The sequence below is a fragment of the Christiangramia oceanisediminis genome (genome assembly GCF_022570735.2).
In the GTDB taxonomy this organism is placed as follows: domain Bacteria; phylum Bacteroidota; class Bacteroidia; order Flavobacteriales; family Flavobacteriaceae; genus Christiangramia; species Christiangramia oceanisediminis.
On the sequence record NZ_JANCNS010000001.1, the window covers coordinates 288,358 to 403,700 of the forward strand.

At 42.2% G+C, this 115,343-nt stretch carries 103 protein-coding genes and 2 tRNA genes (2 of these 105 only partly in view); 55 read left to right on the plus strand and 50 right to left on the minus strand.

Annotated features, from left to right (window positions below):
- The 4 genes from MKO06_RS01290 to MKO06_RS01300 form a co-directional block, all read right to left on the minus strand.
- Positions 1–587: the 5' portion of a trans-sulfuration enzyme family protein gene (locus MKO06_RS01290; protein ID WP_241550530.1), read on the minus strand. The gene continues 631 nt to the left of window position 1, outside the view; only the first 587 of its 1,218 coding nucleotides appear in the window; it begins with the start codon at positions 585–587; the stop codon falls past the left edge of the window.
- A 7-nt stretch (positions 588–594) separates the two neighbouring features.
- Positions 595–1,668: a homoserine dehydrogenase family protein gene (locus tag MKO06_RS17115; protein WP_341849939.1), complete on the minus strand. Its 1,074-nt coding sequence runs from the start codon at positions 1,666–1,668 to the stop codon at positions 595–597.
- Positions 1,631–2,644, minus strand: coding sequence for an alpha/beta fold hydrolase (locus tag MKO06_RS17120; protein ID WP_341849940.1), 1,014 nt, complete (start codon positions 2,642–2,644; stop codon positions 1,631–1,633). The genes MKO06_RS17115 and MKO06_RS17120 overlap by 38 nt, the downstream gene beginning before the upstream one ends.
- A gap of 64 nt (positions 2,645–2,708) precedes the next feature.
- On the minus strand, positions 2,709–4,001 hold the full coding sequence (locus tag MKO06_RS01300; RefSeq protein WP_241550531.1) for an O-acetylhomoserine aminocarboxypropyltransferase/cysteine synthase family protein: 1,293 nt from the start codon (positions 3,999–4,001) through the stop codon (positions 2,709–2,711).
- 912 nt (positions 4,002–4,913) lie between these two features.
- On the opposite strand from MKO06_RS01300, the gene metK reads away from it, so the two are divergent.
- The 11 genes from metK (at position 4,914) to MKO06_RS01355 (ending at position 17,005) form a co-directional block, all read left to right on the plus strand.
- Positions 4,914–6,173, plus strand: coding sequence for a methionine adenosyltransferase (gene metK / locus MKO06_RS01305; protein WP_241550532.1), 1,260 nt, complete (start codon positions 4,914–4,916; stop codon positions 6,171–6,173).
- 138 nt (positions 6,174–6,311) lie between these two features.
- The gene (locus tag MKO06_RS01310) at positions 6,312–8,891 is read left to right on the plus strand and encodes a DUF3857 domain-containing protein (protein WP_241550533.1); all 2,580 of its coding nucleotides are present in this window, start codon (positions 6,312–6,314) and stop codon (positions 8,889–8,891) included.
- Between the two features lie 135 nt (positions 8,892–9,026).
- On the plus strand, positions 9,027–10,391 hold the full coding sequence (locus tag MKO06_RS01315; protein WP_241550534.1) for an acyl-CoA dehydrogenase family protein: 1,365 nt from the start codon (positions 9,027–9,029) through the stop codon (positions 10,389–10,391).
- Between the two features lie 20 nt (positions 10,392–10,411).
- Positions 10,412–11,341, plus strand: a complete 930-nt coding sequence (locus MKO06_RS01320) for a 2-hydroxyacid dehydrogenase (protein ID WP_241550535.1) — start codon at positions 10,412–10,414, stop codon at positions 11,339–11,341.
- A gap of 18 nt (positions 11,342–11,359) precedes the next feature.
- Positions 11,360–11,806: a universal stress protein gene (locus MKO06_RS01325; RefSeq protein WP_241550536.1), complete on the plus strand. Its 447-nt coding sequence runs from the start codon at positions 11,360–11,362 to the stop codon at positions 11,804–11,806.
- Positions 11,807–11,868: 62 nt separating this feature from the next.
- A complete protein-coding gene (locus MKO06_RS01330; protein WP_241550537.1) occupies positions 11,869–12,810 on the plus strand; it encodes a pyridoxal-phosphate dependent enzyme in 942 nt (313 codons plus the stop codon).
- Positions 12,811–13,066: 256 nt separating this feature from the next.
- Positions 13,067–14,878, plus strand: a complete 1,812-nt coding sequence (locus tag MKO06_RS01335; RefSeq protein WP_241550538.1) for an SLC13 family permease — start codon at positions 13,067–13,069, stop codon at positions 14,876–14,878.
- Positions 14,875–15,198 carry a DUF202 domain-containing protein gene (locus MKO06_RS01340; RefSeq protein WP_241550539.1) on the plus strand — a complete coding sequence of 108 codons (324 nt, stop codon included), beginning with the start codon at positions 14,875–14,877 and terminating at the stop codon, positions 15,196–15,198. The genes MKO06_RS01335 and MKO06_RS01340 overlap by 4 nt, the downstream gene beginning before the upstream one ends.
- Positions 15,199–15,555, plus strand: coding sequence for a DUF6122 family protein (locus MKO06_RS01345; protein ID WP_241550540.1), 357 nt, complete (start codon positions 15,199–15,201; stop codon positions 15,553–15,555).
- A 154-nt stretch (positions 15,556–15,709) separates the two neighbouring features.
- Positions 15,710–16,324 carry a deoxynucleoside kinase gene (locus MKO06_RS01350; RefSeq protein ID WP_241550541.1) on the plus strand — a complete coding sequence of 205 codons (615 nt, stop codon included), beginning with the start codon at positions 15,710–15,712 and terminating at the stop codon, positions 16,322–16,324.
- A gap of 12 nt (positions 16,325–16,336) precedes the next feature.
- The gene (locus MKO06_RS01355; protein WP_241550542.1) at positions 16,337–17,005 is read left to right on the plus strand and encodes a sterol desaturase family protein; all 669 of its coding nucleotides are present in this window, start codon (positions 16,337–16,339) and stop codon (positions 17,003–17,005) included.
- Positions 17,006–17,050: 45 nt separating this feature from the next.
- Here the strand turns inward: MKO06_RS01355 and MKO06_RS01360 are convergent, their stop codons facing one another.
- From MKO06_RS01360 to MKO06_RS01375, 4 genes are all read right to left on the minus strand, one after another.
- Positions 17,051–18,088, minus strand: coding sequence for an App1 family protein (locus MKO06_RS01360; RefSeq protein ID WP_241550543.1), 1,038 nt, complete (start codon positions 18,086–18,088; stop codon positions 17,051–17,053).
- A gap of 82 nt (positions 18,089–18,170) precedes the next feature.
- Positions 18,171–20,609 carry a DNA ligase D gene (ligD, locus tag MKO06_RS01365; RefSeq protein ID WP_241550544.1) on the minus strand — a complete coding sequence of 813 codons (2,439 nt, stop codon included), beginning with the start codon at positions 20,607–20,609 and terminating at the stop codon, positions 18,171–18,173.
- On the minus strand, positions 20,610–21,383 hold the full coding sequence (gene ku, locus MKO06_RS01370; protein WP_241550545.1) for a non-homologous end joining protein Ku: 774 nt from the start codon (positions 21,381–21,383) through the stop codon (positions 20,610–20,612). It abuts the gene before it with no gap.
- Positions 21,380–21,631 carry a DUF7218 family protein gene (locus tag MKO06_RS01375; protein ID WP_241550546.1) on the minus strand — a complete coding sequence of 84 codons (252 nt, stop codon included), beginning with the start codon at positions 21,629–21,631 and terminating at the stop codon, positions 21,380–21,382. The genes ku and MKO06_RS01375 overlap by 4 nt, the downstream gene beginning before the upstream one ends.
- 308 nt (positions 21,632–21,939) lie before the next feature.
- On the opposite strand from MKO06_RS01375, the gene MKO06_RS01380 reads away from it, so the two are divergent.
- Positions 21,940–22,407 carry a hypothetical protein gene (locus MKO06_RS01380; RefSeq protein ID WP_241550547.1) on the plus strand — a complete coding sequence of 156 codons (468 nt, stop codon included), beginning with the start codon at positions 21,940–21,942 and terminating at the stop codon, positions 22,405–22,407.
- A 53-nt stretch (positions 22,408–22,460) separates the two neighbouring features.
- Here the strand turns inward: MKO06_RS01380 and MKO06_RS01385 are convergent, their stop codons facing one another.
- The 4 genes from MKO06_RS01385 to MKO06_RS01400 all read right to left on the minus strand — a co-directional run bounded on the left by MKO06_RS01385 (position 22,461) and on the right by MKO06_RS01400 (position 29,115).
- A complete protein-coding gene (locus MKO06_RS01385; protein ID WP_241550548.1) occupies positions 22,461–24,860 on the minus strand; it encodes a sodium-translocating pyrophosphatase in 2,400 nt (799 codons plus the stop codon).
- A gap of 126 nt (positions 24,861–24,986) precedes the next feature.
- Positions 24,987–25,511: an inorganic diphosphatase gene (locus MKO06_RS01390; RefSeq protein ID WP_241550549.1), complete on the minus strand. Its 525-nt coding sequence runs from the start codon at positions 25,509–25,511 to the stop codon at positions 24,987–24,989.
- A 67-nt stretch (positions 25,512–25,578) separates the two neighbouring features.
- Entirely contained in the window at positions 25,579–28,074 is a 2,496-nt protein-coding gene (locus MKO06_RS01395) for a DUF5686 and carboxypeptidase-like regulatory domain-containing protein (protein WP_241550550.1), read from the minus strand.
- A 60-nt stretch (positions 28,075–28,134) separates the two neighbouring features.
- The gene (locus MKO06_RS01400) at positions 28,135–29,115 is read right to left on the minus strand and encodes a pyruvate dehydrogenase complex E1 component subunit beta (RefSeq protein WP_241550551.1); all 981 of its coding nucleotides are present in this window, start codon (positions 29,113–29,115) and stop codon (positions 28,135–28,137) included.
- A gap of 308 nt (positions 29,116–29,423) precedes the next feature.
- Between MKO06_RS01400 and MKO06_RS01405 the strand changes: the two genes are divergently transcribed.
- The 11 genes from MKO06_RS01405 to MKO06_RS01455 all read left to right on the plus strand — a co-directional run bounded on the left by MKO06_RS01405 (position 29,424) and on the right by MKO06_RS01455 (position 39,111).
- Positions 29,424–30,170, plus strand: a complete 747-nt coding sequence (locus MKO06_RS01405) for an electron transfer flavoprotein subunit beta/FixA family protein (protein ID WP_241550552.1) — start codon at positions 29,424–29,426, stop codon at positions 30,168–30,170.
- A gap of 44 nt (positions 30,171–30,214) precedes the next feature.
- On the plus strand, positions 30,215–31,183 hold the full coding sequence (locus MKO06_RS01410) for an electron transfer flavoprotein subunit alpha/FixB family protein (RefSeq protein WP_241550553.1): 969 nt from the start codon (positions 30,215–30,217) through the stop codon (positions 31,181–31,183).
- Positions 31,184–31,268: 85 nt separating this feature from the next.
- The gene (locus MKO06_RS01415; protein ID WP_241550554.1) at positions 31,269–31,895 is read left to right on the plus strand and encodes a bifunctional nuclease family protein; all 627 of its coding nucleotides are present in this window, start codon (positions 31,269–31,271) and stop codon (positions 31,893–31,895) included.
- Positions 31,896–31,900: 5 nt separating this feature from the next.
- Entirely contained in the window at positions 31,901–33,601 is a 1,701-nt protein-coding gene (locus MKO06_RS01420; protein WP_241550555.1) for a NupC/NupG family nucleoside CNT transporter, read from the plus strand.
- 128 nt (positions 33,602–33,729) lie between these two features.
- A complete protein-coding gene (locus tag MKO06_RS01425; protein WP_241550556.1) occupies positions 33,730–34,701 on the plus strand; it encodes a YihY/virulence factor BrkB family protein in 972 nt (323 codons plus the stop codon).
- A 136-nt stretch (positions 34,702–34,837) separates the two neighbouring features.
- Positions 34,838–35,662, plus strand: a complete 825-nt coding sequence (locus MKO06_RS01430; protein ID WP_241550557.1) for a thymidylate synthase — start codon at positions 34,838–34,840, stop codon at positions 35,660–35,662.
- Positions 35,663–35,690: 28 nt separating this feature from the next.
- Positions 35,691–36,068, plus strand: a complete 378-nt coding sequence (locus MKO06_RS01435) for an energy transducer TonB (RefSeq protein ID WP_241550558.1) — start codon at positions 35,691–35,693, stop codon at positions 36,066–36,068.
- A 23-nt stretch (positions 36,069–36,091) separates the two neighbouring features.
- Entirely contained in the window at positions 36,092–36,502 is a 411-nt protein-coding gene (locus tag MKO06_RS01440; protein ID WP_241550559.1) for an energy transducer TonB, read from the plus strand.
- 174 nt (positions 36,503–36,676) lie between these two features.
- Positions 36,677–37,840, plus strand: a complete 1,164-nt coding sequence (gene egtB, locus MKO06_RS01445) for an ergothioneine biosynthesis protein EgtB (protein WP_241550560.1) — start codon at positions 36,677–36,679, stop codon at positions 37,838–37,840.
- A gap of 9 nt (positions 37,841–37,849) precedes the next feature.
- Positions 37,850–38,818 carry an L-histidine N(alpha)-methyltransferase gene (locus MKO06_RS01450; protein WP_241550561.1) on the plus strand — a complete coding sequence of 323 codons (969 nt, stop codon included), beginning with the start codon at positions 37,850–37,852 and terminating at the stop codon, positions 38,816–38,818.
- An 11-nt stretch (positions 38,819–38,829) separates the two neighbouring features.
- A complete protein-coding gene (locus MKO06_RS01455) occupies positions 38,830–39,111 on the plus strand; it encodes a DUF427 domain-containing protein (RefSeq protein WP_241550562.1) in 282 nt (93 codons plus the stop codon).
- On the opposite strand, the gene MKO06_RS01460 is transcribed toward MKO06_RS01455, so the two are convergent.
- Together MKO06_RS01460 and MKO06_RS01465 are read right to left on the minus strand one after the other, a co-directional pair.
- Complete coding sequence (locus MKO06_RS01460) at positions 39,112–39,402, minus strand: isoamylase early set domain-containing protein (RefSeq protein WP_241550563.1); 291 nt, start codon at positions 39,400–39,402, stop codon at positions 39,112–39,114.
- A gap of 198 nt (positions 39,403–39,600) precedes the next feature.
- Entirely contained in the window at positions 39,601–40,677 is a 1,077-nt protein-coding gene (locus tag MKO06_RS01465; protein WP_241550564.1) for an aminotransferase class V-fold PLP-dependent enzyme, read from the minus strand.
- A gap of 63 nt (positions 40,678–40,740) precedes the next feature.
- Between MKO06_RS01465 and MKO06_RS01470 the strand changes: the two genes are divergently transcribed.
- The 6 genes from MKO06_RS01470 to MKO06_RS01495 all read left to right on the plus strand — a co-directional run bounded on the left by MKO06_RS01470 (position 40,741) and on the right by MKO06_RS01495 (position 46,684).
- Entirely contained in the window at positions 40,741–41,196 is a 456-nt protein-coding gene (locus MKO06_RS01470; protein WP_241550565.1) for a 2TM domain-containing protein, read from the plus strand.
- 3 nt (positions 41,197–41,199) lie between these two features.
- Positions 41,200–41,682, plus strand: coding sequence for a dihydrofolate reductase (locus MKO06_RS01475; protein ID WP_241550566.1), 483 nt, complete (start codon positions 41,200–41,202; stop codon positions 41,680–41,682).
- Complete coding sequence (locus MKO06_RS01480) at positions 41,669–42,529, plus strand: fructosamine kinase family protein (RefSeq protein ID WP_241550567.1); 861 nt, start codon at positions 41,669–41,671, stop codon at positions 42,527–42,529. The genes MKO06_RS01475 and MKO06_RS01480 overlap by 14 nt, the downstream gene beginning before the upstream one ends.
- 98 nt (positions 42,530–42,627) lie before the next feature.
- Positions 42,628–43,128: a pyridoxamine 5'-phosphate oxidase family protein gene (locus tag MKO06_RS01485; RefSeq protein WP_241550568.1), complete on the plus strand. Its 501-nt coding sequence runs from the start codon at positions 42,628–42,630 to the stop codon at positions 43,126–43,128.
- A 92-nt stretch (positions 43,129–43,220) separates the two neighbouring features.
- On the plus strand, positions 43,221–44,102 hold the full coding sequence (gene fabD, locus MKO06_RS01490) for an ACP S-malonyltransferase (protein WP_241550569.1): 882 nt from the start codon (positions 43,221–43,223) through the stop codon (positions 44,100–44,102).
- 224 nt (positions 44,103–44,326) lie between these two features.
- Complete coding sequence (locus MKO06_RS01495; protein ID WP_241550570.1) at positions 44,327–46,684, plus strand: hypothetical protein; 2,358 nt, start codon at positions 44,327–44,329, stop codon at positions 46,682–46,684.
- Positions 46,685–46,812: 128 nt separating this feature from the next.
- Here MKO06_RS01495 and MKO06_RS01500 read toward each other — a convergent pair whose 3' ends face one another.
- Positions 46,813–48,096, minus strand: coding sequence for a metal-dependent hydrolase family protein (locus MKO06_RS01500; protein ID WP_241550571.1), 1,284 nt, complete (start codon positions 48,094–48,096; stop codon positions 46,813–46,815).
- A gap of 2 nt (positions 48,097–48,098) precedes the next feature.
- The gene (locus MKO06_RS01505) at positions 48,099–49,235 is read right to left on the minus strand and encodes a DegT/DnrJ/EryC1/StrS family aminotransferase (RefSeq protein ID WP_241550572.1); all 1,137 of its coding nucleotides are present in this window, start codon (positions 49,233–49,235) and stop codon (positions 48,099–48,101) included.
- A gap of 95 nt (positions 49,236–49,330) precedes the next feature.
- Here MKO06_RS01505 and MKO06_RS01510 point away from each other — a divergent pair, with 95 nt between their 5' ends.
- The 3 genes from MKO06_RS01510 (at position 49,331) to MKO06_RS01520 (ending at position 51,505) form a co-directional block, all read left to right on the plus strand.
- Positions 49,331–50,566: a 3-deoxy-D-manno-octulosonic acid transferase gene (locus MKO06_RS01510; protein ID WP_241550573.1), complete on the plus strand. Its 1,236-nt coding sequence runs from the start codon at positions 49,331–49,333 to the stop codon at positions 50,564–50,566.
- Between the two features lie 95 nt (positions 50,567–50,661).
- Positions 50,662–50,895 (plus strand): hypothetical protein, encoded by a 234-nt coding sequence (locus tag MKO06_RS01515; protein ID WP_241550574.1) that lies wholly within the window; start codon positions 50,662–50,664, stop codon positions 50,893–50,895.
- Between the two features lie 130 nt (positions 50,896–51,025).
- Positions 51,026–51,505 (plus strand): hypothetical protein, encoded by a 480-nt coding sequence (locus MKO06_RS01520; protein ID WP_241550575.1) that lies wholly within the window; start codon positions 51,026–51,028, stop codon positions 51,503–51,505.
- Positions 51,506–51,556: 51 nt separating this feature from the next.
- On the opposite strand, the gene MKO06_RS01525 is transcribed toward MKO06_RS01520, so the two are convergent.
- From MKO06_RS01525 to MKO06_RS01545, 5 genes are all read right to left on the minus strand, one after another.
- Positions 51,557–52,324, minus strand: a complete 768-nt coding sequence (locus MKO06_RS01525) for an XRE family transcriptional regulator (protein WP_241550576.1) — start codon at positions 52,322–52,324, stop codon at positions 51,557–51,559.
- An 83-nt stretch (positions 52,325–52,407) separates the two neighbouring features.
- On the minus strand, positions 52,408–54,399 hold the full coding sequence (locus tag MKO06_RS01530; RefSeq protein WP_241550577.1) for a heavy metal translocating P-type ATPase: 1,992 nt from the start codon (positions 54,397–54,399) through the stop codon (positions 52,408–52,410).
- Between the two features lie 5 nt (positions 54,400–54,404).
- Positions 54,405–54,770 carry a DUF3703 domain-containing protein gene (locus tag MKO06_RS01535; RefSeq protein ID WP_241550578.1) on the minus strand — a complete coding sequence of 122 codons (366 nt, stop codon included), beginning with the start codon at positions 54,768–54,770 and terminating at the stop codon, positions 54,405–54,407.
- A gap of 56 nt (positions 54,771–54,826) precedes the next feature.
- A complete protein-coding gene (locus MKO06_RS01540) occupies positions 54,827–55,243 on the minus strand; it encodes a Fur family transcriptional regulator (RefSeq protein ID WP_241550579.1) in 417 nt (138 codons plus the stop codon).
- A gap of 603 nt (positions 55,244–55,846) precedes the next feature.
- Positions 55,847–56,179: a hypothetical protein gene (locus MKO06_RS01545; protein ID WP_241550580.1), complete on the minus strand. Its 333-nt coding sequence runs from the start codon at positions 56,177–56,179 to the stop codon at positions 55,847–55,849.
- Positions 56,180–56,425: 246 nt separating this feature from the next.
- Here MKO06_RS01545 and MKO06_RS01550 point away from each other — a divergent pair, with 246 nt between their 5' ends.
- From MKO06_RS01550 to MKO06_RS01570, 5 genes are all read left to right on the plus strand, one after another.
- Complete coding sequence (locus MKO06_RS01550; RefSeq protein WP_241550581.1) at positions 56,426–57,271, plus strand: universal stress protein; 846 nt, start codon at positions 56,426–56,428, stop codon at positions 57,269–57,271.
- Between the two features lie 179 nt (positions 57,272–57,450).
- A complete protein-coding gene (locus tag MKO06_RS01555; RefSeq protein WP_241550582.1) occupies positions 57,451–57,876 on the plus strand; it encodes a DUF2141 domain-containing protein in 426 nt (141 codons plus the stop codon).
- 145 nt (positions 57,877–58,021) lie between these two features.
- Complete coding sequence (gene crtD / locus MKO06_RS01560; RefSeq protein WP_241550583.1) at positions 58,022–59,488, plus strand: 1-hydroxycarotenoid 3,4-desaturase CrtD; 1,467 nt, start codon at positions 58,022–58,024, stop codon at positions 59,486–59,488.
- Entirely contained in the window at positions 59,485–60,147 is a 663-nt protein-coding gene (locus MKO06_RS01565; protein ID WP_241550584.1) for a carotenoid biosynthesis protein, read from the plus strand. The genes crtD and MKO06_RS01565 overlap by 4 nt, the downstream gene beginning before the upstream one ends.
- Positions 60,128–61,285, plus strand: a complete 1,158-nt coding sequence (locus tag MKO06_RS01570; protein ID WP_241550585.1) for a lycopene cyclase family protein — start codon at positions 60,128–60,130, stop codon at positions 61,283–61,285. Before MKO06_RS01565 ends, MKO06_RS01570 begins: the two co-directional genes overlap by 20 nt.
- Here MKO06_RS01570 and MKO06_RS01575 read toward each other — a convergent pair.
- Positions 61,280–61,984, minus strand: a complete 705-nt coding sequence (locus MKO06_RS01575) for a DUF3291 domain-containing protein (protein ID WP_241550586.1) — start codon at positions 61,982–61,984, stop codon at positions 61,280–61,282. The genes MKO06_RS01570 and MKO06_RS01575 overlap by 6 nt on opposite strands.
- Positions 61,985–62,225: 241 nt before the next feature.
- On the minus strand, positions 62,226–64,664 hold the full coding sequence (locus tag MKO06_RS01580) for a zinc-dependent metalloprotease (RefSeq protein WP_241550587.1): 2,439 nt from the start codon (positions 64,662–64,664) through the stop codon (positions 62,226–62,228).
- A 193-nt stretch (positions 64,665–64,857) separates the two neighbouring features.
- On the opposite strand from MKO06_RS01580, the gene MKO06_RS01585 reads away from it, so the two are divergent.
- The 3 genes from MKO06_RS01585 to MKO06_RS01595 all read left to right on the plus strand — a co-directional run bounded on the left by MKO06_RS01585 (position 64,858) and on the right by MKO06_RS01595 (position 69,407).
- Positions 64,858–66,783 carry a S9 family peptidase gene (locus MKO06_RS01585; RefSeq protein WP_241550588.1) on the plus strand — a complete coding sequence of 642 codons (1,926 nt, stop codon included), beginning with the start codon at positions 64,858–64,860 and terminating at the stop codon, positions 66,781–66,783.
- A gap of 103 nt (positions 66,784–66,886) precedes the next feature.
- Positions 66,887–67,837 (plus strand): polysaccharide deacetylase family protein, encoded by a 951-nt coding sequence (locus tag MKO06_RS01590; RefSeq protein WP_241550589.1) that lies wholly within the window; start codon positions 66,887–66,889, stop codon positions 67,835–67,837.
- A 409-nt stretch (positions 67,838–68,246) separates the two neighbouring features.
- A complete protein-coding gene (locus MKO06_RS01595) occupies positions 68,247–69,407 on the plus strand; it encodes a GumC domain-containing protein (protein WP_241550590.1) in 1,161 nt (386 codons plus the stop codon).
- 199 nt (positions 69,408–69,606) lie between these two features.
- On the opposite strand, the gene MKO06_RS01600 is transcribed toward MKO06_RS01595, so the two are convergent.
- The 6 genes from MKO06_RS01600 to MKO06_RS01625 form a co-directional block, all read right to left on the minus strand.
- A tRNA-Leu gene (locus MKO06_RS01600) sits at positions 69,607–69,692 on the minus strand.
- A gap of 326 nt (positions 69,693–70,018) precedes the next feature.
- Positions 70,019–70,091, minus strand: a tRNA-Gly gene (locus MKO06_RS01605).
- A gap of 303 nt (positions 70,092–70,394) precedes the next feature.
- Positions 70,395–72,974 (minus strand): DNA mismatch repair protein MutS, encoded by a 2,580-nt coding sequence (gene mutS, locus MKO06_RS01610; RefSeq protein ID WP_425248408.1) that lies wholly within the window; start codon positions 72,972–72,974, stop codon positions 70,395–70,397.
- A gap of 198 nt (positions 72,975–73,172) precedes the next feature.
- Positions 73,173–76,400, minus strand: coding sequence for a S41 family peptidase (locus MKO06_RS01615; RefSeq protein WP_241550592.1), 3,228 nt, complete (start codon positions 76,398–76,400; stop codon positions 73,173–73,175).
- Positions 76,401–76,529: 129 nt separating this feature from the next.
- Positions 76,530–76,955, minus strand: a complete 426-nt coding sequence (locus MKO06_RS01620) for a hypothetical protein (protein WP_241550593.1) — start codon at positions 76,953–76,955, stop codon at positions 76,530–76,532.
- Positions 76,956–77,006: 51 nt separating this feature from the next.
- Positions 77,007–78,839, minus strand: coding sequence for an ABC transporter ATP-binding protein (locus tag MKO06_RS01625; protein WP_241550594.1), 1,833 nt, complete (start codon positions 78,837–78,839; stop codon positions 77,007–77,009).
- Positions 78,840–79,137: 298 nt separating this feature from the next.
- On the opposite strand from MKO06_RS01625, the gene MKO06_RS01630 reads away from it, so the two are divergent.
- Both MKO06_RS01630 and MKO06_RS01635 read left to right on the plus strand, forming a co-directional pair.
- Positions 79,138–80,484, plus strand: a complete 1,347-nt coding sequence (locus MKO06_RS01630) for a M24 family metallopeptidase (protein WP_241550595.1) — start codon at positions 79,138–79,140, stop codon at positions 80,482–80,484.
- Between the two features lie 240 nt (positions 80,485–80,724).
- Positions 80,725–82,245 (plus strand): tetratricopeptide repeat protein, encoded by a 1,521-nt coding sequence (locus MKO06_RS01635; RefSeq protein ID WP_241550596.1) that lies wholly within the window; start codon positions 80,725–80,727, stop codon positions 82,243–82,245.
- A gap of 107 nt (positions 82,246–82,352) precedes the next feature.
- Here the strand turns inward: MKO06_RS01635 and MKO06_RS01640 are convergent, their stop codons facing one another.
- The 12 genes from MKO06_RS01640 to MKO06_RS01695 all read right to left on the minus strand — a co-directional run bounded on the left by MKO06_RS01640 (position 82,353) and on the right by MKO06_RS01695 (position 92,720).
- On the minus strand, positions 82,353–82,760 hold the full coding sequence (locus tag MKO06_RS01640) for a nuclear transport factor 2 family protein (protein ID WP_241550597.1): 408 nt from the start codon (positions 82,758–82,760) through the stop codon (positions 82,353–82,355).
- 241 nt (positions 82,761–83,001) lie between these two features.
- Complete coding sequence (locus tag MKO06_RS01645) at positions 83,002–83,814, minus strand: DUF6090 family protein (protein ID WP_241550598.1); 813 nt, start codon at positions 83,812–83,814, stop codon at positions 83,002–83,004.
- Positions 83,807–84,523: a DUF6090 family protein gene (locus tag MKO06_RS01650; RefSeq protein WP_241550599.1), complete on the minus strand. Its 717-nt coding sequence runs from the start codon at positions 84,521–84,523 to the stop codon at positions 83,807–83,809. Before MKO06_RS01650 ends, MKO06_RS01645 begins: the two co-directional genes overlap by 8 nt.
- Positions 84,524–84,530: 7 nt before the next feature.
- A complete protein-coding gene (locus tag MKO06_RS01655; RefSeq protein WP_241550600.1) occupies positions 84,531–85,373 on the minus strand; it encodes a DUF6090 family protein in 843 nt (280 codons plus the stop codon).
- Positions 85,366–86,115 (minus strand): DUF6090 family protein, encoded by a 750-nt coding sequence (locus MKO06_RS01660; protein WP_241550601.1) that lies wholly within the window; start codon positions 86,113–86,115, stop codon positions 85,366–85,368. Before MKO06_RS01660 ends, MKO06_RS01655 begins: the two co-directional genes overlap by 8 nt.
- Entirely contained in the window at positions 86,108–86,875 is a 768-nt protein-coding gene (locus tag MKO06_RS01665; RefSeq protein ID WP_241550602.1) for a DUF6090 family protein, read from the minus strand. Before MKO06_RS01665 ends, MKO06_RS01660 begins: the two co-directional genes overlap by 8 nt.
- Complete coding sequence (locus tag MKO06_RS01670) at positions 86,868–87,644, minus strand: DUF6090 family protein (RefSeq protein ID WP_241550603.1); 777 nt, start codon at positions 87,642–87,644, stop codon at positions 86,868–86,870. The genes MKO06_RS01665 and MKO06_RS01670 overlap by 8 nt, the downstream gene beginning before the upstream one ends.
- A 6-nt stretch (positions 87,645–87,650) precedes the next feature.
- Positions 87,651–88,088: a nuclear transport factor 2 family protein gene (locus tag MKO06_RS01675; protein ID WP_241550604.1), complete on the minus strand. Its 438-nt coding sequence runs from the start codon at positions 88,086–88,088 to the stop codon at positions 87,651–87,653.
- 6 nt (positions 88,089–88,094) lie between these two features.
- Positions 88,095–91,361: a S41 family peptidase gene (locus MKO06_RS01680; protein WP_241550605.1), complete on the minus strand. Its 3,267-nt coding sequence runs from the start codon at positions 91,359–91,361 to the stop codon at positions 88,095–88,097.
- A gap of 98 nt (positions 91,362–91,459) precedes the next feature.
- The gene (locus tag MKO06_RS01685) at positions 91,460–91,795 is read right to left on the minus strand and encodes a hypothetical protein (RefSeq protein WP_241550606.1); all 336 of its coding nucleotides are present in this window, start codon (positions 91,793–91,795) and stop codon (positions 91,460–91,462) included.
- Between the two features lie 36 nt (positions 91,796–91,831).
- Positions 91,832–92,176, minus strand: coding sequence for a hypothetical protein (locus MKO06_RS01690; protein WP_241550607.1), 345 nt, complete (start codon positions 92,174–92,176; stop codon positions 91,832–91,834).
- A gap of 112 nt (positions 92,177–92,288) precedes the next feature.
- On the minus strand, positions 92,289–92,720 hold the full coding sequence (locus MKO06_RS01695) for a hypothetical protein (RefSeq protein WP_241550608.1): 432 nt from the start codon (positions 92,718–92,720) through the stop codon (positions 92,289–92,291).
- A gap of 181 nt (positions 92,721–92,901) precedes the next feature.
- Here MKO06_RS01695 and MKO06_RS01700 point away from each other — a divergent pair, with 181 nt between their 5' ends.
- Complete coding sequence (locus tag MKO06_RS01700; protein ID WP_241550609.1) at positions 92,902–93,444, plus strand: RNA methyltransferase; 543 nt, start codon at positions 92,902–92,904, stop codon at positions 93,442–93,444.
- Here the strand turns inward: MKO06_RS01700 and folK are convergent.
- Positions 93,441–94,577 carry a 2-amino-4-hydroxy-6-hydroxymethyldihydropteridine diphosphokinase gene (folK, locus tag MKO06_RS01705; protein ID WP_241550610.1) on the minus strand — a complete coding sequence of 379 codons (1,137 nt, stop codon included), beginning with the start codon at positions 94,575–94,577 and terminating at the stop codon, positions 93,441–93,443. The genes MKO06_RS01700 and folK overlap by 4 nt on opposite strands.
- A 154-nt stretch (positions 94,578–94,731) precedes the next feature.
- Here folK and MKO06_RS01710 point away from each other — a divergent pair, with 154 nt between their 5' ends.
- Both MKO06_RS01710 and MKO06_RS01715 read left to right on the plus strand, forming a co-directional pair.
- Positions 94,732–95,388, plus strand: a complete 657-nt coding sequence (locus tag MKO06_RS01710; protein WP_425248409.1) for a queuosine precursor transporter — start codon at positions 94,732–94,734, stop codon at positions 95,386–95,388.
- A gap of 72 nt (positions 95,389–95,460) precedes the next feature.
- The gene (locus MKO06_RS01715) at positions 95,461–98,151 is read left to right on the plus strand and encodes an AsmA family protein (protein ID WP_241550612.1); all 2,691 of its coding nucleotides are present in this window, start codon (positions 95,461–95,463) and stop codon (positions 98,149–98,151) included.
- 92 nt (positions 98,152–98,243) lie between these two features.
- On the opposite strand, the gene MKO06_RS01720 is transcribed toward MKO06_RS01715, so the two are convergent.
- Positions 98,244–99,041 (minus strand): DUF2797 domain-containing protein, encoded by a 798-nt coding sequence (locus MKO06_RS01720; RefSeq protein WP_241550613.1) that lies wholly within the window; start codon positions 99,039–99,041, stop codon positions 98,244–98,246.
- 111 nt (positions 99,042–99,152) lie between these two features.
- Here MKO06_RS01720 and MKO06_RS01725 point away from each other — a divergent pair, with 111 nt between their 5' ends.
- Both MKO06_RS01725 and MKO06_RS01730 read left to right on the plus strand, forming a co-directional pair.
- Entirely contained in the window at positions 99,153–100,661 is a 1,509-nt protein-coding gene (locus tag MKO06_RS01725) for a GH3 auxin-responsive promoter family protein (RefSeq protein ID WP_241550614.1), read from the plus strand.
- Between the two features lie 13 nt (positions 100,662–100,674).
- Positions 100,675–101,277: a sugar O-acetyltransferase gene (locus MKO06_RS01730; RefSeq protein ID WP_241550615.1), complete on the plus strand. Its 603-nt coding sequence runs from the start codon at positions 100,675–100,677 to the stop codon at positions 101,275–101,277.
- A 108-nt stretch (positions 101,278–101,385) separates the two neighbouring features.
- Here MKO06_RS01730 and hemL read toward each other — a convergent pair whose 3' ends face one another.
- Genes hemL through MKO06_RS01750 form a run of 4 tightly spaced genes read right to left on the minus strand, consistent with a single transcriptional unit; the run spans position 101,386 to position 104,788 of the window.
- Positions 101,386–102,675: a glutamate-1-semialdehyde 2,1-aminomutase gene (gene hemL, locus MKO06_RS01735; protein WP_241550616.1), complete on the minus strand. Its 1,290-nt coding sequence runs from the start codon at positions 102,673–102,675 to the stop codon at positions 101,386–101,388.
- A 16-nt stretch (positions 102,676–102,691) separates the two neighbouring features.
- Positions 102,692–103,501 carry a glucosaminidase domain-containing protein gene (locus MKO06_RS01740; protein ID WP_241550617.1) on the minus strand — a complete coding sequence of 270 codons (810 nt, stop codon included), beginning with the start codon at positions 103,499–103,501 and terminating at the stop codon, positions 102,692–102,694.
- A 1-nt stretch (position 103,502) separates the two neighbouring features.
- Entirely contained in the window at positions 103,503–104,429 is a 927-nt protein-coding gene (locus MKO06_RS01745; protein WP_241550618.1) for a 1-aminocyclopropane-1-carboxylate deaminase/D-cysteine desulfhydrase, read from the minus strand.
- Positions 104,430–104,461: 32 nt separating this feature from the next.
- Positions 104,462–104,788 carry a hypothetical protein gene (locus tag MKO06_RS01750; protein ID WP_241550619.1) on the minus strand — a complete coding sequence of 109 codons (327 nt, stop codon included), beginning with the start codon at positions 104,786–104,788 and terminating at the stop codon, positions 104,462–104,464.
- A gap of 32 nt (positions 104,789–104,820) precedes the next feature.
- Between MKO06_RS01750 and MKO06_RS01755 the strand changes: the two genes are divergently transcribed.
- From MKO06_RS01755 to MKO06_RS01765, 3 genes are all read left to right on the plus strand, one after another.
- Positions 104,821–104,991, plus strand: a complete 171-nt coding sequence (locus MKO06_RS01755) for a C1orf53 family protein (protein ID WP_241550620.1) — start codon at positions 104,821–104,823, stop codon at positions 104,989–104,991.
- A 197-nt stretch (positions 104,992–105,188) separates the two neighbouring features.
- Positions 105,189–105,731 (plus strand): DUF4136 domain-containing protein, encoded by a 543-nt coding sequence (locus tag MKO06_RS01760; RefSeq protein WP_241550621.1) that lies wholly within the window; start codon positions 105,189–105,191, stop codon positions 105,729–105,731.
- A gap of 116 nt (positions 105,732–105,847) precedes the next feature.
- Entirely contained in the window at positions 105,848–107,605 is a 1,758-nt protein-coding gene (locus MKO06_RS01765) for an aromatic amino acid hydroxylase (RefSeq protein ID WP_241550622.1), read from the plus strand.
- On the opposite strand, the gene MKO06_RS01770 is transcribed toward MKO06_RS01765, so the two are convergent.
- The 3 genes from MKO06_RS01770 to alaS all read right to left on the minus strand — a co-directional run bounded on the left by MKO06_RS01770 (position 107,602) and on the right by alaS (position 112,124).
- Positions 107,602–108,216, minus strand: coding sequence for a DUF4230 domain-containing protein (locus tag MKO06_RS01770; protein ID WP_241550623.1), 615 nt, complete (start codon positions 108,214–108,216; stop codon positions 107,602–107,604). The genes MKO06_RS01765 and MKO06_RS01770 overlap by 4 nt on opposite strands.
- 286 nt (positions 108,217–108,502) lie before the next feature.
- The gene (locus MKO06_RS01775; RefSeq protein WP_241550624.1) at positions 108,503–109,462 is read right to left on the minus strand and encodes a GSCFA domain-containing protein; all 960 of its coding nucleotides are present in this window, start codon (positions 109,460–109,462) and stop codon (positions 108,503–108,505) included.
- A gap of 46 nt (positions 109,463–109,508) precedes the next feature.
- On the minus strand, positions 109,509–112,124 hold the full coding sequence (gene alaS, locus MKO06_RS01780; protein WP_241550625.1) for an alanine--tRNA ligase: 2,616 nt from the start codon (positions 112,122–112,124) through the stop codon (positions 109,509–109,511).
- 131 nt (positions 112,125–112,255) lie between these two features.
- Between alaS and MKO06_RS01785 the strand changes: the two genes are divergently transcribed.
- The 5 genes in view from MKO06_RS01785 to MKO06_RS01805 are tightly spaced (at most 3 nt apart) and all read left to right on the plus strand, a layout consistent with a single transcriptional unit that may run on beyond the window.
- Positions 112,256–113,233 (plus strand): M23 family metallopeptidase, encoded by a 978-nt coding sequence (locus MKO06_RS01785; RefSeq protein ID WP_241550626.1) that lies wholly within the window; start codon positions 112,256–112,258, stop codon positions 113,231–113,233.
- Positions 113,233–113,562: a MerR family transcriptional regulator gene (locus MKO06_RS01790; protein WP_241550627.1), complete on the plus strand. Its 330-nt coding sequence runs from the start codon at positions 113,233–113,235 to the stop codon at positions 113,560–113,562. The genes MKO06_RS01785 and MKO06_RS01790 overlap by 1 nt, the downstream gene beginning before the upstream one ends.
- A 1-nt stretch (position 113,563) precedes the next feature.
- Complete coding sequence (locus MKO06_RS01795) at positions 113,564–114,163, plus strand: LemA family protein (protein ID WP_241550628.1); 600 nt, start codon at positions 113,564–113,566, stop codon at positions 114,161–114,163.
- A 3-nt stretch (positions 114,164–114,166) separates the two neighbouring features.
- Positions 114,167–114,610: a TPM domain-containing protein gene (locus tag MKO06_RS01800; RefSeq protein ID WP_241550629.1), complete on the plus strand. Its 444-nt coding sequence runs from the start codon at positions 114,167–114,169 to the stop codon at positions 114,608–114,610.
- On the plus strand, positions 114,570–115,343 hold the 5' portion of the coding sequence (locus MKO06_RS01805; RefSeq protein WP_241551011.1) for a TPM domain-containing protein. The gene runs 63 nt beyond the window's last position; only the first 774 of its 837 coding nucleotides appear in the window; the start codon lies at positions 114,570–114,572; its stop codon lies beyond the right edge, outside the window. Before MKO06_RS01800 ends, MKO06_RS01805 begins: the two co-directional genes overlap by 41 nt.

Genomic DNA, 115,343 nt, shown 5'->3' on the forward strand with positions numbered 1-115,343 from the left:
ATTATGAGGATGAGATCATGTTTTTTAGCGATCTCGCCCAATAATTTCAGATCCAGAATATCTACTCCCGGATTTGTAGGAGATTCAGCAAACAGAATCTTGGTTTCAGGTTTGATAAAACTCTCGATGGTTTCCGGTTTATTCACATCAAAATAGGAATGTGAAATATTCCATTTTGGAAAATATCTGGTAAACAAGCCATGGGTCGAGCCAAAAACCGATCTTGCCGCCACGATATGATCACCGCTATTCAAAAGGGCCGCAAGGGTTGAGAATACAGCCGCCATCCCGGTAGCGAAAGCATAACCTGCCTCTGCCCCTTCCATTTTCGCTATTTTCTCCACGAATTCTGAAGTATTGGGATTGGTAAAACGGCTATAGATATTCCGTTCCTTTTCCTCGGCAAATCCAGCTCTCATATCTTCGGAATCTTCAAAAACATAGCTTGAGGTAAGATAAAGCGGCACCGAATGTTCCTGAAATTGTGTTCGCTCACTTTGCGTTCTTACCGCTATGGTTTCAAAATTCTCCTTAAAATGACCATTACAGTCACTTTTCTCTATTCCGATGGCTTGTAGGTTTTCCATTTCAGTTCTAGTTTAAACGTTCAGATATCTTTAAAATATCTCCAAATACTCCTCTTGCAGTCACCTCTGCTCCTGCTCCGGCTCCGCGGATCACCAATGGCTGATCTTTGTAGGATTCCGTATAGATCTCGAAAATGTTATCGGCTCCTTCGATCTGTCCTAAAACAGAACTTTTTGGTTCATTGATCAGTTTCGCCTCAAGGGTTCCGGCAACCACATCTAGCTCTCCAATATATCTTAGCACCTCATCCTTCAGTTTTTTCGCCCTGTACACCTCAAAATGTTCATCCAGTTCGGCGATCCTTGAATTGAAATCTTCAAGGCTGGTATTTCCATTTAGTTGCGTTGGAATGAGCGATTCGATTTTTACTTCTTCAAATTCCTTTTTCAGTTGTAATTCCCTGGCCAGGATGAGCAATTTTCTCCCCACATCCTTCCCACTGAGATCTATGCGAGCATCAGGTTCGGTATAACCAAGAATTCCAGCCTCTTCCAACACCTTCGAGAATTGCTTCTCTTCGCTGGAATAAGTATTGAAAATATAGCTGAGCGATCCTGAAAACACACCGCGAATCCGGGTGACCTTTTCACCCGATAAATGAAGGTTTTTCAGTGTTTCCACTATCGGAAGGCCTGCCCCGACATTGGTCTCATAAATAAAGTTCTTCTTTTTCTTTTTCAGTTCTTTCCTCAGATTTCCGTAAAATTCAGAAGACAGCGTATTGGCAACTTTATTGGCTGCTATAATATGACTCCCGGCATTAATCAATGCAAAATATTTCTGCGGAAAATCATCACTGGCCGTTGTGTCTATGGAAACAAGGTTCTCAAACTGATGTTTTCTGAAATACTCTTCAATTTCATCAAAGGAATATTTCTGAGAAGTCTTTTTGAATCCGTTATCCCAGCCCGATTTGATCCCATTGGGGTTCAGAAGCGCATGTGAGGAATCGGCCACCAGGATCACTTTTACAAAGATCCCCGAAGTCTCCTCGAGGTGTGCCTCTGATCTTTTTAGTTGTTCCAGTAGTTTACTGCCTACCTTACCCGGCCCAAACAGAGCGAGATGAATCGTTTTCATATTCTTTAATGGTTTTTTGAAAGATTGGTTTTAAGAAATTATTTAGCTGATCGGTTTCAATTAAAAAGGCATCGTGGCCGTGAATAGACCTGATCTCATGAATGCTGATATTCGGTTTTAAAAGCGACAGTTCCACGTAAGTATTCCAGTTCTCCTCGGCCAGAAAGAAAAGATCTGAATTCACGGTTACTATATGGATATCCCCTTCGATCCTGCTGGCCGCCTCCAGGTGATTCCCGGTACCATGACTAATATCGATAGTCGTAAGCAGGTGGTTCATCAATTTGTAGGACTGAAGGGTAAAGCGGTTTTTCAGTTTTTCACCATGATGTAACAACCAGTTCTCTACTTCAAAGGCCTGGTTTTCCTGGTTCCTTTTTCCTTCAAATTTCTGAGCCAGGGACTGCGGAGTGCGATAGAAAGTCATCGCATGCATACGGGCATCGTGAACTGGATTAGAGGAATTATTCAGAATATGATCCTGGATACGGCAATTGGCTACCAGCCAGTCGGTAGACCTATAATCTGAAGCGATCGGGATCACATGCTGCGCCAGGTCTGGTTTCTGAACCGCCAGTTCCCAGGCCAGTGCTCCGCCAATACTTCCGCCGATCACGGCAAAAAGCTTGGATATTTTCAACTTTTCTAAAGCCTGCAATTGGATCTCGGCGATATCCTTCAGCCTGAATTCCTTATAATTTTCAAAGAACTGATCTTCGTGCCCTTTAAATCCGTTGCCAGGAATATTAAAAGCCAGCACACAGAATTTATTGATATCGATGCATTTATTTTTCCCGATAAGTTCTTTCCACCAGCCTGTGCTGCCGGTAACCAGGGAATTTCCAGTCAGTGCATGATTCACAAGAATGATGGGGGCTTCGGTTGGTTTTTTTCCGAAGAACTGGTAGCTAAGGTGAATATCCTGGACCGTTCCCGCGGAATTTGTATAATTTTCTATGAGTATCTCTTGTAGCATTGTTTTTCATTTAATCCGGGAAAAGCCTTTTTTACCCTTCCCGGATCTGTTAACTAAACCAACATTAAACCAATGATCTCTTTTTGATTTGAGCGAAAGCTTCTTTCAAATCGGTTTTTAGATCATCCACATCTTCAAGGCCTACTGAAAGCCTTATGAGATCTGGAGTTACTCCGGTAGAAGCCTGTTCCTCTTCTGTTAATTGCTGATGCGTGGTACTCGCCGGATGGATAATGAGCGATTTCGTATCCCCGATATTTGCCAGTAATGAGAATACCTTCGCCTCATCTACCACGGTTTTCGCAGCTTCAAATCCACCTTTTACTCCAAAAGTAACCAGTCCGCTTTGACCTTCTGGTAAGTACTGTTTTGCCAGCCCATGGTATTTACTGGATTCCAGTCCCGGGTAGTTCACCCACTCCACTTCTTCCTGTTCCTGAAGCCATTTGGCCAGTTCCAGGGCATTCTTGCTATGTTCTTTAATTCTCACTTTCAGCGTTTCCAATCCCTGGATGATCTGGAAGGCGTTAAACGGACTCAAAGCCGCACCGTGATCGCGTAAACCTTCGATCCTTACCTTGGCGATAAAGGCTGCTTCCTCCAGCGCTTCGTGGTAAACGAGTCCGTGGTAACCTGGTGAAGGCTCGGTGAATTCCGGGAATTTCCCGTTTGCCCAGTCGAATTTCCCCGCATCAATGATCACACCTCCAAGGGCGGTTCCGTTCCCATTGATATATTTGGTGAGTGAATGAAGCACGATATCGGCTCCATGTTCAATTGGATTTAGAAGGTAAGGGGTAGCCACCGTATTGTCTACGATAAATGGAACTTTAAAAGCCTTCGCTTCTTTGGAAATTCCTTTAAGATCTAATACATCCAGCTTAGGATTACCAACAGATTCGGCGAAGAAAACTCTGGTGTTCTCTTTTGCTGCTTTGGTAAAATTTGTTGGATCTGTTGGGTCTACAAAGGTAGTAGTGATGCCTAATCTTGGGAGGGTATTCTTGAACAGGTTGTAAGTTCCGCCGTAGAGGCTATTGGAAGAAACGATATGGTCCCCTGCTTTTAGTAAAGTGAGAAGTGCCGTATTCGTGGCTGCCGTTCCCGATGCAGTTACTACAGCGGCGATACCGCCTTCCAGTGCGGCCAGACGTTGTTCCAGGATATCCAGGGTAGGATTATTGATACGGGTATAAATAAACCCTGGTTCTGCCAGTGAAAAAAGATCGGCTGCGTGATCTGAATTCTTAAAAACGTATGAAGTGGTCTGGTAAATTGGGACTGCCCTGGTTCCGCCATTTTGTGAAACATCGTGTCCTGCGTGAAGTGCTTTTGTTGAAAAATTTTTAGTACTCATGATTTCAATTTTTTAATGCTTTTTAAACCTCACAGGTTTTGAAAACCTGTGAGGTTCTCCCTTTAAATGTTGAATTGTTCCTAATAAAAAAGTCCCCCTGATTTGCTATTACCAGGGGGACTTTGTGAATTGAACTTTATAACTAATTAAATTCTCAAGTTTTGGCAATAGCGTTTCATACGACACATACACATCATCTCCATACACATTATGATATTTGCTATTGCTGTAGTTTTCATTTCTTCTTTTTTGACCCTTCGACTGCGCTCAGGATGACATTATTGGTTTATTAAATTTAAAAAACGGGTATAAAAAAAGCCGCTGCGGTTGGCAGCGGCTTCTTGCATTTTATATCCTTTTCAGTTTATGCAATAGGGTTCGCTGCGGAGGTTTCCGGCATCATACACATCATATTGCAAATAGTACTGATCATTTTTTCGTTTTGTGAATTACAAAGATATGCACGGAAATTTTTAATATCCAAGCGATTAGATAAAAAATATGAAAATTAATTTTTTAGCAGTCATTTTTTGAGAATATGAAAATTGAAGTTTTGTTTAACTGATTTTTCTGCAATTGCTTTTGCGTTAGGGATTGAGCGGGTTGTTTGAGCTCTCCCCGATCGTGATCGGGGAAGCGAGTCGCGAAAGCCCGGCGCGAGCTTTTTTATGGCGAAGCGCAACGCCCAAAATAAAACCCCAGTGATCTAATAGGATAAAATGACGTTAAAAGCATTTGGGATGAACCGAATTTTTATACATTTGTAGCCAAATTATTGAAAGGGATAGATTTGACTGATTGCAACCCTTGTACTATTAAGTATAATAAATGCTAAAGCAGAATGTAGTTTACACCTCTCTTAGCTCTTCACGTCAAATTTTTCCATTCGTATTAATTAAAAAAAAGAATTGAATGGCTTATTTATTTACTTCGGAAAGTGTTTCTGAAGGGCACCCAGATAAGATCGCAGACCAGATTAGTGATACGCTTTTAGACAATTTTCTTGCCTTTGACGAGGAATCGAAAGTTGCCTGCGAAACACTTGTAACAACCGGGCAGGTAGTACTGGCTGGTGAAGTGAGAAGCAATACCTATTTAGATGTTCAGAATATTGCCCGTGATGTGATCAATGATATTGGTTACACGAAAGGCGCCTATAAATTCAGTGGCGATTCCTGCGGGGTGATCTCGCTTATCCACGAACAATCCCAGGACATTTACCAGGGTGTTGACCGCGGAAACAAGGAGGAACAGGGAGCCGGAGACCAGGGAATGATGTTTGGTTACGCGACTAACGAGACCGAAAATTATATGCCACTGGCGCTGGATATTTCACACCGAATCCTGATCGAACTGGCAAAACTAAGACGCCAGGGGAAGGAAATTGACTATTTAAGACCTGATTCCAAGAGCCAGGTGACCATCGAATACAGCGATGATAATGTACCTCAGCGAATCGTGGCCATCGTGGTCTCTACCCAGCATGATGATTTTGACAAGGACGATGAGGCCATGCTGAAAAAGATCAAAAAGGATATCATTGAAATACTGATCCCTCGGGTGAAGGAGCAACTTCCAGAATATGTTCAGAAATTGTTCAATGATGATATCATTTACCATATTAACCCTACCGGGAAATTCGTAATTGGGGGTCCGCATGGTGACGCCGGCTTAACCGGGAGAAAGATCATCGTGGATACTTACGGCGGAAAAGGAGCTCATGGTGGAGGTGCATTTTCTGGAAAAGATCCTTCAAAAGTAGACCGATCGGCCGCTTATGCTTCCAGGCATATCGCGAAGAACCTGGTAGCCGCAGGTGTGGCTCCTGAGATTTTGGTGCAGGTTTCTTATGCTATTGGAGTTGTGGAGCCAACATCTATCTCGGTCTATACCTACGGAAAGAAGAACGTAGATCTAAGTGACGGAAAGATCGCCGAGAAAGTAAGAGAGATCTTCGACATGCGCCCGGCTGCCATTGAAGATAGATTGAAGCTAAGAAATCCTATATACAGGGAAACAGCCGCCTACGGACATATGGGTAAGGAACCGAGAATTGAGACCAAGGTTTTTGAGAGTCCGTATAACGGAAAGATCACCAAGGAGGTGGAATTGTTCACCTGGGAGAAGCTAGATTATGTAGATAAGATCAAGGAAGCATTCGGGATAGAATAAATTCCTATTCTAAATAAATTGAAGCCGCCTTTCTGGGCGGCTTTTTTATTAAGACCTTTTCGATTTTAGCATTAATGCGCAAAAAAATATTTCAGGAGTCTTATATTTTTCCTTTATTTGGAAATATTTAACATTCCTATGTCACTAACCAACTACCTGCATATCCTTTTGATATGCATGCTCCCCTATTTTGGCTTATCCCAGAATACTTACCTTGATGAATCACCAATCCCGGAATGGGTAGAGAGCCCTGAACTTCAAAAGGAAGAATCTGGTCTGGAGAAAAAGGCTCGCGGTTATTTCTACCTGCTTTTGGATAACCAGGTTAACACTCAAACCGAAGAGACCTTTCACCGCCGGGCTTTTAAGATCCTTAGCGCCCAGGGAATCCAGGATATGAGCGATTTCTCGATCGATTTTGACCCTGAGTATCATCGCGTGAAAATTCATAGCCTTGACCTTATAAGGGACGGGCAGGTAATCGATAAACTCAACCTAAATACTATACAGATCATCCAGCGGGAAATGAACCTGGAAAGGCATTTATATGATGGGAGGCTTTCGGCTGTTTTTAATATTTCAGACGTAAGGGTTAATGATATTCTCGATATTAGTTACACGGTCGAAGGCTTCAACCCTATTCATAAAGGATATTTTCAGAATACCTTTTTCCTGAGCTTTACCGATCCTGTAGCGCGGAATCACATAAGTATTCTGGTCCCAAAAGATTCCAAATTGAATTATAAGGTATTCAATGGCCAGCAAAAACCTAAAATTGAAACTCAGGCCCGGCTGAAAAAATATACTTTTGACTTAAAGGAACCCGAAATTGTCAAATACCAGGATAACACTCCCTACTGGTATATTTCCAACGCCTATGTGCAATTTTCACAATACGACAGCTGGGAACAGGTTTCCAGTAATTTTTCCGATTATTATAAGGTCTCTCCCAAAACCAGGGAATGGCTGAAAGACAGATCGGCCGAGATCTTTAAAGGCGAAACCGATTCGATCACGGAGATCATCCGGTTTGTCCAGGACGATATTCGGTACTTAGGTTTTGAAAATGGACTGAATTCCCATAAACCAAGTGAACCCAGGGAAGTTTTTGAAAGACGTTTTGGTGATTGTAAGGACAAGGCCCTTCTGCTTAGCGAGCTGCTGAGGCTACAGGGTGTTGAAGCAAATCCTGTCCTGGTAAGCTCTACCAATTCTGAAACGCTCAAGGACAATTTGCCTTCTCCAAATGCTTTTGATCACTGTATTGTTCAAATTCACCAGGAGGATAAGATCAGTTATATAGATCCCACCATCAATTTTCAGGGTGGAAACCTGGGCAGCGTTTTCTTTCCAGATTATGCCTATGGCCTGCCACTGGACGCCAGGAATTCTAACCTCATCCAGTTCCCAGATCCTGAGCCAGAGGCTGTACAGATCTTCGAAACCATCGAGATAGAAGAACTTGGAACCAGTGCGACCCTGAACGTGACCACGTCCTACAGGGATGAAAAAGCAGATATCATCAGGCGCGACTTTTCCCAAAATAACAGAACTGCCATCCAGGAAAATTATACCAATTTTTACTCGACCTTATACCCTAGTGTACGCGCTCTTGGGGATATTATCTATGATGATTACAGAAATATTGAAAACAAGATCATCGTTACCGAAGAATATATCATCGAAGACTTCTGGCAAAAAGATCCTGAGAACGAAAATACCCTTTACGGGCATTTCTATCCTTTATCCCTGGATGCTCACCTGTTTCCCGGAGAAAACCCAAACCGCAAGGATCCTTATTATATAGATCCAGGCCTGAATGTGGAACATCATATTGCCGTATTATTACCGGAAGCATGGAACATGCTTCCTGATGCGGCCAAAATTGAGAATGATTTTTTCAACTATACGTTTGAACTGAAACCGAGAGGAAACCGATTTGACATCACGCATTCCTTCCGGAATCTTTCCGATCATATTCCAGCTGAACGATACGGAGAATATCTCGCCGAGGTGAAAAAAGTTCATCAGCATATGAATTATTATATCAACTACGACAGCAATTTTGTAGGTAATGCCAGTAAGGCTGGTGACCTAAGCTGGATCTCTATCATCCTGTTCCTTATAAGTATTGGTACAGCTACTTATTTTGCCATCAAAGTGTATAAGAATTATGACCTGCCTTCAAGAGCACCTACCAGGTATACCGAAGATTCGATCAAAGGCTGGCTGGTTTTGCTGGGGATCAGCCTGGTCATCACTCCCCTGTTCATCACTTACCAGATCTTTGCCACCGGTGAATTCTTTAGTCCACAGATCTGGAGTCTATGGACTACCGGGCATATTGGTCTTGGAATGCTAATTAGCTTTGAAATCATATTTAATTCAGCCGCGCTCGTTTTTTCCATACTGATAGTAATTCTTTTTTATAAGCGACGTACCATTGCTCCAAGGGTTATTATGATCTACCTGATCGTGAATTTCCTGTTCTTTGCCGTGGACAATGGACTGGTGGTTTTTATAAATTCAGATGTAATAACCGAAGCGGATAAAAACGAATTCTATTCGCAGGTATTAAGTTCGTTCGTCCGGATGATCATTTGGGTCCCTTACCTTATTTTCTCGGTTAGGGTGAAAGAAACATTTATCTACCGAAAGCAAAACGAACAGGAAGAATTTGAACCACAACAAACCGAAGCCTTAATTTCACTAGAATAATCAAAAAGCCGCCTTTAAAGCGGCTTTTTTTATTGCCTCATTCCCTGCACTTCAGTTTTATCATTTCTTCGGAAAACCTTAACAGCCTGCCGCCCTTATAATCGCTATTTTTAAAATTCACCAAGTGATCTTCTTATGGCATTTTTTAAAAAGGTTAGAAACACGATCAACCTGCTAAAGTCGGTTGACATGGATCAACTCGCAAAAATCAATAGTAAAATTGATCTGGCAGAAGCAATGAAAACTCTGGGTACGCTGGACGACCGACAGCTTGCCGGATTGATGAAAATGTTAAAAACCAAGCGTCGAAAAGGTCAGCATGACCTGCCTCCTATAGATGGCGATTTTTACAATCTCGATCTTCGACTTACCAAGGAACAAAGGGAAATCCAGTTAAAGGTTCGCAATTTCATGGAAGATGAGATAAACCCTTTGGTCAACGAATACTGGAAAAAAGACCAGTTTCCCTTCGAGGTGATTGAAAAGTTCAGAGATCTGAATATCGTGGGAGTACCATATGAAGGATACGGATGCCCAAATTTGCCATTTTTGATGGAAGGTATCATTGCGCAGGAGATCGCGCGGGTAGATGTTTCCATTTCCACCTTTTTTGGAGTCCACAGCGGTTTAGCGATGGGCTCTATTTATTTATGCGGTAGCGAGGAGCAGAAACAGGAATGGTTGCCGAAGATGCAGAAAATGGAAAAAATAGGCGCCTTTGGTCTTACCGAACCCAATGTGGGATCGGGAGTGGCCGGCGGACTGGAAACCACCTGTAAATTCGATGGCGAGAACTGGGTTCTGAACGGCCAGAAGAAATGGATCGGAAACGCAACATTTTCAGATGTTACCATAATCTGGGCTCGAGATCTCGATTCCAACCAGGTAAAAGGATTCCTGGTAAGAAAGGAAAATCCGGGCTTCGAAACCGAGAAAATAAGGGATAAGATGGCCCTTAGAATTGTTCAGAATGCCATCATCACTTTAACCGATTGCAAAGTTCCAGAAAGCGATAGACTGCAGAACGCGAATTCGTTCAAAGATACAGCGAACGTATTGAGAATGACGCGCGCCGGGGTTGCCTGGCAGGCAGTTGGCTGCGCACGCGGGGCTTATGAAAGTGCCTTAAAATACACCAAGAAAAGAGAACAGTTTGGCAGGCCAATCGCGTCTTTCCAGCTGGTACAGAATCACCTGGTAGAAATGCTTTCAAACCTTACTTCCATGCAAACCTTATGTTTCAGGTTATCTGAATTACAGGACCAGGACCTGCTTAAAGATGAGCACGCCAGCCTGGCTAAGGTTTATTGCAGCATGCGAATGAGAGATGTGGTAAGCCAGGCCCGTGAGGTCCTTGGTGGAAACGGAATTTTACTGGAGTACGACGTAGCCCGTTTTGTGGCAGATGCCGAAGCGATCTATAGTTACGAAGGAACCAAAGAAATCAATTCACTTATAGTAGGCCGGGCCATTACTGGTTACAGTGCCTTTGTTAGTTAAAAAGAAAGAAAAAGAAATTTATGTCAGTATTAATTGTAAGTCCGGGAAGAGATCCGGAAAATTGGGTAAAAGCCCTGGAAAATCAGCATCCGGGATTGAATATTTACGTATACCCGGAAGAGCATGACCCAGAGGAAGTTGAATTTGCCCTAACCTGGAATCATCCCAGGGGATTGTTCAAAAATTACCCCAATTTAAAAGTTATTGCCAGTATGGGCGCCGGGGTAGATCATATTCTAAGCGACGAAGGCCTTCCCGAGGATGTAAGGGTCACCAGGGTTATCGATGAAACCCTTACAGAGGATATGGGGGATTTTGTATTAAGCCAGGTAATGAATCATATAAGAGGCCTGCACTATTATGCGAAGGTTCAGCAAAAGAAGAAATGGGACCAGTTTCAATATAAACGCCCACAGAACACCAAGGTTGGGATCATGGGGCTTGGAGTTCTTGGTAACGCGGTAGCCGAAAAACTGAACAAAAACTTTTTTAAGGTTTATGCGTGGTCAAGAACCGAAAAATCCTGCAGCAACGTAACCTGTTACCACGGAAAAGACCAGCTGGAGGAATTCCTCCAAAATTCTGAAGTCCTGGTTTGCCTGTTACCTTTAACTGAAGACACCGAAAATATCCTGAACTCTGATCTTTTCGATATGCTTCCGGAAGGAGCTTATATTATCAATGTCGCTCGAGGCCAGCATCTTGTTGAACATGACCTGATGAAAATGATCGATTCCGGGCATCTTTCAGGTGCTTCGCTGGATGTATTTCGCGAGGAACCCCTGCCGGAAGACCATCCATTCTGGGAACATTCCAAGATCAATATTACTCCACATATCGCCAGTGTAACCAAACCGGAATCTGTGGTACCTCAAATTGTAGATAATTATGAACGAATGAAGGAAAACGAACCACTGAAGAACAAAGTGGAGCTCGAAAAAGGATATTAGAATTTTAAATTTTCAGCAATGGACATTTTCAAGAACATCATGGTTGCGGTTGACTTTAATGACAGTATTGGGGAATTGATGACCTATGCTGAAAGTCTGGCCCAGAAATACGATTCCAAGATATGGGTTTTACATGTCGCCGAACCAGAACCCGATTTTGTAGGTTATGAACCGGGACCACAATACATCCGGGATATCAAAGCCGAGGAATACCGGGAGGAGCATCGCAATCTGCAGGACATCTGCAAAAATTTCATCAGTGGAGAGGTAGAATCTGAAGCTTTGCTCATCCAGGGATCAACCGTTGAAACTGTACTTGAGGAAGCACAAAAACTGGATGTAGATCTGCTAATAGTAGGAACTCATAAATACAGTTTTCTGCATAACCTGTTACAGGAAAGCATTTCGATGGAATTGCTCAAGAAAGTGGAAATTCCCATGCTCACCATCCCGATCGATGATTAAAACCAACTAAAAATCCCCGAAGATATTCGGGGATTTTTTATTTTCACAAAAAACTCCAAATCGTGGAAACTGCAAGGCAAGAACTACAAAAGGTAGCTAAAAGAATTCAACCGCATATTCATCGAACACCCGTGCTCACTTCCAGGCTCATAAACGAAATTGCCGGGGCAGAATTGTTCTTTAAGTGCGAGAACTTTCAGAGAATGGGAGCCTTTAAAATGCGCGGTGCAACCAACGCGATCTTAAATCTTTCTGCTGATAAACAGAAAAAAGGAGTCGTTACCCATTCCTCGGGCAATTTTGCACAGGCACTTTCGCTTGCGGCAAAAAGCCTGAATGTTCCGGCTTATATCGTAATGCCCGATTCGGCTCCGGAAGTTAAAAAAGCGGCAGTTCGAACTTATGGCGGGCAAATAACCGAATGCCCTTCTACTTTGAAAGATCGGGAAGAAACCGCCAACCGAATCCAGGAAGAAACTGGTGCCACTTTTATTCACCCTTCCAACGATTTGGACGTGATCCTTGGGCAGGGAACCGCGGCCCTGGAACTGCTGGAAGATCATCCTGATCTTGAGATCCTAGTAAGTCCGGTTGGGGGTGGCGGACTCATTGCAGGAGCTGCGCTTGCAGCGAAATATTTCGGGAAAGATTGCAAATGTATAGGTGGCGAACCTGCAGAAGCCGATGACGCCTGGAGATCCTTAAAAAGCGGAAAGATCGAAACCAACGAAACTGCCAACACCATCGCAGATGGATTGAAAACCCAGCTCGGCGACCAGAATTTCCCTATCATCCTGGAGCATGTCGAAGAAATAATACGTGTTTCTGAAGATGATATCAAAGAAGCCTTACGACTAATCTGGGAGCGGATGAAGATCATCGTGGAACCTTCCAGCGCCGTGGCATTGGCGGCAGTTCTAAAGGAAAAGGAACGCTTCCGCAATAAGAAGGTGGGCATCCTGATCTCCGGAGGAAATGTTGACTTTAGCCGCCTGCCCTTCTGATTTGCAAGACCTTGCTTTGTTAAAATTACCAGAAACTAACTTTCAGTAAATAGAAAGTTCCTGTATATTTAAGTATAAAACCAACTAAGAACACTTGAATTTTCAGGACTATTCCCAGTTTTATCCAAGCCTTTAGGGCTGTTCCTGGATTTTTAATCAAAGTTAAGCCAGGTTATTGCATTTGAAGTTCTGGAGAAAGCAACATGTGTTTTCCTGGACTTGATACTAACCGGAAGGCGAACAAATACAGGGTCGTATGGAATTGTATCTAACTGTCGCGATTATTATCATAGGGATCATCCTGTTCGTGCGCGATTACTTTTCGATAGATACGACTTCCATCCTTATCATGGCCCTTTTCATTATTTCGGGTGTACTAAGCCCGGAGGAAGGATTCTCAGGCTTTAACCATCCTGCGACCATCACCCTTGGCTGTATGTTCGTGGTAAGTGCCGCGGTATTCAAGTCGGGGATAATCGATGGCATAAGCGCGAAACTTATCAAGATCGCCAGGATCAATTACTTTCTCGCCCTGGTTTCCCTTTGCGGAACTGCTGCCGTTCTTTCGGCATTTATCAATGATACGGCGGTGGTTGCTATCCTGATCCCGGTCGCGCTACTGGTATGCCGTGAAGCAGGCATAAGTCCGTCACGATTGCTAATCCCCATTTCTTTTTCAGCCCTATTTGGTGGTACCTGTACGCTCATTGGAACCTCTACTAACATCCTTGTGAGCAGTTATGCTGAAAAGCTGGGTGTGGATGGTTTCGGGATGTTTGAATTTTCGCTTGCTGCACTTTGTTTGTTGACCATAGGCATGACCTATATACTCATCATGGGGCCTATCATGCTTCCCAAGCGCAGCCTACCGGAACAGACCGGACTAAAAACCGATACCGAAAAATATATGGCCGAGATCCGGCTGCATGAAGAATATGATGATGTTGACCTGTCTATTTCAGAATCGAAACTGGTGAATGATTACAAGGTGCAGATCCTTCGGATAAAAAGGAAGCATTACCGGGTTTACGAGATCAACGGCGAGACCGTGCTCCGGGAAGATGACCTGGTTCGGATACTGGTAGATCCTGTAAATATGGCCAAACTGAAACAGAAAAAAGGTATTTCAGTAGTAGGAGATAAGGAAAATGCGGTGATTCCCGAACCTAATGATAAGGTCAATGGCGAAGGCGAACCGCCCAACGAGGAAAAAAAGGTTTTCGAGGTGATGATTCCCTACGGCTCTGAACTTGCCGGAAGGTCCATAAAGCAACTCAATTTCAGAAGTACCTATTATGCTTCAGTGCTTGCGATCAGGCACCGAAAAGAGACCATTACCCAGGATGTTTCAAATGTGATCCTTCGCGAAGGAGATATGATGCTACTGTTTGCTTCAGAAAAAGCCATCGCGCTACTCGCTTCAGAAAAACTGATCGTTACGCTTTCTCAATACCAGGGACGAAGGGTCAATTACAAAAAAGCCATCCCGGCCTTATTGATCGTGATAGGCGTAATTGGTGCAGCGGCCTTTAACCTTACTTCTATTCTTATCAGTGCTATGGTTGGGAGTTTGTTAATAGTAACACTTACTATATTAAAACCCCAGGAAGCATACGAAGCTATTGAATGGAAGGTGATCTTTATGGTTGCCGGGGTTCTTTCCATGGGGAAGGCCCTCGAAAAGACAGGCGGTTCAGATATCATTTCCCAGTATATTTATGAATCACTCGGTGGAATGGATCCCAGGTACACCCTGAGTCTGATCTTTTTATTCACCTTCCTATCTACTAACGTATTATCCAGTAAGGCTGCAGCAGCCCTTATGACACCAATTGTAATCAGCCTGGCCGAAGCCATGCAACTCAGTGAGAAACCCTTTCTTATTGGGGTGATGTTCGCCTGTTCCCTTACTTTTATGACACCGGTAAGTTACCCGGTGAATACCATGGTATATGCGCCGGGAAATTATAAGTTCAGGGATTTTTTAAAGTTCGGAACTCCTCTTAACTTTATAATCTGGATCGCAGCATCATTTATAATTCCAATATTTTTTCCCTTTGAGGCATGAGAAAAGTAAGATTACACAATCCGTTTAAGACAAGACTGATCGATGAAAAACTCATCAGGGAGCACCTGGCCCTGGAGCGAACCAAGCTGGCCAATGAACGCACCCTGCTTTCTTATATCAGAGCTTCAATTTACTTACTCATTAGCGGCCTTGCCCTTTTACAGATCAAAGAGTACCAGGGTTACAGCCTGATGTGGGTAGGTTATCTGTCACTTTTCATTTGCATCCTCTTTTTACTGGTTGGAGTTTCTCGCTATATTGCACTGGAAAGAAAGCTGAACAAGCTGTTAAGAGAAGACGATTCAAATCAGGATACCTAATTGCTCCAATCCATAGTTCATTACGGCCTTCATTTTGTCGCTATAGCAGGTATTGCCTACCTATACGACAGAAATAACTGGTTTAAATACTGGCTGATCCTACTGGCCACCATGCTGGTTGACTTGGATCATCTCCTGGCCGACCCTGTTTTTGATCCTGACCGGTGCGGGATTGGATTCCATCCTCTTCATTCTGAAATTGCCATCACTGCCTATGTGCTTGGAATGATATTCATAAAACACCGGGTGTGGAAGCTGGTTTTCATAGGGCTCTTTTTCCATATGCTCACCGATTTTATAGATTGCATCTGGACCTATTCAAAATGCGCCACCTGTCTTCAGGATCTTTCCTTCTAGTTTTTTTTACGGAAACAGGCTGAAGTAAATTTCCATTTTTTTAACGAATCTAGACTGGGCTTAAATCCCTGTTTAATCTTAATTCTATTATATTTACAGCCTGAAAACACCGAGACTTCAATAACCTAATCTAACCAAGCGAAAACTTTAAACTATGCATGTAGCCATTGCAGGAAACATAGGAGCAGGAAAAACAACATTGACCAAATTATTAGCAAAACATTATAACTGGGAAGCTCAATTTGAAGACGTCCTGGAAAATCCATACCTGGAGGATTTTTATAATAAGATGGAGCGATGGTCATTCAACCTGCAGATCTATTTTCTTAATAGTAGGTTTAGGCAGATCCTGCAAATAAGGGAAAGCGGAAAGAAGATCATCCAGGATCGTACTATTTACGAAGATGCCTATATTTTTGCGCCTAACCTTCACGCGATGGGTTTAATGACCAATCGTGATTTTGAAAATTACAAGTCGCTTTTCGACCTTATGGAAAGCGTGGTTCAGGGGCCAGATCTTCTTATTTATCTAAGAAGCAGCATCCCTAACCTGGTTTCGCAAATCCACAGCCGAGGCAGGGACTATGAAAACTCGATCTCGATAGATTACTTAAGCCGACTGAATGAACGCTATGAGGCATGGGTGCATGATTACGACAAGGGAAATTTATTGATCATCGATGTTGATAATATCAATTTCGTTGATAACCCCGAAGATCTGGGAGCTATTATTAACCGGATCGACGGAGAAATTCACGGACTATTTTAACCAAATTTAATTATGGAATCTACAAAATTAAAAAGGCCAAAACATAAAGGATCACCAAAGCTCTTTGACAACCCGATACTTGAAAAATTAACACATACGCATATTTCAATTCCGTTAATCATATTTGGAGTGATTTCGGCGGCTTTGGTTTATTACGGGATCATCGAAAAAGGTTTCCAGGTACCAGAAATGGTATTGTTGTTCTTTGCAGGGCTGTTCTTTTTCACCCTGGTAGAATATCTAATGCACAGGTATCTTTACCATATTCCGGCCACTACCCCACGTAAACAAAAGATATCCTACACCATGCATGGTGTGCACCACGATTATCCGAAAGATAAATCCAGGCTGGCCATGCCGCCAGTATTGAGTTTGGTGATCGCAACCGTGCTTTTTATCATATACCGTGCGGTACTTGGTGATTATGTGTTCGGGTTTCTTGCCGGTTTCCTGATTGGATATGCCGGGTACCTGGCAGTTCACTATTCGGTTCACGCATTCAAGGTTCCGGGAAACTTTTTAAAGGTACTCTGGCACCACCACAGTATTCACCACTATCGGGAGCCAGATCGCGCATTTGGAGTATCATCCCCGCTTTGGGACCATATCTTCGGAACCATGCCTAGAAAATCGCCGAAAAGTAAAAGAGCTGCTGTGGGTACCAGTATTGACCCCAGCTAAACGGCTAAAACAAAAATATATGAATCCCGGTCAAACCGGGATTTTTTATTGAATAAACCCATTTTCACGAGCATGCTGTTCAGCTTCGTTGGAGTCATTGGCCAGTAAGACCGGAACCGTATCAAAATTATCTATAAGGCTACGCACTCGTTTCATTTGCCTCCTGTGCTTAACACTTCTCAGGTAAATAGCTTTGATCCTATCTGAATACTGAGCGGCTATTTCGGTATAAATACTGGCGTCATGTTCCCCACTGTCTCCTATTAATATAAAGTTGAGATCAGGATAAGTTTTCAGGATATTCGTAATTTCCTTCTGTTTATGGGGTTTTTCGGGTTTAAGCGTACCATCAAAGGGCGTTCTGAAATCCCTGAGCAAAATGGGCCCTTTCGGAAATTTATTATAATCCAGAAAAAGCTTCAGGTATTCATATAAATTCCACGGGCTGTTACTTAGGTAGAACATAGGATTCTTATTCTTCCCGCTTTTGCCTTTATGCAGCTTTTGATAGAGATCTGGTGCATCTTTTAAGGGTATTCTTTTATAAGCGTTGGTCATCAGGGAATTCTTCAGAAGCCGCCATTTTAGAAATGAGGTGACCCCGGTTTGAAGGATCGTATCATCAATATCGCTAATCACGCCGAATTCGGCTTCTACCTCGGGAATAAGGAATTCCCCCCTAAATGGGTTTGCCAGTAAATTAGTGCCCTTTTCAACCGGGCTTCGATAATAGATCTCATAGGGCACCCAGCCCTCTTCATCGGTATCTTTGGCCAGGTTTTCTTCGATATTCTTATCGAACAAAAAATAACCTTCGGCATTCGTTTTAGCCCTTAGCTGAAGCTGTTCTGGAATTCGAAGCTCTACCTCCACATCTGGAATTTCGAAGCTATCAAATTGTTTCCAGGTATTTTTTAGAGTTCTGTAGAGCGATTGATCCTTGACGATCTTCAATGGTTCATTATCAAGTACCCTTCCTTTTACATAAAGGTGTGAGTAGGTCCCGTAACTTCGATAAGGGGTAATGTAGATCTGTTCAAGATTTTTATATCTCCCAATTAGTTTTTTAAAGCGTTTGATCATTAAGCAGTAGCTTTGTTTTCAATTTAGTTTTAATTCTGAAAAGCCTGCGAATTCAATACCTATTTTATCAAATTTTTAATATCTAAAGGGAATTGAGGCGTTCCAGGGCTTTTTCCATATCCAGCCCCTTACTGAGCACTTCCCCGAAAATATCTCCCTTCTTCTCCAGTCTTCCAGGCATATTTTTAATATTGAAATCGGTAATTTCCAGTCCTTTTTTCAACTCGTCCCATTCTATCGCTGCAGACACCGGCGCTCCAGGCTTTGGTCGAACGCAATAAACCGAAGCGAGGCTTTGGCCTTTTCGATTCTGAAGATAATCGAGGTAGATCTTATTTCCTCGCTTTTTCAGGCTGCGCTCCATACTGGTTAGAGAAGGCAGTTTTTCCTGGATAAAATAGCAGATCAGTTTGGTGAAATTCCTGGCCTCTTCATAAGAATACTGGGCCTGAAGCGGAATATAAATATGCAAACCTTTTGAACCACTCGTCTTGCAACAGGCGGTGATTTTGGCCAATTCCAGGATCTCCCTGGCCGCCTGGGCAACCTCGATCACCTCCTCAAAACTGTTCTTTTCTGAAGGATCCAGGTCAATAACCGTATAATCGGGATTATCAAGATTTCCAATACATGAGTTCCATGGATTCAGTTCAATGCAACCGAGGTTCGCCATATACAACAGGCTGGCTTCCTTCTGGCAAAGCATATAGTCTATCTGTTTACTGGCCGATCTGGAATCAATTTTCACAGTTTCGATCCATTGCGGCAGATCGGTTGCATCTTTTTGATAAAAGCCTTCTGAAGTGATCCCATCGGGATGCCGGTGCAGGTTTTGAGGCCGGTCTTTTAGATAAGGGAGTATATATTCTGAAATATTCAAATAATAATCGATAAGATCGTATTTGGTAATTCCTGACTCCGGCCAGTAAACTTTATCAAGGTTGCTCAGCGGAACCTGGATGCCACCTACATTCAGATGGCCGGCTTTTTCCGATTTGTCCTTTTCAGAATCTGGTGTAACTTGCTTCGTAGCAACCTGGTCCATGTTAGCTTCGACCAGGTTCTTATCTTCCCGAAGTCCTTTAAAAACCGGGTGACGCAAACTGCCGTTTTTGGTCATTTCAGAATAGGAAACCTCGCATACCAGCTCTGGCTTTAACCATATAGGTTTTCGCCCTTTCAGATTGATTTTTTTCTTAAACGGACTGTTTCTGGTTTCTAATGGCTTGAATTTCTTCAGAAGGTCTTTTTTCCTGCCTTCCGAAAAACCCGAACCGCAATTGCCAATATAATCTAGTTTATCGTCTTTATAAATCCCCAGGATCAGCGATTTAAATGCCGAATCTTCTGAAGTGGTGTACCCACAAATAATTGCCTCCAGGCTTTTGACGGCTTTGATCTTCAGCCAGCTTTCACTTCTATATCCGGGAGTATAAGTCGAATTGGCTTTTTTTGCTATCACGCCTTCCATCCCGGCATCTATGGCCTTTTGAAAAAAAGTATTCCCCATGCCTTCCAGGTGTTCACAATAGAAAGTGTGGTAAGTATTTTCAATCACTTCCTCGATTAGCGATTTTCGCTGGATAAGAGGCAGGTTCATCATTTCCATTCCGTTGAGCCAGAGCATATCGAAAACATAGAACCGAAGTTCCCCCAGAGTCTTTTCGTCATAATTCTGAAGTTTCTGAAAATCGGGAATTCCCTTTTTATCCACTACCACCACTTCCCCATCCAGGATCACATCATTTTCCAATTGCTCTAGATCACGAACCAGTCTGTTGAATTTTTCGTTAAAAGAAACACCATTCCGCGAAAACAATTTTACTTCGCCATTTTTGATGTTTGCTATCACTCGATAGCCATCCCATTTCAGTTCATAAATCCAGGCCGGATCGTTGAAAATTTCCTTTGCCGGGCTGGCAAGCATGGGTTCGATGGCTGCTTCGGGTTGCGGTTTTTGTTTTTCCTTTTCAGCAGGAGTTTTATAAGCCGATTTCGGAGTAAAATTTTCGGCATCGTAATCCAGCTCGGTAGCAAACTCATCCTTTTTCTTGATGAGCAGCCACTGGTCCTTTTTTTCACTGCTGCCGGTGCGAACCAGGGCAAATTTCCCCTTAAGCCTGCTGCCTGAAAATTCAAGTTTCAGATCACCTTTCTTATAATTCTTCAGAAGCTCTTCTGCATTTTCAGCCTCACCAGCATAAGTTCCCTGGTCCCAGATTTGCATTTCGCCGGCACCGTAATTCCCTTTAGGAATAGTTCCTTCAAAATTTAAATATTCTATAGGATGGTCTTCGGTGTGAATGGCCAGGCGTTTATCTTCCGGGTTCATGGACGGTCCTTTGGGCACAGCCCAGCTTTTAAGACTTCCCTGCATTTCAAGGCGCAGATCATAATGCAAGCGGCTTGCCTGGTGCCTTTGCACCACGAACCGTAACTGGCCAGATCCCTTTCTCAGGGAACCCTTTGGCTCCGGAGTTTTTGTAAAATCCCTTTTCTTAAGATATTCATCAAGGCTCATTTAGGAGGCTTTGGACTTTTTCTTTTTCAAACTGGCCCTTAGCTGGTCCATGAGATCTTTGGTTTGGGTTGGTTTGGAATCAAATTCTTCTACTTCAGGTAAGTCCCCGGTTTTCTTGGATTCGATGATCTTCATCAACTGGTCATTATAGACATCTTTATACTTCTTAAAATCGAAATTTTCAGAATATTGCTCGATCAGGGATACGGCCATATCTACTTCCTTTTTACTCACCTTACTTTTGGAAAGTTTTAGATCTCCCGGATCTCTTATCTCTTCTTCAAACCGGATCACGTGCAAAACAAGTGCGTTTTTATAGATCCCTACCAGGCTCAAATGCTCTTTCTGACGCATCACGAAAGTTGCCACCCCTAATTTACCGGTCTTCTTGAGGGCATCTCTCAACAGGTTGTATGATTTTCCGCCCTCCTTTTGTGGTTCCAGGAAATAGGGTTTTTTAAACAGGACATCGGCCACTTCAGATTCGTCAATAAATTCTTCAATATCGATCGTCTTGCTTTTTTTCATATTGGCCTTGTCAAAATCTTCTTTTTCCAGAACCACGTAACCCTCATCCTTTTTAAAACCCTTGACGATATCTTTCCACTCTACCTCTTTCCCGGTCTTTTCATTTACTCGTTTATACCGAATTCGTTCCTGGTCCCTGCGATCGAGCATATCGAGATCCAGCCTCCTGTCTTCAGAGCCTGAATAGAGCTTTACCGGTATAGATACCAGTCCGAAGCTTATGGAGCCGTTCCAGATCGATCTCATCGGTTTTCCCTTAGGGCTTCGATTAGTTCTTCCTTGCTCATATCGCTTCTGCCTTCAATGCCCACTTCCTTTGCCTTTTGGTATAATTCCTCCTTAGAGCGATTCTCATATTTATCGGCTTTCCCGCCTTTTTCTCCTGAATCGGAATCATTTGCGATACGCGCGGCCTTTTCCTTGCTCATCCCCTTGTCGCGTAATTCTTCGTACTGTTCATCGTTCTTGATCTGCGATCCATGATCTTTTGCCATAATTCTGATTTTTTGATTTATAAATCTAGTATTTTATGTTTTCTGACTGAACTATAAGAGGCTGATTAACTCCAGTTTAACTAGTGATTTTAACAAGCTTAAACATTTATTAAGAAAATATTAAAACTCAGTATTCATGGTGTCTCCCGTATTACGCGGGATTCCAGTTTTAAGGTCAATTTCAATCTCTAAAGAAGCCCTAATAACCGGTTAAAAAGGTTAAAAAACTAGCCTTGACACCGCTCTAATAGTAAATTTAGTTATTCAAAAATGGAGAATGTTGAACGAATTATTCGTAGGGGAATATTATGAAGTTTGCAGAGAAGAAAAAAACAATTGAATTACTGGAAAAATTACGGCTAAGGAATTATAAGAGCGCATTTATTTACCGGATCGCCTATATGAATGAGAAACGCCTGGCGATTAGGAGCCTTTACTTTAATCTACACAAACAGAAGCTGGAATTTTTAAAGGAAATCGAGAATACAATCGAACAATTAAAAAAGGAAATCTCACCAATACAGGATCCAAAATTACTGGCATTTTATAAACGAAAGCGTTGTGAACTGAACCATTATTATCTAAAGTATAAAATGACCGAAAGTTTTGAGCGCATATTTAAGCGCGAACTCAATAGTTATAAGAAATATCAAAAATACCTTTCCAAAATCAATCATGCATGCGTTCGGGAACTTCTTCTTAGTCACAAACATGAATTGAAGAAGAATCTTCAGAAAATGGATCACACGGGACTGGGGAAGTTCCAGATCGCATAAACAAAAAACTCCGCTCAATGGCGGAGTTTTTGTTTCCAAGTAGATTTAAAGATCTATTTAAGCGCTTCTACCTTTTCTTTCACCTCATCTTCGGTTCCTGAAAAAGTATAATCTTCGGTTTTAGTTTCACCGCCAGTCGTTGTAGTGACAGCAACCTCGGCCGTGGTTACACCGTCCTTTGTGTACATATCTACTTTAACTTCCTTTTTGATCATATTCTCAACCTGGGAGGTTTCATCCATTAAAGGCACATCTCCTTCAGTATGACCTCCAAGAATTGGAGCAATCACCAGGCCGATCAAACAGGTTAACTTGATCAGGATGTTCATGGAAGGCCCTGAGGTATCCTTGAACGGGTCTCCAACCGTATCTCCGGTAACAGCCGCTTTATGAGCATCAGAACCTTTATAGGTCATTTCCCCATTGATCATCACACCTGCTTCGAAAGATTTTTTAGCATTATCCCATGCCCCACCGGCATTGTTCTGAAATATCGCCCATAGAACACCACTAACCGTTACCCCGGCCATATAACCTCCAAGCATTTCAGCGATCAGTAAATTATCATATCCAAAAAGTTTAGGAAAAAAGGCGATCACAATAGGAAAACCTATGGTAATTACCCCGGGAAGCAACATTTCTTTAAGTGCAGCCTGAGTAGAGATCTCCACACATTTATCATATTGTGGTTTAGCGGTACCTTCCATGATCCCAGGAATTTCCTTGAACTGCCTACGTACTTCGCGAACCATTTGCATGGCCGCACTACCCACCGAGCTCATTGCAAGGGCCGAGAATACCACCGGCACCATTCCTCCAACAAACAACATGGCCAGCACGGGAGCCTTGAAGATATTGATCCCATCGATCCCGGTAAAGGTCACATAAGCTGCGAAAAGCGCTAAGGAAGTTAATGCTGCAGAAGCAATAGCGAAACCTTTCCCCGTTGCCGCAGTTGTATTTCCTACGGAATCCAGAATATCGGTTCGTTCCCTAACGATTGGTTCCTGCTCGCTCATTTCTGCGATTCCACCGGCATTATCAGCGATAGGCCCAAAAGCGTCGATGGCCAGCTGCATGGCGGTGGTCGCCATCATTGCTGAAGCTGCCAGGGCCACCCCGTAAAATCCGGCGAAGGCATAAGAAGCCCAGATCGCTACGGCGAATAATAAAATAGAAAGGAAGGTAGAGATCATACCCGTTGAAAGCCCGGCAATGATATTGGTAGCTGCACCTGTACTTGAATTCTGTACGATCTTTAAGACCGGTTTTTTACCAAGTCCTGTATAATATTCGGTTACTGCAGAGATCACACCGCCCACTATTATACCTACCAGGGAGGCATAAAATACGTTAAGAGAACTGATTCTCTTTATTTCAAAACCTTCCTGTCCACCCACGAAAAAGCCCATTTTCATAGCTTCAGAAGGCAACATCCAGGTTACCAGGAAATAACTCGCAACGGCTACCAGCGCAATGGAAGACCAGTTACCGATATTGAGCGCTTTTTGAACTTCATTTTCCTTCGCGTCGTTGGAGCTGATCCTTACCAGCAAGGTTCCGATAATAGATATAATAACACCGGCTCCGGCTATCGCCATAGGCAAAAGGATAGGACCAATTCCACCGAATCCGGCAGAAGTGATATCTCCGCCCATATCTTCGATGATATAGTTCCCAAGAACCATTGCAGCAAGAACGGTTGCCACGTAACTTCCAAAAAGATCGGCACCCATACCTGCAACATCTCCTACATTATCCCCAACATTATCAGCGATGGTCGCAGGGTTTCTTGGATCGTCTTCAGGGATCCCGGCTTCCACCTTCCCTACAAGGTCTGCTCCTACGTCAGCTGCTTTGGTGTAAATACCTCCACCAACACGTGCGAATAACGCAATGGATTCAGCTCCCAGGGAGAAACCCGCAAGGGTTTCCAGTACTACGGTCATTTGCTGTGTATTGGTCCATTCTCCACCCATAAAATAATGGAAGAAAAGGATAAAGAATCCGGTTAGTCCCAAAACAGCGAGTCCGGCCACTCCAAGTCCCATCACAGTTCCTCCTCCAAATGAGATCTGCAGGGCTTTAGGTAAACTGGTTTTGGCTGCCTGGGTGGTACGTACATTAGACTGGGTGGCGATCTTCATCCCCATATTCCCGGCGAGTGCCGAAAAGAAGGCTCCGAAGATAAATGCAACGATAATTAAATAATGGGTAGTAGGAACAAAGTAGGCGATCGCAGCCAGGGCTATACTGGCACCGATCACGAAAAAGGTCAATAATTTATATTCTGCTTTAAGAAAGGCGAGTGCACCTTCATAGATGTGAGATGAAATGTCTTTCATTTTTCCGTCTCCGGCATCCTGTTTCATCACCCAGGACCTTTTAACCCCCATAAAAATGAGGCCGATTATCGCCAGCACAGCAGGCATATAAATCATCATTGATTCCATATTAGCGGTTTAAGTTATGTTAATAAAATATTAATGCTCGCTAATGTAATAAAATCGCCGAATATTAAAAAAGCAATAACTTTTTAAGGTTATTGCTTTTAACTAATGAATAATGTAGTTATAATTTTATTGAATCATAAATCTCGACTTGTCACCATCAAAATTTTCGAAACGCTCCACACATTGCCTAATGATCTCTCTTGCTTCAGCTGCATCACCAAAATCTCCAATATCAACTTTCTTCTTTTCAAGATCTTTATAAACCTTGAAGAAATGTTCGATCTCCTTGATCATATGCCCGTTTAGCTCTTTCAGGTCATGCAACCTGTTCCAGATAGGATCTGACACCGGCACACAAATGATCTTCTCATCTGGTCCTTTCTCATCAGCCATATGGAATACACCAATTGGCTTTACTTCCATGACCACACCTGGATAGGTAGGTTCAGAAACCAGTACCAGTACGTCTAACGGGTCCTCGTCAAGGGCCAGGGTATTCGGGATAAAACCATAATCTGCAGGATACATCATAGAAGAAAAGATCATCCTGTCATAACGAACCTTTTTTAGTTCAAAATCATATTCGTATTTATTTCGACTCCCTTTTGGGATTTCGATCAATACATCAAAAGTCTCAAAGTTCTCAGACATTGTTTTTAATTTTCTCAATTGTTTTAAGGGCTGCAAATATAGGGAAATTTGACCTTTAAAACCTTAACTAAAAGTGAAATCCGAAATCGGCGATAATAGCAAAGGAACGAGCGTCGGGATTTTCGAAATAATTCCCCCGGAAATAGGCTTCGATCTGTAACACCTTGAAGATGTTTCCAATCCCGAAACTATACTCATAATACGGATCGTCATCGGGCGCCTGCAGCATCAACCCGGAGGCGTCCAACATCCTGCTTTCTTCTGAGAGGTCACCCCATACCACGCTTACGCCTACCAATTCACGCAGGTTCAATTCCCTGAGCAAGGGGATGCGGCTAAGGAATCTTCCGTTAAAATTATGATCAAAATGTGCCGAAACATAAGAATCGGTTACGAATTCATAAAAATCAAGCGTTGGGAAGGTGTTATAAATGGCAAAATAAGTCTGGTTCCCTGGCACCACGCTTAGCAATGCCAAAGGAACGGGATCGAAGGTCTTTCCAGCCTCCATGCTCAGGTTTGACCTTCCAAATCCGCCTATCAACAATGGCTGGTTATAAAAGAACTGAAGCTTTTTATAATCAAAGTCGCTGTTGAAAATCTCCCTGACACCCAGGCTGTAATTAAGAAAAAAGGTAGGAAAATCCTCTTCATTCACCACATCGGGTTCTACCCCATAGCCCGAAAGTTTTCTGCCCGGTGTGAAGGTTAGAATAGTAGATAATTCGGTCTGGTTGATCTCGGTATCCACTTCAGTACGCGCTTCATCGGTATAGTACGCAAGGCTAAAACCTTCAGAAGCCGGGTTGATCTCACGGTAGTTGATCCCGAACCTCAGGCTGAGATTCTTTACCGGGTCTACCGAAACAGAAAAAGTACTAAGGTTGATCGAGCTCAATTTGTCGTTGTCACCCACATTCAGTAAAGCTGAGGAAGCCAGACTCCTACCCAATACGTCGGTGGTATTGGTAAGACTGGCCCCCAGTTGTTCTACATCCCTTCGATTTCCGCCGGCAATGATAAGCCTGGACTTATAATCCAGCATTAATTTTCCCGAGATTCCATATTTGAATTTATCATCCCTGAAACCATAAGCTCCATAACCTTCGATCCTCCAGGGATCATTCTGTCCAAAATAGGTCCTGGCACCCAATCGCACCCGTACTCCTTCCACTTCGTTGAAACCGAAGGTAGAATACATAGGCCCAAGATCCCAGCCGTCAAAATCGAAATAACCAGACTCTAAAAGTGTTGCCACGTTATAGGCTCGCTTAAACGCCCTTGTCCTGGTAAGGGTATCCAGCATAACATAAATGCCCTTTTCGTCCTTGTTAAGGCTTTCCATCCGGTTAGTCTCCCAGAAATCATCGGTTCGATCATAGACATAAGACTGGGGATTATAGACTTCCTGCTGGTAAAAGGATTCCGGTTTTTCATTATCGAACTCGTAATCGTCGAAAAGCAGGGTTCTTTTGGCATAGATCCCTTTAGAATCCTTCTTTTTATTCAGGCCAAAATCGGCCATAAAAAAATCCCGGGTGATCAGGAAAATGGAATCATTCATCACCTCGTATTCCTGTTCGATGTAAACCTGCTTGACCCAGTTGATGTTTGCATCACGGGAGGTCTCCAGGTTTATCTTTTTTACCGCCCAGGTAGTATCATTCACCCAGAAGTTACCTCTAAAAGTGAGCTCATTTTCCCTTCTTGGATAATAGATGATATTGTAACACCACTTATTATCGATATAAGAACTGTCTGATAAAATGTAATTATAGCTCTCGATACCGGTAGTGGAAACAGGGTTAACAAAACTTTTATCGAAAAACTTGATATAAGGCTTATAGATATCGTAATCATCATAGATATCCTTGACGGCGTCAATAAGGTTGCGGTTCTCATTAAATCCTGAATTCTTGTTTCCCAGGAGCACCTCCTTCTTTTTATCCATTTCATTATCGCCATACACTCGGGTAACCGATTCATTGATAAAGACCGGCAAATAGGTTTTACCAGTAACACGGTTGGTATCGGTATAATCAAAAATAAATTCCATCCCGTTGAACACCGGGTTCCTGATAACCGAGCTATCCAGGGTATTCAGGTCGAACTGCAGTTTTTCATATTCCTTATATGAATATTGCTGAAAGGCATTCACCCCGTTCTTTCTTCGGTTTTCCCAGACCTTTCTTAAAATATCGATCGCCGGATTGTTCTTTTTAGAGGTCTTTCCCCGGTAGATCACCACCTCATCAAGAGCGGCGGCCTCTTCTTCCAGTACGATCTCCATATCCAGGTTCACTGAAGATTCCAGCGGAACGCGTAAGGTCTTATAACCTATAAAAGAAACGACGATCGCCTCGTAATCCTGATCAGACTGCAGGTAGAATTCCCCGGATTCGTTGGTGGTGATCCCTTCCGAAGAATTTTCGAAGATTACGTTGGCGAATGGTACAGTCTCCCCGGAGGTGCTTTTCACCAGGCCTCCAACCTTGGTCTGGCCAAACAATATGTTCAAACCACCAAAAAGGAAGATTAGAATAAAGCAGGTGTGTTTGTTCATGTATGGATAAAAAAAAACTCCATCCCTGAAGATGAAGTTTCAAATATAAGTTGATTTAATTTAGATATACAGTACCTTTTTTACTGCTTTTATAACATCCTCACTATTTGGCAGCCATTCCTCAAGAAGAACCGGAGAGTAAGGTGCAGGAGTATCTGCAGTATTCAGTTTCACGATAGGCGCATCCAGGTAATCAAAAGCTTTGGACTGAACCTGGTAAGTGATTTCTGTAGCCACGTTTCCAAACGGCCATGCCTCTTCAAGGATCACCAAACGGTTAGTCTTTTTAACCGATTCCAGGATGGTCTCGTGATCCATTGGCCGAACTGTTCTAAGGTCAATAATTTCACAGGAAATATTCTCTTCTTCCTGAAGTTTTTCAGCAGCCTTATAAGCCTCCTTGATGATCTTCCCAAAAGAAACGATAGTTACATCGCTACCTTCTCGTTTGATATCGGCTTTCCCTATTTCGATCACATATTCATCTTCCGGTACTTCTCCCTTATCACCATACATTTGCTCGCTCTCCATAAAGATAACCGGATCGTCATCCCTGATAGCAGCTTTCAGCAAACCTTTCGCATCATAAGGATTGGAAGGCACGATCACCTTTAGACCAGGAGTATTGGCAAACCAGCTTTCAAAAGCCTGGGAATGCGTAGCTCCTAACTGTCCTGCTGAAGCTGTTGGCCCTCGGAACACGATAGGAATATTAAATTGACCACCACTCATCTGCCTCATTTTGGCAGCATTGTTTATGATCTGGTCTATCCCAACCAGTGAAAAGTTAAAGGTCATGAATTCAATGATAGGCCTGTTCCCGTTCATTGCTGAACCAACACCGATTCCGGCAAAACCTAGCTCAGAGATTGGAGTGTCAATTACACGATCTGGACCAAACTCGTCTAACATCCCCTTTGAAGCTTTATATGCACCGTTATATTCTGCAACCTCCTCACCCATTAAGTAGATGCTTTCATCACGACGCATTTCTTCACTCATCGCTTCGGCAACAGCTTCTCTAAATTGAATTGTCCTCATTATATAAATTATTGTTTTTTATTCTTGCAACGCAAAAATAGTAATTCAATAAGGTATTTTCCATATTTGCCGTTTAAAATTTTTCCAACTTCCCCAATATTCAAATCACTTAAGGACTTCAGGTTTAAATTCTCAATTTTTTAGTGCTTCTAATTACAAATAATCTAAAAAATTAAACAATCATTAAGAATCACTTAAAATGAGCGCCAAATTTTTAGTCAAATTTATTATGCATGCATAGCTTTTTTAAGTAAAATTTCTTACTTTCGTCAACGAAAACGTTTTATTAAAAAATAGAAACCTTATATATGAAAATCTTAGTATGTATTAGTCACGTGCCTGACACTACATCGAAAATCAATTTCACTGAAGGTGATACCAAATTCGATACAAATGGAGTACAATTCGTTATCAATCCAAATGATGAATTTGGTCTTACCAGAGCGATGTGGTTTAAAGAAAAACAAGGTGCCAGCGTGGATGTTGTAAATGTAGGAGGAGCTGAAACCGAGCCAACCCTTAGAAAGGCCCTGGCAATAGGTGCAGATACTGCTATTCGTGTAAATACTCCAGCAACCGATGGCTACCAAGTAGCCAAAGAACTTGCCAAAGTAGTTAAAGATGGTGAGTATGACCTGGTAATCGCAGGCAGGGAATCAATCGACTATAATGGTGGAATGGTTCCGGGAATGCTTGCCGGACTGCTTAAAGCGAATTTTATAAATAATTGTATTAGCCTTGAGATCGATGGAGATACCGCAAAGGCGACCCGTGAGATCGATGGTGGTAAGGAAAGCCTTTCAGCATCTTTGCCGCTTGTAATTGGAGGGCAAAAAGGACTGGTAGAGGAAAGCGACCTTCGTATCCCTAACATGAGGGGGATCATGCAGGCGAGAAAAAAACCTCTGAATGTAGTAGAACCTTCTGAAGGTGCTGCGAAGACAGAGGCTGTAAAATTCGAAAAGCCAGCTCCAAAAGGCGATGTAAAACTGGTAGACCCAGATAACCTGGATGAGTTGATCGACCTTCTTCATAACGAAGCTAAGGCCATCTAGAAAGGGAAAACCGGAATTAATTACAAATCTTAAACTAAAGAAACATGTCAGTTTTAGCATATATAGAATCAGAAGAAGGAAAATTTAAAAAGGCTTCCTACGAGGTAGCTTCCTATGCCAGGGAAGTAGCCAACATGATGGGAACCGATCTTACTGCTGTTACTTTCAACGCCGAAGATGTATCTGAACTAGGTAAGTACGGAGTGAACAAGGTATTGAAGATCAGTAATGATAAACTAGCTAATTTTAATGCCGAAGCCTACGCTGACGCTTTGAAACAGGCGGCCGAAAAAGAAGGAAGTAAAGTTGTGATTCTAAGCCAGAGCGCGAACAGCAAGTATCTTGCACCACTTCTAAGCGTTCACCTGGAAGCAGGTTACGCGTCCAACGTGGTTGCACTTCCAGAAGGCATAGAACCTTTTACCGTAAAACGAACTGCCTTTACCAATAAAGCATTCAATTTTACAAAAATAGACACCGATGTAAAGATCATAGGTCTTTCTAAAAATGCATTTGGTTTAAAGGAAACCGAAGGAGAGGCAACTGCAGAGGATTTCAGCCCTAACCTGTCTGAAGAAGATTTTTCAGTTAACGTGGAATCGGTTGACAAGGCTACTAATAAGGTAACCATTGCCGATGCCGAAGTTGTTGTTTCTGGTGGTCGTGGTCTTAAAGGACCGGAGAACTGGGGAATGATCGAAGAAATGGCCGATATCCTCGGCGCCGCAACTGCCTGTTCGAAACCCGTGAGTGATATGGGATGGAGACCCCATAGCGAACACGTTGGTCAAACCGGTAAGCCTGTAGCATCAAATTTGTATATCGCTGTAGGTATTTCAGGAGCTATTCAGCACCTTGCAGGAATCAACGCTGCAAAAACCAAGGTAGTTATTAACAATGATCCTGAAGCCCCATTTTTTAAGGCGGCAGACTATGGTGTTGTTGGAGATGCCTTTGAGATAGTCCCTAAGCTGAACGAAAAATTGAAGGAATTTAAAGAGAAAAACGCATAATTTTCATAAATTGCGAGCCATAAAAGGGCTGTTTAAATCTGGCTGATGTCCTTATTTAGACAGCCTTTTTAACTTATTGTAGAGTATGAGTTTAGTGCGACTGAATATAAAGGGAATTTCTTATAGTCAAACACAAAACGGAGCTTACGCCCTAATCCTTAGCGAGGTAGACGGCGAAAGGAAGCTACCTATTGTGATCGGGGCATTTGAAGCACAATCTATTGCCATAGCCCTCGAAAAAGAGATCAAGCCACCAAGACCCCTTACCCATGATCTTTTCAAAAACTTTTCGGACCGATTTGAGATCGTGGTCAAACAAGTGATAATCCACAAACTGGTAGACGGAGTTTTCTATTCCAGCCTTATCTGTGAACGTGAAGGCGTAGAAGAGATCGTGGATGCGCGTACCAGTGATGCAATTGCCCTCGCATTAAGGTTTAACGCACCAATTTTCACCTATAAAAATATCCTGGACAAAGCAGGAATCTACTTAAAGGCTGAGGAAAAACAACGAGAAAAACAGGAAAAGGAAGAAGAAGAGATCATAGAAGATGAACTTCTTAAAGAAGAAATTGAGATCAAATCGCAAGATTCCTCAGATTATAAAAAAATGTCCCTGGAAGAACTAAAAGAATTGCTTAGCCAGGCCGTTAGTCAGGAAGACTACGAAAAAGCTGCCCGAATCAGGGACGAAATTTCCAAAAGAAAATAACCCAAATGAACAAGACCTGGTGTTGCCTATTCCTGATCGTATGCTCTTTTACGTCGGTTTTCTCCCAAACTATTTCAAAATCCTGGCAACTCGAAGACCTCAATTCAGCTTCAGAACAATTCTTTGGCGGTGCAACTGAGTTGAATTTCGATGAGGGAACTTTCAATTTCCTGAATTCTGAAAACATGGATACCCTGGCCTCAGGTGATTATATCTATCAGAACAAACTGCTTGTTCTTTTTTACAACACTCCTAAAGACAGCCTTCAGAATTTAAGGATCTCGCAACTTTCAGAATCTTCCATGACCATAGTTTCAGGAGGCAAAGAATTTCAGCTGGAAACCAAAGACCTTGAGGCCACCGAAGCTATCCCAGCCGATGTTGCCAAGGAAATGATCCCCAGCCAGGGAATCACCTCCACCGGGTTAATGAGAGGCTTACTGGGCATGTTCGTTCTAATAGGCATCGCCTTTTTATTTTCAAGCAATCGAAGGGCCATCAACTGGAAAACCGTAGGGCTAGGACTGGCTGCTCAACTATTGCTCGCTATTGGTGTTCTCAAGATCACCGTAGTTCAAAAATTATTTGATTTCGTTGGTAAAGGCTTCGTAAAAATCCTCGATTTTACGATGGAAGGAAGTGAATTCCTTTTAGGTGGCCTTATGGACGTTAACAGCTATGGCTTCATTTTCCTTTTTCAAATCTTACCAACCGTGATCTTCTTTTCGGCATTGACTTCAGTGCTGTTCTACTTTGGGATCATTCAGGTAGTGGTTAAAGGACTCGCCTGGGTATTGACAAAATTACTAGGAATTTCAGGCCAGGAAAGTTTAAGTGTAGCTGGAAATATTTTCCTGGGTCAAACCGAAGCTCCCCTTATGATCAAGGCATATCTTGAACGAATGACGCGATCTGAGATCCTGCTGGTAATGATCGGGGGAATGGCTACTGTTGCCGGTGGCGTACTGGCTGCCTATATAGGTTTCCTTGGAGGGGACGACCCGGTGATGAGACTGCAATTTGCAAAACACCTGCTTACTGCTTCGGTTATGGCGGCACCAGGAGCGATCGTTATTTCAAAAATCTTATATCCTCAAACCGAGAAGATCAGCACCGATGTGAGCGTCTCTTCTGAAAATATTGGCTCGAACCTCCTTGACGCCATAGCGAACGGAACTACCGAAGGTCTAAAACTTGCAGCAAATGTTGCCGCCATGTTATTAGTGTTCATCGCTTTTATCGCTATGATCAATTATTTGCTCGGCGGCCTGGGTAATTTCACAACCTTAAATTCGGTGATCGCTGACTACACTCCCTATTCAAAGTTATCCCTGGAGTCTATTCTTGGCCTGGTTTTCTCACCACTTATGTGGCTGATAGGAGTTGCAAAGGAAGATATGATGCTGATGGGCCAGTTACTGGGAATTAAGCTCGCGGCAAGTGAATTTGTGGGTTACATTCAACTGGCCGATCTAAAGAACCCGGCAAATGTGCTAAGCCTGAATTATGAAAAATCGGTCATCATGGCCACTTATATGCTATGTGGATTTGCGAATTTCGCTTCGATCGGGATTCAGATAGGTGGAATTGGTTCTTTGGCTCCGGGTCAACGAAAGACGCTTTCTGAATTCGGAATGAAAGCACTTATTGGCGGGACCCTGGCTTCCCTGCTCTCGGCTACCATAGCCGGAATGATAATCGGGTAAATTAGCACTTGAGTCATAAAGTTTTAGAAAACTTTCTTATTTGATTTTCTTCCAGATATAGGAATACTTATAAATTGGTGAATCCTCGTTTTGCGGATCCAGCAAGGGGAAGTATTAAATACGGAAGAATGAAAGAGACCAATACCAGGAAAGTTTATAGAGGAGAAGAGGCCCAGTGGCCACACCAGATCCCGCTTAGCGGATGGAAGGATATCGGCAAAAGGGTCTGGCATGAGATGAAGGTAGATCACGTGCAGATCGTTTCAGCAGGAGTTGCATTTTATTTTTTCCTATCCATTTTCCCAACCATAGTGGCCGCTATTTCGATCTACACCCTGGTTCTGGAACCTGCACAAATCCAGGAGCAGATCTCCAGGCTTAACCTGGTTCTACCTCCAAGGGCATATGACATGATCACTGATTTTTTGCAGCCCGTTATTCAGCAGAGTCGAAAAGAAATTAGCTGGGGACTGGTCATTAGTGTCCTGGTTAGTATCTGGAGTGCGAACAAAGGAACCAATGCCCTGTTCCAGGGGATCAATATCGCCTATGACGAACTGGACTCCAGGAACATCGTCAAGAAGAATCTTTTGAGCCTGTTATTTACACTTTGCGGACTCGTAATTGGATTGCTAAGTCTTCTCATAATTATATTTTTCCCTTTATTCATTCATAAATTTGGATTGCCCACCCAGGTTGAAGATATTATTACCTGGTTCAGGTGGGTGATCCTTGGCTTTATACTAATTGGCAGCCTGAGCGTGGTTTACAAGATCGCTCCCAACCGAAGGAATCCCAGGTTTAGATGGGTTAGCTGGGGTGCATTACTGGGCACCGCGATTTGGCTGGGCGGCTCCATGCTGTTTTCCTGGTATGTGAGCAATTTTGGAAGTTATGAAGACCTTTACGGTAGTTTTGCCGCGGTGGCGATCATGATGTTATGGCTTTTCCTCACCGCTTTTATCGTTCTAATGGGAGCCGAGATCAATTCAGAAATGGAACATCAAACCAGGCATGATACCACAATTGGCAAAAACAGGCCAATGGGAGAACGAAACGCCTACCATGCCGACAGGTGCGCAGTAGACGATGATTGTTAAATTCAGGACTCAAAATGGTTGATAGCAGGTTGATAAGTCTGGGATTTTAAGAATAAAAAATGCCGGCATTCCTACCTGTTTTCTTATTTTTATTGGAATTAAAATTGAAGTAATTTCCCCCAAAAAGTCTCGATAAATGAAGCAATATCACGACCTACTGAAGCATGTTCTGGAGCATGGAGCCGAAAAAGGTGACCGTACAGGTACGGGAACCAAAAGTGTATTTGGCTACCAGATGCGATTTGATCTAAGTGAAGGTTTCCCAATGGTAACCACTAAAAAACTACATTTAAAATCCATCATACACGAATTGCTATGGTTTCTTAATGGCGATACCAATATTGAATATCTCCAGGAAAACGGAGTGCGTATTTGGAACGAGTGGGCAGACGAGAACGGTGATCTTGGTCCTGTATACGGGCATCAGTGGAGGAACTGGAACAGTGAAGAAATAGACCAGATCAAGGAGATCGTTCAAACGCTTAAGACCAATCCCAACAGTCGCAGGATGCTGGTTTCGGCCTGGAACCCTTCTGTCTTACCAGACACCTCAAAATCATTTTCAGAAAATGTGGCAAATGGAAAGGCTGCGCTTCCACCCTGCCATGCATTCTTTCAATTCTATGTCGCGAATGGAAAATTGTCCTGCCAGTTATATCAAAGAAGTGCCGATATTTTCCTGGGCGTACCTTTCAATATTGCCTCCTATGCTCTTCTTACCATGATGATGGCGCAGGTGTGCGGTTACGAGCCTGGAGACTTTATTCATACTTTTGGAGATGCACATATTTACAGCAATCACATGGAACAGGTAGAACTGCAATTAAGCAGGGATCCAAGGCCATTACCTACCATGAGGATCAACCCGGAAGTAAAAGATATTTTTGGATTTAAATTTGAAGATTTTATTTTAGAGGATTATGACCCGCATCCAGGAATCAAAGCCAAGGTTGCGGTTTAATATTAACCTTTAAAATTTTTTATATAGTATGAAGAAGTTAGCAGTTATTGCATGTTTTTTAGTTGGTGGCCTGGGTATGGCAAATGCACAGCAAACATCACCAGTTTGGCCTGGTTGTGAAAATGCCGAAGACGTGAAAAAATGTTTTAACCAGAAACTATCGCAACATGTGAGTAAGAATTATGAATATCCACAGAATGATGCCGGAGAGTATATTCGTGGAAAAGTTACCATTTCGTTCCAGATCGATGAGAACGGTGAGATTGCTGTAAATTCTATAGAAGGTGACAAACCGAAAGTAAAACAGGCTGCGCGCGAAATGATCATGAAAATTCCAAAGATGGAACCTGGAACTTTGAATGGAGAGCCTGATGCTCGTAATTTCACCGTACCTTTCAATTTCTAAACCTGAACTTAAATTCAACAATCATGAAAAAACTCCTGATCATAGTGCTTATGTTTACTGGTCTTTCCGGCTTCTCCCAGGAAGATGTAGACGTAAAAGGCAATACAGTAACCATGAGAGAGACAGCTCCAGTTTGGCCGGGTTGTGAAGACAGCAAGGATAAGAAAGCCTGCTTCAACTCCAAGCTTATGGAACATATCAAGGAAAACATCCAGTATTCCAAGAATGATAAGGGCGAATATATCAGGGGTAAGGCCACCGTTTCCATGGAAGTGAATGAAGACGGGAAAGTAGTTGTAAATTCGGTAGAAGGTAAATCGCCAGTACTTAATAAAGAAGCCAAAAGGCTAATGGAATCAATCCCCACGATGACTCCAGGAAATCTGGGCGGAAAACCCAAGGCTATCAAGTATACCATTCCGCTGAATTTCTAGATCAGGAAATTATCAAAAAATAAGAAAAGCCTTCGTTCAACATGGATGAAGGCTTTTTTTATGCAGCGCTACAGAATCACTGATTTAAGTTTAACTCGACCTTAACTTACCTCCTATCAGCCAGCATACAAAAAATCGTAAATTTGAGAGATACCCAATTGTATCCCTTATTTTATGCTTTCACAACAGGAATTGATTACACTTTTTAAAGAAACCAGGAAAGACTCTGAAGATATTTGCTCCTATCTGGAAACCGAGGATTATGTGGTACAACCTATCGTAGACGTATCTCCTCCAAAATGGCATTTAGGACATACCACCTGGTTCTTTGAGGAATTCGTTCTGAAGAAATATGCTGAATCTCATAAACTGTTCGATAAAAATACAGCTTATGTTTTCAACAGCTATTACGAAAGCGTTGGGGACAAGGTTATTAGAACCAACCGGGGTAATCTTTCAAGACCTACGGTATCCTGGATCTATGAATTTCGTGACTATGTTACTAACTCCATGCTGGAATTGCTCAATAACAAAGATCTGGATGAGGAAGCACTGGGAGTGATCGAAATTGGCTGTCATCACGAAAAGCAACACCAGGAACTCTTATATACCGATATTAAATACATCCTTGGAAATAACCCGCTTTTTCCGAAATATAACGAACAGTTCAAAGAGAACCCCATTCAGAATTTTAAAAAGGACTGGATTACGCTTGGGGAAGGATTATATGAGATAGGGCATAAATCAGATGCTTTTTGTTATGATAATGAACAGGGAGTGCATAAAGTATTTCTCTGTGATTTTGAGATCTCGAACAAACTTGTTACCAATGGCGAATTCCTGGAATTCATGGAGGCCGGAGGATACCAGGATGTTCTACTCTGGCATGCCGAGGCCTGGGACTGGGTAAATGAACATACGATCAGGTCACCGTTCTACTGGCACAAGATCGATGGAGAATGGCATACCTATACCCTGAACGGTCTGGTAAAACTGGAGCCGGAAGCCCCAGTAACACACGTTTCCTACTACGAGGCATTTGCCTATGCCCAATGGAAAGGCATGCGGTTACCTACTGAACAGGAATGGGAAGCATCGCAGGATCAATTTGAATGGGGTAGCCGATGGGAATGGACAGAGAGCGCCTACTCCCCCTACCCTAACTATAAGAAACCTGAAGGCGCCCTTGGAGAGTACAACGGAAAATTCATGGTGAACCAAAAGGTGCTTAGGGGAGGCTCAGTGGCTACTTCGGCCCGGCATACCAGGCATACCTACAGAAATTTCTTTCATCCACAATTAAGATGGCAATTCACTGGCTTCAGGCTGGTTAAATAAAGCTTTAATATGAAAAATCCGCCAGAAACAATGTTTGAAACGGCCTTTGCAGAAGATACCTATAAAGGGCTAACCAGTTATCCCAAATACCTGCTATCGAAATATATCTATGATCAAAAAGGAGATAAACTTTTCCAACAGATCATGGATATGCCCGAATATTATTTAACCCAGTGTGAGCACAACATCCTGGAAATGAATGCTGCTGCCATCGCTGATGAGTTTAACAGCGAGAATGGTTTCGATCTTATCGAACTTGGAGCTGGTGATGGAAAAAAGACCAAGTTGTTATTAAAAGAACTGGTTGAAAGAAAATCAGATTTTGCCTATTTACCAGTGGACATAAGTCAGCATGTACTCGATGAACTGGAAGGCTCCCTGAAAAAAGACATGCCTGCAGTTAAGGTAAAGGTACAGCAGGGCACCTATTTCAAGACCCTCGAAAAGCTGGCAGAATATAATTCCAGGAAGAAGGTGATCCTGGTATTAGGTAGTAATATTGGAAATCTACTTCACAAAAGAGCCGTGGAGTTCCTGGCAAATATCGCTGCAGCGATGAGCGATGATGATATGCTGTTCATGGGGTTTGACCAGAAAAAGCATCCGCAAAAAATACTGGATGCCTATAATGATCCCGCGGGAATTACGGAAGCCTTCAATAAGAATCTGCTGGTTCGTATCAATGCTGAGCTGGGAGGAAATTTTAATCCCGATCAATTCCTTCACTGGGAAACTTACGACCCAGAAACCGGAACTGCCAAAAGCTTCCTGGTAAGCAAGACCGCCCAAAAGGCGAGCATAGAAAAACTTCGATTAGAGGTTCAATTCGAAGCCTGGGAAAGCATACATACCGAGATCTCTCAAAAATATGATGATGCCATTGTAAACTGGCTGGCAGACGAAGCCGGACTAAAGGTAGAACGCTCCTTTAGTGACAGGGATGACTGCTTTAAGAATTACATTTTCAGAAAAAAATAATAAGCCACATTATGAAAGCAATCTGGAACAACAGGGTCATTGCAGAAAGTTCAGAAACAAAGGTTGTTGAAAGCAATCATTATTTCCCGCCCGAGTCTCTCAAGCGGGAATATTTTAAATCAAGCGAATCTCATACTACCTGTCCCTGGAAGGGAAAGGCGTCTTATCTTCACGTGGAGGTAGATGGAAAGACCAATAAAGATGCAGCCTGGTATTACCCGCAACCTAAGGAAGCGGCAAATCATATCAAAGAATATGTTGCTTTCTGGAACGGAGTACAGGTAACCGAATAATTAGACTACCACTACGCTGTTTTCTGAACCTGCGAAATCATTCCATTTGTACTTATCGGCTTCCGGTTCGTTCTTCCACGAACCATCTACCACGTACTTGAATTCATATTCCTTATCTACGGGCAGGTTTAACTGACCTTTGAAATTTCCATTCTTGTATTTCTTCAGTTTAACCGGCTTCCATTTATTGAAATCTCCTGCAACTTCAACTTTATCGGCTTCCTGGGAAGGAAAGCAAAAAGTGATCTTACACTCCGGCTTCGATTTAAGATATTGTTTAGTGATAGGCATGATATTATTTTTAGTTGTTTGTCGGGTCAAATTAAAATAAAACATACTTATAAAACAATAAAAATCAACCGGTTACATCATTTTTCCGAATTCCGAAAAAATACATTGTATTGTCTGTAAAAATGAAAATACGCAAACGTTAACTTTCAGGAAAATTATAAGATTTTCAGATAATTACTTATCAGAATTAGCTGCGAATTAGATCTTCAATACCTTAAAAAGATGTTCCAGGTCTTTACTTGTATTGTAATAATGAGCACTTAACCTAATCCCCTCTCCTCTTTGAGAAGCAATAATACCTTCAGTACGCAATTTATTGAAGATCGTATCATCACCCTTCATATTGAAAAGTGGCGAAAAATCCTTTCGATTGGCGATCCAGTCTTCAATAAGACCGGCAGCATGCAGCCTGTCCCTCATTTGGGTTTTAAGATCTGAGATCTGCGCCTCGATCCTGTCAAGTCCCACCCGGTTTATATGATCGATCGCTGCTTTCAGACTTCCGAAGTTGAGGGTATCGTAATGGCCGGGTTCAAATTTCCCTATAAAGTTACCTTCATGCGCTTTATATTTTCCCTGCAGGGAACCAAAGCCCAGGTGTTTTGGAGCCAGTTTACCCTGAACATTTTCATTGAAAAGCATAAAACCATTGCCATACCCGGCATTCATCCATTTATAGCAACTGCTTATCGCTATATCAATATCGGCAGCGTCAAAATCGAAATATTCGGTTCCGAAATACTGGGTTCCGTCGGCAATAAGGATCAGATCCGGAAATTCCTTTTTCAGCTTTTTCAAAAAAGGAATGCCAATTTTCACCCCGTTTATATACTGAACGATGCTGAAGGCGAACACATCTGGTTTCTGCTTTTGGATCTGCTGAAGAATATTGCTTTCCAGCTCTTCATTGATATCGGCATAAACCACCTCAAAATCCCTGGATTCAACAGGCCAGTTGATAGATGGATAATCATTCTTCAGCAAAAGGAATTTGGATCCCGAATCGATGCTTTCCAAAACCGAATTGAAACCGTATGAGAAATTAGGCACCAGGGCAACCCTGTTAGGTGCACAGCTAAAGAAAGTGCCCAGGCTTTCACGAACACCGGTAAGCATTTCACCCATCTTATCTTTCAACAAACTACCCTTTATCAGGAAATCCAGGTCATGTTCCTGCCTGAACTCCCAAACCGATTCGGGCAAAAGCCCGGAGGCTGCCGTATTCAAATAGGTATACTGTTCTAATACCGGGAAGCCTTTTCTTAAATTATCCATAAGCCGTGGTAGGTTCTTTTATTAAAAATGTAAATTTGATATTAGACCAATGTACTTTTTATTATGTTTTCTAAAAAGAAAAAGGATTCTAAAATAGATTACGAACAACAGGAACTTTATGAAAATGCCAGAAAACGAGCCAAAGAAAAGAAAAGGCTCTTTCAGCATTTTGTATTTTTTCTTATTGGCTCGGTTTTCCTTATCGTCCTCAATGTGGTATTAGGTTATAAGGAAGATTTCAAACCGCTTGGCCAGAACTGGTTCGTTTGGATCGTCCTGCTCTGGGCCCTGATATTCATCATCCACTTTTTCAATGTTTTTATTGTGAACAGTTTTATGGGAAAGGATTGGGAAGCCAGGGAAAAAGATCGTTTGATAAAGAAACAGAAAGAAAAGATAGCCAAATTACAGCAGGAGGTTGAAAGGGATCATCCCATACCACGGGAAACTGAACGCACAACTACTCCCAGGCAGGAGAGACTCAATCCCGAAAACCCCGACAAACCTATAAACTCCTAATTTATGCTCACCATAATAGCGGCGGCTGCAGAAAATAATGCGCTGGGAAAGGATAATGACCTGGTGTGGCACCTCCCTGACGATTTTAAAAGATTTAAAAGATTAACCTCTGGTCATCATATCCTCATGGGAAGAAAGACATTCGAATCCTTCCCAAAATTGTTACCAGACCGAACTCACGTTATCATAACGCGCAAAGAAAATTATAACCCAGAAGATACCCTGGTGGTTCACTCCCTGGAGGAAGCTATTCGCGTGAGCAAGCTGGACGACCAGCCATTTATCATTGGTGGCGGTGAGATCTACGAGATGGGAATGGAATACGCAGACAGAATTGAACTTACCCGAGTTCATGCCAAATTTGAGGCCGATACCTTTTTCCCAGAGATCGATGAAAGCAAATGGAAACTCGTAAAGGAGCAATTTCACGAAAAAGACGAAAAACACGATCACTCCTTTACTTACCTGACCTATGAACGCAAATAACCGGGGACAGCTGATCAAATTGATCGCTGAAGAGAACAAGCTTTCCTTTTCCTCCTGCAGGGAATTGAGCGGAGGAGACATCAATGAGGTCTTCCTGCTGATCTCGGGTACCGAAAAATTTGTGATCAAGTTAAACCAGGCGAATCGATTTCCAGGGATGTTCGAAGCTGAAAAACTAGGTTTGGAATATCTCGCCAAACCTGGAGTTATTGATATCCCAAAACCTATCACTACCGGCAGGATCAATTCCATGGCCTATTTGCTTTTGGAATACAGGGAAACCGGTAGTAAAACCCGTGATTTCTGGGATGTTTTTGGAAGACAGCTTGCGGAACTTCACCAGGTTTCATCAGGCTCTTTCGGGCTGGAACAGGACAATTATATTGGTAGTCTTCAGCAACATAACCGAAAAGAATCCAAGGCCGCCGATTTTTATATCAACAGCCGGCTGATACCACAAATTGAAATGGCCGAGGAAAAGGGTTTTGACCTTCAGGTTTCAGATAATTTTTATAAAAATTGCAGGGACATCATACCAGACGAAGTACCGGCATTGATCCATGGTGATCTCTGGAACGGTAATTACCTGGTAAATTCTGAAGGAAATCCCTGCCTTATCGACCCGGCGGTGGCTTACGCACCACGGGAAATGGATTTGGGAATGATGAAATTATTTGGGGGTTTTGACGAAAACTTATTCGAGGTTTACCACGAAAATTTTCCATTACAGGGCGGTTGGAAAGAACGGCTTCCCATCTGGCAGTTATATTACCTGCTGGTACATTTGAACATTTTTGGGGCTGGTTACAGGTCCCAGGTCAATTCCATTATCAGGCAATTCAGCTGATTTCACAATTCTTAACATCGGGCATTCTATTTTTAGCAGTTCCTTAGCGCAAAAGCCCTTAGGGCTGGGGTATATTCATATCAAACAAAAAATTGATTATGAGTACGAAGAATCTATACGACAAAGATGCGAGAGAAAAGATAAAGGAACTGGCTGAAGACATCGATTATTGCATGCTGGTCACCAAACTTGATGTGGTTCCATTAAGTGCAGTACCAATGTCCACCAAGCAGGTAGATGAACACGGCGCGGTTTGGTTCCTGAGCAAAAAATCGAGCGAACACAATAGGAATATAGAAAAGAGTTCTGAAGTACAGCTGCTTTATAGTGGTACCAAGGAAATGGAATTCCTGAGTTTGTATGGTGAAGCTTTTATCGAAACTAACCGGGAGGTGATTCACAAACTCTTTTCAAAGGCTGACAATGCCTGGTTTGACGGAAAGGATGACCCAGAGATCACCGCGATCAAGGTAAATCCTAAAGAAGCTTATTACTGGGACAATAAAGACAGTAAGATGGTAACTATATTTAAACTGGGAATGGCCGCAGTTAGTGGCGAAGATCAGGATATTGGTGAAAAAGGAAAATTGAATCTTTAAAAGACAGGTTTGTCTTAAAGGACCTCACGACAATTCTTTTGTTGTGAGGTCTTTTTTATTATGCCTATTTTTGTACATCTAAACCAATTCTTATGAAAGCATATGTATTTCCCGGCCAGGGAGCCCAATTCTCAGGAATGGGACTTGATCTATATGATAATTCCTCTGAGGCGAAAGACCTGTTCCAGCAGGCAGATGATATTCTAGGGTTTAAGATCACCAAAACCATGTTCGAAGGTTCTGCGGAAGACCTTAAGCAAACAAAAGTAACACAGCCTGCAATCTTTTTACATTCTGTGATCCTGAGCAAAGTGCTTGGTAGTAGTTTTAAACCAGATATGGTTGCCGGGCATTCACTAGGAGAGTTTTCTGCGCTGGTTGCCAACGGAGTTCTAAGTTTTGAAGACGGGTTAAAACTGGTTTCGCAGAGAGCCCAGGCAATGCAGAAGGCCTGTGAAATGAAGCCCTCTACGATGGCTGCTGTTCTTGGTCTTGAAGACGAAATGGTAGAATCGGTTTGTGCAGAAACAGAAGGAGTCGTGGTTGCGGCTAATTATAATTGCCCTGGGCAGCTGGTAATTTCTGGTGAGTATGAGGCCGTTGAAAAGGCCTGTGAAAACCTGAAAGAAAGAGGAGCCAGAAGAGCGATGATACTTCCGGTTGGAGGAGCTTTCCATTCTCCTTTAATGGAACCTGCGAGAAAAGACCTTGCGGCTGCTATTGAAAACACCCAATTTAGCGATCCTTCATGCCCGGTATATCAAAACGTTAGCACTTTTGCAGTTACCGATAAAGAAGAGATCAAGAAAAACCTTGTATTTCAACTAACAGCTCCGGTAAAGTGGACCCAATCCGTTCAAAATATGATCAAAGATGGTGCTACCGAATTCATCGAGGTTGGACCAGGTAAGGTTTTACAGGGACTGGTTAAAAAAATAGACCGGGGTATGGAAACTTCTTCGGCCACAATATAGCTTTAATATACGATCGACTTAAAAGGCTCCCTCTTTAGGGAGTCTTTTTATTTTAAAATAATTCAATTATTTAACACTTTGGTACAACTATTGATATTTTTCAAAAAGAAGTCCGAGATTTTTATGGAGTTGTTAATACCTGATTTCTTTTAGATCAGTTATGGTGTTGATGAGGTGTATCCCTCTTCGGCTTCGTATAATTAAGTAACCAATAACACCTAAATATGAAAAATTTTACCAAGCTAAGCGCAATACTCGGCCTTTTCCTGGTCAGCCTCTTTATTAATACGGGGCATGCGCAGAACGATTTGCTGCAGGAAATGGAAACCAATTACTTCAATTTTTTCAACCTGGATAGAGAAGCCCTGTTTCTTCATTTGAATAAGACCACTCTTCTGCCGGAAGAAAACCTTTGGTTTGCAGCTTACTCCTACAACCCGAAGGAAGCAAAACCAAGCTCGAAGACAGTAAACCTAAAAGTGGATATCTTTGATGATAGCGGAAAATTTATTGAAACCCAAACAATTTTTATGTCTAACGGTAAGGGCTTTGGTTTTCTTGAATTGGACCCTCAGAGATTCCAACCTGGAAATTATATAATGAAAGCTTCTACGAACTATATGAATAATTTTGAGGAGGATCTTTCTTATGTTCAGGCTTTCAATATACTCGATAAGAATCTAGCCAGTAAGGACACCACCCGTAAATCTTTCGACTTACAATTACTTCCGGAAGGAGGCCACCTTCTAATGGAAGTTATCAATACGGTTGGTGTAAAATTAATCGATGACTCCGGACGCGGAGTTTCCTTTGAGAATGCAAGGATACTTGATGAGGCCGGGAATGTGATAAGCAATTTTGACTCGAATGATTTTGGAATAGGAAAATTCTCCTACAGTCCGTTAAAAGGAAAATCCTATAAAATCGAATTGACCACTGCTACAGGCGATGTGCTATCCCAGCAGCTACCTAGTGCTGAAGGTAAAGGGATTAGTCTTTCCAGCGTACAAAGGGATGATGATTTCCTGGTATACGTGAGAACCAATAAAGAAACCAGGAAAGATATTGAAGGAGAAACTTTTTATATGACCATCAATAATGATGGTAAAATGAGCGATTTTGAGTTCCAGTTTCCTGAAAACGAGGAAAAGGTTAATATCCTCCTGAAAAAGGATTCCCTTTATGCGGGAGTGAACACACTTACGATTTTCGATTCAAAACTTAATCCATTATTGGAAAGACTCATCTTTAGTGATTCTGAGCTTAAGCGATCAAGAATAAGCTCAACTATGCAAAATCGCGGTGACTCATTGATCTTCAAACTTTCATCAGAACCTAAATTGAAAAATGCCTCTCTAAGCGTATCGGTTTTACCGGGAAAGACCAGGGCCTATAACCAAAACCACAATTTATTATCTGCTATTTACCTGAAACCTTACACAAAAGGAGTGGTTGAGAATGCCGCCTATTATTTTTCTGATGATGATCGCAGGGAGAAACTACATAATCTTGATCTCCTGCTGCTTACCCAGGGCTGGAGCAGGTATGACTGGAATTCTACCTTCAAAGCACCACAAAAGATAGTAGATCATGATGCAGGTTTCAAATTGCAAGGCCAGATTTTAAATTATAAGCAGAACAAGAATAACAAATTAGTAGTCAGGTCTCAAGAATCCGGGTTATTTAAAGTAATTGAACTTAAAGAAGACGGAAGCTTCGAATTGCCAAATACTTATATCTCTGAAGAATCTGAATTATCTTTCCGTTTAATGCAGGGATCCAGGGAAATTAAACCGGTGGTAAATCTAAACATCATACCTGAAGATCAGCCATCTTCCAGCAGGCTTACCAATATTTCAGAATATGTAGAACCACTTAAATCATGGGAGAATTCTAAACCATTACCCGATGATTTCCTAAGTAATGCAGAAACCCTTGATACCGTAATGGTTAATGCGGAAAGAAGAGAAAATTCTTTGAAAAAAAAGACAATCAATGGGGATATCACAATGGTTACCGATAAAATGGCGAAAAGATATCTGAATTTGCTTGACTGGCTACCTACACAAAATTATATCGTATTTCAGACTCCTGAAATGGTTACCATAAAAAGTCCAATAGTTTCTTCTATCAATACTGGACCCCCTTATGTACTACTCTTCCTAAATGGGGTACAGGTGGGGTATGATGCTAATGTATACCGCGATATTCTCATGGAAAATGTGGAGTCGATAGAAATTAACCGAAATGGATTTGGTATGGGAATGAATGGCGTGAATGGCATGATCAACGTTAATATCGGGCCTGCTGCGGCACCTGAGGAATCCAGGAATATTTATAAAGTAGTTGCAAATAATGGATTTTCAACGAACAAGGAATTTTATGCTCCAAAATATGCATCCTATCAGCACGAGATTTACCAGAACTATGGTATCATCGATTGGAAACCGGCAATTAGCATTGATAACGAAAGCCAAACCACCTTTAAGGTCTTGAACACCGGCCAGTCATCGGTCAAGCTATTTATCGAAGGTTTGAGCGCTGATGGCAGCATCATATCTGAAGAAATACTTCTTGATTAATTTTGGGAATACTATAAACTAAAAATCCGGGTAGATACCCGGATTTTTTTGCTTTAAAATATAGCTTCAAATCATATAAACAGTGCTATTCTGAAGTTCAGCTTAATGTAATCAAACAAGATTTACAATTACTCATTCTTATAAATCTTCCCTTCTTTCATCACAAAAATAACATCTTTCAAGGTTTCGATAGTTTCGGTAGGATCTTCGTTCACTGCAATAATATCCGCCAGAAAACCCCCGGCTATTTGTCCGGATTCTGATTCCATTTTCAGGATTTTAGCTGGTTCGATAGTAGCCGATTGAATTGCTTTCATAGCTGGCATTCCGGCTTCTGTCATATATACAAACTCACGGGCATTCTCACCGTGTTTAAAAACTCCCGCGTCGGTTCCAAATACGATAGGGACTCCTTTTTTATAGGCTGTTGCAAAAGTATTCTGAATTTTTGGTCCTATTTCCTTGGCTTTAGGAACAACCAACTCTGGATAGTAACCTTCTATCTCTGCATTTTGCGTCACTTCTTTTCCGGCAGTTATGGTAGGTACCAGGTAGGCATCGAATTCCTTCATCAATTCCATAGTTTCCTCGCTCATCAGCGTACCGTGTTCAATGGTTTTCACTCCGGCTCTTACCGCACGCTGCATACCTTCATCTCCATGTGCGTGTGCCGCAACATGGAACCCGTAGTCTTTAGCTGTTTTTACGATCTCTTCGATCTCCTCTCTAAAGAATTGAGGGTTCGAACTGCTTTTGGCTACACTTAGCACCCCGCCGGTAGCGGTGATCTTAATAAGATCGGCTCCGTTCTTATATCGCTGCCTTACTGCTTTTCTCGCATCCTCAGGACCATTCACCACACCTTCTTTTGGCCCCGGATCACCCACCATTTCATCATTCATCCCGTTGGTAGGATCAGCGTGTCCGCCAGTCGTTGCTAAAGATTTACCTGCGGTAAAAATACGCGGACCATCAACTTTTCCTTTATTGATGGCATCTCGAAGGGCTATATTCACTCCCGATCCCCCCAGGTCACGTACCGTGGTAAATCCAGCCATCAAAGTTGTTTTAGCAAAGCCAACCGAATTAAAGGCATTATCAGCCTCATTGTTGGTAAATCGCTGCAGGTATTCGGCAGGGTTGGATTCTCCTTCTATATGCACATGCATATCAGTAAGCCCTGGCAAAACCGTTTTATTCCGGAGGTCTATCAATTGATCTTCTGAATTAGCCGGATCTACGAATCCATTCTCCACGCTTTTTATCCTTTTACCCGAAATGATGATGGTTTTTTCTGAAAGCACTTTTCCATTTTTAGTATCGATCAACTTACCTGCCTGTATATAAGTATCCTGTGCCGAAAGACCTAGAAAAAGGAAAAAGGCAAAAGCCGTAAAGAATAGTTTCTTCATAATTATTGTTGGTTTAGAAATTCTATAATTGTTTTTGAAATATACTCAATTTGATCATCATCCAGCTCGGTATGCATCGGCAGGGAGATGACTTCTTTTACCAGCTGGTTGGTAATGCTAAAGTTCTTTTCCTCATACCGCTCATCGGCATAAGCTTTTTGCAGGTGTAGAGGGATTGGGTAATAGATCCCAAAGGGAATGTTTTTTTCCTGAAGGTGCTTGGCAAGAGCATCCCTTTTCCCGTTTCCGATCTTAAGAGTATATTGATGATATACGTGCGTATCACAATCTCCTCTTCTCACCGGAGTCACTATATCAGTGTGATTGGCAAAAGCTTCAGAATATTTAATAGCTGCTTCCTTTCTTCGTTCATTATAGATATCCAGTTTTGGCAATTTAGCCCTAAGCACCGCTGCCTGGAAACTGTCCAGTCTCGAATTCACCCCCACCACGTCATGATGGTAGCGTTCGTACATTCCATGATTCACGATCCCTCTAATGATATGCGCCAATTCATCATTATTGGTGAAAATGGCTCCCCCGTCACCATAACAACCCAGGTTTTTGGAAGGGAAAAACGACGTCGCCGCCACATCCCCTATGGCACCGGCCTTCACAGTTTTACCTTCCCTGGTATGATAATTCGCACCAATAGCCTGCGCATTGTCTTCGATCACATACAGGTCATGTTCCCTGGCGATTTCCATGATCGCATCCATATCGGCAGACTGGCCGAACAAATGAACCGGGACGATCGCCCTGGTTTTTGGAGTTATGGCTTCCCTGATCTTTTCAGGATCTATGTTGAAAGTTTCCGGATCTACGTCTACCAGCACAGGAGTTAATTGAAGCAAAGCGATCACCTCCACAGTGGCGGCAAAGGTAAAATCGGCGGTAATGACCTCATCCCCCGGTTGCAGGCCAAGTCCCATCATGGCGATCTGCAAGGCATCAGTCCCGTTAGCGCACGGGATCACGTTCTTAACTCCTAAATACTCTTCCAGTTCCTTCTGAAAAGAGTGAACCTGTGGGCCATTTATAAAAGCGGTGCTTTCCAGCACCTCCTGTAAGGACTCGTTAACTTGATCTTTTATACCTTCATACTGACCTTTAAGGTCGACCATTTGAATCTGTTTCATCTGCATTTTTTTTCAGGATTACGAAAATACGAAATAAAGGTCCTACTGGCAATCCAGTTTTAAAAAGCCTATTTTAGCAGAATCAATCAAATGTTGTGAGAAGACTCTATAACCTTGCGGTAAATCTAAGCGGCGTGGTACTGAAATCTGCTCGATTTTTCAGTAAAAAACTGGCTGAATTCGTAGAAGGAAGGAAAGATCTCTTTACGAGACTGGAAGATAATATAGATCCGGCCGCCAGCTACTTGTGGATACATGCAGCATCTCTGGGAGAATTCGAAATGGCTGTTCCTGTTATGGAAATGCTGAAGAAAGAGTATCCGCAGAAAAAAATCCTGGTAAGCTTCTTTTCCCCTTCGGGCTACAAGAATAAAAAGAAACACCCACTGGTAGATTATTTCACTTATCTTCCACTTGATACCCGGCAAAATGCTCAGAAATTCGTGCAGCTAGTTCAGCCAGACATGGCTTTTTTTATAAAATACGACTTTTGGCCTAATTTTCTGAATGAACTCCAGGACAGAGAGATCCCAACCTTCCTGGTTTCTGGTATCATCAGAAAAGACCAGCCTTTCTTTAAAAGTTATGGAAATTGGATGCGAAAATCATTAGAAGCATTCGATCATTTCTTTGTTCAGAACGAAGAATCTAAAGAATTGCTTCACAACATGGGGTTCCGTAACCTTACCGTATCCGGTGATAACCGCTTCGACCGGGTGGCCGCCCAGATAGAACAGGACAACCGCATTGATTTTATCGAAAATTTCAAGGATGATAAACTTTTGGTAGTATGCGGCAGTACCTGGCCGGAAGATGAAGATCTCATCATCGATTTTATAAATAGTTCGAGAAACATAAAATTCATTATCGCCCCGCATGAGATCAGGGAAGAAAAAGTTCAGAAACTGAAAAAGACCTTTAAAATTCCTACCGTAACATATTCTGAAAAAGAAAATAAGGACCTTAGCATTTACCGGGTATTGGTCCTGGACACCATAGGTTATCTAGGTCGTGCCTATAGCTATGCAGATGTAGCTTATGTTGGCGGGGCTGCAGGGAACAGCGGGCTTCATAATATACTGGAACCGGCAACCTTTGGAATTCCGATCATCATAGGAAAGAATTTCAAAAATTTCCCGGAAGCCGAAAAATTACGACAGCTGGCAGGGCTATTTTCGGTGGAAGACGCACAAGGATTCTCTTCAATAATGACCAGGCTATACACCCAGGAGGATTTCAGAATAAAGACCGGAATGATTGCGGGACACTTCATTAACAGCAATACAGGAGCTACAGAAAAACTTCAAAACTATCTAAAAAAGAGATTCTAAAATCTTTAACAATCTCTGCTAAATATGCATAAAAAAGAATAGGCAAATCGCTTTTAGTCGTAATTTCGATCTGTAATAACCCAAAAACTAAAAGCATGAAACGCCTATTTAAACCCTTATGCGGATTATTAATTATGGCCACTGTTTTTACCTCCTGCCGTGATACTGCAGAAAAAGAAGTGATCGTAAAAGAAGTTGAAGTTGAGAAGGAACAGGAGGTTTCTGAAGAAGAAAGGGAGGGGATCCTTGAAAGAACGGCTAAAAAAGTAGACAAAAAGGTGAATAAAGAAATAAACGAAGAGATCGAAAAAATTGGCGATGACAATTAGATTTTGATCATAACCACCTGAATTTTAGTTCTATCTAATAAAGTTTTAGGAAAATTTTAGCAATGAAAAGGGTCAGGGATGGCCTTGCCTCTTTATATTTAGTAGTACTAATTCAAAAAATTGAAAAAAGATGAAAAAAATAATGTTAATGCTTGCAGTAATCCTATCCATGAGTGTCGTAATGACCTCCTGCAGGGATACTACAAAAGAAGACGCTGAAGAAGAAGTGGAATCATATGGTGAGGAAATGGAAGAAGAAGTTGACGAAACCATGGATGAAGCCGAAGATGAATGGGATGATGCTAACAGCGATGCAGATAATGTTGAACGGGATCTGGACCAGGCCGGACAGGATGTAGGTGATGCCGTTAACAATGCTACAAATGAAACCGGAAGTGCTATTCGTAATGCTGAAAATGAAGTAGAGAGCGCTGCTAAAAAAACCGGGGACGAGATTAGTAAAACCTATAAGAAAACAGAAAGCGATGTTCAGGCAGCCGCCAAAAAAGCTGGTGATGCCATTAATAAAACCGCTAAAGATGTAGGTAACGCCGTTGAGAAAACTGCGAAAAACGTTGAAAATGAAATAGACCCGAACGACGACAATTAATCGTTCTTGCTTAAAAGCTTTTAAGGGCCCTTCCTTCCGGATGGGCCTTTTTTATTTTTTGAAGGATTTTAATTCTTTCTTAAGCTCTTCCATGGATTGCTGGAGCTCCTGGAAAAGGCCACTACTCGAAGGGTTGTCCAGATTAAAGGTAAGCTTGGAATTCACCTGCCAGATTTCCTGGATTTGATGAACGTTCACCTCCAATGGCATATATTCCTCGTTCAAAGAGATCAAGAGCACTTTAGAAGGATCGGGTAATTTTTGCAGTTTCTTAACCAGTACAGAGTCGTACATCACAACCACATACACCCTGTTATTACTGGCTTCCTCGATACTTGGCACGGCCTTTCCCATCACCCATTCCCCGGGACGATAATCCGGAAGCATACTATCACCTTCTATCTGGAAGCCACGATAAGTTGCATTGCGGAATTCAGGTAAAGGAATATCAAAAGCCGGAAGCTGGTTGTACCATTCCACATCCTGAACATTATGAGGGTAACCAGCGGCAGCCTTCTGATTAACCAGGATGATATTTTCATTATCGGCACTATTCACCGTTACCACCTTAGGGCTAACATCTCCCTTTGAGATCTTCAGGTATTTCTGACCGCTCTCACCAAATAGCCAAAGCGGGTTGATTGCGAATTGCCTGAGCAGTTCAGCAACGACCTTTCCAGAAAGCTTGGTGCGTCCCCTTTCGATATCTGCGGTCGAATTTTTAATTCCCAGCAAGGCAGCAAATTCTGCCTGGGTGAAATTATTCTCCTCACGTATCTCTTTAAAGTGCTTTATTTCAATAGAACCCGGTGTACCCATAATCGATTATTTAGGAATATTTCCAAAATTTACTCAAAAATATTGGAATTAATCCTATAAAACCAGTAAAGCAAGAAGAAAATTTAAAAATTGCTGAATTTATCCCTGAACCCCAGTAATCTAAGGGCGTTAAGAACCACCACTAGAGTGGAACCCTCATGAAACACCACTGCAATTCCAATATTGGCCCAGCCGAAAATGGTAGCGGGCAGCAGTAAGGCTACCACTCCAAGGCTTATCCAAAGGTTTTGATGTATGATCTGCTTGGCTTTCCTGCTGAGGGCTATGGCGAATGGTAGAATTTCAAGACGGTCGGCCAGTAAGGCAATATCGGCCGTTTCCAGGGCCACGTCACTGCCCGCAGCCCCCATGGCTATACCTACAGTACTATTCGCCATTGCCGGGGCATCATTCACTCCATCACCAACCATCGCTATTTTTGATTCCTCTGTTTTTAATTGTTTAATCTTCTGTACTTTCTCTTCGGGCAATAAATTTCCAAAGGCTTCAGTGATTCCAATTTCAGAAGCTACCGAATTAGCTACCTCCTGGTTATCCCCGGTAAGCATGATCATTTTCCGGATCCCTGTTTTCTTTAATTCTGAAAGCGTTTCCTTTGCCGCTGCTCTGGGCGTATCCATAAGGCCAAGAATTCCGGTATAATCCTGACCATTTTGAACAAGCATAACGGTTTTGCCCTGTTTTTCAAGAGCCTTCACCCTTTCAGAAATTTGATTTGGCACTCCGCCAAAGGATTCATAAAGTTCAAGGTTTCCTATCCTTACCAGTTTTCCGTTCACCATACCCTGAATACCTTTTCCCTGAATAGCCTCAGACTGAGAAACCTCGGCAATTCCATTGGAATGTTCGATCCTGTTTTTTCCATCTCTCACTACTGCTTTGGCCAGAGGGTGATTACTGGTATTTTCTACGGCTATGACCGTACGCAGAAAATCATCCTTGGACTCACCATTCAACAGAAAAATATCCGTAAGTTTTGGCTTACCTTCGGTCAAGGTTCCGGTTTTATCAAAGGCTATTGCCCTAAGAGTACCCAGATCTTCAAGGGGCTTACCACCTTTGATCAGCACTCCTCCCCTTGCTGCGCGGGCAATTCCGCTTAAAACAGCAGATGGAGTGGAAATTGCCAGCGCACACGGGCTAGCAGCCACGAGAGCGGCCATGGACCTGTAAAAGCTATCAGACCAGCTTTCATCAACCACCAGAAAAGCAAAGTTCAGAAGGAAGATGAGAGCCAGAACGGCTGGAACATAATATTTCTCGAATTTATCGGTAAGCAATTGGGTAGGCGATTTCATTTCCTGTGCCTCCTGCACCATTTTGATAAGCCTGTTTAAGGTGGAATCATGAGATTCCTTGATCACCCGCACCTCTATCGCATTATTACCATTGATAGTGCCCGCAAAGACCCTACTTTTTTCAGGAATTTCGGTATCAGAATCGAAGGTTTTCGATGTGTCCTTAATAGCTTCTTTATCTACCGGAATGCTTTCCCCGGTTATAGGCGCCTGGTTGATACTGGTGTTTCCTTTAATAATTACACCATCGGCACCTACCGTAGAATTCGGTTTGATACGGATAATATCTCCAACTTCAAGATCTTCAATATTTACTTCCACAAAATCTTCACCCTTCTTTTTCAAGGCTTTCTTGGGCGATAGGTTGGTGAGTGCTTCAATAGATTTTCTGGCCCTGTCCATCGCCAGGTGTTCAAGTGAATGACCTAAACTAAACAGAAACAAAAGAAGTGCACCTTCCGCCCACTTATCCAGGAAAGCTGCTCCAACAGCAGCCACTATCATCAAAAAATCTATCTGAAACCTTCCATGAGAGATCTCCTCAACAGCTTCCAGAAATGCATAATAGCCTCCAAAAAAATAAGAAATTAAGTAAGGGATAAGTATATAGGTAAAGGATAGTTCAGTAAAATTCTGCAGAAGGAATCCGGTAATCAAAAAAATCCCACTTAAAATGGCAAAGATAAGCTCTGTTCTTTTGCCAAATACGCCATTGTCATTATGGGGCGTACAACAGCCATGATTATGTCCAGCCATCTCAGCTATATTTTATTTTTATTTAAAATCATTTTCAAATCTACGGGGATAGGCATAGGCTTTAAGGGATGAACATTTGCCCCACCAGTATTTCCCTTCGGGATAACCCCCACGAAGGACTTCACTCCTCCAAAGATCAATCTTGGTAACTGTCCCAAAATCTCCCTGGTATTTTTTGTTTTCAAACCAAATTGAAGCATTAACCAGTGTGTATAGGTATGTTCAATCCCAAAAGGCTGCCCCAGGATGTGGCTTCTTTCCAAAGAATTCCAGGAGGCCCTTAGATCGCCATTACCAAAATAAAACTCCGCATTTTGTAGTTGTTTCTTATAATGCACCTTTATACTGAATGGCATGAATAGTTTTCTCATCTTTTGATCGTAAAAATCAAACTAAGATAAGTTGAAATAAATGCAATTTAAGTGCATTATTGTCCGCTACATTTTTCACAAACTCCTTTAATGACCAGGTTCATGTCTTCGGTTACAAAACCTTTTGGTAAACTGATATGCGGGATCTTATGATCGGTAAGACAGAGGGTCTCGTTACAGCTGGTACAGTGGAAATGAAGGTGAAGATCCTGTTCAGCCTGCTTACCTGCAACCGGTCTATCAAGGGCATACTTGGCAACACCGGTGCCATCATCGATTTGATGAACCAAACCTTTTTTCTCAAAGGTTTTAATAGTGCGATAAAGGGTGGTTCTTTCAGACTGATCGAACCCAGATTCAATATCGTTGAGCGTTAGGGCTACCTCGCTCTCCGTAAGAAACCGGTACATCAACAGCCTTATTGCTGTTGGGCGAATCTGGTGATCTTTTAATACTTGCTCAACATTAACCATACTTCAACAAATTTAGTACGAAATATGGAAATTATAAGACCTTAACGAATCAAAAGCAGGACTGATTCCCTTCAAAACAGGCTAATCGCAGCACTTACAGATTCGCACTTTCGAAATTTGAAATTTCGTTTTCGCCGAATCGATGGCCATAGTCCCATTCGGAAATAATCCCAGGTAAATTCTACCCAAAATATCTGGAAGACTTTTACAATCTTCGGAGTGGACTTTTACAGTACCCTTTGCATCTGGCGTTTTCCCAGAATAATAAAATTTCATGGGCGCAATTTAGAGGCTTTCTAGATTAAGGTATGATGCATTTCAACAATATTTTAATGTTTTTAATCGGTAAATGTTAAAAATAATTGTTGAGAGAGTCCGAAAAATTAAAGATAATCAGCAAAAAGCTTAAAAAATTTTGATAACAATAAATGATTTAGCAGTTGTATTTTGAAACGTGAGTAACCCGATTATAAGTGTATTGGGTTTAAGGACGAATAGTTAAGACTAAAAATCGTTAAAAACATACGCCTTAGATTTCTTATTCCTGTTCTACCTGGGTGAACCTGGCCAGAATTCTAGAAAATGTGAATAGCTTCAGCCTGGTCAAAAATTAGTATACCAGTAGCCCAGCATGACCACAAAAGATAAAATAAGTCCTGCAAAAACCAGCATCAAACTGAAGTTCTCCGACTTAATTTCAGAGGTTTCCCTGTTCAGGAATTCTCTTTCGCTCTCGCTAAGGTTCAAATAAGTGGAAAGGCCCATTTTCTTGGCCAGCCTTCCTTTAGAGGTAAGGCGTAATTTCCCTTTTCTAGTGATCAGGATAAGGCCGTTCTGGCGAAGCCCTGTGATATACTTGATGGAGGATTTCTTAATTAGATCGCTCACCGGCATCCCATCCTGACAGATCTCGTAGGTTCTATCTTCAGAATTCAACTTAACAAAATTTTAACTATCTAACTGGCGGGCAATTAACGAAATAAATTGCTTGCTTCAAAACCTGTTAAAGGCCTTTTCTGTTAAAGTTTTCTGGCCAAATTCTTGATGAGAGGGCCTTGATCCTTATAAGATAACGTATTCCTGAATTATTCGAATAAAGGTGATTTCCATCATTTTTAAACTGCAGACCTGGTATTAATTTTACTTCAGAAAAAGGAAAGTTCAACTCAAAACTTCTGCATCATGAAAAATATTCTAATAGCCACCGATTTCTCCAAAGAGGCTTATTGCGCATTATACTATACTGCCGAGTTGTTCAGGGAAGGCGACACCCGTTTCCTGATCGCTAATTTTTACGGAGAGGCAATTCATAAATCTATTTATTCACTGGTAAATGAAGACGAATTCGTGAGAGCAACCAAAATTTCACATTCGGCTCATGACAGCTGTAACAAGGTGATGCACCAGGTGATAAGAGATACCGGTTTACCTAAGGAGCGGTTTGAAGTTTTGTATTCTGAAGAAAAACTGGAAAGAGGCATCGATGAGCTCATACAGGAACATAAGGTAGATCTTCTGGTTATGGGTACCCGCAAGCATGAAGGCAGTCTCAGCCGGCTTCAGGAAACAAATACCACCAAGATCATCAACAAGGCTCTTCCCTGCCCTATCCTTATCATCCCGCGCGAAATGGATTATAAGACCCCAAAAGAAATTGCATTTGCCAGTGATCTTAAAAGACCAATTCCCGGGTCTAATGCACGTCTATTCATTGCATTAGCAGAACACTTTAAATCCACCGTTCACGTAGTCTACGATGGTGAAGAAGGAAGCCTGAGTAAAAAACAGTGGGAGAATTTCAATAATTTAAAAAAACTGTTCGCACAGGATACCGTTAAACTTGCATATACGTTCACTCATATCGAGGTATCAAGGACCATTGCTGAATACGTAAAAAGCAATAAAATTGATCTTTTAGCAATGATCTATTACAAACACTCAATTGCCGGAAATATTTTCAGGGAACCGGTGGTGGAGAATATAGACAGGCATTTATCCTTTCCGTTCTTAATACTTCCTGAAGCTTAGAACCTTCCAGGGGTAATTTGAAGTTACCTTAGTCTGCCCACCAGGCACCTAGAGATTTGATATCAGGCAGTTTCTTTTCCTCCTAATTAAGGCTGTTAGCCAGGAATTATGAGAGCAGGAGCTATATAACAAACTAAAGAATTTTGTACCTTGAACATCATCTATAAATTCAGCAGCAAATGAATAACAAATTATACCCCCCTGTTATAACAGCCTTTATATTTATGTTCTCTCTAACTGCCTCTGCACAGAAATTCGAGATCAAGATCACAAATATCAAACCCGGCAAGGGAGAAGTAAAAGTGGCGCTATCTAACAATGAAAAAGACTGGCTGGAAAAGCCTGCTCATGCCCTGAGTTTTGAGTCAGATTCTGAAACCAAAACGATCTCATTCGAAGTGCCCTATGGCACTTATGCTATTTCAATATACCAGGACATCAACGGGAACAACGAGTTAGACACCAATTTTATGGGAATACCCAAGGAACCTATCGCATTTGGCAATAACTATAAACCTTTTGGAAAACCCGATTTTAAATCTGCAGCAGTAGATTTCAAATCTGGTTATCAAATTCCCGAACTCAAACTGTATTCAATTCTATAATTTTATTTAGGAAATTGCTCACTTTGGTTATGGAAGCTCCACACAAGCTAATATTAACTTAATTTGATGCATTTATCAGGCAGGATTTTTAGATTTATCCTGTCTAAATACAATTCCATTATTCAGGGATTTGAAGAATAAAACAATGCCAAAAGCTATCGTGGTTGGTTCCGGAATTGCGGGACTCGCCGCTGCATTAAGACTACGAAAAAAAGCTTACGAAGTTACGGTCTTCGAAAGCAATGCATATCCCGGCGGGAAGTTACATGCTTTTGAAAAGGATGATTTCAGGTTTGACGTAGGACCTTCCCTATTCACCATGCCTCAGTATGTAGATGAACTCTTTGAGTTGTTTGATAAAGATCCAAGAGACTATTTCAAATACAAGGAGAAAGAGACCATCTGCAACTATTTCTGGGAAGATGGCACTCATTTTTCTGTAAAAAAGAATTCAGAGCAATTTATTAAAGATGCTGCTGAAACTTTTGATGTTCACAAAGATGAGATCAAAAAATATATTGCCAATGCAAAAGAAAAGTACGAGTTAACGGCTGGTATATTCCTGGAAAAATCATTGCATAAGCCAGAAACTTATTTTTCACTAGGTACTTTTAAGTCCATGCTTCAGGCGTATAAACTGGATCTTAATACAAACCTGAACCAGTTTAACCAAAGCAGTTTTAGAGATCCAAAACTGGTTCAATTATTCAATCGATATGCTACCTACAATGGTAGTTCCCCATATAAAACCCCAGGGATCATGTCTATGATCCCTCACCTGGAAATGCACTATGGTACTTTTTATCCTGAAGGCGGAATGCACAGTATCACCAAAAGTTTATATGAACTGGCGCAGGAAGTAGGAGTTGAATTCCGTTTTAACGAACAGGTGACGAGCATCGAACATGATGGCAAAAAAGCAATTGGTATCAATTCCTCCAAAGGATTCCAGCAGGCAGATATCGTATATTCCAATATGGACGTTTTTCCAACTTATCATAAACTGCTTAAGGATCTGAAAAAACCGGAAAAAACGCTGAAACAGGAAAGATCAAGTTCAGCGCTCATCTTTTACTGGGGCGTAAACGCAAAATTCCCTCAACTGGATCTTCACAACATCCTGTTCAGCAATGAGTATCGCGAAGAGTTTAAAATGATCTTCGAGGATAAATCCCTTAGCGATGATCCCACAGTTTATATCAATATCACCTCTAAGGAGGATCCCAAAGATGCACCGGAAGGAGCTGAAAACTGGTTTGTCATGATCAATGCTCCCGGCAACTATGGCCAGAACTGGAATAAACTGGTTTCTTCTGCCAGAGAGAATATTCTGAAAAAAATAAACCGGGTACTAGATGTCAAAATGCAGGATCTTATCATAAGTGAAAGCATCATGGATCCCGTAAAAATCGAGAACGACACAAGTTCTTATCGCGGTGCCTTATACGGGGCAGCCAGTAATTCAAAGTTCGCGGCATTTATAAGACATCCCAATTTTACCAACCAGTTAAAGAATCTCTATTTTTGTGGCGGATCTGTTCATCCAGGGGGTGGAATACCCTTATGTCTTCTATCCGCTAAAATCAGTACCGAACTTACCCCAGACGCATGAATCGATATTTAAAGAAAACCGGTCTTTCAGATTATAAACTGGGCATTTCGATATTTGTACTTGTTCTGTTCCACATTTCGGCAATGATAGGTGTAAGCTTAGGTTATAAAGAATGGTTTGTAGAAAAAACGCCTTTCACCCTGCTGCTTTCATTCGCACTGCTAGCCTGGAATTTCCCATTCGATACGTTCAAAAAATGGCTGCTGGCCGGAATATTTTTTATTAGTGGTATGCTGGCAGAATGGATAGGCGTGAATACAGGCCTCATTTTTGGAAGCTATGAATATGGGGAAAACCTGGGCCTAAAATTTGACGGGGTGCCTTATCTAATAGGGATATACTGGGCAGTACTTACTTTTATTACTGCCGATATTTCGAGCAGGCTAACGAAAAACTTAATCCCACAGATCCTGCTTGGCGCGGCTCTCATGGTTTTCCTGGATTTCGCCATGGAGGTTTCTGCACCGGTTTTTGATTTCTGGACATTTCGGGGAGGATTGGCACCTTTAGAGAACTATATTACCTGGTTTATCGTGGCAGCCCTGCTCCACTGGATTTACCAAAAAGCCAGCCTAAAAGGTAATTTCAGGTTTTCACTGGCTCTTTATCTCGTATTATTAATATTCTTTGGCTACTTCTATGTCTACTACAGTATTTGATTTTGCCATAACCGGAGCGGGAGCAGCGGGTTTGAACCTGGCAATGGCCATGCTGGAGGATCCCTATTTTAAGGATAAACGAATCCTGATCCTGGAAAAAGAAGAAAAAAATGTCAACGATAAGACCTGGTGTTACTGGGAAAAAGGTGAAGGTAAATGGGATGAACTTTTACATAAAAAGTGGCAGAACGGGATAGTTCATACCGGAAAAAAGAAGATCCAACTTCACCTGGAAGATTATACTTACAAAATGCTCCGGTCGCTGGATTTTTATAATTATGCTTTACAAAAACTGAAGTCATCTTCAATTTTTTACTGGGTAAAAACAGAGGTCCTGGAAATTCAAAACCAGGCCGATAAGGCTGTCATCAAAACTTCTGACGAAAACTACCTCGCTAAACATGTATTCGATAGTAGAATGGAAGCTAACCTGGATGAAGTTTCGAAATCCAATACCGTGCTTCAGCATTTCAGAGGCTGGTTTATAGAAACTGAAAAGGCCATTTTTGAACCGAACAGCTTTATGATGATGGATTTCAGGTTAACCTGGCAGAATACCACCAGTTTTACTTATATACTCCCTTTTACTGAAAGGTCGGCTCTGGTAGAATTCACCTTCTTTAGCCCAGATCTGGTAGAAGATACTGTATACAATAGCATGATACAGGAGTACATTGAAAAAATAATTCAACCTGAAAATTTTAAAATACTAAAAGAGGAAGATGGTATCATCCCAATGTCTGATTATCAATTCCATAGAGCTAATAAAAGTCAAATCACCAGGATCGGAACCGCTGGAGGCTGGGTAAAACCATCATCCGGTTATTCCTTTAAAAATGCTGAATATTTCTCGAAACGGATAATAGACAATATCAAACAAGGAAAAAATCCGGCGAAGGAGCTTTTTTCAATAAAACACCGGTACTATGATTCTCTTTTTCTGAATATTTTAAAGAACAGGAATCATTTAGGACCAGAACTTTTTAGCCGTATGTACCGAAATAATTCAGCGAGTGAAATATTTCGATTCCTGGATGAAAAAACGACTTTGGCTGAGGATCTTAAAATAATGGCAGGATTCCCGCCACTCTTATTTATGAATGCTATGTGGAAAAATTTTATGGCTAAGAAATTATAATTCGGGGAGAGGGTCTTTTCCATTCCAGGTCCCTACAGATTTAAAAGGTTGGAAACGGGAAAACAATTCTTCTTTATACCAGTCTAAGTCACGGGTTTTTTTAATAGCCGTTTGGTGGCCTTTTGCTGAATAAGCATAGGCCTGCATCGCGTCCTTACTGGTCCACAAACTAAAAGTCGCCATTTGCATCACGGGGATTTCGCCAATCCCTTTTGTAAAAATAAGACCGGGATTAGATTGTAAGCGTGACTGGGAAGCTGGGACGTATCGCCAGAAATCAACCAGTCTGCTGGGCCTGATGGTTGCGCGGGTGATCACTGCCAGATAAGGATTTCCAGGATCCAGTTCTTTATTAGGAATAAAAGGCTCCTTTCCAGACCAGGTCCCCTTAGCCCGGATATTTTTTAAATATAAAGTCCAGACTTCTGAACTACGATCCCGGTATTTTTGAAATATGGGTGCATTTTCAAAAAAAGAATCTGCCGCTGCCTCGGAATTCCAAACCTGCAATAAAGCGTAGGTCTCCCAATCGGGATAAGGATTGAAACCAGCTCCTTTTCCACTACCCATTAGTTTGTAGAACTCCTGTCCCTCTAAGTTTTTCAGATCACTGTGTGCAAACTGCATCATTTTAAGTGCCCAGAATTTATTTCGGAATCCGGAAAACCTAAAAAAACTTAAGGTGGTGATCGTACTCATCAATTAATTTTAGCCGAATTAGAGTTTAGCGAAAAGCTAAAATCAAATTCAAAGCGAAGTTGTAAAAAATAAGTGATTTATAAGGTAAAATTTAATTAAAGAATGATATAAAGAAAGATTCGGCAACTATCTCAAAAACTCAATTCTAAGGGAACATTATTTTATAGGCTAAAAAATATAATAAAAAAACGGCCACCTGTATATCACAAATGACCGTTCTGAAATTGCTTAAAAATTATAATCAGACTTCATTAAGAATTGCCGAGTCTATTCTTGCAAGCAGGTCGTTCCAGTGGAACCTGGTTAGCTGATGGTTCGTACGATTTTTTCTTCGGTTGATATCAGCCTTTAATTGTTCCATTTCTCCACGCATCAAAGCCATAATGTCTGACTTCAGGACCTCATCATTTTCACGTTCATCCAGTTCCTTCAAATAAGCCGCAGCGATATCGACATACGAGCGTTGAAGATTTCTTCTATAAGCATCGGTTTGTCTGGAATTATATAATTCGCTGAAGATGCCTTTTCGAACATCGGCCATCATATCTACCGGAGAATACGCGCTTTCCGGATTGACCTCTTCATTGGTGATCATTCTTTTCAAACGATCTTTTTCCAGAAGATCTTCTAATGCACCGGTTTGAATGGATTGTATCCTGTCTATAGCTTCCGGAGCTTCTACTCTTCCCAGAATATCCTGGTTCAACATCCATTTTGGAGTTGAAAAAGCTTCGTCATTCAGGAATTCTACGGCTTCTTTCTGAATTTTTGCAGGAACAGGTTCATATACTACCCCTTCCTGATCTGATGTCTTTCTCGTCTCATAAACACCTCCAACATTAGTGACCACGTGTGACAGGTAACCGCGCCACATATAGCTTAACTCACGGTAAACTTCGTCCAGTTCGTCATAAGCGAAACCGTCTTTTGATGTCCAGTCTACCAGATTAGGCACTACTTTTTTCAGGTTGGCGATCCCGTATTCACTGGCCTTTACCTGGTCGTCTCCCAGGCTTTCTCGCTGGGATTGCGGATCGGCTCCGCCATATCCACTTCCGAATTCATAAACAGGATCACCTGCTTTTTCAAGTATCCATTTATCAAGTGTTGCCTTTTCTTCCTGAGGTGAATCAGCTTCCGGAAGATAACGGTAACCCCAGTTGATCGCATAGAGATCATAAGGTCCCATCATCCTGATATATCGAACGCCTTCATCTCCGGGCTGAGCAACATAATTCACACGTGCATAATCCATAATTGAAGGGGTAAGCCCGTATTTCTGAGTAAATTCAGCCGACCTTAAAGAGTCGGTTGGATATGCAGAACTGGCTTTCATATTATGAGGAAGACCAAGTGCATGTCCCACTTCATGTGCGATCACCATTCTCATCATCTCCCCTATTTCAGCTTCTGGCGTATTTAATGTTCTGGCGTTCGGGTTTTGTGCTCCGGCCTCGATCATAAAACGATTTCTATAAGATCTTAAGTGGTTGTGATACCAGATGATATCGCTTTCGATGATCTCACCGGTTCGAGGATCGGAAACTGAAGGACCTACCGCATTCCTGGTGGTGCTGGCCACATATCGCACAACCGAATATCGTACATCTTCCGGACTGAATTCCGGATCTTCCTCTTTACTTGGAGGGTCCTTAGCTATAATAGCATTCTTAAAACCGGCTTCTTCAAAAGCAACATTCCAGTCTTCGATACCCTGTTTGAAATAAGGCCTCCATTTTTCAGGAGTTGCAGGATCCAAATAATAAACTATAGGCTCCACCGGTTCTACCAGCTCTCCTCTTTTATAAGCTTCAATATCCTTAGGCACCAGTTTCCAGCGGCGAATGATCTCGTAATCGTCTGCCTTCAGTTCATCGGAATCATAATCATACTTATCGATGGTAAACCAGCCAACGCGATAATCGGCAAGTCTTGGCTGCATCTTATCATCAGGTAACAAAATCATGGATTGATTAAGAAGCATGGAAATGGTACCTGCCTGGTCGCGTTCCGGTGGGGTTTCAGCCTCGTAGGTCATCACATGCTTGATCTCGATATTTTCAGGATAGGCGTTGGCAGATTCTATATAAGACCGGCTTTTATCCAGTTTTTTAACCTTATACCTTTTTCTTAATCCTGAAGAGATTCCGTTGATAGCTTCCACTTCATCCTCGAATAATGCGCTTGCATCGATCACCACGCTGGTCGAATCCTCGCTCCAGGTTTCTATTTTTGAACTGAACAGGATCGGAAAGAAATTATTTGCCTGTACCGACTTGTAAATAGGTGAATCCTCGTCGCTCTGGTTTTCGAAACTGATCACCTTCATATCGATATTACCATTGCGCTTAACCCATCTAACCACCTGCTCATTCACCTTAGAACCTGCATTCACATATCCGCCCCCAAAGCCAGAAGGAACTCCGGCGATCCTGCTCACAAGAAGCATATCCTTTTCAAAAAGATCAACGGGGATCTCAAAGTATAATTTATCATCTACGAAATGAGTGGTAAAAAGACCTTCATCGGTCTTAGCTTCAGAAGTAATGACTTCAGAATATTTCTTAAGATCTGATTTCTTTTTTTCAGATTTTGAAGACTCCTGCGCGACTGGCTGTGGAGATTTACATCCCACCCCTAAGACCGCCAGGGATCCAAGTACAAGTATTTTTTTGATCATGAATAATTTTTTGCTCCCCAAGATAGGGAAAGCTTTAGAAAAACGGAAGGTTGAACCATCAAAGCTATAAGCCTGAATCTTTAAGATTTAAAAGGTTTGTGGTTTTCGAATAAATAAAATCGATCAAATTAGACCGGAAGGCGTTCAGTTTTCATTAGAAAAAATTAACTTTAAACAACTAACAATCAAAAACATGGAGTCTACACATCGTTCTTTTTGTGCAGGCATATTGATGCTTGTGATATATACCATGCATGCGCAAAACCCCATGCAGTATATCCAGACTTTAATCCCTGATTTTCCTGAACATATCATGCCAGAGGAAGCAAAAGGCCGAGTGCTTGGTCCAGGTTTGTTCAATCATTCTCTACCGATTACGGAAGCCTATCATCACGGAACAAAGACGTATGCGGGTCATACAAAAGAGGGTGAACTTTATCTGCGAAAGGAAGGAAAGGAGGATATTCAAATTATTTCCAGACCTGCTCCGGGCTGGCGCTGGGAAATTGCTGATGCCTTATGGTCCCCGTCCGGGAAAATGATAGTTGCAAAACAGGTAAACGACACCCAGGTACCTCGTATCGAACTCACTAAAACCGACACGATAATGGAATGGCCATATACCCGGGCGGGAGAACCGCTTCCGGAAATTCAGTATTACGTGATAACCCCGGAAACCGGTACGATAATTCCTGTAAAACATAATCTTAAGTGGCCTTACATCCACCCCCTTTCCTGGAATGAAAATGGGAGTGAAATACGCGTAGTTCAGGCAAACCGGTTGATGAAAAGCCTTGAATTGCTACGGGTCGATCCCTCTACAAGCGATACAAATCTATGGTTTACCGATAGTTCTGAAAAATACCTTATAGGGCTTGAATTGCTGCAGGGATATACCCAAAGACTTCGGGAGGCGAATTTTTTTCATTTTTTAGATAATAGGGAACAGTTTATTTATTTAGATGAAGAATCGGGTTTTCAGCAATTGGTTTTATATGACAGCCTCGGAAATCCTGTAAAACAACTTACTCACTATAAACAGAACGGAATAGTTTCTAGGCTGGTTGGTGTAGATTCAGAAGCTGGTCAAATCTATTTTATAGGCAAAAACGACATAAATGAACCCTATGCTGAAAAACTTTTTAAAGTCTCTCTCGATGACGATTCGATTGAAGAGATCGCAGAAGGCCCCTATTTTCCCGAAATAATCCTGAAGGATAGCATCTGGGTTTGGCGCAATGATATGGCCAGTTTTTCCAAACTGGAGGTGTACGACAGGTCTGGCCAGAAACTGAAAACCTATTCTGAAGCTAACATGTCTCCAATTAAGGAATTAGGTTTTAATCCCGAGTTTATTCAGCTAAAGGCAGCTGATGAAAAAACAATGATAGAGGCTATGCTTTTGAAACCTAAGGAATTTGATCCTGACAAAAAATATCCCGTGATCGAATGGATTTATGCTGCCGCGCATACAGCCGCCATTGAACGAACAGCATTAAGCCCTGCGAATATTCAAATGCAGGGCATAGCCAACCAGGGGTTTATCGTAGTGATCATAGATGGTCGAGGCAGCCCAGGCAGAGGAGCAGAGTTCAGGGATTACAGTTATGGTAAGTTCGGACAAATGGAATTGCAGGATCATATAAAAGCTCTCCAACAACTTGCGGAAAGATATTCATATATGGACCTTGACCGCCTTGGTATTTCGGGACATAGCTGGGGCGGGCATTATGCCTTGCGAGCGGTCCTGGAGCAGCCTGGTTTTTACAAGGCCGCCCATCTCAGTGCGCCGGCTATAGATCCTGCTAATTTTCGAGTCTCGATTGAAGCTTATATGGGTTGTCTCCCAGAAGACTGTCCTGAAGCTTACGAACGCTCTGGTCTCACTCCAAAACTGGATAAACTACAGGCTCCCATCCTCATTCATCATGGCACTGCAGACGACGATGTCCCAATAGAGGAATCATTTGAGTTAGTTAAAGCTTTAGAAGCCCGAAATCATACCGATTTTGAATTCATCGAATTCAAGGGAATGGATCATATCATTATGCGAAATCCGAAATGGGAACAGGACATGATCAGCTTTTTTAAAAAGGAGCTTGGCGAACCAATGGAATGATTATTTATTAGGAGAATAGGCTTAAACTATTTTTTCTGAAAAAAACTGAATTTCAGGTTTAACAGATTTACACTATCTTCAATGAACTAAATCGCATAAAATCATGAAATTAAGACCTACCAGCCTTTCCATCCTATTGATTGTAACATTTTCCCTGACTATATATAGCCAGAAGGAATCAAACTTAGCAGAAAAGCTTGGATATGCTCCCGATTCCAAACTACTTATAATTCATGCTGATGATGCCGGGGTGAGTCATTCAGAAAATATAGCGACCATAAAAGGTATGGAGAACGGAATAGTAAATTCGGCCAGTATTATGGTGCCCTGTCCCTGGTTTCCAGAGATCGCCGCATATGCCAGGAAACATTCGAAAGAAAAGGATTTCGGGCTTCACCTAACCATCACCAGCGAATGGCGTGATTTTAAATGGGGTTCTACGAGTTCTAAAAACGAGGTGCCCAGCCTTATCAATCCGCATGGATATTTCTATCATCTGGTAGATAGTGTGGTAGTACATTCGAAAGCTATTGACGTGGAAAAAGAAATTGATGCTCAGATAAAAAAGGCGCTGGATTTTGGGATCGATGTGACCCACCTTGATGCTCATATGGGCGCAGTGATGAGCACCCCCGATTTCCTTGAAAAATATATAAAAAAAGGTCGGGAATACCAGGTACCCGTTCTCCTGAGCAGGGAAATCGTGGCTTTTGAAGAACTCGAATCCCGCCTGGAATTAACGTCCAGGGATATTATAACAGATCATGTTTACCAGGCAAATCCAGAGATCTACAGCAACCTGGGGATGGAAAAATATTATGAAAAAGTTCTAAACGAGCTGCAGCCTGGGCTTTCTGTGATCCTTATTCACCTGGCCATGGATAATGAAGAAATGAAGGCGGTTACTATTGATCATCCAGACTGGGGGAGCAAATGGCGGCAGGACGACCTCGATTTCTTTACGAGTCAAAAGGCCCGGCGCCTAATCGAAGCAAATAATATCAAACTGGTTACCTGGCGGGAAATAAGAGATAAGATCGTGAGGGCGGAGTAATGATCAGTTTTTGTTTACTCCATTCTTATAGTCCATTTCTCCATAAATTTAATGTTGAGCTAAAAGTTTAGTAGTCAATATATATCTGATTTGTTTTTAAGAAACCCATCTTATCGGCATATTCAGGGGATGGGAATTAATTTATTTATTTAATTCTGAATATTGTCTTACCTTTTATAAGCCTAACAATTAGGGTGTTAAATAATATTTTCAGGACTATACAGAAATTTAGAAGCAAACGCAATGACATACCTTTATTTGAATAAATCAGTTTTAAACTAAAAACGGAGGAGGATGATAACCAGGTTATTCATTGATATAAAACGAATTTCAGCCTTTAGTCGAGGCCGTAATAATGGTAAATAGCTAAAATGCTTTCTGAAAGATCCAAACAATAAATGTCAAAAGCATGAAACCTTTCCCTCCATTCAAAACTAATTTCTTATTCCCGAGGCACTTTTTATACTGGATATTCCTCACCCTTCTTCTTGGCAGCCAGGTCTCCTGTGCCCAAAGAAAAAATAAGTCGGTAGGCCCGGGAGGAGATGTCATTGAATTATCTTCACAGGAGTTGAGAGCGACCATGAACGATTTCTTTTACCGCTTTGAGCGATCGGTGACTGAATCGGCTGATAGTATCATACAACTGTCTTCTAATCCTTCTATTAAAAATCATGCTCTTACCTGGAAAATGAATGCAATTCCTGTTGCGAATACTTCTATCTACAATAGTGATCCCTTTCTCGGCTTTATAGATATGGCAGTCTTTACTTATCAGATGAAACTGTATTTTGAAAAGGGAGCAGGTAAGGACTTATTCGGCGATCACCAGGAAATTGCTATAGAGACAGTAAATGCACTTTGGGAAAATTTGCTTAAAATAGGCAGGAATCTGGTGCCCGATAATGATATTTCAGAAGGCAAAAGACTGGTTATTGAATTTGCGGAGCAACACCCACTTAACAGCTTGTATTTTGTACGGCAATCTACGGTCCCGCTTATGACCAAAATTCAAACTGCCGAGAAGGTCACTTTTAAAAGACTGGCGGAAGACATGTCTCAAAATCTTGACCAGATGCGGGCTCAGCTTGGTTCCTATATGGAGGTCCTGCCGAAACAGGTACGATGGGAATCGGAATATTTAATTAATAACAGTCTTGCCAATCCCGAGTTGACCGGCAGATTCGACTCAATTGCAAACCTACTGGAGAGATCGGTAATTATGTTGGAATCGAGCCCGGAAATAATTGATAACCAGCGTGAGGCCGCTTTTCAGGACTTAAGAAATGAACGGATTGCCGTTTTAAATGTCCTACGCCAGGAGCGGGAAATTATCCTGGACGCAATCAGAAAGGAGAGAGAGATCTTACTGGCTGAGTTATCCAATCAAATTAACAACCAGCGGGAAGCAGGTTTCCAGGATCTAAACGTAATGACTAATAAGGGTATTGAAAATTCGTTTAACCGGATGGAGAATATCATAGATAAACTCTTTTGGAGAACTGTGGTGATGGTTTCGGTTCTGATAGTTTTAATAATGGTTGGAATGATAGTTTACAAAAAATTGTAAATAGGAATTCCAGGGTTGCAGACCATACAATCTATTTTTCGATGAAGCCTCATATCCCAGATCGCCTGGAATTGCTCCGCGGAAAGCCAATTTTAAAGAATAAAAGTTGATTCAAATTTTAATCGAAGGCCTTCATCCTCCATTATGCAGAGTAAAAATCCAGAAACAAAAAAGCCCCTGCACACGCAGAGGCTTTCAGTACTCGGAGCGGGACTTGAACCCGCACGACCGTTGCTGGTCATTGGATTTTAAGTCCAACGTGTCTACCAATTCCACCATCCGAGCGTAGACTTTTTTCAATAATATTCAAACTCAGAAAAACACTTAAAATCCCTTTAAAAAGAGATGTCCAACGTGTCTGCCTCCCGAAGCATCGGGACCACCATCCGAGCGTAGACTTTTTTCAATAATATTCAAACTCAGAAAAACACTTAAAATCCCTTTAAAAAGAGATGTCCAACGTGTCTGCCTCCCGAAGCATCGGGACTACCATCCGAGCGAAAAACAAAACCCCGACAAACCGGGGTTCATTTTTTAAATCACAGAGCGAAAAACGGCCCCGAAGCCTCTGGGGAACCCAGCGACCTCAGAGTGTTTTTATCTCTCTTCCGAGCGAAAAACGGGATTCGAACCCGCGACCTCCACCTTGGCAAGGTGGCGCTCTACCAACTGAGCTATTTTCGCATTTTAATGAACATCATTCTCTAAAAAATCGCGACCTCTATCCGCCTTTGGCGGATGGCGCTCAACTCCCGATGTATCGGGAAGCTATTTTTCCGTTTCTAAAAAGAACTTTCGCAATTTTCTTAGCGATTATTGCGGAGGCAAATTTAATACAAATCTTATAATAGCAAAGAATTTTTTAAGGAAAAAAGAGTCGGAATTTATCAGTCTTAAGCACTGGGATTAGGGCTGGAAGCTTTATGTCTTGAAATGAAGTAAATAGACCTGACAATTGATTATTGATTATTGTTAATTGATAATTGATTAGTGCTTATTTTTAATTGATAACATTCGTTTGATCTCATTCAGTTTCATCAATGCCTCCACGGGAGTAAGCGTATCGATATCGATGCCCAGCAATTCCTGTTTCAAATCTTCCAGTAACGGATCGTCCAGGTTAAAGAAACTCAGCTGCATCTCATCTTCAGCCGATTTTTTCAGTATCTCTCCAGAATCTTCCATAGAATGCGAAGCTTCCAGTTTCGCCAGGATCTTATTTGCTCGATGTAAGACCATCTGTGGCATCCCGGCCATTTTAGCTACATGTATCCCAAAACTATGTTCACTCCCGCCAGGTACCAGCTTCCGTAGAAAAAGTACATTATCCTTCAATTCCTTAACCGATACGTTGAAATTCTTAATGCGCGAGAACGTATCACACATTTCGTTCAGCTCGTGGTAATGGGTGGCAAAAAGCGTTTTTGGTCTTGCAGGATGTTCATGCAAATATTCACTGATGGCCCATGCTATGGAGATGCCATCATAAGTACTGGTTCCCCGGCCGATCTCGTCCAGCAGCACCAGGCTACGATCTGAAATGTTGTTAAGAATACTCGCAGTTTCATTCATCTCTACCATAAAGGTCGACTCACCCATCGAAATATTATCGCTGGCTCCTACCCTCGTAAATATCTTATCTACCACTCCGATCTCGGCCGATTTCGCCGGAACAAAACTTCCCATCTGTGCCATCAGCACGATCAGGGCGGTTTGTCTTAAAATTGCCGACTTACCACTCATATTAGGCCCGGTGATCATAATGATCTGCTGCTCTTCACGATCAAGGTGCAGGTCGTTAGTCACATACACCTCTCCCGGTGGCAATTGTTTTTCGATCACGGGATGGCGACCTTCCTTGATATCCAGGGCATAGGAATCCAGCAATTGTGGCCTGGAATAATTCTCGGCCTGGGCCTGCTGGGCAAAAGAGCAAAGGCAGTCCAGCCGTGCGATCAGTTTTGCATTTTGCTGAACAGGATCTATATAATCTGCCATCCAGGCAACCAGCTTTCCGAATAATTCCTGTTCCAGTTGCAGGATCTTCTCTTCGGCTCCCAGGATCTTGGATTCGTATTCCTTCAGTTCCTCGGTGATATAACGCTCGGCATTCACCAGGGTTTGTTTGCGCGTCCAACTTTCAGGCACCTTATCTTTATGGGTGTTTCGAACTTCAATATAATAGCCGTAAACATTATTGTTCCCGATCTTAAGTGAGCTGATTCCGGTGGCTTCAGTCTCCCTTTTGATCATATTATCCAGGTAATCTTTACCGGAAAAAGCGATATCTCTTAGATCGTCCAGCTCTTTTGAAAAGCCTTTAGCGATCACGTTTCCCTTTTGAACGTTCACCGGCGCCTCTTCGCTGATGCTTTCAGAAATCTTTTTCCGAAGCAAATCGCAGGAATGCAGGTTATCACCTATGACCTTCAGTGCATCATTCTCACAGTTAGAAGCGAGCTCCTTTATTGGAAGGATCGCATTTAATGAATTTTTCAGCTGATTTACTTCGCGCGGACTGATTCGCTGGGTAGCCACTTTGGAGATCAGCCTTTCCAGATCGGAAACTTCGCGTATCTGGTCCTGGATGTCTGCCAGAATATCGGGATGCTTGATCAGGTATTCAACCACCTCGAGCCTTTTTTCGATAAGCTCCGCATTTTTCAGCGGAAGAGCCAGCCACCGTTTTAGCAATCTTCCACCCATAGGCGAAATGGTCTTATCGATCACGTCCAGCAGGGTGACCGCATTGGCCGCCGTGGAATGGTATAATTCTAGGTTGCGAATGGTAAAACGGTCCATCCACACATATTCCTCTTCGGCGATACGGTTGATGGAAGTGATATGCTGAAGCCGGTGATGCCTGGTTTCAGCCAGGTAATATAACACGGCTCCAGAAGCGATCACCCCTTCTTCCAGGTGATCTACCCCAAAACCTTTTAAAGATTTTGTCTTGAAATGCCCGTTAAGGGTTTCTTCGGCATAATCGGTTTTAAAGACCCAGTCGTCCAGGTAGAAACAATGATGATCCTTCCCGAAATTTTCTGAAAATTCCTTCTTGAATTTCTTCTGAACCAGGATCTCACTGGGACCAAAATTCTGAAGCAGTTTATCGATATACTCCACATTCCCCTGCGCACATAAGAATTCACCGATTGAAACATCAAGAAAAGAGACGCCTAAATTCTTTTTTCCGAAGTGAACGGCGCAGAGAAAATTATTGGATTTGCTCTGCAAAATATCATCATTCATCGCTACTCCCGGAGTTACCAGTTCGGTCACCCCTCGCTTGACGATGGTCTTGGTCATTTTCGGGTCTTCCAGCTGGTCGCAGATCGCCACACGCTGTCCTGCTTTGACCAGTTTTGGGAGATAGGTATTCAGCGAATGATGCGGAAACCCGGCCAGCTCGGTCCGCTCGCTCCCATTATTTCGATTGGTGAGCACGATATTCAGAATACGCGCAGCCTTAACGGCATCCTCGCCAAAGGTTTCATAGAAATCACCTACCCTAAACAGGAGTAAGGCATCAGGATATTTATCCTTAATGCTGTTATACTGCTTCATTAAAGGGGTCACCTTGGGAGATTTCTTTGCTGCCAATTTTCTAGGAATTTATTCGCTCAAAATTAAAAAACAAAAAAAGGATTGATGTACAATCCTTTTCTTTTTATTCTGAATAATTATAAAAAATTTTCCGGAATTAGTTCCTACTTTCTTTCAGGTTTATAATTCATAAACCAATTTCTGAAATATGAGTTTTGGTTATTGCTCAACCTGGTCCAGTAGCACTTCGATAGCTTTTTCTAATTGCTGGTCCTGCCCTTCGCTTATCCTTTCAGGAGCATTCTTTACAATGATATCTGGGGTGGTCTGGTTATTTTCCATCCATTCACCATTCATATCTTTCGCACTCACAGGAACCATACCCCATCGGGTGCCATTAGGAAGGCCTTCCCAGCCGGCAAAACTACAGGTTCCCGGAACAGGCATTCCAATTGTTGTCCCTATATCCAGGTTTTCATAGGCGCTGGCATAACAATGCCCGTCTGAATACATACTTTCGTTATAAAGGCTAACGGTAGGTTTGGTCCATCTGGAAGTAGGTTCGCCTCCAACTACTTTTCTGGACGTGGCATAGGTGATAAATGGGGTTCCGGTAAAAAAGGATGCCAGGTCCGCTACCAGGTCACCGCCTCCGTTAAAACGCGTATCAACGATTACCGCCTCTTTATCATAATATTTACCCATCATATCTTCGTAAATGGAACGATAGGGCTCATCACTCATTCCCGGGATATGTACATACCCGAGTTTCCCGTCGCTTTTCTTCTCTACCTCTTCTTCATTTATTCTAACAAATCGTTTGTAAAGCAAAGCGCCTTCTTCTTCCAGGGAGATCGGTTTAACGGTTATCTGCTTTACTTCCTTAGAATCGGGCAACCTCATCTCTAGCAATACGAACTGGTTGTTCTTCCTGTTCAGAAATTTAGCGATATCGTGATCTCTGGTAAGTTCAATACCCTCTATCCTGGTGATTATTGTTCCAGGCTTAACATTGAATTTGGACTTATCCAGAGGTCCGCCTTTCAGCACCTCTTCTATCCTGATTCCGTCTCCATCATAGCTATAATCCATAAAGATCCCTAAGGAAGCGGTCTCGTCGCCATTTGGATTATCTTCTGAATATCTGGCCCCGGAATGAGACACATTCAGCTCCCCAAGCATTTCCGATAGCATTTCGGTGAACTCATACGAGTTACCTATAGAAGGGAGGTATTTTTTATAGTGCTGGTACAGGGAATCCCATGCAGTACCGTGGTAGGTTGGCTCATAGAATGCATTCTTGGTTCGAATGTAAACATGTTCCAGCATATTTTCTCTTTCGGCAAGTTCATCATAGGTCATATCCCCTGAGATCTTGATTTTTTCAGAACTTCCTTTGGTAAGATCTATTTTAGAGATATTACCTTCGCTTAACAGATAGAGATTTTCCTTTTTGTTATCCCATTTCAGGGAGCCTCCGGAAGTGTTTAGCTTGACCAGCATTTTGGTCTCCTTGTTCCGAAGATTGGTTTCCCAAAGATTCATCTTATCCTCGAATTGGGCCAGGTAATATAGCTTTTCACCATCCTTGGAGAGCACGGCATCTGCCATATAACCTGAATGTATGGTCAACCTGGCTTTACGCTCCTTTAAACCATCCCAGTCAAAACTAACCTTGGTAGAATCTTCAACCGGTTGCTTTTTCTTCTTTTTTGATGATTTCGCCAGCTCGGTACTATCTGGCTTATTCATCTCCTCGATTTGCTTCGCGAGTTTGAATTCTTCCTCATTCAGCTGGAATTCGTCCCAGGCTTCTGTAGTGAAAAACATGGAATATACGTCCACCTCGGTTCTTCCGCTTGTAGCATAGCTCTTTAAACCATTGCGATTGCTGAACCAGAGCATTTGTTTATTATTTGCCCATTTAGGAGAAAAATCCTGGTAGCCGCTTTCGGTTAGATTCACCCGCTTGCTACCATCTGCTGCCAATAATAAGATTTCCTGGTTACTCAGCAATTTACCCCAACTTACCAGTAGCCATTTACTATCAGGACTCCACTGAAAATATTTATCTCCGTCACGCATATGAAACAGGTCATCGGCGTTGAGAAGCTGAACGGTTTTACCTGATTCCAGGTCCCGCACTTTTAGCTCACGCCTGTCTGAAATATAGGCCATCTTCGTACTATCTGGAGAAAATTCCGGCAGGTAAACATCGGTGTCTTCCTCTAAGACTTTTGTTTCATCCAGAAGCGTGGAGGCAAAGAATAGTGGTTCTTCCTCACGTTGTTTTTCAGTTTTAAAGATGGTCCATTTACCTTCAGATTCTCTGGCATAGGCCACAGATTTCCCATCGGGCGTAAAGCTTACAAATCGTTCCTGTGCCGGGGTATTGGTGATCCTTTTGGTTAGGGCTCCGTCTACCGAAGTCACGAAAACCTCTCCCCTGGCGATAAATGCTATTTCCTTACCGTTAGGTGAAATCGCCATTTCGTCAACCCCGCCGTTGATCTTGATATATTTTTCTGTATTGCTAGTGGTTTGAGTGGTGATCGAAACAGCTACCTTTTTTGGAGCTTCCCCTGTTTTCATAGTATACAATTCACCATCGTATCCAAACGAAAGTACATCCTTCGCCTGGCTTAAAAATCGAACGGGATGCTTCTTAAAACTGGTTAATTGCTCGGTCTGAGCTGGATTTTCCAGGTCAAGTTTAAAAACATTGAAATTTCCATCTTCTTCGCTCAGATAGAAAATTGAATTTTCATTTTCCGAGAATACGGGTTGACGATCCTCCCCGGCAAATTCGGTTAGTTTCTTATGAGATCCATCCGTTTTATCGTAGATCCATATATCGCGCGTGATAGAAGAAACGTGATGCTTTCGCCATTCATTCTCGTATCCTTTTTTATCATGATAGATCATTTTTTTTCCATCCTTACTTACCTGCACTTTTTCCGCCGGAATGGTAAAAACCTGACCTACCCTACCTGTTTGAACGGGAACCGAATAGAGTTCGGGTTGAGAGGAAGTAGGATATTGCCTATGCGAGGCCTTATCCTGCCGAACCGCACCAAAGATCACATTTTGATCGTCTGCTGAAAATGTATAAGGTTCTTCATCATTACTGTGATAGGTGAGACGCGTAGCTTCCCCTCCATTAGCATTCATTACAAAAATGTCAAAATTGCCATAACGATTGGAAGCGAATGCGATCTTTTTACCGTCCTTACTCCACACAGGCATATAATCATGAGCATCGTGGAAGGTGATTTGTTTCGCATCCCCTCCTGAAACAGGAACCGTATACAAATTCCCTTTGTAAGTAAAAACGATCTTTTCGGCATCTGGAGAAATGCTCTGGTAGCGGATCCAATTTGGTTTTTCCTGGGAAAGGCCTGAGAAAATCACGCCTAGAAGGAATAGAAAGCTAATTTTTATCTTCATAAGTTTTATCCGGTTAAAATTAAAACTGTAAAGATGTCAAAAATTATGAGAATTCTATTCGCACAGGTTTCATTATATATTTAGCGCTTTCCCGGACGATATAAATGTAAGACCTGAAACCATTAATTTTTAAAAATTGTAGTCAGTAATCATAAGTCCAAGGCTCCCTAAAAATAGTACCGACCACAACCAGGTTCTCCACCAGTTCTTGATCACCAGGCTGTTTGTGATCTCTTCACAAGGTTTATCTGGACTAATGGAATTATGCAGCGGAACAAATATGAGAAAGGTTAATATCCAGGTCAGCAAAATGATCACCAGGCTGCCCCAGGTGTATAAGTTCTTCTCCTGCCATAACTGAAGAATGCACACTGCAAGCTGCGCGATCATAAGAGGACCCACGATCACCCCTATACGCTGTGTGTATATGCTATGCCATTTCCCGAGTTCCTCCTGCCTATAATGGCAAAGTCCAGGGTAGATGACCAGTTGGACGGTCCAGATCAACACCATCAAACCAAAATCGAGTAATAAACGAATCGATAACAGGTCCATTTTTTTCTGATTTAGCCTGAAAAATAAGTCATTTAGAAGAATAGGCCAATTCTACTGGTAACCGGCTGCCTGTAGATTAAAAAGTTCTGCATACAACTTATCGTTCTGCATCAGTTCCTGGTGAGTTCCTATTTCAAGCACCGCCCCATCCTTAAGCACCATGATGCGGTCTGCGATCCGCACCGTGCTGAATCGATGCGAAATGATCACCGCGGTTTTTCCCTGGGTAAGCTGAATGAACCTCTGAAAAGCCTCGGTTTCTGCCCGGGCATCGAGGGCCGAGGTTGGCTCGTCAAGTATAAGAACTTCAGAATCTTTCATGTAGGCCCTGGCGATGGCTATCTTTTGCCACTGTCCGCCGGAAAGATCCTTCCCATGCTTGAACCTTTTCCCCAGCGGTTGTTCATAACCCAGCGGAAGGTCTTCCACCACCTCCCGTGCCAGGCTTTTCTCTGCTGCAGTATCGATACGAGACTGATTCCTGATCTCGTCGATCTCACCAATGGCAATATTTTCCCGAAGGCTCAGTTCGAATCTTACAAAATCCTGGAATATCACTCCAAAATACAGGCGGTAAGCCACCTGGTCATAATTTTTCACCGGGATATCATCCAGCAGGATCTCCCCTTCGGTAGGTTCGTAAAACCGAAGCAGGAGCTTGATAAGTGTGGTTTTCCCAGCGCCGTTCTCTCCTACAAATGCCAGCTTTTCTCCTGCTTTGAGCTCAAAATTGATATGGCGGACCACCCATTTTTCAGATTTGGGATATTTAAAGCCTACATCCCTGAACTCAAAACCTTTTTTGATCTTTTCAGGCAGTGACAGGGATTCCTCCTGAACATTTTCAGCCGGACTCAGGTCCAGGAACTCAAAATAATCCTGAAGATACAGGGCGCTATCCGTGATACTAGTAAATCGCGTAAAAAACCCCTGCAATTTCGACCTCAACCTATTGAAAGAACCCGACAGGAATGTGAGATCACCAAGGCTGAAAATACCAGCCACTGTTCTAAAAATGATAAAAACATAGGCCCCATAATAAGCTCCGGTTCCAATTACATTAAAAAAAGCACCCCACCCGGCCCGTTGTTTCGCCAGTTTTTTGCTTTGCAGGTAATAAGTATCGGAAAGCCCCTTAAATCGATCGGCCAGGTAATTCGAAAGCCCGAACAGTTTAACCTCCTTAGCGGTCACATCACTCGCCCCGGCGTACCTAAGATAATCCAGTTCCCGTCGCTCCTGGGTCCAGCTTCTTGCCAGGGAATAACTGGTCCCGCTGAATTTAATTTCGTTAATGATGGTGGGAACTATGGAAACTACCAGTAAAACGATCAGCCAGGGTTCAAAACTTACCACCCCGGTAAGCAGGGAGATGATCACTACCAGGTCTTCGGCCTGGGTTAAAGTATTCGACATCAGCGCGACCCTTCCGGTAGTTTGCTGCCTGGCCCGTTCCAGCTTGTCGTAAAATTCAGAATCCTCCAACTGGTCCAGGTTGAGTTCCGAAGTCTTTTTAATAATTCGAACCGAGGTATCTATGGAATACTGGTCTCCCAATAAAGAATCGCTCAAACTGATGCCCCTGCTCAGCAGGTCAGATAAAATCGCCAATCCAAATTCAGCCGCCACAAGCATCCAAAGCCTTTCCAGGTCTTTGCTTTCGGCCGCGATCTGGATCACTACCTCATCGATGATCAGTTTGCCCAGCCAGAGCATGATAACCGGTAAAACGGCGTTCAACAGCCTTCCGCTGATATTAGCATAGAACAGCATTGGATTCACCTTTCTGATCTCCTTAAAAAATCGAGGGATGAACTTCAGGGAGGCAAAGCTCTCCCTGAAATTGATATTATTGGTTTCGAATGATTTTTTTGGTCTTGGCAATTATTATCTATTTTATCCTTTTGCAATTTAAGGCTTGTTTTTGAGAAAATTTCAGGCACACAAAAAACATCCCGAAGGATGCTTTTTTTTTGAATTATGATCTACATGTTAGTTGGAAAGCTCCTCATTTTTCACAAACTTATAGGACCAATCATCCCATTCAAGCTTCATTAAAATTGAAACCGAAGGGGAAGTGAAATGCTAATCGATTTCCAAATTCCAGGCTTTGAAGAAAATCAAATAAAGCATAAATAAGAGAAATTAGTAAATTAGGCTCGACTTATACCTGCTCATAACTATGAAATATATTCAACTGCTGGCCATTCTCTTTTTAACACTGAACCTTGCCTGTAATAATTCGAAATCTGAAAAGAACCAGAATTCCCCAGCTGAAAAAGAAATTGCAGCAGATATTACCTGGGGCGAAAACCCATGGCCCGAGATACGCAAAAAAAGAATAAACGAACTGCTTCCGAAAGCTTTGGATGCAGCAGAAGTTGATGCCTGGCTGGTGATTTGCCGCGAGAACAACAACGACCCCATCGCCGATCATATAGGCGGTGAGAATGCTGGAGGTACAGCCGCTTTCCTTTTTTATAATGATGAGAATGGCTTCCACTCCCTTGTATTTTCCCCATCGGGAGAGTCAAAAGCACTGGACGACCTGGACATTCATGATTCGGTGGTGAGCGTAGACCGAAATGCTTCAGCCATGGAACTGGCTGCCGACTTTATCAGGAAAAAAGACCTTAAGAAAATAGCCGTTAACTCTTCAGAAAGTAATTCGATGGCTGATGGCCTATCCTATACCCAGCGACAGGAACTGGAATCCTACCTCGGAAATTTAAAAAACCGACTGGTCCCCTCAACCGAAGTTGTCTATGAATGGCTTGCAATTAAACTACCGGAAGAAGTGGAGATCCTTAAAAAAGCGGCCGCATTAACCGCGGAATGGCAGATCGAAGCCTACCAAAAGGTGGTTCCGGGCGAATCCACCGATGCCGATATCGCCAGGTTTCTCAAAAAGAAAATGGCAGAGAACGGGGTGACCGATGGTTGGGCACCGGATCAAAACCCTAATGTGAATTCAGGGCCCGATCGCGGACATTCCCATGCCACAGATAAAGTGATCATGCCGGGAGATGTGATACAGATCGATTTTGGAATAAAGGTACACGACCGGTGGGTGAGCGATATTCAACGTTTTGCCTATGTGCTGAAAGAAGGGGAAATGGAAGCTCCCGAAAATATTAAGCATTACTGGGAAAGCGCAAAAGCAGGTAACAGGGCAGCACTCGCAGCCATGAAACCGGGCACCAAAGGTGTGGATGTAGACCGTGCCCAGCGCGTTTTGATGGAAGAAGCAGGATCTGAATACGTCATGTGGAGCACCGGTCACCCGGTGGGTTATGTGGCTCATGACGTAGGACCAAACCTTGGCGGGTCGCAGGCTTCTCACGTAAGACCTGCCGCGGAGAAAGAATTAAAAGAAGGAATGACCTTCGCCTTCGACGGGTTTCATGCCTGGAAGCTTCCCAATGGAGAACTTAAAACCATCTCGGTAGAAGAAATGGCGGTAGTTACCGAAAATGGAGCTGAATACCTTATCGAGCCCCAGGAAGAGCTGGTGCTGATCAAAGCTTAAGACAATTTATCACACATTAAACCTTGCTTTTAGTTTTTTGAAGTAAAAGCTTCGGAATATCAGCTTCACCTAGCCTTTTCTTATATAAGATTCTTATCATCCTTTAAGGACTATTACGCCTTGAATTTTAAAAATTTTTCAATTAAAATTTTAAGTCTTCATTGCTCGAAATTACGTTTTATATTCTGATTTTCAGTATTTTAGAGTTGATAATATTTTATCAACCAAACAATTACAACTATGTTACACATCAAAAAACTATCAATTTTTTGTGCACTGGCAGCATTTTTATTTGTTGCCTCGTGTAAAGATGCTGAAAAGGGAAATAATGAGATGGAAGCTGAACGGGATTCGGCTTATGAACTTCCATTAAAAACCGATTCTGAAGAGGCAATGCAGGCTTTTGAAGAAGGACTGGAACATTTTGATCATGGTAATTCCAGAAAAGCCCGGGACAAATTTGACGAAGCGCTGCAACATGATCCAGAATTTGTAACCGCCCAGATGTATAGAAGTTATACCGCTAATTCGGCTACAGACTGGGCGACCAACCGTGAAAAGTTTATGGCTATGAGGGATAAGGCCAATGAAGCCGAAACAATGATGATGGATGCAACCGATGCTGCCATGAAAAGCGATATGAACAGGGAACTGGAAATCAGTAAAAAAATGGTGGAAAAATATCCGGAATCTCCACGGGCTCAGGATAATCTTGCCATTTATTATAATAAAAACGATCAGCAGGAAAAGGCCAGAGAACACTGGAAAAAAGCTCTTGAGCTGAATCCTGAATTTATCCCTGCCATAATAAGCCTGGGGGCTTCATATCTATTCGATTCACCAAAGGATAAATCGCAGGCAAAAAAATATTTCGATAAGCTTGTAAAAACCGCTCCAGACAGTCCGCGTGCTCATATCCTGATGGGAGATTATTACCGGGATCAGGATCAACTTGATCAAGCTTTAGCAAGTTATGAAAAAGCAGCTTCCCTGGACCCGGAAGACGAGGTAGCCCTGGAAAAATCAGGACACGCAAATTCTATTTTAGGAAATTATGAGGCAGCACGTAAAAATTTCAAGGATGCGCGGAAGCTTAGTGAATATGGAACCAATTTTTCCGGGGAAGTGAATACTTATGTATACGAGGGCAAACCGGATGAAGCCCTGAGGTTCCTTGAACAAGGAATAGAATCGGTCGATGCCATGGATATACCTGAAAGCGCGAAAACTATCCCAAAATTTCAGGCTTATTTTGATGCAGCACAGATTGCGATGTATCACGGTGATTCAAAACGTTTGGAACAAATCGTGAATAAAATGAAAACCGTTTCAGAACAACTATCCACAGAGGCTAAAAGCCAGTTAATTGAAGCAGATCAAAAGTCACTGATAAATTACTGGGAGACCATGGTCCTGGTTTCCAACAAGAAATACGATGCTGCACTGGAAAAAGCGGAGTCCATTAAAACTGCTGTAAATTCTATAAATACATCAGACAAGTTATATCCATATCATCGCGCTGTTGCCATTATCAATTATAAGATGGGTAATACCGAGCCGGCTCTGGAACATATCAATCAAACTGACGTTGATTATATCCAGGATAGATACTGGAAGGCCAAGATCCTCGAAAAAGCTGGAAATACAGACGAGGCAATGTCAATGTATGAAGAGATCGCTAAAGAAAGATTCAATAGTATTGAATTCGCTTTAATCCGTAAAGAGGTAGATCAAAAAGCAGCTGAGAATAGAGCCAGCTAATTGAAAAGTCAACTTTATTGAATTAGCCTTCCTGAGAATGGAAGGCTAATTTTTCAATTTCTTTGCTACAGAACCTTTAGAGTAAAGAGGGAACCGCAAGAATAATATTACTTTTCAGCCTCCGCTAACTTTTTAGTATCGACATATTGCTGGAATGACGTGATTTTCCCTTCATCACTGAGCTTCCAGAGATGAGCAGCCTGGGCATTGTAAGTCTTTCCAGTTGCTTTTACCTTGCCATCATACCTAAGGGTAGCCAGCACCATATCATCCTCCATACCATGGATTTTCACATCCTGCAATTCAAAGTATTCGTGATTTTCTCCAAGTTTTGTAAATACGCCTTTTAAAACGGCATCCGGGCCGATATAGGGATTACCATCGGCCAGTGAATTGCTTTCGGCTTCGTTCCATTCGATGCTGGAATCCATTGAACCCAGAACCGTTGCCATATCACCAGTTGCAAAAGCCTTGTACAAAGAGTCAATAACCTGAACGTTTTTTTCAGTTTTCATAATATTCGATTATTAATTATTGCCTACTCTGGTTGGTTTTCGGCTTTCCCGTTTTTAATCTTTAATAAGATCGGCATTTTTTAAATTCTATGCCTGAAAACTTACTCATATTTTGATCCCACTTTATCCATTTTAGTAATGTATAATATCGCTTACAGAACCCTGATTGGGCACGAATTGGGCTTTATGCTTAAAAGCACCTACCATGAGTTAATTTACTTCAAAAAAAAATTAAAGTAAATCACTGGTGCTTTTCAATTTCGTTCCTTAATTGGGCCAGTAAATCGGTAATATAAGACATAAGCCTGCCACTGGATTGATGAATAATTCTATGATGCAAATGCAACATACCTATTAAATTTTCCTGAAATTCCGGAGTAGCTTTAAGGGCCTGGACAAATCTCTCGTAATCTCCTTTTTTTAAAAGTAGAATTTCCTCCCTGGAATAGGCTGTTCGCTGTTCGGATGTAAGCACCTTATTGATACTTTTTTCCATTTCAGTCCTGGAATCAATAAGGGCCAGGTTCCAATTCTCCCTGGTCTTATCCCTGTTATAATATTCCAGCAGGTCATCTTTAAGATCCTTATTCTTTATAATCTTTATACCCCCTGTGGCTCTGAGATCCTCGATAGTATTTTTCAGAATATCAACAAACTGAACAAACCCGGCCTGGGAAACCGAATGAATTAGAGCCAGGGTATCTTTATAATAATTATTTCTGGGCCATTCTACTGAATCAATAGAGGTTCTGGTTATTTCATAATTATTATTTATAAACTCCAGTACGTTATTGATCTGTCTTATATTTCTTTGTGCATTCCTGATCTTGAATTCAACTTCAAGGGAGTCCTGAAGCAGATCCTGATAAAGACTCTCATAATAACTTACTTCAAGGTTTTTAAGCTTTCGCTCCTCATTCCAATTGTTGATTTGTAGTGCGATCAAAATCCCAATTACTACAAGAATAATTTCTCCGATGGCATAAAGTAGGTAGCGGTTAAACCTGTTTTCCCGGAGTAAGCGCCTGCGGATATTTCTGAAGAATTTAATCATCAGAATTAAGCTCTTTTTTTATCATTTTTATAATATTCTCAGCCCGGGTTAAGGTCCGTTGATAGCTCTGTAAGATTCCAGAATTAATATTGGTTTTGATATCTATTGCATTTTGGATAAAAATTTTATCCTCTTGAGTAAGGGCAGCTTTCTCCAAGTGATAAATTCCTCCTTTCATCTTTAAGAGTGTTGGCCCTATCGTTTCACGTGTATAAACATCATTGGAATTGTTCCATTGAGAAGTAAAATTGTTGAGATAGTTATAATAAACATATAGAGAATCTACTAACTTTTGATTCTTAATAAGGTCAAGTTTGCCCGTCGCAATCAAATTCTCAATTACAGACTTTTGTGGTGAAAACCGGAAAATAGTGCTTAAATAGCGGGCAATGGAATCCTGTGTAAATTCTTTGGAATGTTCATCATGAATTTCTTCGCTCAATCTTTTAAATTCTTTCTCAGTCCTATCTATTTGCCGAATTCTAAATTTTAAGAAAATAGTGTCTTCCTGAATATTCTTTTCTAATTTTTCCAGGTAAAACCGTTCCTGTTTACGATTGTGTTTGTAATTATTCCATTCATTTATCTGCAGGGCAATCAAAATCCCAATGACCACCAGAATGATCTCACCAATGGCATAAAGTAGGTAGCGGGTAAACCTGTTTTCCCGGAGCAAGCGCCTGCGGATATTTCTAAAGAGTTTGATCATCCGCTTCTTATACTTTTTCGTTAGAAGAATACTTATTTAATACCTCCAGTAACTCATTGGTATATTCCAGCATTTCCTCATATCTACGATGTCTGTTAATATGAGCATTCCAGTACCAATTAAAGGCTATAAATACATCCTTGCTTTTAAATAGTTCTTCTGGCTCTACAGGAAATGGTACCCGATCAATTTGTAATGGTGTTTTATTTAAACCTCTGGCTTTAATTTTTGCTATAACCCTTAAGGAATCAGGATTTTTCCAAGGTTCACGAAATTGAACTTCTTCTTCAAGAGTAAAAATATCATCCGGGAGTTGATGTTTAAATTTTTCCTGAGCTTTACGGAAATAGGTTTCTTCATAGCGATCTATATCCTTTAAGGTATAATCAACTTTTTCGAGGTATGTATTTATTGCAGTACGCAACTCTAGATGGCTCAACAAATCTATCTTACCGGAATTAATAAGTGCTCTGGCTGTCCCCAGTGGTGGGCTGTACTGCCGACTAACCCCAATTGAATTCAGAAAATAACTAAGTGAATCCTTAGAGTATGGGACCTCATTTTTCCAAAAAAGACGTAGAATCTTGGCACTGGTCTGTGCTTTTTCTAGATACAAAGAAGAAACCTCCTTGATTTCATCCTGAGATTTCTGTAAATCGGACTGCATTTGGATTAAAACTTCGTTCTCCCATTGCTGCCTGTTTCTTTCATTGTTCCACTCATTTATCTGCAGGGCGATCAAAATCCCAATGACCACCAGAATGATCTCACCAACTGCATAAAGCAGGTAGCGTGTGAACCTGTTTTCACGAAGTAGACGCCGGCGTATGTTTCTGAAGAATTTAATCATATTCTTTTTTTCCGGTCTCTGCAATGAGTTGAACTAATACAAGCCTTAACTCTTTTAATACATTTCTAGTTTGCTGATACATGAATAGTTTATCATCAATATGATTTTCAAATTCAGGATCTAAAAACAAATTGCTATTATCCATACCAAGCAAGGATCTTCTATATCTAAAATTATGGTTGTTTACATCCACATTTCTCAAGGATCCATTTTGTTTAATGTAAGAAATAATTTCATCGCCTTTTTCTCCCGTACTTTGGTCAACATCTCTCAGTTTGTTCATTAGTCGTGACCATTTATAGAGTAAAAGTTTGAGTCTTTCATTCTTGAGATCTGCAATACTTCCGGAATTACCCAGATTATTAAGCAAATATTCACTTGGTCTCCAGCTTGGGGAATAAAGGGCTTTGGAGAGCAAACTATCCAGCTGAGTTTTAGATTTTGTTTGCTGGGATGGTTTAAAATGATCAAAAACCTCTTCCAGGGATAGAATTAATTTATCCATTTCTCTAGATACGGAATCTAATTCCGTCAGATTATCCCGGAATTCGGTGTGCAAATTTTCCAATAACTTGTGTTTTCTAATATCCGCCTTTCGGTTTTCATTCCAATTGTTGATCTGAAGAGCAATTAGAATCCCAATTACCACCAGGATGATCTCCCCAACCGCATAGATCAGGTACCGGGTAAACCTGTTTTCCCGGAGTAGTCGGCGGCGGATATTTCTGAAGAATTTAATCATGTTCGGAATAGTAAGTATATTCTAAAAATTTTACCAGAGCCTCTGTTCTTTTAAGATGTCCTTCTAAATAGTCTTCGGAGATATAGGTTTGCACGACACCATTAAAAAGATGAATTTTATTGAAATATTCCAATTGCAGAGCAGTGTCGGTACTTATTCTAGGAAATTTCTTTCCAGTTTCCTTACCATCATCAAAGTATTCCTTTTCAAAAAAAAGATAATTATGAAAAAGCTTATTTTGGAGATTTAGGGCTTCCCAGTAAACTTTATCATATACCTGAGTCTGTATTCCCAGATCTTCGAGACTCATCAAAAATGCTGCTAATGAATCTGCAACCTGTTCCCTTATTACCGACTTTTCCAAATTCGGAAGTCGGGAAAGAGTTCGGTTTTGATTTTGAAAAGTGGTTTTATTCAGCAGGCTTAATAAAGACAATTTATAAAGTACGTTCTGATTGTCAAGATCATTCACCTTTTGCGAATAGGTTAATAGACTATCCAGCCTTTCGGTTTTTATCTGGTTTCGATCAATAACTTCATCTAATAAACTGAGATCATTCCTTAAATCTGTAATCATATCTGTCATCAATCCCCTCTCTAATTTTCTGTCCTGTTGGTTTTCGTTCCAGTTATTGATCTGCAAAGCGATCAAAATCCCAATTACCACCAGGATGATCTCCCCAACTGCATAGATCAGGTACCGGGTAAACCTGTTTTCCCGGAGTAGTCGGCGGCGGATATTTCTGAAGAATTTAATCATCAAGATTTTTCTGAAGTTTTTCCAATAATTCCTGAATAGCTTTATGATAATCAACGATCATTCTATCTTCGCTCCAGGTTCCCCTTATAACCGCTTTTAAGGCATCTTCGATTTCTGGCCTGGCTCTTAATGAAATTAGAGTTTGGTCAGCATACGGAATAATAGAATCGGGATATACGGAAGGGTCTTCATTAGCATCCCGAATATTGTAGACCCAACGCTGAGCCTCCAAGGGCATGGCAGATACGGCATATGGTAAGTATTGTTCGAAAACCCTTGACTTTTGCAATTCCTGACTCGATTTCATAAAGTCATCCAACCTATAATACGCTGCAACCTCTTCCCGTATGGATTTTTCCATGAATTGAATATTACCAGTTGCAATAAGGTCTTCGTAAGTTGCTCTTGCCATTTGAGGAAGCCCGAACCGCCCTGCCTGATCAACCTGAACCAAAAATAGACCCGGATTTTTATAATAATTAGATTTTATATTATTAAGAACTTCGTTCGCAGCTTTCCTCCTGTTGGCAACTGCTTTCTCTAGGCGATCTAAGGATTGTACATCCTGCCTTAAATCGTGCTGGATATTAATTAAATACTGTTTCGCTAATTTTTGTTCCTGTATATTCCGATTCCAATTATTTACCTGCAAAGCGATCAAAATCCCAATTACCACCAGGATGATCTCCCCAATTGCATAGATCAGGTACCGGGTAAACCTGTTTTCCCGGAGTAGCCGCCGGCGGATATTTCTGAAGAATTTGATCATTCTTTACTACTTGGCCCTTTCCTTGGTAGCCTGCCAGTTCACCGCTTCCCATTGCCCATTTCGTTTTACGAATGTGCCGCTGTTCAGGTAGGTATTCTTTTCTCCGGCGTACGCTTCTCCCACCAGTCGAAAAGCAACTATAGCCGTATCATCATAAATATTGATCTGCACATCTTCTGCAGACCAAACCATGCTATTCCCGGAATCCTCTTCTGCATTTCTCACACCATTCATGAGCTGCTCTTTCCCAAAGCGTTCACCAGAAGAACTGGTATAGATGAGATCTTCAGCCCAAAACCGGTCGTGGATTTCCAGATCATTCTTCCCGGCCCCCTCAAGGAAATCATCAAGCAACCGGGTCAATTCTTTTTTAGCCTGCTCATCCTGGGATTGAACGAACTGCGGTATAGCCACTAATAGCAGGATCACGATAAATCTTTTCATAATAATCTAGTTATTACCTCGAATTGGATAAGGTGGCGTCTCCATCTCTTTTGGCGGATTATTCCTGAGCTGCTCCATTACTACTTCTATGGCTTTTTGCAGTTGCGGATCGTTGCCTTTGATCACCTCCTTAGGCAGTTGCTCTACCTCGATATCTGGCGGAACTCCTTCATTTTCTACCCTGAAACCGTCCTCAGTATAGAAAGCTACATTAGGGGCGGTAACGATCCCTCCATCGATAAATTCAGGATACCCCAGCACTCCAACGAGCCCGCCCCAGGTTCTTTTTCCTATAATGGTTCCCAGCTCGAATTTTCGGAACATCCAGGGCAGGTAATCCCCACCGGAACCAGCCGTCTCATCGATCAGCATCACCTTTGGGCCCTGTATGGAAGCGCTTGGCGATTTAAGATCTTTCCCGTAGCGGAAGTTCCAGTAAGCCTGCTGTGGTTTTTTCAGCATGTCTATATAATAATCGGCCAGCTGCCCGCCTCCATTAAAACGTTCATCTATGATGACCGCCTTTTTATCAGCCTGCGGAAAGAAATACCGCTTGAAATACTCGTGCCCTGCATCTGCCGTATTCGGAACATAGACGTAGGCCACCTGTCCATTGGTAGCCTCATTAACCTTTTTGATATTTCCTTCGATCCAGTCTCGATTTCTGAGGTCTCGCTCGCTCTCAACCGGGATCACCTTTTCTATCCGGGAATTGTTACTGTTCGGGCTCGGACTCACGGTGATGCTTACAATCTTATTGGCTGTGTTTTCAAAGAATTTAAAAAGGTTATCGCTGGCCGTCATTTCCTGCCCGTTGACCGCCAGGATATAATCACCTTCATTTACGTTTACGCCGGGTTCAGTTAATGGGGAACGCATATCCGGGTTCCAGTTCAAACCTCCGTAGATCTTCTTGATCCTGTATCGATCATTGTCGACTTCATAATCGGCTCCCAGCAAGCCACCCTGAATATTTTCAGCGGTTTCGAACTCATCACCCCTACTCGAGAAACGATGGTGCCCTACACCCAGTTCACTGAACATCCACTCCATCACCTGGTACAGATCGCTCCTGGTGGTCACATGTGGCAGGAACTGGCTGTATTTATCTTTCATCTGTACCCAGTCTGCACCATGCATGCCCGGATCATAAAAATAGTCCCTGTTCACTCTCCAGGCCTCGTGAAAAATATTATTCCACTCGGCTCTCGGGTCTATCTTCACCTCAACGCTACCTAATTGCAGTGCCTGTTTATCCGGTTTTTTGCCAAGGCTGGCAATTCCGGTTTTACCTTGCATCTCGTAAAGAATCTTTTCCCCATTTGCGGAGATCTCATAAGCTGAAGCCGGCATCACCAGGGTGTCTTTTTTCTCCTTCAGGTCGTATTTTCTCAATTCGCCAGTGCCGTAATTGTGATGAACGAACTTCAGATAATAGAGTTCGCCTTCCTTAGGTGCTTCCAGGTGATCATATAATCCGGCCGAAACAGGTATATCCACGATTCGGTTTTCCAGGTTTTCGAAATCTATTCTCAAGGCAGGAGTTTCAGCCTTTTTATCTTTTTCCTCATCCTGCTTTTTCTTTTTCTCTGCGGCTTCTTCCTTTTGAATGACCTCCACATCATTCTCCTTAAAGAAAGGCGAAACCACATCTTTTTGAAGAGTAACCAGGTATAGCGAGCTGCTCATTTCCATATCCTGGTTAGACTGGTCGAACCAGTTCACCACCGGCCCTGCATCTGTTGATGCCAGCATATACAGGTATTTTCCGCTAGGGTCAAATTCAGGAGACATCACATTGGAGTATCCATCTGAAACCGGGTACGATTTATTCTGATCCAGTGAATAAACAAAGGCCTGCTCAAAATTGGTCCCGGTAATGATGGTATAGGTAATCCACTTGGAGTCATGAGACCAGTCTCCAAACAACTCCCTGAAAACGCCCGGGGTATACATCACATCTGAGGCCACCCGGGTTGTTGAATTTTTATTGAGATCATAGATATACAGGCTGCGACTGTTATCTACAAAGGCTATCTTCTTACTATCAGGAGACCAATGCGGATACGCATAGAAACCAGCCCCATCTAATTTCACCTTTTTTACCGGGCTGCTTCCATTCTGATCGTATAAGTGCAGGGCATATTCTCCCGATTCATCAGAAAAATAGGCGATCGTTTTAGCATCTGGGGACCAGGAAGGATATTTTTCATGTACCCCAGTGGTGTTGGTGATATTTAAAGGGTCGCCCTTTTCTGCCGGAAAGGTGACAATATCTCCACGGTAATCCATCACCACCCTTGCCGCGCTGGGTGAGAGGGAGTGACTTCGAACATACTGGTCTCCTTTTACAAAACGTGGCCTCAATTCCAGAAGATCGGTGGCGATCCCAATTTTAATACGATCTGTTGTTCCGCTTCCAGGATCCAGCCTATGCAGGTAACCTGCCTGGGAAAAGATAATCTCATTTTTGCCTGCTGAAAGGTCGGTTACCGGAAAATCTTCAAAATTCGTATGTTTAGTTACCTGCCTGGATGCCGGGTCATAACTGTAAATATTAAATTCCCCATCCCGATCGCTTTTAAAAAAGACCTTGCCATTAAGCCACTGAGGTTTGGAATCGTTACTTCCTCCTTCAGGTTTCGGAATTTCGGTTACTTCATAGGAATTCGTATCATAGATCCATATCCTTGTAGCAGTTCCTCCGCGATAATTCTTCCACTGGTTAAATCGGTCGCCAAGCGGTGTATAGGCAATATAGCTACCGTCGCTGTTATAAGAAGCCCAACTGGCATGCGGAATTTCCAAGGGCTCTACATTTCCATTTTCGATGTCTACATTATATAGTTTGGCGTATCGATTGGTAAAAACATCACGCTGGGAAAGGAATAGTACCTTTTTCCCATCAGGTGTAAAATCACGAACAACATCGGGATAGGGATGCCAGGTAAGTCTTTTAGGAATCCCACCTTCCGTTGGCACTACGTAGACATCGGTATTCCCGTCATATTCCGCACTAAAAGCAATGCTTTTTCCGTCCGGAGAAAATACCGGGTTCCGCTCTACCCCTTCATCTACGGTAAGCCTTTTAGGGTAGGAACCATCCCGGTTAGCGACCCATAGGTCTTCGGCATAGATAAAGGCGATCTTCGAATCGCTGATCGCAGGCTCATGAAGCAGGCGGGTATCATCCTTATCGATTTCCAGGTCCTGGGCCCGGGTATAGATTGAACATAATAATAGACATAATCCTAGGAGCGATAGTTGTTTCATTAAAGTACTGATTGGTTAATAATTAGGCCGATTGCATCCCCAAAAAAAAAGATTGGAGCTGGCGCTTAATTGAAGGTAATAAATTAATTCTATCCCGCTCAATAAATGATATTGTCGAGGATCTTCTTCAGGTTCAGCTCCATGAGCAAATATTTTTTATCGCTTAAGAATATCCGGTTCATTTCAAATTTTAAATGGTCCAGTTCCCGATGGGAATATTCATGAAGCGCGATGGCATCACCAATTTTATCCAGGCTATCATTTTCATTATCCCGAATGAATTCGCTGTAGATCTTCTCAAAACTCATTTCGTCCACATTCATCCTTATCAGCTCGATTTCTTCAGGAGTGATGTGATTGTCGGCATTCGCACACATCAATAAGATGTAGGCCTGCAATTCGGTTTTGGACCATTGCCCGTTTTGTGTTTTCATAATACTTTTATTAAAGAGATATATCTTCTGAAGATTTTAGCCAAGGATTTCCATCAGCATTTCTTCCAGTTTTCGCTCACTCTCGCTGATGTAGTCATTGGCCAGGAACATCTCATGAATTTCGGTCTTTAACTCTTCCCTTTCATCTTTGCTAAACTCATGATGCTCCAGCGCATTCCTGATTTTACGAATTCGTTCATTCTCCGAATCATTTAAATACTCGTTATAGATCCGGTCAAAGCTTTCACCGTCAACCCGGGTACTAATGAACCTAAGTTCGGTGGGCGTTTGAACAAAATCGGCCTCCGAGCATAATAGGAGCACGTAAATTTTGAGCTCTTCACGGCTCCACCTTTGATCCTTCTGCCTGGTTTTGGTCATAGTTGTAGGATTTCAGTTAAGATTTCAGAATGCCTTCTTAACCCATTTTCAAGAAATAAGAAGCAAACCAAAGCCGGCATCAAACCGGCTCGAACCTGGTCGCTTTTTGGTACTACTCCTTCCTTGCAATGGTATTTTTCCAGTCTTCAATATACGAGGTGAATTCCTCAAATTTAGCCATTGCCTTATCCTGGCCACCAGCGATCTTTGCCATGGACTTCATCCATTCGGCGTCTTCAGGAGTCATCTTATAGTTCAACTCTTCGATACCATCCCGTATTTCCCAGATCACCATCATATCATATTCACCAAAAGGAAAATGATAGGTCGTGGGAGCCGCGATACCTGCATCCTCGTCGGCTTTTGCGAAATAATTATTGATGATCTCCATGGCCGGATCCTTTTTCATGGGACTGAATTTGATGTATGAAATTCTTACCCATTGAGGGTTGTCGTACTTTTCAGCTTTCATTTCCTGGGCTGAACCCACCTGAATACTGATCACTAAAAATAGAACTGGTAAAAGGTGTTTGAAACACTTCATAATATTTGGTTTTTGGTTAATAGCACTATCAAATAGCAAAGAACCCGAAAGGCTTATAGGGTAGGAAGGTTCATCTTCTGAGGGGGAAATGCCTTACTAATTTAAAAATTAATTTTAACTAAATGACTAACAGCCTCTTATTGATTTTAATTTTCCCTGTGCAATTTTCTATTTTTGCGACATGAATAAACGGAAACTGAAGAACAGCGAGCTGGACAGGAAGAGCATCGATGAATTTAAGAAGGCCAGCAAAACGCCAATTATCGTCATCCTGGATAATATTAGAAGTCTGAATAATATTGGATCGGTATTCCGTACTTCAGATGCCTTTCTAATCGAAAAAATATACCTGTGTGGCATCACTGCTCAACCACCGCATAAGGACATTCAGAAAACCGCCCTTGGCGCCACCAGGACCGTAGATTGGGAATACGTAGAAAACAGCCTGGAACTGGTGAAGGATCTAAAGGCTGAAGGGATCAAGGTTTATTCCATCGAACAGGCTGAAGGCGCGGTGATGCTTAACGACTTCCAGCCTCCAAAGGAAAACCTAATAGCCGTTGTGTTTGGAAATGAAGTAAAGGGAGTACAACAGGAGGTGGTCACGGCCAGCGATGCTGTTATTGAAATACCACAACTGGGCAATAAACACTCCCTGAATATTTCGGTGAGTGCAGGGGTTATTCTTTGGGACCTGTTTTCTAAGCTCAGGTCCAGGAATTAATCAACTGCCCTGTCTATTTCATCCAGGAGTTTTAAATAATCACCGCGCCTATCTACAAAATCAAGCCCTGAAATATCGATCACTTTCACCTTCATATTGCTCTGTGATTTGATGAAGTTCAGGTAACTCCTATTGATCTCTACCAGGTATTCCGGCTGAATGTTCTGCTCGTAATCCCTTCCCCTTTTCCTGATATTCTCAAGCAATCGCTCGGTATTCTGGTACAGGTAAATGTACAATTCGGGCTTAACGAGTTCCTTGTACATCAAATGAAATAATTTATGATAGAGAGCATATTCATCTTCGTGCAGTGTGATGCGGGCGAAAATAAGGGACTTAAAGACGTCGTAATCTGAAATCACGAATTCCTTAAAAAGATCATACTGCGCCAGGTCATCGGCCAGCTGCTGGTAACGGTCGGCCAGAAATGACATTTCAAGCGGAAAGGCATACCGGTCCTTGTTCTCGTAGAATTTTGGCAGAAACGGGTTATCTTTAAATCGTTCCAGGATGAGTTTGGCGTTGAAATCTTCAGAAACCATCGTGGAAAAACTGGTCTTCCCAGCCCCGATATTCCCCTCTACGGCAATATAATTGAAAGAAGAAAACCGGTAATCTTTTTGAGGATTCTGAAGCTGGGCTTTAAAAAGGTTTATTTCTGACTGATCTGGGGTTTCCTTAAGCAGTAAAGAAAAACTTTTCTGAAGAACAGGGTGTTTCCAGGATGCTGCAAGATCATTGAGGGGCTTTAAAACAAAAAGCCTGTTGGGAATGCCCTGGTGAGGCACTTTCAAATCTGGCAGATCGATCACTTCTTCCCCGTAAAGTAACAGGTCCAGGTCTATCGTCCGGTCCTGGTATTCCGAAGGATTTTTGCGTTCCCTGCCCAATTCGGTTTCGATTTCTAGCAATTCAAAAAGCACCTGTTTTGCTTCCAGTCGCGTGGAAACATGTACACAGGCATTTAAGAAAGCTTCCCCAGCAAATCCCCAGGCGGGAGTTTCATAAACCTGGGAAACTTCCTTGATCCAGCCTATGTTTTCATGGATCTTTTCCAATGCCTTTTGCAGGTAAGCCATACGGTCACCAAGATTGCTTCCCAGCGCCAATATTACTGTTTTCGGGGATTTCAAAACTATTTAAGAAAATTTTAAGAGGTAGCGTGACATAATTTCACAGCAAATTAAGCAAATCAAATGCACATACTCTTAAATTTGTTAAAAGACTTAATAACAAAATTTGACCAGACACTCCCTGAAAAACCAAGTGAGGGCCCAGCAAAGCTATATGGTCCTTGCCGCATTGTTCATTGCCTCCCTGGTAGTATCCAACCTAATCTTTCAAAAGTTCTTTTACTGGGATTTTTTCGGGATCTACACTTTTGAAATTTCGGTGGGTATACTTCCCTACCCGGTGACTTTCCTTATCACCGATATCATTAGCGAAGTCTACGGGAAAAAGAAAGCGAACCTGGTGGTCACGACCGGCATTTTTGCCTCGTTTTTCTCCTTATTGATCGTTTATACAGCAGATGCGGTTCCAGCCACCATCTGGTCTCCAATTGGGAATAGCCTGTTGGAAAAGGTGTTTGGTGCCACGGCCATTGCTGTTTTTGCTTCCATGGTGGCTTACCTGCTCGCGCAGTATATAGATATTCAGCTTTTTCATTTCTGGAAAAGATTGACCAAAGGCAGACATTTATGGCTGCGGAATAATTTTTCCACTTTTTTATCCCAGTTCGTGGATACCTTTTCGGTCCTGTTTTTGCTCTGTAGCTTTGGTAAAATAGACTGGGACCTGTTTGGCGGCCTGTTGCTAAGTGGCTTCCTTTTCAAGGTGCTGGTCGCGGCAATGGACACACCATTTCTATATGCAGCAGTTTACGGATTAAGAAAGCTCTTTGACCTGGAACCTGCTGAAGAATTGAAATTTGAACATGTTTAACCTATTATATATACAGGCCCAGCTTGGTGCCATGAAACTTATAAATCATTAATTAACTTAAGCTTGATCAACATGAAAAAGGCTTTAAAAATATTCGGAATTGTAATACTCACCGTCATCGTGCTATTGCTGGTGGCTCCATTCATTTTTGAATCCCAGTTGAAAGACCTGGTCAAAAAAACGATGAACGACAACCTGAATGCACAGGTAGATTTCGAGGATATCGATCTTAGTATGTTCAGAAGTTTTCCCAAAGCGACCCTGATCCTGGAAGACCTCAGCATCATCAATAATGAACCTTTTAAAGGGGACACCCTTGCGACCGGAAAAGAGATCATCCTGGAAATGTCAGTCAAAGAACTTTTTAAAAGCAGTGCCGAAGCAAAGCGCATAGACGCATTGATCCTCAATGATGCCTACGTGAACATCGTTCTGGATTCACTTGGTAATGCCAATTACGATATCGCACTGGAAGATACCACGAGCACCGCTTCGGGAGGCCAGGGTTTTAGCCTGGACCTCAAACATTACGAAATCAATAATTCCAGAGTAATTTACCGGGATGAGGCTTCGAAGATCAGTCTTGATGTACGCGACCTGAACCATGAAGGTAATGGTGATTTTTCACTTGACGAATCCGAACTGGACACCTATTCTGAAGGCCTGGTTTCACTGGACTATGACGGGGTTAATTACCTAAACCAGCATTCGGTGGTACTGGACGCTATCTTCCAGATGAACCTGGAACAGCTGCGTTATACTTTCCTGGAGAACGAAGCCAGGATCAATCAGCTACCTCTTACTTTTGACGGGTTTGTGCAGGTGAATGAAGAGAACACTGAAATGGATATCAGCTTTAAGACGCCCTCTTCAGATTTCAGAAATTTCCTTGCGATCATTCCCGAAACCTATGCGAAAAATATCGAAAATGTGGAGACTCGGGGTGATTTTATAGTAGACGGAAGGATCTTTGGGAAAGTAGATGACGTATATATTCCGAAGATGAAAATCACCGTAAATTCAGAAAACGCATCTTTCAAGTATCCCGATCTGCCGAAAAGCGTGGATGACATAAGCCTGGACATGGAAATTCTGAATGATACCGGCCTGGCTGAAGACACCTACATCAATATCAACAATGCCACATTTAGAATAGATCAGGACCGTTTTACAACGCGAGCCAATATTAGCAATCTTACCGAAAACATGCTGGTAGATATGGCAGTAAAGGGAAGCATCAACCTGGCAAATATCAGCCAGGCTTACCCGCTGGATCTGGACCAGGATCTTAACGGATTGCTTACAGCTGATATCCAGACCAAATTCGATATGAACAGTATCGAAAATGAACAATATCAAAATGTACAAAGCAGCGGAACAGCCAGTATAAAGAATTTCAGGTATGCTTCTCCCGAGATACCTAACGAGGTGAAGATCGCCAACGCCAATATGAACTTTAACCAGGGAAATGTTCGGGTGCCGGAATTAAAACTCACTACCGGCCAGACCGATCTTACCGCTTCTGGTAGCCTGGAGAACCTGATTGGTTTCTTGTTTACCGATCAGCAATTGAAAGGGAATTTCCAGGCCAGTTCGAATACATTTTCGGTAAACGACTTTATGGTCGCCCAAACCGAAGAAAGTATTGAAAAAGATGAAAATGGTAACGACAAAACGGTTTCCACACCAACCGGGGAAGAAGCCGTGAAGATTCCTTCTTTCCTGGACGTGGTTCTGAACTTCAACGCCAATACCGTTCTTTACGATAACCTTCAGTTAAAGAATGCTACGGGAACTTTGGTCATCAGAGACGAGACCGCTCAGCTTCAAAATATAAAGACCAGTATTTTTAATGGGAATATCGGGTTGGATGGTATTGTTTCGACCAAAGAACAGGTCCCCACTTTCGAGATGGACCTGAACCTGAATTCAATTGACATCGCCAGTTCATTCAATGATCTTGAATTGATGCAAAACCTGGCTCCACTGGCTAGAGCCCTGGAAGGGAAATTACAATCTACTCTTAATCTTAAAGGGAAACTGAATGATGATCTCACCCCGCAATTATCCAGTTTGGCAGGGAATGCGCTGGCCCAGATTTTAACAGCAGAGATCAACCCTGAAAAAGCAGCCCTCCTCTCGAGACTTGATAGTCAGCTTAACTTTATAGATTTTAATGATATAGATTTGAGCAATCTTAAAACAAATCTTACAATTAATAACGGGATGGTTGAAATTTCACCCTTCGATTTTAACATTAAGGATATTAAAATAGGAGTTGCCGGTAGTCATGGATTCGATATGAATATGGATTATGACCTAAGCCTGGATGTACCTGCCAAATACCTGGGGTCTGAAATTGGTAGCGCATTAAGCAGACTAAGCGGTGAGCAAATGCAAAGCATGAGAGTTACCTTACCCGTAGATCTTACTGGAACTTTTCAGAATCCAAATGTTGCGCTTAATATGAACCAGGCCGTGAATAATCTTACCCAAAGGATTGCGGAGCAGCAAAAACGCAACCTGGAAGATAAAGCCGTAGGTGCTATTAATGACATTCTCACCGGAAAAAGAGATCCGAAGAAACCTTTCAAAAAAGATACTACCCGCACCGATACTTCTGCAACGAATGTTCCTACCAAAAGAGATTCGATCACCCGGTCTCAACAGGAACAGGTTAAGAATGCGGCCAAGGACATCCTGGGTGGAATTCTAAAATCAGGTAAAAAGAAAACTGACACTACCCAGCAAAAACAAAATTAATTAGGGAAGTATCCTTATCCTAATAAACACAGTCACCCTGAGCAGCCCGTCATGTGCTTGACGAAAGGCTTAAGAAGGGTGACTTTTTTTAATTATACCAGCACCTTCAGCTCTACTACAAAACCTTCGTGGCCTCGTACATTAAAAACGGTCCCGTCCTCAAAAAGCAAATACTGGCCTTTGATACCTGTAAGCACTCCTTCGTAAAATGGATTTTTACCCAGGTTCAGGGTCTTGATCTTTTCCGGGAATTTTTTCACCGGAAATGTTATCTCGGTTTCCTTATTGCTGGCCAGGTAATATTCCCTGGCTTCCTCCGGAATATACTGCTTTAACTTCTCACGAACTTCAGCCAGGTCCAGGTCCAACACTTCGTTGGTTAGCATCTTTCTCCAGTTTGTTTTATCTGAAACATGATCTTTCAAGGCTACTTCGGTGATCCCGGCAAGGTAGCGATTAGGCACCTCAACGATCTCGATGGCCTCATGAGCCCCCTGGTCTATCCATCGTGTAGGAATCTGCGATTTTCGGGTTACACCAACCTTTACATCGCTGGAATTGGCCAGGTAGACCACGTGCGGTTGCAACTGTGCCCTTTTTTCAAATTCCAGGTCGCGATCTTCCTCGTCCAGGTGCGCACGGCTTTTCTCCGGACTTATCACCCAGTCACCGGCTTGGGGAATAGATTGAAAACAGTCATAACAAAAGCCTTGCCTGAAGATCTTTTTTTCCAGGCCGCAGCTCAAACACTGGTATTTCAGGAAATTGATACTTATCTTTTTGCCAAGCAATTGGTTAAAATTGATAAAATCGTTATCCCAGACCAGGTAATACTGAACCACATCTGTGATCTCGGTTCTCATTTTCGTAAGGACTCCCTCGTAGTGCATCAGAAATTTTATTTAAGACTGAATGAAATTTTTGCAGGCTTCAAAGTTTCGATTATTTTTAACCAGGTAACGAACGCCCGCATGCAATAAGGGCTAAAGATAAAAAGAATAATGCCAATTCCATTAGTAAACTCGATCGCTTCATGGTTTCTGAAGAAAAGAATTCATCAGATGGAATTATTCATCAAATACCCTAATGAAGTCCAGCATGAACTGTTGAAAAACTTGCTTCTCAAAGCTAAAACTACCGAATTCGGTAAACGCTATGGTTTTGCAGATATTCATAATTATGAAAAGTTCAGGGACCGGGTACCTATCCAGAAATACGAGGAATATGAAGCCGATATCGAGCGTAGCCGGCTTGGAGAGTCTAATATCTTCTGGCCAACACCAATAAAATGGTTTGCAAAATCCAGCGGAACCACCAGCGCCAAAAGCAAGTTCATCCCGGTGAGCAGCGATTCGCTGGAGGATTGCCATTACGCGGCCGGAAAAGATCTTTTGTGCATTTACCTGAACAACAATCCGCAATCACAATTATTCACCGGGAAAAGTTTACGACTGGGAGGCAGCAAGGAATTATACCGCGAAAACGGAACTTCCTACGGGGACCTTTCAGCCATACTGATCGACAATATGCCTTTCTGGGCCGAGTTCAGCAGTACACCTAGCAACGAGGTGTCCCTGATGCACGACTGGGAATATAAGATGCAGGCCATTGTGGATGAAACCATTAAGGAAAAAGTAAGCAGCCTGGCCGGAGTTCCCAGCTGGATGCTTGTGTTGCTGAACAATGTACTGGAAACTACCGGAAAACAGAATTTATTCGAGGTATGGCCACAACTGGAGGTCTATTTCCATGGTGGCGTAAGTTTTGAGCCTTATGCTTCTCAATACCAGAAGATTTTGCCAAAAGAAGATTTCAGATTCTATGAGATCTATAATGCTTCGGAAGGTTTTTTCGCCTGCCAGGACCATAACGACACCAAGGAACTATTGCTCATGCTTGACTACGGAATCTTTTATGAATTCATTCCGATGGATCAATATGGTTCCGAAGAGGAAAAAGCCATCCCGCTTAGCGAAGTGGAACTGGGAAAGAATTATGCGGTTGTGATCACGACCAATGCCGGACTGTGGCGATATAAGATTGGCGACACCGTAAAATTCACTAATTTGGATCCATACCGGATCAAGGTTTCTGGACGAACTAAGCATCACATCAATGTCTTCGGCGAGGAACTCATCATCGAAAATGCTGAAAACGCGTTGAAAAAAGTTTGCCTGGTCACTAATTGCGAAATTATAGACTATACCGTGGCGCCCATTTTCATGGAAGGCAAAAAGAAAGGTGCCCACGAGTGGATGATCGAATTCAAAACTCCGCCAAAGGATTTTGACAATTTCCAGAAACAGCTGGATCTTGCCTTGCAGGAGGTGAACAGCGATTACGAGGCGAAACGCTATAATAATATGACCTTGAGAATGCCAACCATTCATGTGGCAAGGCCAAATCTATTTTATGACTGGCTGAAGAAAAACGATAAGGTTGGCGGGCAGCATAAAGTCCCAAGGCTATCCAATTCCCGGACATATATCGAGGAACTCCTGAAAATGTAAATTTCGATTGAGTATGGCTTCAGAAAAGGAAAAAATGTTGAACGAGAAGCCTTACCTGGCTTCAGATGACGAACTGGCCACTGAACGCCTTTTTTCCCAAAGTCTTTGCTTTGAGATCAACCATATTCCGCCGGCAAAGATCGAAAACAGGAATAAACTCTACCAAAAACTATTGGGATCAACCGGAAAAAAGTTTCATATCGAAATTCCTTTTTACTGCGATTATGGCTATAATATTGAAATAGGTGAGAACTTTTATTCCAATTATAACTGTACCATCCTGGATTGCGCAAAGGTTAAAATTGGTGATAATGTGATGCTGGCGCCCAATGTTAGCATCTTCACTGCCGGGCATCCAATAGATGCCGAAATGAGAAATACCGGCCTGGAATACGCCATCCCGGTGAGCATTGGAAATAATGTATGGATCGGTGGAAATTCGGTTATTAACCCAGGAGTGAAGATTGGGGATAATACGGTGATCGGCTCCGGAAGTGTGGTTACCAAAGATATTCCGGCCAATGTGATCGCAGCAGGAAATCCCTGCAAGGTGATCAGGGAGATCACAAATGAAGACAAGCATTTTTACTTCAGAAAGAGAAAATTCGAAGAATGATCTTTTTTTTGAGATCCTGAACTCAATTCAAGATGATCATCCTGATCTTTAAAAACAAAAAATCCGGAAAACTTTCGCTTCCCGGATCTTATATAAATTGATAATTTTTTACCAGTCTTTGGTCACCTTATCCACCGCTTCAATGGTTCGATCAAGGTCTTCGTAAGAAAGAGCATCACTGATGAACCAGGTCTCAAAGGCACTTGGGGCGATATAAATTCCGTTTTCCAGCATTCCGTGGAAGAACTTGTTGAATTTTCCATTTCTGGCAGAAACTGCCGCCGAATCAAAGTCGGTCACCGGTTCTTCGCCAAAATGAACCGAGATCATAGAACCTTCCCTATTGATAGTAAAGGCTACTTTATTTCTATTCAGCACATTCTGCATTCCTTTATGAAGATATTCGGTCTTTTTATCGATGCTTTCAAAGATCTCTCTTTTGGAATCCAGCTCGGCAAGCATCGCCAGGCCGGCTGCCATCGCCAGCGGATTCCCGCTTAAGGTTCCGGCCTGGTAAACCGGCCCAATAGGCGCCAAGTAATCCATGATCTCGTTTCGGGCCGCGAACGCTCCAACAGGAAGTCCGCCACCTATCACTTTTCCGAAGCAGATGATATCAGCTTTAATACCCCTTCTTTCCTGAACTCCTCCAGCAGCAAGCCGGAAGCCGGTCATCACCTCATCAAACACAAGGAGAATCCCAGTCTCGTCGCAGATCTTTCTAAGACCTTCCAGGAATCCTTCTGCGGGCGGAATACATCCCATATTCCCGGCTACGGGTTCCAGGATGATACAGGCGATCTCATCTTTATTTGCCTCTACCAGTTCCTTTACATTATCCAGGTCGTTATACTTTGCCAGCAAAGTATCTTTTGCAGTTCCCTGGGTCACACCGGGGCTGTTTGGAGTTCCAAAGGTCACGGCTCCACTCCCCGCCTGTATAAGGAACGAATCGCTATGCCCATGATAGCAACCAGCGAATTTGATGATCTTTTCCTTCCCGGTAAAGCCACGAGCCAGTCTCACCGCGCTCATACATGCTTCGGTGCCGGAATTCACCATTCGTATCTTATCGATATTCGGAACCATCTTTACCGCCAGTTCGGCAATTTTGGTTTCGATCTCGGTAGGTGTACCAAAAGAGGTTCCTTTCCTGGCCTTTTCGATCACCGCGTCTATAACCGGTTTATGAGCATGGCCTAGAATAAGCGGACCCCAGGAATTGATATAGTCAATCAGTTTGTTTCCGTCTTCATCATAGAGGTAAGCACCTTCGGCCTTTTCAACGAAAATAGGCTCCCCGCCTACCGCTTTAAATGCCCTTACCGGCGAATTCACTCCGCCTGGAATCACCTTCTGCGCCTCTGCAAATAACTCACTGCTTCTTTTATAAATCATAAAATCTAAACTTCTGCTATTTAATATTTAAAACCTGGCCTATGGAAATCGTATTCCCGTTAAGACCATTATTCCTTTTTATATTTTCTACCGTAGTATTATACCTTTTCGCGATCGAATACAAGGTATCGCCTTTTTGAACCACATGGCTTTCCCTTGCATCCCTTGTATTTTCAGTAACTTCTGAATATCGCCTATTGGGACTGCCCAAAATTTCTGAATCGTAACGATACAGCTCATATCTTTCGATCAAACTGATGAGTTTATCGGGATATTTTCGGTCTGTCGCATAACCTGCTTTGCGCAAACCTTTGGCCCAGCCTTTATAATCATCGGCATCCAGGTCAAAAAGTTCAGCATACCTGCCGCGCCCTGTTAAGAAAAGGGAATGATCCCTGAAAGAATACCGCGCATGCTTATATTTCCTGAAACACTCACCTCTTTTGTCGTCATCATGATAAACCCTTTCACCTTCCCAGTCATGACATTTTATACCGAAATGATTATTCGCTCTTCGGGTAAGATCACCGTTCCCGGCCCCCGACTCCAGGATTCCCTGGGCAAGGGTGATGCTGGCGGGAATTCTATATAGCCTCATCTCTTCCTGGGCCAGCGGAGCAAATTCTGAAATATAGCTTTCAACGCTATAACTATAAGTGCCTGGCCTGGAAACCGGTCTTTCCGGACTATCCTGCCTGTTGGTAACCACTTCCCGATCCTGGTTTCTTTGCTCTTCTTTTTTGGTGGTCACTACCTTGCGCTTGCTTCCGCAGGAACTGGCAAAAATGGCAAAAATCAAAAAGGCTAAAATTCGGCTGAATCTCATATTAATAATCGATTTGAGGCAGTTGTTTCTTTTTTAAGATCTCGTTCATCCCCTCTATTCCCTGCAATCCTCCGGTATGAATGGCGAGGATTTGCGAACCTTCAGGAAAATAAGATCGTTCTACAAGGTCAAAAATACCAAAAACTAATTTCCCGGTATAAACAGGATCCAGTTGTAGGTCGTATTTTTTTCTGAAATCATTGATGAATTCGATCAGTTCTACATTCACCTTAGCATAACCACCAAAATGATAGTTTAGTATCAATTCCCAATTAGACTTGCTTGTAAGCCCGGTGATCTCCTGCCTGAGATGATCCGAATTTAAGGCCGAAAAGCCCAAAACCTTCTGATGCTTAGCGGAAGAATTGATAAGTCCGGATACAGTTCCCCCTGTTCCAACCGACGAACAGATAAAATCAAATTTAAAATCTTCTTCTACAAGGATCTCTTCACAGCCCCTGATCGCGAGTTCATTGGTCCCGCCTTCCGGGATCAGGTAAAAATTCCCAAATTTCGACTTTAATGTCTCAATAAATTCTTCTGAATCTTTTAACCGGTAATCCTGCCTGGAAACAAAATGCAACTGCATTCCGCAGGATTCTGCATATTCAAGAGTGGGACTCCACTTTTCAGGCTCATCCTTTAATTCTTCTCCTCTAATTACTCCTATGACCTCAAATTGAAATAATTTTGCAGCGGCCCCCAGTGCTGCGATATGATTGGAATGTGCTCCACCGAAACTGAGCAATTTCTGATAGCCATTTTCGCTGGCCTGCTTCAGATTATACTTAAGTTTTCTGAACTTATTTCCCGAAACATCGGGATGTAACAGGTCTTCTCGTTTCATAAAAAGCTGGATATTCCCAGGCAATTCGGTTATGAACTGATTGGGAATATCGTTTTTCTGTTGGAAAAGCGGGTCCTGCATAGTGCAAAACTAAGCCATGCAATTCAGAAAGATCAAAGAAATTTTAGAAATGCCCAGAATGGCCTTTTTTTGAGATATGCCAGGTCATTTTCCCGGCGATAGGCCTCGCGCTCAAAACTGATATTCCGGTAGGCCAGCATCCAATCCCTGCAATCGATAAATCGAACCAGGAATTCGATCCCGTACCATATATAGAAAAAGACCAGCAATAATTCCAGCTGTTGCCTTAAATGTATCCTCTCATGGTTGATGAACAGCTTATCAGCCTTCAGTTCCTTGTTTTCCAGGATCACAAAAGGCCAGAGACTTATCCCTTTAAACCTGCCTGAAAGCAATATCTTGTTCACCACCAAAATCATGGATTCAAGATAAGAAATTGTATTTTAGCCCCATGAATTTTCAGAGAAAAAGAATCCCCCTGGAGGAAGGAGATTATTATTTAACACCCGAAGGATACCGGTGCTTTACTGAACAATACCATTTAAAACGAGGCTACTGTTGTGAAAGTGGATGCAGGCACTGCCCTTATGGATACGATCCCAAAACCAACAGCCAGGATTAACAGAATTTAATCCGCAGGGATCTAACTGAACTATTAAGGCATGATTGTTGAGGCTTTATAAGCAATCATAGAAGTCTTTTAAAGTAGTTTTTAAATTGCATTCAGAGGGCTTCATCAACTTATAATCAAACTCAAAATCAAGCATTTGGGAAATTGAAAAATTTCGACCATGCTTTGTTCAAAATAAATATCGAACTATGAAATTAGTGAAAATTACTACTCTGTTTTTTGTACTTGCCCTGATGACATCATCCTGTGCGAGTATAAGTGTTGCTTCCGATTATGATCGCGAGGCCGATTTTTCCCAGTATGGAACCTACGCTTTCTTTAAACCAGGAATTGATAAAGCAGCTATTTCAGATCTCGACAAAAAGCGAATCCTTAGAGCCATCGAAGACGAAATGTCTAAAAAAGGATTTACAAAATCTGAAAACCCAGATCTGCTTATCAGCATTTTTACCAAGACCAATGAAAATATTAATATTTACCAGAACAATTTCCCATACTGGGGCTATGGATGGGGCTGGAACCCATGGTACTGGGGAACCGGATTTAACACGGTAAGCCGCACCAGCGAAGGAACGCTGTATATAGACCTGATTGATGCCACAGACAAAGAACTTGTATGGCAGGGAATGGGTACCGCAGCTTTGGCGAAAGAGGTTAACAAAAAACAGGAACGAATAAATGATATCGTCGCCAAGATCATGGAGAAATATCCTCCAGGTCGTGAAAAATAAATTTAAACTTCAGCCCCTATTTGAGGGGCTTTTTTAATCCCGGAATCAGCGAGAAACTTTCAATGTGTGTATCAAATTTTGTACTTTTAACGCAAACGTTTTAGTAAACCCGAATCATGTTAGATAACATCCAATCGAACGAGATACTTGACAGGCTTCCGGCCCATCTTCAACAATATATCAAGCCACAGAATTATGACGATTACACCCCGATAAACCAGGCGGTCTGGCGCTATGTAATGCGAAAAAACGTGGATTATCTTAGTAAGGTCGCGCATGATTCTTATTTACAGGGATTAAAACAAACAGGAATATCTATAGACAGTGTCCCAAATATGTACGGGATGAACCGGATCCTGAAAGAAATTGGCTGGGCAGCGGTGGCCGTTGACGGATTCATCCCCCCTGCTGCATTCATGGAATTCCAGGCTTATAATGTACTTGTAATTGCCAGTGATATTAGGCAATTAGAGCATATTGAATATACTCCTGCTCCTGATATCATTCACGAGGGAGCAGGGCATGCACCCATCATCGCCAATCCTGAATATGCCGAATACCTTCGTAGATTTGGCGAAATTGGCTGTAAAGCCATTTCGAGTTCTCATGATTACGAGGTTTACGAAGCCATTCGCGAACTTTCCATTTTAAAAGAGGCCGAAGATACTCCGGCTGAAAAGATCGAAGAAGTTGAAAAACGTGTGGATGAGCTTCAGAATAAGGAAGTGAAACCAAGCGAAATGTCCCAGATTAGGAATTTACACTGGTGGACGGTAGAATACGGATTGATTGGCACTCTTGAAAATCCGAAGATCTATGGAGCCGGCTTGCTCTCCTCTATCGGGGAAAGCAAATCCTGCCTCACCGATGCGGTAAAAAAGCTCCCCTATTCTATTGAAGCTTCTAAACAGGAATTCGATATCACAAAACCTCAGCCTCAACTATACGTAACTCCAGATTTTGCTCATTTGAGCCTGGTTCTGGAAGAATTTGCCAATAAGATGGCGCTGCGAAAAGGCGGACTCGAAGGCGTACAAAAACTCATCGATTCCAAAACCATAGGCAGTATTGAATTAAGTACAGGGATCCAAGTCTCCGGAAACTTTTCTAATGTGATCGAACACGAAGGAAAACCGGTCTATATTCAAACCGAAGGAAAAACAGCACTCTCCTACCGGGAAAAAGAACTGGTAGGGCATGGCGTTTCTACTCATCCCGAAGGATTTGGATCACCAATTGGCACCTTAAAAGGCATCAACCTGGCCATTGAAGATATGAGCCCTAGAGATCTCAGGGCTTACGACATCTATGAAGGTGAGTCTGTAGTCCTCGAGTTTGAAGGCGGTGTAAAAGTTGAAGGTGAGATCATTACAGGCACCAGGAACCTTCAGGGAAAGATCATCCTGATCAGTTTTAAGAATTGCACCGTAAGTTATGGAGAAAAGATCCTGTTCAAACCTGAATGGGGCCAGTATGACATGGCCGTAGGGAAAGCTATTATTTCAGCATTTGCAGGGCCGGCAGATCATGATTCTTTTGACCTGATCAATCATACGCCATCCACAACAACGATCAAAAGCAAGAAAACTCCAGAACGTGAAGAACTGGAATCCTTATATGAATCGGTTAGGAACATACGCAACGGAGAGAACACTAAATTCTCCCTGAATGCTGCTTTTGATATCGTAAAAAAACATCACCCAAAAGACTGGCTATTATCTGTAGAGATCTATGAACTTGCAGTTGATGATGACCAGGACCTTGCTAAAGAGGTTAAGGAACACCTGGAAAAATTAAAAACACGCAGGCCGGAGGTTGCTCATTTGATAGACGATGGTATCGAAATGACCCAGCAAAAACTCGCAACCATCTAAAGCCGGATACCTTCCAGCACTTCAGAGCTTTCAATGGGCTGGCCGCGGTATTCCAGGGTCCAGCCCATACTATTTGTAAGGATATAGATCTTTTGAAGTTCACTTATCAATCGGTTACGCGCGTTGGTTTTAAGACTGGAATTCTCGATTTTTTCACGTAATCCCTTTTCCACCCGCTCTTTGATCTTGTTATAGTCCTCAGCCTCGAACTGGTTGAGATAATCCTGGGTAACATCGTAATATTTAATATTCGGGTTGATACTGATCTCCTCTTCGGGAATGCTATTTATGATCACCTTTTGATTTTCCTCGTCAACTTCTATTTCAAGTTTACTCAGATCGTAAGCCACACTTGCTTCAGCATTCACTATGATAAGCGCCTTTTTCCTGGCTGAAAGCACATCAAAGTAGAAGCTTTTTGAATTCTTATAGGTAAAGACCTGGCTAAAGCTACCTTCAGTAACCACCAGCTTGCCCACATTTCTTATCTGTTGTTGTATAAGTGCCGTATTCTCCTCCAGGGTTTCCCTTTTTTCATTCTGCTGATCCCAGTACATAAAACCCAGGATGATTACGGCAAGAAATAACAAAGCTAGAATGAAATTTTTCATAAGTTGATTTTATACCGAAAAGATAGAAAAACCTGAGAAAAATAGTGAAGATGCACGTGTTATAAAAAACTAAAGGACGGCCCCACCCGTCCTTTAGTAAATTCTAAAATCTACCCCAACAAATTTTAGAAAACAAATCATCGGTAAACGGTTGATTATTTGAGGTGTACATCCTCTGCAAATAATTCATATTTACTTCAAATTTGTTTGATAAAAATACAATTTTTTTAATATAAATTATGAAAATATACTTTGCTTTCTACTAAAAAATTAACAATCCCAATATTCATAAGGGCTGAGAAAAAGTTATTTCAGGGTATTTTTTATTAATTTCCTCGATTTTAGCTTGTAAACGTGTAAGAAATTTCCTATGATTTACTGAATTTCCTTCTCGTGAACGATGAGAAAGTGCCTTCTGGATCTTATCGATCTGGAGGTTCAATTCCCTTGATCCGGCAGTGAGATAACTGTAAGAAAAGAGCTTCCAGATATATTCAATTGCAAGACTACTTGGATGCAACATATCATCTGCATAGAACCGGTAATCCCTAAGTTCATCCATCAATATCTCGTAAGATGGAAAATAGGCAGCATTTTCAGCATTTTCTACAAATCGGTGCACAGCAGTGATAAGATGAGCCTTACTCCGTTGGTTTTGAACAAGCCCATCTTTTAAATGCCGCACCGGTGAGATGGTTAGAATTAGCTTAGGCTTGTCGCTGAGCTGGGCGATACTGTGACTTATCACCTCCAGGTCGTTTACTATCTCATCTACCGATGAAAGTTCCTTTTGGAACATTTTCTGAGGCACCTTATGGCAATTAGCCACAATATCGGGCTTAGCTTCAAAAGTATATCCCCATGCCGTACCCAGGCTAATGATCACATGAGAAGCATCGGCAAGGAATTTTCTGCTTTCATCCAGGGAATTATTCAGTGCATGCAGGCATGCCTCCCTGGTCTCACGCCTCATTACCGAATGGGCTTCAAGAGACTGCCAGCCTTCATTGAACTCAAAAACGTCCTTTTCGGTATAGGCCTCATGATTGGATAATCTTTGGAAGAATTTCCTTATTGGTGAAGGGTGAAAGATGATGCCTGTTGGATTCTGAAGACTTTTGAATTTAAACCAATCCATTTTGGCTCCTATATTTTCCACAAAACAGGAGCCGATCAAAAAAACACCCTTTTTATGATCTATTTTAGGCATCCCCTCTTCTATTGGAGTTTTGGTTCTAAAATCCATATCCTTAAATTAAAAAATCCCGGTGATAAAACCGGGATCCTTTTTACTATTTTATAAACTGAGTTACCTCACTCAGAGCCTTATCCAGCCCGGCAGGATTTTTTCCACCCGCCGTGGCAAAGAATGGCTGGCCTCCGCCACCACCCTGTATATGTTTACCGAGCTCCCGTACAATATTGCCGGCATTCAGATCTTTTTCCTTCACGAGGTTCCTGGAGATATAACAGGAAAGCAATGCCTTTCCATTTTGCTCGGTTCCAAAAACCAATACAAGATTTTCCAGTTCATCGCCTAACTGAAAGCAAAGGTCCTTGATCCCCCCGGCATCCAGATCTACTTTTTTAGCCAAAAGGTTTACCCCGTTGATTTCCCTGATCTCCTGTTTCAGATCAGATTTCAGATTTTTAGCCTTGTCTTTCAGAAGGCTTTCAACCTGTTTCTTCAAATTAGCGTTCTCCTCCTGAAGCGAACTGATGGCCTTTGCCGGATCTTTAGGATTCTTCAATATATCCCTGATCTTCCCGAGAACTTCACTCTGTTCCTCGAAAAAGTTCATCGCCGCCTCCCCGGTGATCGCTTCTATCCTTCTTATTCCTGAAGCCACCGCCGATTCCCCGGTGATCTTGAAATACCAGATATCTGCAGTATTACCAACATGGGTTCCGCCACAAAGCTCCATTGATTCTCCAAAACGGATCGCTCTTACGGAATCCCCATACTTTTCTCCAAAGAGCGCAATAGCTCCCTGGTCTACAGCCTCTTTATAGCTCAGGTTCCTTTTTTCATCCAGTTCTATTTGCTCCCTGATCCTCGCATTAACGAAATCCTCAACCTGCTCTAATTCATCCTGGCTTAACTTGCTGAAATGGGAGAAATCGAATCTCAGGTAATCGCTCTGCACCATCGAGCCCTTCTGTTCCACATGCGTACCAAGTATCTTTCTTAAAGCCTGGTGCAACAGGTGAGTAGCGGTATGGTTTGATGCCGTTTTTGATCTGGAGGTGCGATCCACAATGGCTTCAAAGGTTCCTTCGGCCCTTTCAGGCATTTTCTTCACAAAATGAACGATCTGGTTATTTTCTTTTTTGGTATCCAGCACATCGATGACCTCCCCTTCAGAAGACATCAATATACCAGTATCCCCAACCTGACCTCCGCCTTCTGGGTAAAATGGCGTTTTGTCAAGTACCACCTGATACATCTTCCCTTTCTTTTTAGATTCAACCTCCCGGTACCGGGCGATCTTCACATTGGCCTCCAGGTTGTCATAACCAATAAAGGAGTCTTCCTCAACATTGGTTAGTTCATTCCAGTCACCGGCACTAACCTGTGTGGCTTTCCTGGATCGGTCTTTTTGTTTTTTCAGTTCCTCTCCAAAACCTTTTTCATCCAGCTCATAGCCATTTTCGCGTAAGATCAGTGCAGTTAGATCTATAGGAAAACCGTAAGTATCATATAATTCAAAGGCTTTCTCGCCGGAAATCTTCTTATCTGCCGATTCTTTCATCAAATTTTCAAGAAGTACCAGTCCCTGGTCCAGGGTCCTTAAAAAGGAAGCTTCTTCTTCTCTAATAACGTTCTCTATCAAACCTGACTGAGATCGCAACTCAGGAAACGCGCTCCCCATTTGTTTACTTAGAACCGGAACCAGATGATAGATAAACGGCTCCTTGCTGTTTAGAAAGGTAAATCCATATCGGATTGCCCTTCTTAAAATTCGTCTTATCACATAACCGGCGCCTGTATTGCTCGGCAATTGCCCATCGGCAATACTGAATGCCACTGCTCTTACGTGATCTGCAATAACCCTCATGGCGATATTAGCATCTTCAGCTTCACCGTATTTATTCCCGGTAATTTTTTCAATTTCTGAAATTAGCGGAGTAAAGACATCGGTGTCGTAATTCGATTTTTTATCCTGAAGCACCATACACAGTCGCTCGAATCCCATCCCGGTATCGATATGCTTGGCAGGAAGTTCTTCCAGGTCTCCGTTGGCCTTCCGGTTATATTGCATAAAGACCAGGTTCCAGATCTCTACTACCTGGGGATGATCCATATTCACCAGTTCTCTTCCGGGAACTTTGGCTTTTTCTTCATCAGATCGAATGTCAATGTGAATTTCGGAACAAGGTCCGCAAGGCCCCTGGTCTCCCATTTCCCAAAAATTATCTTTTTTGTTTCCGTAGATGATCCGGTTTTCCGGCACGATCTCTTTCCATAGCTCCAGGGCTTCGGTATCCAAACCTAAATTATCGGCATCATCGCTTCCTTCAAATACCGAAACATAGAGTTTATCGGGATCTATCTTAAATACCTCGGTAAGCAGTTCCCAGGCCCACTGAATGGCTTCCTTCTTAAAATAATCGCCAAAACTCCAGTTCCCAAGCATTTCGAACATGGTATGATGATAGGTATCATGCCCAACCTCTTCCAGGTCGTTATGCTTACCGCTAACCCTCAAACATTTTTGAGTGTCGGTCACCCGGGTATCTTTAGGCGTAGAATTGCCCAGGAAAAATTCCTTGAACTGGTTCATTCCCGCGTTGGTGAACATCAGGGTAGGGTCATCTTTGATCACCATAGGTGCTGAAGGAACTATGCTATGGGATTTTGATTTAAAAAATTCTAAAAACTCTTTCCGGATCTCCTGTGACTTCATTCAGTTATTTTCTTGCAAAATTCATTAAATTATGAAGACGGCAAAACAATTATTATATTTGTTCGTTAACCGTAATAAATTGCACGGTATTTGCGCCGTTTCGTGACGCAAAAATAGCATAATTTTAGCTCATGTCGAAGGTTAAATATTATTACGATAGCGAGACTCTTTCCTACAAGAAGATCGAGCAAAAAAAGGGTCGCCGGCTAGGAATCATCCTGTTGAGCATCACCGGAAGTTTTCTGGGTGGTTTCATTCTTTTAATGATCTATCTGAATATTCCTCAAATTGAAACCCCCAAGGAAAAAGCCTTGAAGAGAGAGCTTCATAATATGGAGCTTCAATACGGCCTTCTTAACAAGAAGATGGACCAGATCCAGGATGTGATGGCCAATATCGAGGATAGAGACAACAACATTTACAGGCTTTATTTCGAAACCAATCCAATTCCTGAAGAACAGCGAAGAGCAGGATTCGGAGGTATCAATAGATATAAAGATCTTGAAGGATTTGACAATAGCAAACTCATCATAGAAACCAGTAAGCGAATGGATGTGCTTACCAAAAGACTGGTAGTTCAATCTAAATCACTGGATGAGATCGCTGAACTGGCCAAGGAAAAGGGGGCCCTGCTTTCCGCTATTCCTGCCATTCAACCGGTAAACAATGAGGACCTGAGCAGGATCGCTTCAGGTTACGGCTGGAGAACAGATCCATTTACAAAGGTTAAGAAATTCCATTACGGGATGGATTTTACCGCTCCAAGAGGGACACCAATTTACGCTACGGGCGATGGAACCGTAGTGCGCGCAGACAGCCGATCTACCGGTTACGGAAACCATATTCGAATAGATCATGGTTATGGTTATACCAGCCTGTATGCACATCTATACAAATACAATGTTCGCCGCGGCCAGAAAGTAAAACGGGGCGATGTGATTGGTTTTGTTGGAAGCACAGGTAGATCTGAAGCACCTCATCTACATTATGAGATCTTCAAGGATGACCAGCGTATCAATCCTATCAATTTTTATTATGGAAACCTTTCTCCTGAAGAATTCGATAAGGTTCTGGAAAAAGCCCAACGTGAAAACCAATCACTTGATTAATGCACATTAACCTTCCCGAAAAACGCTATTACAGCATTGGCGAGGTCGCTGAAGCTTTTAAGGTGAACACATCCCTTATTAGGTTCTGGGAAAAGGAATTTGATGCGATCAAGCCAAAGAAGAACGCGAAAGGCAACCGCAAATTTACTCCCGATGACATCAAAAACCTGGAATTGATCTATCACCTGGTCAAGGAAAGAGGATTTACCCTCGAAGGAGCGAAAATTCATTTAAAGGAAGAAAAACAAAAAACATTAACTAACTTTGAGATAATCAGAAAGTTAGAACGAATAAAATCTGAACTAGTCAACCTTAAAAATCATTTATAAGATGAAAAAGTGGTTAATACCTTTAGCGATCATTGTGATCGTTATTATTGTGATCTGGCAATTCGCTGCCGGTTTCAACAACACCGCAGTAACCAAGGAAGAAAATGCAAAACTGGCCTGGTCTAATGTGGAGAGTTCTTACCAAAGAAGGAACGACCTTATTGGCAACCTGGTAAAAACCGTACAGGGAGCAGCCGATTTTGAGCAGGGTACCTTAACCGATGTGATCGAGGCCAGAGCCAAAGCCACTTCCATCAATGTAGATGCAGAGAATCTTAGCGCAAGCCAGATCCAGCAGTTCCAGGAAGCCCAACAGGGAGTTTCATCGGCCTTATCCAGATTACTGGTGACAGTTGAACGATATCCCGACCTCAAGGCAAACCAGAATTTCCTCCAATTGCAATCGCAACTCGAGGGCACCGAGAATAGGATAAATGTCGCGAGGGATCGATTTAATGAAGCCGTGACAGATTATAATACTTATATACGGGTATTCCCGAATAACCTGCTTGCAGGCCTTTTCGGATTTGACCGTATGGAACGCTTCCAGGCCGATGCCGGAGCCGAAGATGCACCAGACGTAGAATTCGACTTTCAGTAAGCCATGGCGGACGCAGACAAGGGATTTTTAACGAAAAAGGAAGAAGAAGAGATCGTTGAAGCCATCAGAAAGGCCGAACGAAAGACCTCGGGCGAAATAAGGGTGCATATTGAAAGAAGCACCGGTGGCCAGGATATCTTTGAACGGTCTATGGAAGTCTTCCATAAGTTGAAAATGGACAACACAAAGGAAGATAACGGCGTCCTGATCTATGTTGCTGTAGAAGATCATAATTTTGTTATCTACGGGGATAAAGGCATCAATGCAGTTGTCCCCGACGATTTCTGGGAAAGCACAAAAGACCTGATTGTATCCCACTTCAAAAATGGTGATTTTAAGACCGGACTCGTAGAAGGGATACTTAAGGCCGGTGAACAATTAGAAAAACATTTTCCCTGGGATGAAAATGACACCAATGAGCTATCCAATCAAATTTCTAAAGGCTAAAAATATCAAACAGTTACTGCTTTTATTAATCCTTTTTACAGGATTTACGGCCATAGCTCAGCGGGATATCCCACCCAAACCATCTGAACAAACCAGTGTCTATGACGAAGCCGATATGCTATCGCCTTCCAATGAAAAGATGCTGGAACAAAAACTGGTTAATTATTCAGATACCACATCTACACAGATCGTTATTGTGACCATTCCTTCCCTAGAAGGAGAATATGAAGGAACCTATGCCGCGCACTGGGCCCACGAATGGGGTATTGGACAGAGCGATACCGATAATGGGCTTCTGGTCCTGGTTGCCCAGAAAGAACGGAAGATCTGGATCACTACCGGTTTTGGTCTTGAAGAATATCTTACCGACGCAAAGACCAAGGAGATCATAGAATTGATCATTCTGCCTGAGTTCAGAAATGGTAATATTTATGGCGGTCTAGACAAAGGAACTACAGCCATTTTCCAGGTATTGAACGGAACATTTAAAGGTGCTCCAAGCCCAGAAGGCTCTGGTGGCGGAGGTATATCTTTAAGGATCATCATCATCTTTTTTATCCTGTTCGTTATTCTAACCTCACTTTTCAATAAACGCGGTGGTGGAAGAAATGGTGGCAGAAGGTCTGGAAGAAGCACTTTGTGGGATGCTATCATTCTAAGCTCCATGGGACGCGGAAGTTTTGGCGGTGGAGGCTTTGGTGGAGGCAGTTCCGGAGGCGGTTTCGGTGGCGGA

Bases quoted from the DNA above. Each gene is read 5' to 3' on its own strand.
- MKO06_RS17115 (WP_341849939.1), bottom strand. From the start codon at position 1,668: ATGAAAACGATTCATCTCGCTCTGTTTGGGCCGGGTAAGGTAGGCAGT.
- MKO06_RS17120 (WP_341849940.1), bottom strand. From the start codon at position 2,644: ATGCTACAAGAGATACTCATAGAAAATTATACAAATTCCGCGGGAACG.
- MKO06_RS01300 (WP_241550531.1), bottom strand. From the start codon at position 4,001: ATGAGTACTAAAAATTTTTCAACAAAAGCACTTCACGCAGGACACGAT.
- metK (WP_241550532.1), top strand. From the start codon at position 4,914: ATGGCTTATTTATTTACTTCGGAAAGTGTTTCTGAAGGGCACCCAGAT.
- MKO06_RS01310 (WP_241550533.1), top strand. From the start codon at position 6,312: ATGTCACTAACCAACTACCTGCATATCCTTTTGATATGCATGCTCCCC.
- MKO06_RS01315 (WP_241550534.1), top strand. From the start codon at position 9,027: ATGGCATTTTTTAAAAAGGTTAGAAACACGATCAACCTGCTAAAGTCG.
- MKO06_RS01320 (WP_241550535.1), top strand. From the start codon at position 10,412: ATGTCAGTATTAATTGTAAGTCCGGGAAGAGATCCGGAAAATTGGGTA.
- MKO06_RS01325 (WP_241550536.1), top strand. From the start codon at position 11,360: ATGGACATTTTCAAGAACATCATGGTTGCGGTTGACTTTAATGACAGT.
- MKO06_RS01335 (WP_241550538.1), top strand. From the start codon at position 13,067: ATGGAATTGTATCTAACTGTCGCGATTATTATCATAGGGATCATCCTG.
- MKO06_RS01340 (WP_241550539.1), top strand. From the start codon at position 14,875: ATGAGAAAAGTAAGATTACACAATCCGTTTAAGACAAGACTGATCGAT.
- MKO06_RS01350 (WP_241550541.1), top strand. From the start codon at position 15,710: ATGCATGTAGCCATTGCAGGAAACATAGGAGCAGGAAAAACAACATTG.
- MKO06_RS01355 (WP_241550542.1), top strand. From the start codon at position 16,337: ATGGAATCTACAAAATTAAAAAGGCCAAAACATAAAGGATCACCAAAG.
- MKO06_RS01360 (WP_241550543.1), bottom strand. From the start codon at position 18,088: ATGATCAAACGCTTTAAAAAACTAATTGGGAGATATAAAAATCTTGAA.
- ligD (WP_241550544.1), bottom strand. From the start codon at position 20,609: ATGAGCCTTGATGAATATCTTAAGAAAAGGGATTTTACAAAAACTCCG.
- ku (WP_241550545.1), bottom strand. From the start codon at position 21,383: ATGAGATCGATCTGGAACGGCTCCATAAGCTTCGGACTGGTATCTATA.
- MKO06_RS01375 (WP_241550546.1), bottom strand. From the start codon at position 21,631: ATGGCAAAAGATCATGGATCGCAGATCAAGAACGATGAACAGTACGAA.
- MKO06_RS01380 (WP_241550547.1), top strand. From the start codon at position 21,940: ATGAAGTTTGCAGAGAAGAAAAAAACAATTGAATTACTGGAAAAATTA.
- MKO06_RS01385 (WP_241550548.1), bottom strand. From the start codon at position 24,860: ATGGAATCAATGATGATTTATATGCCTGCTGTGCTGGCGATAATCGGC.
- MKO06_RS01390 (WP_241550549.1), bottom strand. From the start codon at position 25,511: ATGTCTGAGAACTTTGAGACTTTTGATGTATTGATCGAAATCCCAAAA.
- MKO06_RS01395 (WP_241550550.1), bottom strand. From the start codon at position 28,074: ATGAACAAACACACCTGCTTTATTCTAATCTTCCTTTTTGGTGGTTTG.
- MKO06_RS01400 (WP_241550551.1), bottom strand. From the start codon at position 29,115: ATGAGGACAATTCAATTTAGAGAAGCTGTTGCCGAAGCGATGAGTGAA.
- MKO06_RS01405 (WP_241550552.1), top strand. From the start codon at position 29,424: ATGAAAATCTTAGTATGTATTAGTCACGTGCCTGACACTACATCGAAA.
- MKO06_RS01410 (WP_241550553.1), top strand. From the start codon at position 30,215: ATGTCAGTTTTAGCATATATAGAATCAGAAGAAGGAAAATTTAAAAAG.
- MKO06_RS01415 (WP_241550554.1), top strand. From the start codon at position 31,269: ATGAGTTTAGTGCGACTGAATATAAAGGGAATTTCTTATAGTCAAACA.
- MKO06_RS01420 (WP_241550555.1), top strand. From the start codon at position 31,901: ATGAACAAGACCTGGTGTTGCCTATTCCTGATCGTATGCTCTTTTACG.
- MKO06_RS01425 (WP_241550556.1), top strand. From the start codon at position 33,730: ATGAAAGAGACCAATACCAGGAAAGTTTATAGAGGAGAAGAGGCCCAG.
- MKO06_RS01430 (WP_241550557.1), top strand. From the start codon at position 34,838: ATGAAGCAATATCACGACCTACTGAAGCATGTTCTGGAGCATGGAGCC.
- MKO06_RS01435 (WP_241550558.1), top strand. From the start codon at position 35,691: ATGAAGAAGTTAGCAGTTATTGCATGTTTTTTAGTTGGTGGCCTGGGT.
- MKO06_RS01440 (WP_241550559.1), top strand. From the start codon at position 36,092: ATGAAAAAACTCCTGATCATAGTGCTTATGTTTACTGGTCTTTCCGGC.
- egtB (WP_241550560.1), top strand. From the start codon at position 36,677: ATGCTTTCACAACAGGAATTGATTACACTTTTTAAAGAAACCAGGAAA.
- MKO06_RS01450 (WP_241550561.1), top strand. From the start codon at position 37,850: ATGAAAAATCCGCCAGAAACAATGTTTGAAACGGCCTTTGCAGAAGAT.
- MKO06_RS01455 (WP_241550562.1), top strand. From the start codon at position 38,830: ATGAAAGCAATCTGGAACAACAGGGTCATTGCAGAAAGTTCAGAAACA.
- MKO06_RS01460 (WP_241550563.1), bottom strand. From the start codon at position 39,402: ATGCCTATCACTAAACAATATCTTAAATCGAAGCCGGAGTGTAAGATC.
- MKO06_RS01465 (WP_241550564.1), bottom strand. From the start codon at position 40,677: ATGGATAATTTAAGAAAAGGCTTCCCGGTATTAGAACAGTATACCTAT.
- MKO06_RS01470 (WP_241550565.1), top strand. From the start codon at position 40,741: ATGTTTTCTAAAAAGAAAAAGGATTCTAAAATAGATTACGAACAACAG.
- MKO06_RS01475 (WP_241550566.1), top strand. From the start codon at position 41,200: ATGCTCACCATAATAGCGGCGGCTGCAGAAAATAATGCGCTGGGAAAG.
- MKO06_RS01480 (WP_241550567.1), top strand. From the start codon at position 41,669: ATGAACGCAAATAACCGGGGACAGCTGATCAAATTGATCGCTGAAGAG.
- MKO06_RS01485 (WP_241550568.1), top strand. From the start codon at position 42,628: ATGAGTACGAAGAATCTATACGACAAAGATGCGAGAGAAAAGATAAAG.
- fabD (WP_241550569.1), top strand. From the start codon at position 43,221: ATGAAAGCATATGTATTTCCCGGCCAGGGAGCCCAATTCTCAGGAATG.
- MKO06_RS01495 (WP_241550570.1), top strand. From the start codon at position 44,327: ATGAAAAATTTTACCAAGCTAAGCGCAATACTCGGCCTTTTCCTGGTC.
- MKO06_RS01500 (WP_241550571.1), bottom strand. From the start codon at position 48,096: ATGAAGAAACTATTCTTTACGGCTTTTGCCTTTTTCCTTTTTCTAGGT.
- MKO06_RS01505 (WP_241550572.1), bottom strand. From the start codon at position 49,235: ATGAAACAGATTCAAATGGTCGACCTTAAAGGTCAGTATGAAGGTATA.
- MKO06_RS01515 (WP_241550574.1), top strand. From the start codon at position 50,662: ATGAAACGCCTATTTAAACCCTTATGCGGATTATTAATTATGGCCACT.
- MKO06_RS01520 (WP_241550575.1), top strand. From the start codon at position 51,026: ATGAAAAAAATAATGTTAATGCTTGCAGTAATCCTATCCATGAGTGTC.
- MKO06_RS01525 (WP_241550576.1), bottom strand. From the start codon at position 52,324: ATGGGTACACCGGGTTCTATTGAAATAAAGCACTTTAAAGAGATACGT.
- MKO06_RS01530 (WP_241550577.1), bottom strand. From the start codon at position 54,399: ATGGCTGGACATAATCATGGCTGTTGTACGCCCCATAATGACAATGGC.
- MKO06_RS01535 (WP_241550578.1), bottom strand. From the start codon at position 54,770: ATGAGAAAACTATTCATGCCATTCAGTATAAAGGTGCATTATAAGAAA.
- MKO06_RS01540 (WP_241550579.1), bottom strand. From the start codon at position 55,243: ATGGTTAATGTTGAGCAAGTATTAAAAGATCACCAGATTCGCCCAACA.
- MKO06_RS01550 (WP_241550581.1), top strand. From the start codon at position 56,426: ATGAAAAATATTCTAATAGCCACCGATTTCTCCAAAGAGGCTTATTGC.
- MKO06_RS01555 (WP_241550582.1), top strand. From the start codon at position 57,451: ATGAATAACAAATTATACCCCCCTGTTATAACAGCCTTTATATTTATG.
- crtD (WP_241550583.1), top strand. From the start codon at position 58,022: ATGCCAAAAGCTATCGTGGTTGGTTCCGGAATTGCGGGACTCGCCGCT.
- MKO06_RS01565 (WP_241550584.1), top strand. From the start codon at position 59,485: ATGAATCGATATTTAAAGAAAACCGGTCTTTCAGATTATAAACTGGGC.
- MKO06_RS01570 (WP_241550585.1), top strand. From the start codon at position 60,128: ATGTCTACTACAGTATTTGATTTTGCCATAACCGGAGCGGGAGCAGCG.
- MKO06_RS01575 (WP_241550586.1), bottom strand. From the start codon at position 61,984: ATGAGTACGATCACCACCTTAAGTTTTTTTAGGTTTTCCGGATTCCGA.
- MKO06_RS01580 (WP_241550587.1), bottom strand. From the start codon at position 64,664: ATGATCAAAAAAATACTTGTACTTGGATCCCTGGCGGTCTTAGGGGTG.
- MKO06_RS01585 (WP_241550588.1), top strand. From the start codon at position 64,858: ATGGAGTCTACACATCGTTCTTTTTGTGCAGGCATATTGATGCTTGTG.
- MKO06_RS01590 (WP_241550589.1), top strand. From the start codon at position 66,887: ATGAAATTAAGACCTACCAGCCTTTCCATCCTATTGATTGTAACATTT.
- MKO06_RS01595 (WP_241550590.1), top strand. From the start codon at position 68,247: ATGAAACCTTTCCCTCCATTCAAAACTAATTTCTTATTCCCGAGGCAC.
- mutS (WP_425248408.1), bottom strand. From the start codon at position 72,974: ATGAAGCAGTATAACAGCATTAAGGATAAATATCCTGATGCCTTACTC.
- MKO06_RS01615 (WP_241550592.1), bottom strand. From the start codon at position 76,400: ATGAAGATAAAAATTAGCTTTCTATTCCTTCTAGGCGTGATTTTCTCA.
- MKO06_RS01620 (WP_241550593.1), bottom strand. From the start codon at position 76,955: ATGGACCTGTTATCGATTCGTTTATTACTCGATTTTGGTTTGATGGTG.
- MKO06_RS01630 (WP_241550595.1), top strand. From the start codon at position 79,138: ATGAAATATATTCAACTGCTGGCCATTCTCTTTTTAACACTGAACCTT.
- MKO06_RS01635 (WP_241550596.1), top strand. From the start codon at position 80,725: ATGTTACACATCAAAAAACTATCAATTTTTTGTGCACTGGCAGCATTT.
- MKO06_RS01640 (WP_241550597.1), bottom strand. From the start codon at position 82,760: ATGAAAACTGAAAAAAACGTTCAGGTTATTGACTCTTTGTACAAGGCT.
- MKO06_RS01645 (WP_241550598.1), bottom strand. From the start codon at position 83,814: ATGATTAAATTCTTCAGAAATATCCGCAGGCGCTTACTCCGGGAAAAC.
- MKO06_RS01650 (WP_241550599.1), bottom strand. From the start codon at position 84,523: ATGATCAAACTCTTTAGAAATATCCGCAGGCGCTTGCTCCGGGAAAAC.
- MKO06_RS01655 (WP_241550600.1), bottom strand. From the start codon at position 85,373: ATGATTAAATTCTTCAGAAACATACGCCGGCGTCTACTTCGTGAAAAC.
- MKO06_RS01660 (WP_241550601.1), bottom strand. From the start codon at position 86,115: ATGATTAAATTCTTCAGAAATATCCGCCGCCGACTACTCCGGGAAAAC.
- MKO06_RS01665 (WP_241550602.1), bottom strand. From the start codon at position 86,875: ATGATTAAATTCTTCAGAAATATCCGCCGCCGACTACTCCGGGAAAAC.
- MKO06_RS01670 (WP_241550603.1), bottom strand. From the start codon at position 87,644: ATGATCAAATTCTTCAGAAATATCCGCCGGCGGCTACTCCGGGAAAAC.
- MKO06_RS01675 (WP_241550604.1), bottom strand. From the start codon at position 88,088: ATGAAAAGATTTATCGTGATCCTGCTATTAGTGGCTATACCGCAGTTC.
- MKO06_RS01680 (WP_241550605.1), bottom strand. From the start codon at position 91,361: ATGAAACAACTATCGCTCCTAGGATTATGTCTATTATTATGTTCAATC.
- MKO06_RS01685 (WP_241550606.1), bottom strand. From the start codon at position 91,795: ATGAAAACACAAAACGGGCAATGGTCCAAAACCGAATTGCAGGCCTAC.
- MKO06_RS01690 (WP_241550607.1), bottom strand. From the start codon at position 92,176: ATGACCAAAACCAGGCAGAAGGATCAAAGGTGGAGCCGTGAAGAGCTC.
- MKO06_RS01695 (WP_241550608.1), bottom strand. From the start codon at position 92,720: ATGAAGTGTTTCAAACACCTTTTACCAGTTCTATTTTTAGTGATCAGT.
- MKO06_RS01700 (WP_241550609.1), top strand. From the start codon at position 92,902: ATGAATAAACGGAAACTGAAGAACAGCGAGCTGGACAGGAAGAGCATC.
- MKO06_RS01710 (WP_425248409.1), top strand. From the start codon at position 94,732: ATGGTCCTTGCCGCATTGTTCATTGCCTCCCTGGTAGTATCCAACCTA.
- MKO06_RS01715 (WP_241550612.1), top strand. From the start codon at position 95,461: ATGAAAAAGGCTTTAAAAATATTCGGAATTGTAATACTCACCGTCATC.
- MKO06_RS01720 (WP_241550613.1), bottom strand. From the start codon at position 99,041: ATGCACTACGAGGGAGTCCTTACGAAAATGAGAACCGAGATCACAGAT.
- MKO06_RS01725 (WP_241550614.1), top strand. From the start codon at position 99,153: ATGCCAATTCCATTAGTAAACTCGATCGCTTCATGGTTTCTGAAGAAA.
- MKO06_RS01730 (WP_241550615.1), top strand. From the start codon at position 100,675: ATGGCTTCAGAAAAGGAAAAAATGTTGAACGAGAAGCCTTACCTGGCT.
- hemL (WP_241550616.1), bottom strand. From the start codon at position 102,675: ATGATTTATAAAAGAAGCAGTGAGTTATTTGCAGAGGCGCAGAAGGTG.
- MKO06_RS01740 (WP_241550617.1), bottom strand. From the start codon at position 103,501: ATGAGATTCAGCCGAATTTTAGCCTTTTTGATTTTTGCCATTTTTGCC.
- MKO06_RS01745 (WP_241550618.1), bottom strand. From the start codon at position 104,429: ATGCAGGACCCGCTTTTCCAACAGAAAAACGATATTCCCAATCAGTTC.
- MKO06_RS01750 (WP_241550619.1), bottom strand. From the start codon at position 104,788: ATGATTTTGGTGGTGAACAAGATATTGCTTTCAGGCAGGTTTAAAGGG.
- MKO06_RS01755 (WP_241550620.1), top strand. From the start codon at position 104,821: ATGAATTTTCAGAGAAAAAGAATCCCCCTGGAGGAAGGAGATTATTAT.
- MKO06_RS01760 (WP_241550621.1), top strand. From the start codon at position 105,189: ATGAAATTAGTGAAAATTACTACTCTGTTTTTTGTACTTGCCCTGATG.
- MKO06_RS01765 (WP_241550622.1), top strand. From the start codon at position 105,848: ATGTTAGATAACATCCAATCGAACGAGATACTTGACAGGCTTCCGGCC.
- MKO06_RS01770 (WP_241550623.1), bottom strand. From the start codon at position 108,216: ATGAAAAATTTCATTCTAGCTTTGTTATTTCTTGCCGTAATCATCCTG.
- MKO06_RS01775 (WP_241550624.1), bottom strand. From the start codon at position 109,462: ATGGATTTTAGAACCAAAACTCCAATAGAAGAGGGGATGCCTAAAATA.
- alaS (WP_241550625.1), bottom strand. From the start codon at position 112,124: ATGAAGTCACAGGAGATCCGGAAAGAGTTTTTAGAATTTTTTAAATCA.
- MKO06_RS01785 (WP_241550626.1), top strand. From the start codon at position 112,256: ATGTCGAAGGTTAAATATTATTACGATAGCGAGACTCTTTCCTACAAG.
- MKO06_RS01790 (WP_241550627.1), top strand. From the start codon at position 113,233: ATGCACATTAACCTTCCCGAAAAACGCTATTACAGCATTGGCGAGGTC.
- MKO06_RS01795 (WP_241550628.1), top strand. From the start codon at position 113,564: ATGAAAAAGTGGTTAATACCTTTAGCGATCATTGTGATCGTTATTATT.
- MKO06_RS01800 (WP_241550629.1), top strand. From the start codon at position 114,167: ATGGCGGACGCAGACAAGGGATTTTTAACGAAAAAGGAAGAAGAAGAG.